This window comes from Burkholderia torrens (assembly GCF_984668525.1).
Genome location: NZ_OZ480211.1, coordinates 2,210,731 through 2,323,265 on the forward strand (window position 1 = coordinate 2,210,731; position 112,535 = coordinate 2,323,265).

Consider the following 112,535-nt stretch of genomic DNA (forward strand, 5'->3'; position numbering starts at 1 on the left):
GCGAGATCGTGAAAGCGGATCGTCGTGCCGAGGTTGATCGGGATCTGCTTCGCCCCGTCCGTTTCGATCACGTCGCCGAACGGCGCGAACGCCTCCTTGGTCAGCGGTTCGATTGCCAGCGTCTTCATTTGTCGAGCGTCCCCCACAGACGCAGGCGCGACACGCCGCCGTCCGGAATGATGTTCAGTCGCACGTGCGTGACAGGGCCGAGCGACGCGATGTCGTGGTCGAAATAATGCTGCTTGTCCATCTGCAGCTTCTGTTCGCCGAGCAGCACCGGCCAGAACATCGACTGCGTGATCAGCGAGCTGTCCGTGCCGCCCGACACGTAGGCGGCCTGGATCGAGCAGCGGTCCGGGTAGTTGCCCTTGAAGAACGCGGTATCGACTTCGATCTTGCGGATCACGCCCGGCTGCGCGAGCGCGATGATCGCCCAGTCATTGCCCGGTTCGCGGCGGCGGCGGGTTTCCCAGCCGTCGCCCATGTTCACGCCGCGGCCCGGCAGCAGCAGGTTCGATGCGACGCCGAAGTGCTGGTTGTTGGCAGCCACGACGTAACCGCCGTTTTCCATCGCCGCGAGGTCGAACTGCTCGGTCGCGCTCGCGCCGGCCCAGTCGAGCTGCGGCTGGCCGTACACGCGCAGGCGCGCAATGCCGCCGTCCGGGTAGATGTTCACGCGCAGGTGCGTGAACGCACGCACATCGCTCGCCTCGACGTAGTGATGGCTGTTGCCCTGCAGCGTCGTCGACGGCACGATCTCGACCCACTCGGTCGCATGCGTCGGTGCGCCGTCGGCCACGAATGCGGCCTCGATCGACGCGGCCGGCGGGAAGTTGCCGGTGAAGTGGCTCGTGTCGATGTCGAAGCCCTTGATCACGCCCGGACGCGCGAGCTTGACGATGCACCAGTCGTAGCCCGTCGTGCGCTTGCGGCGCGTTTCCCAGCCGTCCATCCACTTGCCGTGGTCGTCGTACTTGCCGGGGATGAAGACGGCCGGCTCGGGGTTCAGCATCCGGTCCTTCGGCGCGAAGAAATCGTCGCTGGCCTCGAGCGCCTGCGCACCGAGACGCGGGTCGGCGAGATTCACGTAGCGCCGCGTGAAATCGGGTGCGTTGGGATCGAGAAGCGGAACAGCCATGATGTTTCCTTGTTTCAGTGAGGCGATCAGGCCGCCGCGACGCAGCAGGCCATGGTACGGGGTCAGGCGTCGATCAGGTCGTCGAGGCGGAAGCGCGCGATCCGGTAGATCTGGTCGAGGCTCGCACGCAGTTCCTCGGCGCGCGAATGATTCACGCGCGACTCGAAGTTCGCGATGATGCCGTGACGGTCATAGCCGCGCACCGCGAGGATGAACGGGAAGCCGAACTTCTCGCGATATGTGCGGTTCAGCGTCAGCAGCTTGTCGAACTCTTCCTGGGTGCACTGGTCGAGGCCCGCGCCGCTCTGCTCGCGCGTCGACTCGGCCGTCAGCTCGCCGCGCACGGCGGCCTTGCCGGCCAGCTCCGGGTGAGCGTTGATCAGTGCGAGCTGGCGCGCTTCGCCGCTCGTCTCCACCGCACCCGACATCGTCTCGTGCAGCGCGTCGATGCTCGCGAACGGCCGCTGGCCCGCGGCGACCTCGGCCACCCACGGCGAATGTTCGAAGATCCCGGACAGCGCCGCGACAAATGCGCTCGGCGCCATCGTGTTCAGTTGTTCCAACGTGTAGCGCATCGCCTTCATGCTTTCCCTTCGTTTTGATGATTGGGCTGATACGGATGATGTTCACGCCAGTGACGCGCGATATCGACACGGCGCGTCACCCATACGCGATCGTGCTTCTCGATGTGATCGAGGAAACGCTGCAGCCCGCGGAACCGGCCCGGCCGGCCGAGCAGCCGGCAGTGCATGCCGATCGACAGCATCTTCGGCGCCTCGTCGCCCTCCGCGTACAGCACGTCGAAGGCGTCGCGCAGGTAGTCGAAGAAGTGATCGCCGGTGTTGAAGCCCTGCGGCGTCGCGAAGCGCATATCGTTCGTGTCGAGCGTGTACGGGACGATCAGTTGCGGCGACGTGCCGCCGCCCGACACCTTGACGTCCATCCAGAACGGCAGGTCGTCGCCGTAGTTGTCGGAGTCGTACAGGAAGCCGCCGTATTCGGCGACCAGGCGGTGTGTATTGGGGCTGTCGCGGCCGGTATACCAGCCGAGCGGACGCTCGCCCGTCACGCGCTCGATCGCTTCCATCCCGAGGCGCATGTGTTCGGCCTCGAGTTCCGGCGTCATGCCCTGGTAGTGGATCCAGCGCCAGCCGTGGCACGCGATTTCATGGCCCAGCTCGACGAAGGCGCGCGCGAGCTCCGGATGGCGTTCGATCGCCATGCCGACGCCGAATACCGTCAGCGGCATCCCGCGCTTCTCGAATTCGCGCAGGATGCGCCACACGCCGGCCCGCGACCCGTATTCGTAGATCGACTCCATGCTCATGTGGCGGTCCGGATACGCGGCCGCGCCGACGATTTCGGACAGGAACTGCTCGGAGCCCGGATCGCCGTGCAGCACGCAGTTCTCGCCGCCCTCCTCGTAGTTCAGCACGAATTGCACGGCGACGCGGGCGCGCCCCGGCCAGTTCGCCTGAACGGGATGGCGGCCGTAGCCGATCAGGTCGCGAGGATAGTTGGGATCGAGTGACATGGGTTCGAAGGACGGCGAAGCGGGCTGAAATAATGGGTTCGCATCGACTGCGCGGCACCCGGAGGCCGGCCGCACAAGCCGATGCGATGACGGCCCAGTGTAGCGAAAACGTTCATACGCGCCCATACAGCGGCGCAGATAGTGCATGTCAGACGGTGTGTATGTGCGGTTGCGGCAAATTCGCGACCGGTTCAGCCCCATCCCCGCCCGGCGGGCTGAAGCGGGCGAACGCGCCGTCGTAGCGCTTCGCCAGCGGCCGCGCGAAATCGCCGCGTTTCGCGGTCGCGAGGCGCAGTGCGACGAGCGCCTCGGCCCATTTGACGGCCGTCGTGACGCCCTCGACCACCGGCACGCCGATCTGCTGCTCGATCTCGTGCGCGAACTCGGCCATCCCCGCGCAGCCGAGCACGATCGCGTCTGCGCCGTCCTCGTCGAGCGCGCGCCGGCATTCGTCGACGATGATCCGGCGCGCGGCCGAACCCGGCCGGTCGAGTTCGAGCACCGCGACATCGGTCGCGCGCACGTTGCGGCAGAAGCGCTTCATCCCGTAGCGCTCCGCGAGGTGCCACGCCATCCCGCAGGTGCGCGCGAGCGTCGTGACGACCGAGAAGCCCGGCGCGAGCACGCTCGCTGCATGCATCGCGGCCTCGGCGATGCCGATCACCGGCCCGCGTGCGAGCTCGCGCGCCGCATACAGGCCCGGATCGCCGAAGCACGCGATCACGTACGCATCGCAGCCGTCGCGCTCGCCCTGCGCGATCTCGGCGAGCAGGCCCGGCGTCGCGAGCGCCTCGTCGTAATACCCTTCGATCGACGGCGGCCCCATCGGCGGGCTCACGGCCACGATCTCCGTGCCGGCGGCCGCGACCTCGCGCGCGCAGCGGCCCATCGCGTCGGTCATCCGCTGCGTCGTGTTCGGATTGATCAGTCGGATCTTCATCGCCCGCTCCTCACGCCTTCGTGCTCACGAGCAGCCGGTAGAACACGAAGCCGAGCCCCGCGCCGATGAACCACGAGAAATTCGCGAGGGCCTGCCAGCCCGGCACCATCACGCACACGACCGCGATCACCGCGGCCGGCAGCAGCGCGGCGAGCGCGCGGCGGTTCACGCCGCCCGTGTACCAGTAGGCGCCGCTTTCCGACATCGTGTACAGGTCGTCGCGTATGAGCCGGCCGCGCTTGACGAGGTAGAAGTCGGCGATCAGCACGCCGTACAGCGGGCCGATGAACGCGCCGAGCACGTCGAGCGTGTAGTGGATCACGGCCGGGTTGTTGAACAGGTTCCACGGCGTGATGAAGATCGACGCGACGGCCGCGAGCATCCCGCCCGCGCGCCAGCTGATCAGCCGCGGCGCGACGTTCGAGAAGTCGAACGCGGGCGACACGAAGTTCGCGACGATGTTGATGCCGATCGTCGCGATCGTGAACGTCAGCGCGCCGAGGATCACCGCGGTCGGATGGTCGATGCGGCCGACCGTCGCGACCGGGTCGGTGATGAGTTCGCCGAACACCGGCAGCGTCGCGGCCGTCGTGATCACCGTGACGAGCGAGAACGCGAGGAAGTTGACGGGCAGTCCCCAGAAATTGCCGCGCTTCACGTCGCCGAACGAGCGGCAGTAGCGCGAGAAGTCGCCGAAGTTCAGCATCGGCCCGGAGAAGTACGACACGACCAGCGACACGGCCGTGATCATCACCGGGATCACTTCCGCGCCGTGATACTTGACGCCGCCGAGGTTGATGCCGATGTTGCGCCAGCCCGCGCGCCACACCATGTAGCCGGCGAGGATGAACATCACGACGTAGACGGCCGGCCCCGCGAAGTCGATGAACTTCTTGATCGTCTCCATCCCGTTCCAGAACACGAACGCCTGCAGCACCCACAGCAGCATGAAGCCGGCCCAGCCGACCGCCGAGAGCCCGAGGAAGCCGTAGCGATGGACGTCCGCGTACGGCAGCCATTGCGGGAAGAACTTCAGCACGACGATCACGAGCGCGCTCGACGCGAGATAGGTCTGGATGCCGTACCACGCGATCGCGATCAACCCGCGGATCACGGCCGGCACGTTCGCGCCGAGCACGCCGAACGTCGCGCGGCAGGCGACCGGATACGGCACGCCGATCTGCTGGCTCGGTCGTGCGATCAGGTTGCACAGCGCGTTCACGAGGCCGATCCCGACGATGAGCGCGATCAGCACCTGCCAGCTCGTCAACCCGAGCGCGAACAGGCTGCCCGCGAACACGTAGCCGCCGACGCTGTGCACGTCCGACATCCAGAACGCGAAGATGTTGTACGAACCCCATGTCTGATTCCTAAGGGGTGCCAAATCTTCGTTGTACAGACGTTCGCTGTAACCATTCGGCAGCGTCGGGTCGCCGCCCTCGCCGCCTTCTTCCGCCGGATAGGCGCTGTCGTGCGCCACACTGAACTGAGCCATGACTTCTCCTTGACGCGGCCGGGCGGCCGCTCCACCGTCATCGATATCGCTCCGGATCGTCGCCCGGAGTCGGACCAGCGGCCCGCGGCACATGCCGCGGGCCTGCATTTCGCTCGTTCTGTGGCGCGCGGCCGGGTTCGCGTCGCCGCTCAGGCGCCGCCGAACACTTCGCGCAAATCGACCTGCCCTTGCGCGGGCCGGTCCAGCATCTTCAGTTCGACATGCTGCAGGTGGCGCGCCATCAGCGTCACCGCCTGCTTCGGATCGCCCGCCTCCAGCGCGGCGAGGATCTCGTCGTGGTCGTCGCACGAGCACGGGCTGCGCCCGTGCGATTCGTACAGCGCCGACATCAGCGTCGAGCGTGCGACGAGCCCTTCGAGGCACTCGCTGAGCGTCGCATTGCCCATCAGCGTGGCGAGCGCCGTATGGAATTCACCCGACAGCCGGATCCACGCCGCGAAGTCGTGCCGCTCGAACGCCCTGCGTTCCTTGTCGATCAGCGCGGCGACACCCTTCAGCCGCTTCGCGCCGGGCCCGGTTGCAAGCCGCTCGACCACCGCAAGCTCGATGATCCGGCGCATCTCGAACACCTCGTGCACGTCCTGCAGCGTCGGGCTCGCGACGAACGCGCCGCGGTTCGGCTCGAGGTCGACCAGCTTGTCGGTCGCGAGCTGCGCGAGCGCCTGGCGGATCGTCCCGCGCTTCACGTCGAACACGTCGCAGAGCTGCGCCTCCGTCAGCTTCGCGCCGGGCGCGAGCCGATGCTCGAGGATCGCGGTGCGGATCCGCTCGGCGATCGCTTCGGGACCGGCTGCGCCGGACGGATGGGAATCGGGCTCGTTCATGATCTGCATCGTGTGATGGTCCTCATCCTAGGTCGGACATAAATATTGTCAACAATTCTTTTCCGGGAATGCGCACAATCGCCGTGCATCGATATGACCCTGCTCGGTGCAGGATGCGCGCTTTCCATGCACGACAAGCGTTACAGGCAGGACAGAGGCCCTTCTCGTCGTATACCCGCCCGGCTTTTTTGTTGACAAAGATGGTGCACAACCTGGCAACGACCGGATTCGTGCCGACGAAAATATTCGACCGTTAGTTGCGCATTTACATAAAGAAAAAGGCGGGAAGCCCGCCTTTCGATCAATCGCGCCGGCATCAGCCGAGATGCGGATAGTCCGACAGTGTCAGCCGGAAGCCATGTGCATTCGCGACCAGTTGCGCCTGTGCGCCGAACGGCAGCGTCAGCAGGTCGGGCACATGGCCGAACTGGAGCCCCGTGACGACCGGGATCCCGATCGTCGCGCGGACCTGGTCGATCATCGCCTGCATGTCGTAGCCGTTGTCGTACTCGAACGGCCGCGCGCCGGTGAACTGGCCGAGCACGAGCGCCTGCTGGCGCGCGAGCAGCCCCGACAGGTGCAGCTGATAGATCATCCGCTCGATCCGGAACGGCTGCTCGTTGACGTCCTCGATGAACAGGATGCCGCCCTCGATGTCGGGCATGTACGGCGTGCCGATCAGCGACGTCAGGATCGCAAGGTTGCCGCCCCACAGCGTGCCCGTCACGTTCACGGCCTGCACCTGCGGCGCCTCGGTGACGATCGTCGTGCCCGGCTGCGACAGCGTCTGCCAGAAGTGCTGCATCGTGAAGTCGCTCGGCGTTTCCGCACCGAAGTCGGCAGACAGCATCGGGCCGCCGAACGTCTTGATGCGCGCCTTCGCGTACAGCGCGAGCTGGATCGCGGTGAAGTCGCTGTGGCCGACGAGCGCGACCGGCTGGTCGCGCAGCCTGCGTTCGAGCCCGCGATAGTCGAGCCCGTGCAGGATCCGCGCGGCGCCGTAGCCGCCGCGCACCGCGAGCGCGATGTCCGGCAGCGGCCGCTCGGGATCGGCGAGGCGGTTCAGGTCGCCTGCCCGCTCGCCGTCGGTGCCGCCGAAGCGCTGGAAGCGTCGCTGCGTCGCCTCGATGTTCTCGATGCGGTGCTGCGCGGTGCTGAGGCGCTCGAGCGCGCGGTTGATCGCGTCCGGGTCGTGCGGATAGCCGGACGGCGCCAGCAGGCGGATGGTGTAGGACGCGGCGGGCTGGAAGGACATGGCGAAAGGTGTCGGGTCGTCAAACCTGCTTAGAGGGTCTGAACCGTCTCCGGTTCACGGCGTGATGCCGGGCCGGTGTGCTTATGACGCGCCGGATTCGGCATCGCGGGCGAGCCGCGCTTCGCGCAGCGCGCGGCGGCGCTCGGCGAAGAACGACTTCAGCGCGGCGCCGCACTCGTCGGCGAGCACGCCGCCCGTCACTTCGGTATGGTGGTTGAGCTGCGGATTCGCGAACGCGTCAATCACGCTGCCGCACGCGCCCGTCTTCGGGTCGGCGGCGCCGAAGACGACCCGCGCGATGCGCGCGTGCATGATCGCGCCTGCGCACATCAGGCACGGCTCGAGCGTCACATACAGCTCGCAGCCGGGCATCCGGTAATTCTGCAGATGCTGTGCGGCCATCCGCAGCGCAGCCATTTCCGCATGCGCGGACGGGTCGTGCCCGCCGATCGGATGGTTGAAGCCGCGCGCGATCACTTCGTCGCCACGCACGAGCACCGCGCCGACCGGCACTTCGCCGGCCGCGCGCGCCTCTTCGGCGGCGGCCTGCGCGAGCCGCATGAAATGCAGGTCGCGCGCCGACACGGGCGCGGCTTCGGGAACAGGAGAATCAGCGGCCGGTTCGGCCGCCGGGGCGGTTGCCGACGAGGCTGCGTCGTGCAGCGCGCCGGACGTCACATCGGCCCCGCTTCGGCGGGCGCTTCGTCGAGCCCGCGCTCGCACAGGCGCTCCGCGATGCGCCGGCAGTAGTCGCGCGGCATCACCATCGGGCCGCCGCGCAGCGATTCGAGCGCCATGTCGAGCGCGAGGATCTTGGCCTGCAGGCGGCAGCGCGCGGCACGGTCGCTGACCGCCTGCACTTCGTCATGCAGGTTGCGCAGCGCGCGCAATTGCTCGACGGCCGGCGGCACGAAGCCCGCGTTCTTCAGGATACGGTTGGCCACCCGCACCTCCTCGGGCACGAGCAGGTCGTCATCCAGCGCCTGCGGCGCGCCGGTACCCGGCAAATCGTCGAACTCGCCCCGCGCGGCGGCGGCGGCAATACGTTGTTCGACCAGGGCGTCAAGCAATCTCATCAGTCAATCGGAACAATGCGGCAGGCCGAATTCTAGCAGGGTGACGCGGCTATGACAGGCCCTTCGAATATATGCTCGATATTGTGTTTTTTAGGGGCCGAATCGCAGCGCATGCACGCCGATCACCGTCGAATGCCGCTCTGCTGCGCTGCAGCGGGCTGAGCGCCGTCCGGACCGTCGCAAATGCAAGTGGTGTCCGGCCCTGTTTTTTGTTCGCGACGACGCGCGGCGAACCGCGCCGATCCCGCGCAACGGCAGCCGCACCGCTTGCGTTGCCCCGTCACGCGGCCGCCGTTTCCTCCCGTGGTTTCGCGAACGGTCGGAACATGGACGCGATCAGGAACGCACCGAGGCCGATCGCGAACGAACCGAGGTACAGCCAGCCGTAACTGCCGAACGTATCGACGATCAGGCCGCCGGCGACCGGGCCCGCGGCCATCCCGAGGCTGCCGGCCATCGCGCAGCCGCCGATCACGGTGCCCATCATCCTCAGCGGGAAGTTCTCGCGTGCCAGCACCGAATACAGCGGCATCACGCCCGCGTAGATGAAGCCGAACAGCGTCGCGACCGCGTAGAACCCGTCGAGCGAGCGCACGAAGTAATAGGCGAGCGCGCCGAGCGCCTGCGCGAGCAGCCCGGCCACCAGCATGCGCTTCGCGCCGAGGCGGTCGCCGAGAATCCCGAACGCGATCCGCCCGCCCATGCCGGCGAGTCCTTCGACACTGTAGATCGACACCGCGACGATCAGCGGGATCCCGCACGTGACCGCGTAGCTGACCGTATGGAAGATCGGGCCCGAGTGCGTCGCGCAGCAGAAGAAATTGGTCAGCAGCAGGATCATGAACTGCGGCGAGCGCAGCGCGTCCGCGACCGACATCGCCGCGGGCGCGCCGGCGGGCGAAGGCGCGGCGTGCGCCGGTGCCCGGTCGAGCGCGGGCGCCCGCCGCACCAGCAGCGACACCGGAATCATCACGACGGCCGCCAGCGCGGCAATCAGCAGCATCGACGTGCGCCAGTCGCGCACCGACACGAGCCACGCGGCGAGCGGTGCCATCGTCATCGGCGCCATCCCCATGCCGGCCGACACGAGCGACACCGCGAGGCTGCGATGCGTGTCGAACCAGCCCGTCACGCACGCCATCATCGGCGCGAATATCGCGGCCGTCGCGCCGCCGACGGCGAGGCCGAAGGTCAGCTGGAACGCGAGCAGCGACGGCGCGCGGCTCGCCAGCGCGAGACTCGCCGACAGCAGCACCGCGCCCGCGACGACGACCGGCCGCGTGCCGATCCGGTCCGACAGGCTGCCCCACGCCATGCTCGCGAAAGCCATCGCGATGAAGCCCAGCGTCATCGCAGTGGAAATGCCGGTCATCGACCAGCCCGTGTCGCGCGCGATGGCGCGCAGGAACACCGGCAGCGAAAACATCGCGCCGATCGCGACGCAGCCCATCAGACCGCCCGCGGCGACGATCACCCAGCGGTATCGGGAATCCGTCATTTGGCGTCTCCTTGTGCGTTTCGATCATCCTCGGAAACCGGGCGCAGGCCGCATGTGCGGCGCAATGCCCGGTCGACATGGATACGACGGGCGAACCGGCGGGAAATCGACATGCTCGGCCGATGGGCCGGCGATTTTTTATTGTCGATCGATTCGCGCGGCCGGCAAGGGGCAGATCAGGCGCTCGCGCTGCTTTTCCGGAATCGGAAATTCGATATCGGAAATGGTTGGTTGGGCCGCGCGACCGTGCTGACTACACTCGGATCATCTTGTCATAACAAGTTGATCGATGACCCCATCCAACGTCGTGCCGCTGTCGGCGGCCCCGCTCTACGTGCAGATCAAGGACACGCTGCGCGCGCGCATCCTCGACGGCACCTACGCGCCGCACAGCCGGATGCCGTCCGAACACGAGCTCTGCACGATGTTCGACGTCAGCCGCATCACGGTGCGTCAGGCGCTCGGCGACCTGCAGAAGGAAGGATTGCTGTTCAAGCTGCACGGCAAGGGCACGTTCGTATCGAAGCCGAAAGCGTTCCAGAACGTGACGTCGCTGCAGGGCTTCGCCGAGGCGATGTCGTCGATGGGCTACGAGATCGTCAACCAGCTGCGCAGCTTCCGCACCGTGAAGGCCGACCGTCATCTCGCGACGAAACTGAACGTGCCGGAGGGCGCGCCGCTCGTCGAGATCCACCGCGTGCGGCTGCTGAACCGCGAACCGGTGTCGCTCGAACAGACCTGGGTGCCCGAAGCGCTCGGCAAGCGCCTCGCGGGCGCCGATCTCGCGACCCGCGACATCTTCCTCGTGCTGGAAAACGACTGCGGCATCCCGCTCGGCCATGCCGACGTGTCGATCGACGCGATCCTCGCCGACGACGAGATCGTCGACGCGCTGCACGTCGAGGAAAGCAGTCCCGTGCTGCGCATCGAGCGCCTCACGCACGACGCGTCGGGTGCCCCGATCGACTACGAATACCTCTACTTCCGCGGCGACGCATTCCAGTACCGGCTGCGCATCGACCGGCAAAAAGCACGCAAATCTGCAAGGAAACAGCAATGACGATCCAGGTTCATGAATACGACATCGTCGTGGTCGGCGGCGGCACGGCCGGCCCGATGGCGGCGATCAAGGCGAAGGAGCGCGACCCGTCCCTGCGCGTGCTGTTGCTCGAGAAAGCCAACGTGAAGCGCAGCGGCGCGATCTCGATGGGGATGGACGGTCTGAACAATGCGGTGATCCCCGGTCATGCGACGCCCGAGCAGTACACGCGCGAGATCACGATCGCCAACGACGGCATCGTCGACCAGGAAGCCGTGTACGCGTATGCGACGCACAGCTTCGCGACGATCGAGCAGCTCGACCGCTGGGGCGTGAAGTTCGAGAAGGACGGCACCGGCGACTACGCGGTGAAGAAGGTCCATCACATGGGCTCGTACGTGCTGCCGATGCCGGAAGGACACGACATCAAGAAAGTGCTGTACCGGCAACTGAAGCGCGCCCGCATCGCAATCACGAACCGGATCGTCGCGACGCGGGTGCTGACCGACACGCAGGGCCGCGCGAGCGGCGTGCTCGGCTTCGACTGCCGCACCGCCGAGTTTCACGTGATCCGCGCGAAGGCCGTGATCCTCTGTTGCGGCGCCGCCGGCCGTCTCGGCTTGCCGGCGTCGGGCTACCTGATGGGCACCTACGAGAACCCGACCAACGCGGGAGACGGCTATGCGATGGCCTATCACGCGGGCGCCGCGCTCGCGAATCTCGAGTGCTTCCAGATCAACCCGCTGATCAAGGACTACAACGGCCCCGCATGCGCGTACGTGACGGGCCCGCTCGGCGGCTTCACCGCGAACGGCAAGGGCGAACGCTTCATCGAATGCGACTACTGGAGCGGCCAGATGATGTGGGAGTTCTACCAGGAACTGCAGAGCGGCAACGGCCCCGTGTTCCTGAAGCTCGACCATCTCGCGGAGGAGACGATCCAGACCATCGAGCAGATCCTGCATACGAACGAGCGGCCGAGCCGCGGCCGCTTCCATGCCGGGCGCGGCACCGACTACCGCAACCAGATGGTCGAGATGCACATCTCAGAAATCGGCTTCTGCAGCGGCCACAGCGCATCGGGCGTGTACGTGAATGCACGCGCGGAGACGACGGTGCCGGGGCTCTACGCCGCCGGCGACATGGCGGCCGTCCCGCACAACTACATGCTCGGCGCGTTCACGTATGGCTGGTTCGCCGGGCAGAACGCGGCCGATTACGCGGCCGGCCGCGAACACGCCCCGGTGGACGACGCACAGGTCGACGCCGAGCGCACCCGCGTGCTCGCGCCGTTGCTGCGCGAGCGCGGCCTGGCGCCGGCGCAGGTCGAGTACAAGCTGCGCCGCATGGTGAACGACTACCTGCAACCGCCGAAGGTGACGCGCAAGATGGAAATCGGGCTGCAACGTTTTGACGAAATTACTGAGGATATCGAAGAGATAAAGGCCAACAACCCGCACGAACTGATGCGTGCGGCCGAAGTACGCGCGATCCGCGACTGCGCCGAAATGGCCGCGCGCGCGTCGCTGTTCCGCACCGAAAGCCGATGGGGGCTGTACCACCATCGCGTCGACTTTCCGCACCGCAACGACGCCGAATGGTTCTGCCACACGTGGCTGCGCAAGGATGCCGCGGGCGCGATGCGCAGCGAAAAGCGGCCGGTCGAACCGTACGTCGTGCCGCTTGCCGACGACGAACGCGGCGCCTACGCGCAGTTGCGCATTCGCGAACCGGCCGCGCTCGCGGCCGCCCTTTGAGGAACCTTGCCATGCCCCATACCCCGCACGACATCTTCCAGCGCAGCAGCGCGCCCGTGACGATCGACGAGTCGTTGTGCATCGCCGACAAGGGCTGCACCGTGTGCGTCGACGTGTGTCCGCTCGACCTGCTCGCGATCGACGTCACCAAGGGCAAGGCCTACATGCAGTTCGACGAATGCTGGTACTGCATGCCGTGCGAACGCGACTGCCCGACCGGCGCGGTCAAGGTCGACATCCCTTACCTGCTGCGCTGACCGCGTGCGTCAGCGCCCTTCTCCCTCGCTCATGACCGACTCCTCCTTCGCTTCCCCGCTCCTCGGCGCACACGGGCACGACCAGGCCGCACTCGTCGCCCGCCTCGCCGCGCCCGATGCGTCAGTGCGCCGCGTCGCACTGTTCGAACTCGCGGATCTCGAAGATCCCGAACTCGTGCCGTCGTTCGTCGCCGTGCTGCGCACCGACCCGTCGGCCGACGTGCGCGGCGAAGCCGCCCGTGTACTCGGTGCATGGGAACAGCCCGATGTCGTCGACGCACTGTGCGGCGCGCTGCTCGATCCCGACGAAGACGTGCGCGCCGCCGCCGCACAGAGCTTGTCCGAACTGAAGGACACGGCATCGGGTACCGTGCTGGGCCGCTGGGCCGACCGGCCCGAGCCGTTCGTGCGCCGTGCCGTGCTGCGGGGAATGCGCGAGTTGCGCGACCCCGGCGCGTTCGCACCCGCGCTGCGCGCGCTCGATGCCGAGCTGCCGGCCGTGCGCGCCGAAGCCGTTGCGGTGCTCGGCTGGCTCAAGGATCCGCGCGCCCTGCCGCCGCTCGCGCGCATCGCGACGGCCGACACGGACGCGGACGTGCGACGTTCCGCGGTCGGCTCGATCGGCTTCGCGGCCGCCGGCGATGCGGCCGTCGTCGACGCGCTGCTCGCCGCGCTGCGCGACCGCGCATGGCAGGTGCGCGAGGAAGCCGCCACGACGCTCGGCAAGCTGCGCGTGCCGACGGCACGCGAGCCGCTCGTCGCCGCGCTCGACGACGAATATTGGCAGGTGCGCCTGCGTGCCGCGCGCGCGCTCGGACAGTTGCGCGATGCGGCTGCGGCGCCGGCCGTCGTCGCATTGCTCGCGCATGCGATCAGCAATCTGCGCAAGGAAGCCGCGCTTGCGCTCGGCGAATTGCGCGACCGCGCGATACTGCCGGCGCTGAACGATGCGCTCGAGGATCGCGACCCCGAAGTCCGCAAGGCCGTGCGGATCGCGATCGGGCAAATCGGCGACGCTCCGCGATGAGCGCGCCGACCGAAATCGCACTTGATCATCCGTCACGTGCGTTGACGCTGCGCTGGCCGGACGGCAACACGCAGCGCATCGGCTACGCGCAATTGCGCGGCGATTGCCCGTGCGCGGAATGCCGACGGATCCGGCGTGACGGCGGTCGCGTCGATGCACGGCCCGACCTGACGCTGGAAGGCGTGGAACCGGCCGGCTACGGCATCCGCTTCATGTTCGGCGACGGCCACGCGCGCGGCATCTATCCGTGGCCGTATCTGGCGGGTATCGCCTAGCGCCCGTCATGCGGCCCCCGCAGTCGCTCGAGCGGGATGCAGCCATGCGCAAAGGCTGCGATACTGGCGCCCACGATCTCTTCACCCACCGTGGGAGCCAGGACATGCAGACCGCAGTCGGATTCATCGGCCTCGGCGTGATGGGCACGCCGATGGCGCTCAATCTTGCGCGGGCCGGCACGCCGCTCGTCGTATGGAGCCGGTCGCACGGCAGCGACGATGCACTGCGCGACGCCGGCGCGCACGTCGTCGAGCATGCCGACGACGTGTTCGAGGCCTGCCGCACCGTGATCCTGATGCTCGCGAACGACGCGGCGATCGATGGTGTCCTCGCGCGCGGCACGCCGGGTTTTGCCGCTCGCGTCGGCGGCCGCACGATCGTGAACATGGGCACGAATGCGCCCGAATACTCGCGCGCGCTCGCCGATGAAATCGCCGCCGCGTCGGGCCGCTACGTCGAGGCGCCCGTGTCGGGCTCGCGCAAGCCGGCCGAAGCTGGCCAGCTCGTCGTGATGCTGGCCGGTGCACCGGACGACGTCGATGCCGTACGCGCGCTCGTGAAGCCGCTGTGCCGCGACAGCTTCGCGTGCGGCGACGTGCCGTCGGCGCTGACGATGAAGCTCGCCGTCAACCTGTTCCTGATCACGATGGTCACCGGCCTGACCGAAGCCACGCATTTCGCGCAACGCCACGGTATCGACCTCGCGCGCTTCGCCGACGTGCTGAACGCGGGCCCGATGGCCAGCGACGTGTCGCGCGTGAAGCTCGGCAAGCTCGTCGCGGGAGATTTCTCCGTGCAGGCCGCGATCACCGACGTGCTGAAGAACGCGCGCCTCGTCGCCGAATCGGCACGCAGCATCGGCATCGCGTCGCCGCTGCTCGACATCTGCCATGCGCTTTACGGCGAAACCGAGCAGGCTGGACATGGCGCGGCCGACATGGTCGCCGTGATCCATGCGATCGAACGGCGTACCGGGGACGCGCGATGAACCGCGTGCCCACCCACGCGCCCGATCGCACCGACAGGTAGGCCCAACCATGTCCGCTACCGGCATGTCCGTAACCGGCAACGCTGCTTCCTTGCGCGCCGTTCCCGCCGTGATCGGCATCGTGCTGCGCGAGCGCGACCTGCTGCTCGTACGCCGCGCGAATCCGCCCGATGCAGGCTGCTGGGGCTTCCCCGGCGGCAAGATCGAGCCCGGCGAGCCGCTCGCGGATGCGGTCGTGCGCGAGATCGCGGAAGAAACGACGATCGACGTAGAGGCCCTCGACGCCTTTACCGCGCTGGACGCGTTCGATTACGATGCGCACGGCGCCGTGCACCAGCATTTCGTCATGGTCGCCGTGCTGTGCAGATGGTTGCGCGGCACGCCGGCCGCCGGCGACGACGCGCTCGACGCGCGCTGGTTCGACATCGCCGAACTCGACCGCGGCGATTTGCCGATGAGCGCCGGCGTGCGCGACGTCGCGCGACGGGCGCTCGAGCGGGCGGCGATGCTGGGCAACGCGCGTCCACCATCCGCCTGACATACCACTGTCGCTTGCGCGTCACCCTGCGCGCGACGCGTTCGATTCATCACGGCGCCGGCTACCCGCCGAGCGCCGGACCATCACCCATCAAACCATGATCAGAATTCGCCAATCCACCGAGGCCGACGGCACACGCGTGCTGGACATCTGGCGCACCGCCGTCGATGCCACGCATCACTTCCTGAGCGACGACGATCGTCGTTCAATCGAGTCCGAAGTCGTCGCGTTTCTGCCGGGCGCACCGCTCGATCTGGCCGTCGACGCGACCGATCGTCCGATCGGCTTCATGCTGCTAGACGGCAGCCACATGGAAGCGCTGTTCGTCGATCCTGCCCACCATGGCGCGGGGGTCGGGCGGTTGCTCGTCGAAGAGGCGCTCAAGCGCCACCCCGGCCTGTCGACCGACGTCAACGAACAGAACGAGGCGGCGGCGCGATTCTATGAGCGGCTCGGATTCGAGCGCTGCGGACGATCGGAACGGGATGGACAAGGGCGACCTTATCCGCTGATTCACCTTCGATATCGCGGTGACGATCGGGACTGAGCCGGCGTCCGGGCGACGACGAGACACTGCACCGGCCCGGTCCGGATGCGCTGAAAACGACGCCGCACTTGCGACATGCGCACTGCCGTGGCCGGAGCCGGCATCACGGCGAAAAAGAAGCGATGCGCAGGAACAGGCGGCGGCGCATCGAATCCGGGTAGCGTCAGTTGAGTCACGGCAGCACGTCCGATTGGCCGGGAGCGGGATTTTCCCCGCGCGCCCGAAGATGCTACGCTCTCGGCCAAACTCGACACCCTCTGATGAAGCACCCGAATTCAACCATGCAAACCGTCGCCGTACTGGACTTCGAAACAACCGGGCTGTCGCCGAACATGGGCGACCGTGCGACCGAAATTGCCGTCATCCTGCTGCGCGACGGGCAGGTCGTCGACCGTTTCCAGAGCTTGATGAATGCAGGCAGACGCATCCCGTCCGATGTCGTTGCGCTCACCGGCATCACGAACGACATGATCGCGGCGGCGCCACCCGCGTCCGAAGTCATGCAGGAAGCGGCGGCGTTCGTCGGCAAGCATGCGGTCGTCGCGCACAACGCTGGTTTCGACAAGCGCTTCTGGCAGTCGGAACTCGGGCTGCTCGGCATGTCGGCCGACCATGCGTTTGCATGCACGATGCTGGTGGCGCGACGGATCTACCCGGACGCGCGGAGTCACCGCCTGTCGAGCCTCGCCGAGATGCTGCGGCTGCCGCAAACGGGCCGTGCGCACCGCGCGATGGTCGATGCCGAGATGGCTGGCCATCTGTGGTGCCGGTTGCAACAGGATATTTCGCGGACTTATGGGCTGGATCGGATCGATCACGCGCTGATGTCGCGTGTTCAGGCAACGACCAAGGCGAAGGTGCCGATGTACCTGCGATCGCTCGGGCGAACGCATGCGTGACGAATCCGGCCCAGGAACGGCAACGCGGCGTTGCCCGACCGACTTCGCGCGTTAGCGCAAGACAACCAGGTCGCTTCTTGCCTCCGCCCGAGACCGGGGCAGCCGGCCAACCGAATCGGCAATCCGCTTACGGACCATCGCGACGCATCGACCACGGATGCCCCTGAATCCATGAAGTTGCTTCTGCGAATGGACATTCGCAGAAGACGCCACGCTCTCCCGAGGATGACCAGTGCCCGTTTCATCCGACCGAGAACATCGAACCGGATCACCCGCCGGGAGCAGCCAATCGTTGGGCACTCACCTCCGCTAGCGCCTCGAATATGGCGGGCGTACGCTCCAGGCGTGCGATCGTCCGCGCGCCTTCGAGGGCCGCGACCAGTGCGGCCGCGGTAGACGACGCGCGCGCGGGAGCGAAACCGCATCCCGTGAAATGCTGCGCAATGATCTCGGTGGACGCAACGAATCCGCGCGCTACCCGTTGGGTCAGGTCGGCGTCGAGCGCGGGCAACTCATTCGCCAGATTCTGCATCAGACATCCATACTGGAAATCAGAGGCAACCATTTCAGCCGCGAATGTGCTGAACAGCCGCTGGACAAAATTCAGCGCATCGCCTGTCGTCTCCGACGAGATGTTGCGCAGTACCGCCATTCGCGCCGCAATGTAATTGTCGATTGCTTCTTCCGCGAGTTGCGCCTTGCCGCGTGGAAAGTGGAAATAGAACGATCCTTTGGGCGCACCGCTCTCATTCAGGATCTGGGTCAATCCCGTCGCGGTGTAGCCCTGGATGCGAAACAGCCGTTCGGCCGTGGCAATCGCGCGGTCGCGCGAGTCAGTCTTGCGTGTCATTCCGAAAACGTACCACGTCTCGCTTGACGTCGCTATGGTGATCGCCATACTATGGTGATCACCATATTTCGAGCATCCGACGATGCCCCATGACCCCGACAAGCCATCGGCGTCCCGTCGAGCCTTCCTGGCGATGGGCGCAGCCAGCCTGGTTGCGGCTTCAATTCGACCTGCTGCCGGCGCAAACCCGATAGGAGGAACTGCTTTGACCACGTCAATGTATGGCGAGGGCCCCCTTCCGACGGGGGTGCGCTCGCGGATGGTCCATGGGGTCAACGGCCTCGACGTCCATATTCTCGAGGCCGGCTACGAAAGGCCCGGTCGGCCGCTCGCCCTGCTTCTGCATGGTTTCCCCGATCTGGCTTACGGCTGGCGGCACGTGATCCCGTTGCTGGCGGACGCCGGCTACCACGTCGTGGCGCCTGATCAGCGCAGTTGTGGCCGCACCACCGGTTCGGTGAACGACTATGACGCCCCGCTTGCGCCCTTCAGCCTGCTGAATATGGCGCGCGACGCCCTCGGCTTGGTTTTCGCGTTGGGTTATCGGCGTACGGCGATGCTCGTCGGGCACGATCTCGGCTCGCCCGTGACGGCCTATTGTGCGCTGGCCCGACCTGACGTCTTTCCGTCGGTGGTGCTGATGAGCGCGCCATTCCCCGGTCCACCGACGTTTCCGTTCGACGTCGCGGAAAGCGAAGTCTCGTCGGTCCAGCCGAACACGGGCATGCAAAAGTTAGCGGCTGCGCTGGCGGCACTCGATCCGCCGAGGCAGTATTACCAGCAATACCTGAGCTCACGAGCGGCGAACCCTGACATGTGGCACCCGCCTCAAGGCTTGCACGCGTTGCTTCGTGCATTTTTTCACGTCAAGAGCGCCGACTGGCCGGGAAACAAGCCGCATCCGTTGCAGGCGCCAACCGCCGCGGAATTTGCACGGATGCCCACCTATTACGTCATGGATCTCGGCAAGACGATGCCCGAGACCGTCGCGCCATTCCACCCTTCCGCCGCCGAGGTCATGGCCTGCACCTGGCTCACCGAGCCGGAACTCGCGGTGTACACGGCGGAGTACGGCCGCACGGGGTTTCAAGGCGCGCTGCAGGCTTATCGCGTCTTTTCCGATCCTGCCCTGAACGCCGAGTTGCGCCTGTTCTCGGGCAAGACGATCGATGTCCCTTCGCTTTTCATTGGCGGGAAAAGCGATTGGGGCACGTATTCGGCGCCTGGCTCGCTCGATCTCATGAGGACAAAGGCGACGACGAAAATGGCGGGCATCGAGTTGATCGACGGCGCCGGTCACTGGATCCAGCAGGAGCAGCCGGTTCGGCTCGCCGAACGCCTGCTTGCCTTCATCAAGGACGTGGGCGCGGTGGATCACACAGTCGGTTAGGTCGGGGCGGGCTTATCGTCCGGTCTTGAAAAGATTGCCTGCCCCGCTCACCCTTTCGATGAAGAAACAAACGGATGCGTTTCGGAACCGGTAAAGGAGCTTTGGCATGCTGTATGAACTGACGACCCTTTCGTGCTCGCTTCTGGAACAGGCGACCGTATCCGACGACGCCCGCCGCTGGGTATCGGACACTGACGCGGCTGGCACGCTCCTGGGTTCATGGCGAACGGAAATCGGCGAGCTCGGGCAAATCATCGTGTTGCGCAAGTTCGAGACCCTGCACGAACTCCAGCGCGAACGTGAACGCGCTTATTTGGCCGGACAGCCGTTTCATGTAACGAACCCGCACATCCGGCTGGACATGGAAAGCTATGCGCTGTTTCCTTTTTTGCCCGAGGTTCAACTCGCAACATTCGGCAAGTTTTACGAACTTCGCCGCTACTGGTTGAAACCCGGTGGAATCGCGCCGACCATCGCCGCCTGGGAGCAGGCCGTCGCACCGGCCAAGGCTTACACGTCGCATCTGGTCGCAAACATGTACGCGCTCGATGGCCCGCCTCGCATCGCCCACATCTGGGGATTCTCGAGCCTGGAAGAACGCATGAACCTGCGGGCGCAGCATTATTCCGCTGGGCTCTGGCCGCCCAAAGGCGGCCCCCAGCAGATCGAAAAGGCGACCTCGACCATCTGCCTGCCTGAAGCGTGGTCGCCGATGTGCTGAAGTCAACGACAGCGATATGGGCTTGCGCGCGGCGCCGCGCCGCGCCGCGCCGGGCAGAAGGCTTGTCAATCTGGGACTGCGGCGTAACACCCGCCTTCCCGAGAAGACTTTTACCGTCACGGACGGTAAAAGTCCGAATGGTGATTGAGAGCGTCTCAATCCGCCCTCGATTCTTGCCGCCAGTTTTATCGCCGACCGGCTTTGCCGGCCGGCGATAACCTCCGATACGTGCCGCGATGTATTTTCAAATCAATACGTCACGACGATTTTTCGGCGGCTGGCGATAGCCCCCAAGACGCTGAATCACTCCCACTCGATCGTCGCCGGCGGCTTGCCCGAGATGTCGTACACGACCCGGTTGATGCCGCGCACTTCGTTGATGATCCGGTTCGACGCGCGGCCGAGCAGCGCGTACGGCAGGTGCGCCCAGTGTGCGGTCATGAAGTCGGTCGTCTGCACCGCGCGCAGCGACGTCACGTAGTCGTAGGTCCGGCCATCGCCCATCACGCCGACCGACTTGACCGGCAGGAACACCGCGAATGCCTGGCTCGTCAGGTCGTACCAGCTCTTGCCGACATCGGCTTCGCCGCACAGGCCCGCTGCCGCATCCTGCGCGGTCGCGATCGTGCCGCGCAGCTCCTCGATGAAGATCGCGTCCGCGCGGCGCAGCAGGTCCGCGTACTCGCGCTTCACCTCGCCGAGAATCCGCACGCCGAGGCCCGGGCCCGGGAACGGATGGCGATACACCATCTCCGGCGGCAGGCCGAGCGCGACGCCCAGCTCGCGCACTTCGTCCTTGAACAGGTCGCGCAGCGGCTCGAGCAGCTTCAGGCCAAGCGTCTCCGGCAGGCCGCCGACGTTGTGGTGACTCTTGATCGTCGTCGCCTTCTTCGTCTTCGTGCCGCCCGATTCGACCACGTCCGGGTAGATCGTGCCCTGCGCGAGCCACTTCGCCTTCGACAGCTTCTTCGCCTCGGCCTGGAACACCTCGACGAACTCGCGGCCGATGATCTTGCGCTTTGCTTCCGGATCGGTCACGCCGGCCAGGTGGCCGAGGAACTGATCGGCGGCATCGACGTGCACGACCTTCGCATGCAGGCGGCCCTCGAACATGTCGAGCACCATCTTGCCCTCGTTCAGGCGCAGCAGGCCGTGGTCGACGAACACGCAGGTCAGCTGGTCGCCGATCGCGCGATGGATCAGCGCGGCTGCGACGCTCGAATCGACGCCGCCCGACAGGCCGAGAATCACTTCCTCGTCACCGACCTGCTCGCGGATCTTCGCGACGGCTTCCTCGATGTGGTTCTTCATGATCCAGTCGGGCTTCGCACCGGCGATCTGCAGCACGAAGCGTTCGATGATCTGGCGGCCCTTCACCGTGTGCGTGACTTCCGGGTGGAACTGCACCGCGTAGTAGCCGCGCGCCTCGTCGGCCATGCCGGCGATCGGGCAGCTCGGCGTCGACGCCATCAGCGCGAAGCCCGGCGGCAGCTCGGCAACCTTGTCGCCGTGGCTCATCCACACCTTCAGCATGCCGTGGCCTTCGGCCGTCGTGAAATCCTCGATGCCGTCGAGCAGGCGCGTATGGCCGTGCGCGCGCATTTCCGCGTAGCCGAATTCGCGATGGTCGCTCCACTCGACCTTGCCGCCGAGCTGCACGGCCATCGTCTGCATGCCGTAGCAGATGCCGAGCACCGGCACGCCGAGATCCCACACGGCCTGCGGCGCGCGCAGCTGATGGTCCTCGTACGTGCTCGCGTGGCTGCCCGACAGGATCACCGCCTTCGGCGCGAACTCGCGGACGAAGTCGTCGGATACATCGTTCGGATGGATTTCGCAGTAGACGTGCGCTTCACGCACACGACGCGCAATCAGTTGGGTGACTTGCGAACCGAAGTCGAGAATCAGGATTTTGTCGTGCATGGCTGCGGACGGGATGAAGAGAATAAGAAAAGCAGCGCATCAAGCGCTGCGTCAAAAGCATGGACAGCGGCGTCGGGCGGCAGGCGGCTCGCGCGACGCATCGCCGGTCAATCCTGCATCGGCGGGCGTTCGTCGAGTGCGACGCCGCCTGACGACTGACGGGAACCGGATGAAGCCGGCGACGATGCAGCAGGCGCCGCGGGACGGCCGACGACGGGCTCGACGCGCTGCGGTGCGGGTGACGCCGCCGGCGCCATCGCCGGCTCGGCCGGACGCTGCGCCGGCGAACGCGCCTCGAGCGCCTGCGCCTTCTCGCGCCGGCGCACGGCCGATGCGATCCGCACACCGCCGAGGCCCAGCAGGATCAGCGCGACACCGGCCACGACCGACAGCACCCGGCCGGCGGCCGCCAGCGCGGGACCGCTGCCGGCGCCGAGCGACCAGACGATCGTCAGCACGCCGGTCAGCCAGTACACGTGGCCGACCGACCGCGCCACCGGCGCCGTGAGGTCACCGTTGAACGCCGCATGAAACGCGAGCCACGCGAGACCGAGCAACGCGATGCCGAACGCCTGGCCGAGCATCGCCGGCTGGATGTTCTGCAGCTGCAGCGCGTTGAACAGCGACTGCCAGGGCGTCAGCACGAACAGCACGCCGAACGCCAGCAGCAGCACGGCATCGAGGATCAGCACGGCTCGCAGCAGCGGTTTCATCGGCGATCAGTCCACGTGATAGTTCGGCGCTTCCTTCGTGATCTGCACGTCGTGCACGTGCGACTCGCGCATGCCCGCCGCGGTGATCTGGACGAATTCGGCCTTGTCGTGCAGCTCGTCGATCGTCTTGCAGCCGCAGTAGCCCATGCTCGCGCGCACGCCGCCGACCAGCTGGAACAGGATCGCGTTGACCGAACCCTTGTACGCGACACGGCCTTCGATGCCTTCCGGCACGAGCTTGTCGATGTTCGCCGAGTTGTCCTGGAAGTAGCGGTCTGCCGCGCCGTCCTTCATCGCGCCGACCGAACCCATGCCGCGGTACGACTTGTACTGGCGGCCCTGATACAGGAACACGTCGCCCGGCGCCTCTTCGGTGCCCGCGAACATGCTGCCCATCATCACCGCGTTCGCGCCGGCCGCGAGGGCCTTCGACACGTCGCCCGAGAAGCGCACGCCGCCGTCGGCGATGCACGGCACGCCGGTGCCCTTCAGCGCTTCCGCGACGTTCGCGATCGCGCTGATCTGCGGCACGCCGACACCTGCGACGATCCGCGTCGTGCAGATCGAGCCCGGGCCGATACCGACCTTGACCGCGTCCGCACCGTATTCAACCAGCGCCTTCGCGGCAGCAGCCGTCGCGATGTTGCCGCCGATCACCTCGACGTGCGGGAAGTTCTGCTTGACCCAGCGCACGCGCTCGAGCACGCCCTTGCTGTGACCGTGCGCGGTATCGACGACGATCACGTCGACGCCGGCCTGCACCAGCAGCTCGACGCGCTCTTCGTTGTCCGGGCCGACGCCGACCGCCGCGCCTGCGCGCAGCTTGCCGTGCTCGTCCTTGCACGCGTCCGGGTGCTCGGTCTGCTTCGTGATGTCCTTGACGGTCATCAGGCCGCGCAGTTCGAACGCGTCGTTGACGACCAGCACGCGCTCGAGGCGGTGGCTGTGCATCAGCGCCTTCGCTTCGGCGAGCGGCGTGCCTTCCTTGACCGTGACGAGGCGCTCGCGCGGCGTCATGATCGACTTGACCGGCTCGTCGAGGCGCGTTTCGAAACGCAGGTCGCGGTTCGTGACGATACCGACGAGCTGCGGGCCTTCAACGACCGGAAAACCCGAGATGCCATGCTGGCGCGACAGCGCGATCACGTCGCGCACCTTCATTTGCGGCGGCACCGTGATCGGGTCGCGGACGACGCCCGACTCGAAACGCTTGACCTTGGCGACCTCGCGGGCCTGCTCGGCCGGCGTGAGGTTCTTGTGGACGATACCGACGCCACCCTGCTGGGCCATCGCGATCGCGAGGCGACCTTCGGTGACCGTGTCCATTGCGGCGGACACGAGCGGCATGTTCAGGGAGATGTTGCGGGTCAGCTTGGTCTTGAGGCTGGTGTCGCGCGGGAGAACGTCGGAGAAGGCGGGAACGAGGAGCACGTCATCGAAAGTGAGTGCTTTTTGGATCAGACGCATGGCAAATCCTATGGGCGCAAAAGCGAATTATACGCGAAGCGCCGTGAATTTTCACAACACGAACAACGGCTTAGCCGGTTCCGGCCGTTCGGGGGCCGAATCGTTCGGATCGCCGTTCGGTTCGTTTTCGATCGCTTTTCGTTTCACTGCCGCATCGAGCCATTCGCGCAACCGGCGGCAAAACGGCTCATTCGCCTGTTGCGCACGGGCCGCGCGACGGCAGCGGCCATGGTGAAACCGGTCCGGTTACGTGCCGAATCGGCCTGCCTACCCTGTGTTATAGCAGCCCTGCCGCGCGCACGATGATCGCGACGCCGCCGCCGACCGCCACGCAACCGGCGGCGATCCGCGCAACACGTCCACCAGACGGTGCGAGGCGCTCGGCGGCAATCGCGACCATCACGGCGGCCATCACGCGCAGGTCCATCATGCCGGCCGCCAGCGCAATCGCCATCAGGTTCCCGCAACAGGCGCTGCAATGCACTGCGGCCCGCACGCCGTGCCGCCACGCCGCGCCGGCGGCCGCCCGTGCCCCGTGTGCGTCGCCTGCCGCGTGCCTGCAGCACGCCAGCCGCCGCGCCTTCCACGCGGAGAATTGCAGCATGCCCGCGGCCGACACGACCGCGCCGGCCGCGAACGGCAACGCGCGGGCAAGCGCCGGCAGCCGGGCGGCAGCGGCCGTCAGCGCGGCGCCGGCCGGAAACACGAGCGCCCCGAGCGCCATCCACATCGCGCAATACCCGGCGCCCGCGACGACGACGAGCCAGGCGGAACGCGCCGTGGCCATCGGGCCAATCCGCTGCCGGTACCGCCAGAGCGTCGGCGCCAGCACCGGCAGCATCATCGCCGGCGTCATTGCGCCCCACATTCCAGCGAACGCCGCGAATGCGCGTCCGATGCCCCGGCCGCACGGCCGCAGCCACGCGGCCGACGCGATCCAGCCGCCGGCCATCGGCTCGCCGCCCATCGCGGCCATCGACGCATGCTGCGCCAGCGTCGCCGTCACGGCGACGGCGAACACGGCCGCGAGCACGGCCCCGAACGCTCGTGGATCAGGGCCTGCCCTGCCGGTTGCCAGTGGTGTCATCGTGCGCTCCCGCCCGTCGCCGGCTTGCGCTCAGCCGCGCGCGTACTCGTCGTGGCGGCGCCACCACGGGCCGGCCTCGTTGCGCCCGCGCGGCGCGCGATCGAGCCACTGGTACATCCCCCACAGCCCGTCGAGCCCGCGCGCGTAGGTCGAGTACGTGTGATAGACGGCGCCGTCCTCGCGCACGAACGCGCTCATCCCCGGCCGGTCGAGCGAATACGTGACCGCGTCGGTGCCGCAGGTCGCCGCGAACTGCACGACGGGCGCCGGCGGCGGGTCCATGTCCATCGCGTGGCCGGCCCGCGCGTAGTTGTATTCGACGTCGCCCGCGCGCTGCTGCGTTTCGGTGAACGACACATTGAAGTCGAAGTTGAAATCGCTGCCGACCGACGACGCCCACGGGAAAGTCCACCCCATCCGCTCGCGATACGCGAGCAGCTTCGCGAGCGGTGCACGCGACACGGCCGAGAGCGTCACGTCGTGGTGCGCCAGGTGCACCGCGAAGCCGTCGAACCCGTCGGCGAGCGCCGAGCACGACGGGCAGCCGGCCTTGTAGTCGGGACCGAACATGAAGTGATAGACGAGCAGTTGCGAGCGGCCGAGAAACAGGTCGTCGAGCGTCGCCTCCCCGTTTTCGGTGTCGAACCGGTAGGTCTTGTCGACGCGCACCCATGGCAGCGCCTGACGCTGCCGCGCGAGTTCGTCGCTTTGCCGCGTCAGCGCCTTTTCGGCATCGAGCAGTGCGCGGCGCCCGGCCAGCCATTCGTCGCGCGTTCCGGTGAGATGGGTCGTCATTGCGGGTTCCTCCTTCGGTGGGTATCCGGCACGGCGGACGGTGCCGTGTGCGTGGTGCTAGATTAGTGGCGGGCATCGGACCGGAGGGAGTGACAAGTGTGTCGGGATTCGGATGGATTCGCTGATCACCGCGGCCGCGCGCGCGCTCGCGGCCGGTGACGCGCTCGGCGCGCTGAACCGCGTCGCGCTGCGCGACGATGCGCCGGCGCTCGCGCTGCGCGGCATCGCGATGGCGCAACTCGGCGATTTCGAGCGCGCGCGTGCCCTCGTGCGCGGCGCTGCCCGCGCATTCGGCGCGAAGGAAGCCGTTGCACGGGCGCGCTGCGTCGTCGCGGAAGCCGAGATCGCGCTCGCGTCGCGCGACCTGCGCTGGCCGACACGCGCGCTCGATGCGGCCTGCGCAACGCTCGACGCGCACGGCGACCGCGCGAATGCCGCGCATGCACGCTATCTCGGCGTACGCCGGCTGCTGCTGATCGGCCATCTCGACGATGCCGAACGACTGCTCGCGCATCTCGATCCCGCGCCGCTGCCGGCCGCGTCGCGCGCCGCCCATGAGTTGATCGCGGCCGGCATCGCGATGCGCCGCATCCGCACGCACGCGGCCCGCGCGGCGCTCGCCCGTGCACGCGCGGCCGCCCGCGACGCCGGCATCGCCGCACTGACGGCCGAGGTCGACACCGCGGCGCGCGTGCTCGACGCACCGGCCGCGCGCCTCATCGCGCGCGGCACGTCGCGGCTCGTGCAGCTCGACGAAGTCGAGACGCTGTTCGCGTCGAACGCGCTCGTCGTCGATGCGTGCCGCCACGCGGTGCGCGATGCGCGCACGACCGTGTCGCTCGCGCGGCGTCCCGTGCTGTTCGTGCTGGCCCGTGCACTCGGCGAGGCCTGGCCGGCCGACGTGTCGCGCAACGCACTCGTGGCCGCCGCGTTCCGCGCGAAACACGCGGACGAATCGCATCGCGCGCGGCTGCGCGTCGAGATCGGCCGGCTGCGCGCGGTGCTGCGCCCGCTCGCGAACGTCGTCGCGACGCCGCGCGGCTTCGCGCTCGAACCGCTCGGCGTGCGCGAGACCGTCGTTCTCGCACGCCCGGTCGACGATCGCCATGCGGCCGTGCTTGCCCTCCTCGCCGACGGCGAAGCGTGGTCGAGCTCCGCGCTGGCGCTCGCGCTCGGCGCGAGCCAGCGCACCGTGCAGCGCGCGCTCGATGCGCTCGCCGAGGCCGACAAGGTCCAGGCGCTCGGTCGCGGCCGCGCGCGCCGCTGGATGACGCCGCCGCTGCCCGGATTCGCGACGACCTTGTTACTCCCTGCTCCGCTGCCGGGAGATTAGGATGGCCTCACCGAACGACGAGGTGACGAACATGAAACGCTCCAATGCAGAGATCATTCGCGAATACGGCCCGTTTCCTGGCGTCGACGGCGTGCACGGCGTCACGTTCGACGGGCAGCACGTGTGGTACGCGTCCGGCGACAAGCTGAATGCGCTCGATCCCGAGCGCGGCACGACCGTCCGCTCGCTCGACGTCGCCGCGCATGCAGGCACCGCGTTTGACGGCCGCCACCTGTTCCAGATCGTCGAGGACCGCATCGAGAAGCTCGATCCCGAATCGGGCCGCGTGCTCGCGACGATCCCGGCCCCCGGCGGCGGCGCCGACTCGGGGCTCGCATGGGCCGAGGGCACGCTGTGGGTCGGCCAGTACCGCGAACGCAAGATTCATCAGATCGATCCGGAATCGGGCGCCGTGCTGCGCACGATCGAATCGAACCGCTTCGTCACCGGCGTGACGTGGGTCGACGGCGAGCTGTGGCACGGCACCTGGGAAGCCGACCAGAGCGACCTGCGGCGCATCGACCCGCGCACGGGCCAGGTGCTCGAGCAGGTCGACATGCCGGTTGGCGTCGGCGTATCGGGGCTCGAATCGGACGGCCACGACCGCTTCTACTGCGGCGGTGGCAACAGCGGCAAGCTGCGCGCCGTGCGGCGCCCGACGCACTCGCGCGCAGCGGCCGACGGCGCGGACGCGACGTCCGATCCGGCAGACGATTGATCCGTCGCCAGTCCACAGCTCCACCACGCAACGCGGCGAAGCGCTGCGATACGCCGAGTGCAGGAATGAACAAGACGCCGCCGCGACGGCGTCGCTAAGATGCGCGCACATCAGTCATTGGTTCGGAGCGGTCGATGCAGCGCGGCGTGATCTATGGAGTCCTGGCAGGCGCCCTGTGGGGCATGGTGTTCCTCGTTCCGCGGCTGCTGTCCGACTTCTCGCCGCTGCTGCTGAGCGCCGGCCGCTACGCGATGTACGGCCTCGTGTCGCTCGCGGCCGCGCTGCCGGCAGCCCGCTCGCTGCTCGCGCGGTTGACTCGCGAAGACCTCGTCGCGCTGGTTCGGCTCGCCGTCGTCGGCAACGTTGTGTACTACATGCTGCTGTCCGGCGCCGTCCACCTGATCGGCATCGCACCCAGCTCGCTGATCGTCGGCGTGCTGCCCGTGACCGTCACGCTCGCGGGCCTCGGCGATCACGGCGCCGTGCCGCTGCGGCGGCTCGCCGCGCCGCTCGCGCTGGTGATCGCAGGCATCACCTGCATCAACGTCGACCTGTTCACGTCCGAGGCCGCCCATGCGACGACGCTCGGCCAGAAACTCGCGGGCATCGCCTGCGCGGCCGGCGCGCTCGCGAGCTGGACCTGGTACGCGGTCGCGAACGCGCGCTACCTGCAGCGTCATCATCGTTTCGGCGGCAACGAGTGGTCGGTGCTGTGGGGTGTCGTGACGGGACTGATCGGCGGGCTCTGCTGGATCGCGATCCTCGCGCTGCCGGCGGGCACGGTGCAGGCGGCCGTCCCGGCGTCGCGCTGGCAGTTGTTCTGGCTGCTGAACCTGGTGCTCGCGATCGGCGCATCGTGGCTCGGCAACGGGCTGTGGAATGCCGCGTCGAAGCGCCTGCCGCTCACGCTGTCGGGGCAACTGATCGTGTTCGAAACCGTGTTCGCGATGCTGTACGCGTTCGTGTACGACCAGCGGATGCCGCACACGCTCGAGATCGCCGCGCTCGTGCTGCTGCTCGCCGGCGTGTACGGCTCGGTGCGGCAGCACGGCGACACGCCGGGCAGCGCGTCGCCAAACGCAAACGCCGCGGCACACTGAGCGCGCGCGGCGTTCGATCAGACGAATCGGGACGAAAAATGCGTCAGCGCGCGTCCTTGTGCATCCACTTGCGGCCCTCGATCGAGCCGGCACGGCGGGACTTGTCGACGCGTCGCTGGCGCGCCAGCTTCGGATCGACGATCAACGGGCGGTAGATCTCGACACGGTCGTGGTCGGCGAGCGGCGCGTCGAGCGGCGCGAGCTTGCCGTACACGCCCGTCTTCGCATGCGCGAGATCGATCTCCGGATGCAGCGCGAGCACGCCGCTCGCGTCGATCGCCGAGCGAACGGTCGCGCCTTCGGGCAGCGACAGCGGGATCAGCGTCTGGCGGTCCGGCAGCGCGTAGCAGACTTCGATCGACAGCATCGCGTCACCCCTTCCCGTAGCGCTGGTCCGCGCGCTTCACGAACGAATCGACGAACGTGTTCGCGATGTGGCTGAACACGGGCCCGATGATCTTCTCGAGCAGGATGCTCGAAAACTCGTAGTGCAGCGCGAATTCGATCTTGCACGCATCGGCACGCAGCGCAGTGAAACGCCACGCGCCCGTGAACTTCTTGAACGGGCCGTCCGTGAACTCCATGTCGATCCGCGTCGGGCGCTCCTGCGTATTGCGCGTCGCGAAATGCTGCTTGATGCCCTTGAAGTTGATATCGATGCGCGCTTCCATCCCGCTCTCGTCCTGACGGCGAATCTCGACACCGCCGCACCAGGGCAGGAAATTGGGGTAGTCGGCCACGTCGGTGACGAGGTCGAACATCTGTTCCGCCGAATGGCGGATCAATACGGTTTTCTGGACATCTGCCATAAATCGCGCGGCATCGCTGAAGGTGGAAACGCCAAGCCGGGCGATTCTCGCCCCGCTTTGCTAAAATCGTGATTTTAAACGAGTTGGCCCGATCCTTTCATGAGCATCATCGACAACAGGAAAGCGCACTTCGATTATCACATCGAGGAACGCTACGAGGCGGGGCTCGTGCTCGAGGGCTGGGAAGTCAAGGCGCTGCGCGCCGGGCGCGGCCAGATCAAGGAAGGCTACGTCGTGGTGAAGAACGCCGAGATCTTCCTGATCGGTACCCATATCAGCCCGCTGCCCGAAGCCTCGACGCACATCACGCCCGACCCGGTTCGCACGCGCAAGCTGCTGCTGCACCGTGAGGAAATCAAGAAACTGATCGGCAAGGTCGAGCAGCGTGGCTACACGCTCGTGCCGCTGAACTTCCACTACAAGGGCGGTCGCGTGAAATGCGACATCGCGCTCGCGAAGGGCAAGAAGCTGCACGACAAGCGCGAAACCGAGAAAAAGCGCGACTGGGAACGCGAAAAGGCCCGCATCATGCGCGCCGGCACCTGACGCGCAGCATGCCCATCGCAAACGACACGGCCCGCTCGAAGCGGGCCGTGTTGCTTTGGACTAAGTGATTTGTATTTGCCGGTTGCCCGGTTGCGCGACGATTCGCCGCATGCCGATCGCGCGCGGTGGCGATCGACGCACCGGATCCGCGCGGCTCAGCCCTTCGCGGGCGTCGATGCGTTCTTGACGATCGTCAGCGCCGACGAGATCGCGGTGCCGAGATCCGACAGGTTCGACGGCACGATCAGCGTGTTGCCCTGCTTCGCGAGATTCGAGAACGCCCCTACGTACTGCTCGGCGACCTTCAGGTTCACCGCATCCATCCCGCCCTGCGACTGGATCGCCTGAGCGATCTTCTGGATCGCCTGCGCGTTCGCCTCGGCCACCGCCAGGATCGCCGCGGCCTCGCCCTGCGCCTGGTTGATTGCAGCCTGCCGCTCGCCCTCGGACTTCTGGATCGCCGCTTCGCGCGCGCCCGACGCGAGGTTGATCTGCTCCTGCTTGCGGCCTTCCGATGCGGCGATCAGCGCGCGCTTCTCGCGCTCCGCGGTGATCTGCGCCTGCATCGCGTGCAGGATTTCCTTCGGCGGCGTCAGGTCCTTGATCTCGTAGCGCAGCACCTTCACGCCCCAGTTCGCCGCGGCCTGGTCGAGCGCCGACACGATGTTGTGGTTGATGAAATCGCGTTCCTCGAACGTCTTGTCGAGTTCGAGCTTGCCGACCACCGAGCGCAGCGTGGTTTGCGCGAGTTGCGTGATCGCGAGCACGAAGTTGCTCGACCCGTACGACGCCTTCATCGGATCGGTCACCTGGAAGTACAGCACGCCGTCGACCTGCAGCTGCGTGTTGTCGCGCGTGATACAGACCTGGCTCGGCACGTCGAGCGGGATTTCCTTCAGGATGTGCCGGTACGCGATGCGATCGACGAACGGCAGCACGATATTCAGGCCGGGCGACAGCGTCGCGTGATAGCGCCCGAAACGCTCGAGCACCCATGCATGCTGCTGCGGCACGATCTTCACCGTCTTCGACACGATCACGATCGCGATGACGAGCAGGACAACCCAGATGATCAGCGAATCCATGAAGTATTCCCTCCTTGTTGTATCAGCGGACGATCAGCCCGCGGGTTTCGCCACGACCACGAGACAATTGCCGCGCACGGCGCTCACCTGGTACACGTGCGCATCGTCGCGCTCGCCGTGCGCGAGCTCGACATCCCAGTCGGCGCCGCGATATTGCACACGCGCGCGGCCGTCGTGCCACGCGTCGACCGTGACGGTCGAGCCGATATCGAGATTGACGTCGGGATTCATCGACGTGTCGCGCTTCTGCTTGCGGCCGAGCCCCGACCGGCGCAGCACGATCATCGCGACGATCGCGACCGCGGCCGCCGCGCCGAACTGCACGTGCGGCGCGAAACCGGCCAGTTGCAGCAACCCGCCCGCGAGAAAGCCGAGCGCGATCATCAACAGATAGAACGTGCCCGTCAGCAACTCGGCGACGACCAGCACGCCCACCGCGACCCACCAGAACAGATGCCCCGACATCATTGTGGTCTCCAGAAAAACGTCCCCGATGCTCACTATATTCGTTGCGCTCGCCACTGTGCGAAGCGGTCGACGCGCCCAGGACGGCCCGGCGAGTACCGGCGAAAAAAAACACCCCGGTGCTTACCGGGGTGTTTATAGCACGAACCTTGCATTTTGCCTTCATTGAAGAAGCGGCGGCGCCGCTCCTTCGCCGAAAATACATGACCGACCGTTACTTCCGGTTGGCGGCAAGCGCCTGCCACGTATCGATGATCGTGTCCGGGTTCAGCGAAATCGACACGATGCCTTCGTCGGTCAGCCATTGCGCGAAGTCCGGGTGATCGGACGGGCCCTGGCCGCAGATACCGACGTACTTGCCCATCTTGCGGCAGGTATCGATCGCGCGCTTCAGCAGGAACTTGACGGCCGGATCGCGTTCGTCGAAGTCGACGGCCAGCAGCTCCATGCCCGAGTCGCGGTCGAGGCCGAGCGTGAGCTGCGTGAGGTCGTTCGAGCCGATCGAGAAGCCGTCGAAGTGTTCCAGGAACTCTTCGGCGAGGATCGCGTTGGTCGGGACTTCGCACATCATCACGAGGCGCAGGCCGTTTTCGCCGCGCTTCAGGCCGAACTTCTCGAGCAGACCGACGACACGCTCCGCCTGCTTCACGGTCCGCACGAACGGCACCATGATCTCGACGTTGGTCAGGCCCATCTCGTCACGCACGCGCTTCAGGGCACGGCATTCCATCTCGAACGCCTGCGCGAAGTCTTCAGCGATGTAGCGCGACGCGCCGCGGAAGCCCAGCATCGGGTTTTCCTCGTCCGGCTCGTAACGCGAACCGCCGATCAGCTTCTTGTACTCGTTCGACTTGAAGTCGGACAGACGCACGATCACGGGCTTCGGGTAGAACGCGGCGGCGATCGTCGCGACGCCTTCCGTCAGCTTGTCGACGTAGAACTGGCGCGGCGACGCGTGGCCGCGCGCAACGCTCTCGACCGCCTTCTTCAGGTCCTGGTCGATGTTCGGGTACTCGAGAATCGCCTTCGGGTGAACGCCGATGTTGTTGTTGATGATGAACTCGAGACGCGCGAGACCCACACCGCCGTTCGGCAGTTGCGAGAAGTCGAACGCGAGCTGCGGGTTACCGACGTTCATCATGATCTTGACGGGGATTTCCGGCAGTTCGCCGCGCTGCACTTCCGTGACTTCCGTCTCGAGCAGGCCGTCGTAGATCTTGCCTTCGTCGCCTTCCGCGCACGATACCGTGACGAGCGCGCCGTCCTTCAGGATGTCGGTCGCATCGCCGCAGCCGACGACTGCCGGCACGCCGAGCTCACGCGCGATGATCGCCGCGTGGCAGGTCCGGCCGCCACGGTTCGTGACGATCGCGGCCGCACGCTTCATCACCGGCTCCCAGTTCGGATCGGTCATGTCGGCCACCAGCACGTCGCCCGGCTGCACGCGTTCCATTTCCGACGGATCCTGGATCACGCGCACGGGGCCCGCGCCGATCTTCTGGCCGATCGCACGGCCCGTCGCCAGCACCTGCGATTGGCCCTTCAGCTTGAAGCGCTGCTCGGCCTTGCCGGTTGCCTGGCTCTTCACCGTTTCCGGACGCGCCTGCAGGATGAAGATCTTGCCGTCGCGGCCGTCCTTGCCCCACTCGATGTCCATCGGACGCTGGTAGTGCTTCTCGATGATGACCGCGTACTTCGCCAGCTCGATCACGTCTTCATCCGTGATCGAGTAGCGGTTGCGCTGCTCATGCGGCACGTCGACCGTCTTCACGCGGCCCGGCTCGCCCGGCTGCGTGAATTCCATCTTGATCAGCTTCGAGCCGATCGAGCGGCGGATGATCGGGTACTTGTCCTGTGCGAGCGTCGTCTTGAACACGTAGAACTCGTCCGGGTTCACGGCGCCCTGCACGACGGTTTCGCCCAGGCCGTAGCTCGACGTGATGAACACGGCGTCCTTGAAGCCCGATTCGGTGTCGATCGTGAACATCACGCCGGCGGCGCCGACGTCCGAGCGGACCATGCGCTGCACGCCGGCCGACAGCGCGACTTCGGCGTGCGTGAAGCCCTTGTGCACGCGGTACGAGATCGCGCGGTCGTTGTACAGCGACGCGAACACGTGCTTCATGCGGTCGAGCACGTCATCGATGCCGACGACGTTGAGGTACGACTCCTGCTGGCCGGCGAACGAAGCGTCGGGCAGGTCTTCCGCGGTCGCGGACGAACGCACGGCGAACGACAGTTCGGCCGGCGAGCCGTTCTTCAGCACTTCGAACTGCTCGCGGATTTCCTGCTCGAGACGTGCCTGCAGCGGCGCGTCGACGATCCACTTGCGGATTTCGGCACCGGCTTCGGCGAGCGCCTTCACGTCGTCGATGTCGAGGGACTCGAGACGCTTGGCGATACGATCGGTCAGGTCGTTGTGCTTGAGGAAATCGCGGAACGCGAGCGCGGTCGTGGCGAAACCGGTGGGTACGCGAACGCCTGCTTCGGAAAGCTGGCTGATCATCTCGCCGAGCGACGCATTCTTGCCGCCCACGATCTCCACATCGGTCATCCGCAACTGCTCGAACGGAATTACATACGCCTGGTCCTTTGCGACGTTTGCTGCGTTAGTCATACAAGCCCCTAAGTGTGAAAAAAATGCTCGATTGCGCAAGTGGGCTCGGACGCGGGCGCTTGCAAAAAGGCGCGGCGCGTCTTGCGCAACCTGTTAGATAAACACTCGCAGCGGCGAAAAATATTCCGATCCGATTTGCAAAAATCCCGGCAGAAGGGCGATATTTGCAGACGAATCGCCAAACTTGCCGGGAATTCTGGAATCGCGCGGCAAGCCACGGGGCGCCGTTCGCGCCCTGCCCCCGCAATTGCTTATCCAACAGGTTGCCGCTATTCTACCGTGCCGGCTGCCGGATGTGGCGCGACCTTGTCACTGCGGCTGGAGGCGAACCTCCAGCCGCCCGCGCAACCGCCCTTCACGCTCGACGCCCAGATTCATGCTGCCTACCGTATTCATCGTCTCCGACGGCACCGGGATCACTGCCGAAACCTTCGCGCATTCGATCCTCTCCCAGTTCGACCAGAAATTCCGTCTCGTGCGCGTGCCGTTCGTCGACTCGCTCGACAAGGCCTATGCGACCGTCGAGAAGATCAACGAGGCCGCCGTGCACGACGGCCGCCGCGCGATCGTGTTCACGACGCTCGTCGACAGCGAATCGAACGACATCGTCAAGCGCTCGAATGCGCTCGTGCTCGACATGTTCCAGCGCTTCGTCGAACCGCTCGAGCAGGAGCTGGAGCTGAAGTCGAGCCATGCGATGGGCCGCGGCCACCAGAACGCCGACACCGAGGAATACAAGACGCGGATCGAGGCGATCAACTTCTCGCTCGCGCACGACGACGGCCAGTCGAACCGCAACCTGTCGGAAGCCGACGTGATCCTCGTCGGCGTGTCGCGCAGCGGCAAGACGCCGACGAGCCTGTACCTCGCGATGCAGTACGGCGTGAAGGCGGCGAACTATCCGCTGATTCCGGAAGACTTCGAGCGCGGCAAGCTGCCGTCGGCACTGTCCGCGCACCGCGAGAAGCTGTTCGGGCTGTCGATCGACCCGCAGCGCCTGTCGGAGATCCGCAACGAGCGCAGGCCGGGCAGCAAGTACGCAGCGCCCGAGAACTGCCGCTACGAGATCAACGAGGCCGAGGCGATGATGCGCCGCGAAGGGATCAAGTGGCTGTCGTCGACGCACAAGTCGATCGAGGAAATCGCGACGACGATCCTGCAGGAAGTCCGTCTCGACCGGCAGTCGTACTAGGCACCGCCGCACGGGCGGCCGCCTGGCCGCCGCCGGAAACGAAAAGGCCGCGTCGATGGACGCGGCCTTTTTTCATCGCACGGGGTATGCGCGCGTGACACGTCACGCAGGCCGCTGCTGGCGCACCTGCTCGAACAGGCAGACCGCGGCAGCGGCCGCGACGTTCAGCGACTCCATCCCGCCCGGCTGCGGAATCGTCACGCGATGCGTGGCCGCGTCGCGCCAGAACGCCGACACGCCGGCGCCCTCGTTGCCGAATACCCAGGCCACCGGCCCCGACAGGTCGCAGTCGTAGACCGCCTGCGCGCCGTGCGAGTCGGTCAGCGCGACCGGTACGTCGAGCCGCTCCGCGAGCGCGGCGGCGTCGACATCTTCGTGGATCGACAGCAGGAAATGCGCACCCATGCCCGAGCGCAGCACCTTCGACGACCACGCGTACGCCGTTCCCGGCGCACAGAACACATGCCGCACGCCGGCCGCCGCCGCGCTGCGCAGGATCGAGCCGACGTTGCCGGCATCCTGCACGCCGTCGAGCACGACCGACGTGTGCGTCACGCGAGTCGGCAGCGGTTGCTCAGGCCGGTCGACGAGCAGCAGGAAGCCGACGCCGTTGACGACATTCGACAACTGCCCGAACAGCGCGTCTGGCAGCGTGACGATCCGCTGCGCATCGACGCGCGCGACGATCGCCTGCGCTTCGGCGTGGCCGAGCGCGCCTTCGGTTGCGACGCACAGCTCGGGCGTCGCGCCCGTATCGAGATACGCGCTCGCGAGATGGAATCCTTCGAGCAGCGCCTGGCCGCTGCGGCGCTGCTGGGGCGTCGAGCCCGCGAGCGCCTTCAGGCGCTTGTACAGCGGGTTGTCGCGGGAAGTAATGCTTTTCATCGAATCAGGTCGAGTGCCGCACGCACCGGTGCGAACGAGCGCCGATGCGCTTCACAGGGGCCGTGCTCACGCAGTGCGGCAAGGTGTTTCGCGGTGCCGTAGCCCGCATGCACGTTGAAGCCATACACCGGAAAGCGTGCGTGCAGGTCGACGAGCATGCGGTCGCGCGTGACCTTCGCGAGGATCGACGCGGCCGAGATGCTCGGCACCAGCGCGTCGCCGCTGACGATCGCCTCGGCACGCACGGTCAGCGTCGGGCAGCGGTTGCCGTCGATCTGCGCGAGCGTCGGCAGGACCGACAGGCCCTCGACGGCCCGCTTCATCGCGAGCATCGTCGCGTGGAGGATGTTCAGCGTGTCGATCTCGTCGACGCTTGCCGACGCAACGCAATACGCAACCGACCGCGCGACGATCAGGTCGTACAGCGCGTCGCGCTTCTTCGCGGACAGCGCCTTCGAATCGTCGAGCCCGTCGATCGGCTGCGCCGGATCGAGAATCACCGCGGCGGCCACCACCGGCCCCGCGAGCGGGCCGCGTCCGGCTTCGTCGACGCCGCAGACGATCTCGTCGGGACGGCTGAAGTCGAAACCGCCCTGCTCGTCGCCCGACGCGCGGCGGCGTGATGCACGTACCGCGGTCATGCGCGCCCCTTGCGATGTTCGAGCACGCGCACGACGGCTTCGGCCGCCTTCGCGGCCGTATTCTGCCGCAACGAAAGATGCATTTCGGTAAACACTTCGGTCAGCGTGCGGCGGTTCGCGTCGTCGCGCAGCTGCGTGAGCGTCGCATCGGCGAGCGCCTCGGGCGTCGCGAAATGCTGCAGCAGCTCGGGCACGACGAAGCGCCCCGCCAGGATGTTCGGCAAGCCGACGTACGGCAGGTAGCCCTGCCGGCGCATGATCTGCCCGGTCAGCCAGGGCACCTTGTACGAGATCACCATCGGCTTCTTCAGCAGCGCGGCTTCCAGCGTGACGGTGCCGCTCTTCACGAGGATCGCGTCGGCAGCCGTCATCGCGACCTGCGACCGGCCGTCGGTGATCGTCAGCGCGAGCTGCGGATGCGCATCGACGAGCGGCTGCAGCAGTTCGCGCAGTGCGGGCGTCGCCGCCGGCATCACGAACCGCACGCCGGGCTCGCGCTGCTGCATCAGCGCCATCGCCGCGAAGAACGTCGGGCCGATCAGCGCGATCTCCGAGCGCCGGCTGCCCGGCAGCACCGCGATCACGGGGCCGTCGGCGGGCAGGCCCAGCGCGATGCGCGCGCCGTGCGTGTCGGGTTCGAGCGGAATCTCGTCGGCCAGCGGATGGCCGACATACGTCGACGCAACGCCTGCCTTGTCGAGAATCGCCGGTTCGAACGGGAACAGGCACAGCATGTGATCGACGGACTTCGCGATCTTCTTGATCCGGCCGCCGCGCCACGCCCAGATCGACGGGCACACGAAGTGGATCGACGGGATGCCCGCGTCGCGCGCAGCCTGTTCCACGTTGAAGTTGAAGTCGGGCGCGTCGACGCCGATGAACGCATCCGGCCGCTCGGCGAGCAGCTGGCGCTTCAGTTCGCCGCGAATCCGCAGGATCTCGGGAATCTGGCCGAGCGCCTCGACGTAGCCGCGCACGGTCAGCTTGTCCATCTGCCAGTGCGAGTCGAAGCCCTGCGCGATCATCCGCTGCCCGCCGATCCCGTAATACTGGGCCGATTCGGGCAGCCGCTCGCGCAGGCCGCCGAGCAGCGACGCCCCGAGCAGGTCGCCCGACGGCTCGCCGGCCACCATCGCGAGCCGGAGCTGATTGGTCGGAAGCGGCATCGCTTAGCGGATGATGCCGCGTTGCGACGCGTCGATGAAATCGACGAGCGCCTTCACCGGCGCATCGCCGTCGCCGCCCGCCTCCGCCAGCTCGCGCAGCTGCACCTTCGCTTCCTCGAACGACAGGCCGTTCTTGTAGAGCACGCGGTACGCGCTGCGCAGCGCCGAGATCGCATCGGCCGAGAAGCCGCGCCGGCGCAGCCCTTCGACGTTGATCCCGTGCGGTTCGGCCTTGTTGCCGGCCGCGATCACGAACGGCGGGATGTCCTGCACGAGCGCCGACGCGCCGCCCAGCATCGAGTGCGCGCCGATGCGCACGAACTGGTGGACGCCCGACATGCCGCCGACGATCGCCCAGTCGCCGATTTCGACGTGGCCGGCCATCTGCGCGTTGCTCGACAGGATCACGTGGTTGCCGACGCGGCAGTCATGGCCGATGTGCACGTAGGCCATGATCCAGTTGTCGTCGCCGAGCGTCGTCACGCCGATGTCCTGCACGGTGCCCGTGTGGATCGTCGTGAATTCGCGGATCGTGTTGCGGTTGCCGATCACGAGCTTCGTCGGCTCGTCCTTGTACTTCATGTCCTGCGGACGGCCGCCGACCGACGCGTAATGGCCGATGCGGTTGTCTTCGCCGAGCGTCGTATGGCCTTCGATCACGCTGTGCGAGCCGATCGTCGTGCGCGCGCCGATCGTGACGTGCGGGCCGACGATCGCGTACGGGCCGATCTCGACCGATTCGTCGATCTGCGCGCCCGGCTCGACAATCGCGGTGGGATGAATCCTGGTCATGCGCCGTTGCCTCTCGATGTGATGTGTCGCGTTGCGTTGCCCATGCGTGCCGCGTCGCTCAGGGCGCCGCGTCGGCCGTCTTGACCGTGCACATCAGTTCGGCTTCCGCCGCCACCTTGCCGTCCACTTCCGCCACCGCCTTGAACTTCCAGATGCCGCGGATATAGCGTTCGAACGTCACGTTCAGAATCAGTTGATCGCCCGGCTCGACCACGCGCTTGAAGCGCGCCCCGTCGATGCCGACGAAGTAGTACAGCGTGTTCTCCGGATCCTTCGGCTGCTCTTCCGCGAAGGTCAGCAGTGCGGCAGCCTGCGCGAGCGCCTCGAGGATCAGCACGCCCGGCATCACCGGCCGCTTCGGGAAATGCCCCTGGAAGAACGGCTCGTTGATCGACACGTTCTTCAGCGCTTTGATGCCTTTGTGCGGTTCGAGTTCGAGCACGCGGTCGACGAGCAGAATCGGGTAGCGATGCGGCAGCAGCGTGAGGATCTTGTGGATGTCGAGATTGATTTTTTCAGTGCTCATGATGGTTCGTCTCACGCAGATGCTGCGCGGTGGTGATGCAAAGGCTGAAGCGGGCCGCCGCGCGGCCCTGTCTGGCAAACCGGGCCGGTTGCGCTGGCCGTGCCCGGTTCGTGGTCTCGCATGATGCGCTCAGGCGTCCGTGCCGCCCTGGGCGGCGAGCGCGGCTTCGAGCGCCTTGATGCGCTCGCGCAGCTTGTCGAGGTTGCGCACGAGCGCAGCGCTCTTGTTCCATTCGCCGTGGTCGACGGCCGGGAACGCGCTGGTATAGATGCCGGCCTTCGGCAGCGACTTCGATACGCCCGACTTCGCGGTGATGATGACATAGTCGCCGAGCGTCACGTGGCCGGCGATCCCGGCCGCGCCGCCGATCATGCAGTGGCGGCCGATCGTCGTGCTGCCCGCGATGCCCGCGCTGCCGGCGATCACCGTATAGGCACCGATCCGGCAGTTGTGGCCGATCTGGACCTGGTTGTCGATCTTCACGCATTCCTCGATGACGGTATCCGCCATCGCGCCGCGATCGATCGTCGTGTTCGCGCCAATCTCGACGTCCGGGCCGATCGTCACGCCGCCGACCTGCGGGATCTTGACCCAGCTGCCGGTACGCGCATCGCCGTCGCCGACGAAATCCGGCGCAAAGCCGAAGCCGTCGGAGCCGATCACGGCGCCCGCATGGACGATCGCGCGCGGGCCGATCTTGCAGCCGTGGTACACCGATGCGTTCGGATAGAAGTGCGAGCCGGCGCCGATCGTCGTGCCGCGGCCGACGAACACGTTCGCGTCGAGCTGCACGCCGTCCTCGATCACCGCGCCGGCCTCGACCGTCACGTGCGGGCCGATCACCGCGCTCGCGGCGACCTTCGCGGCCGGATCGATCGTCGCGCTCGGATGCACGCCGGCGGCGCGCTGCGGCGTGGCCAGGTCGATGAACATCTGCGCGACGCGCGCGAAGTACGCGTACGGATTCGGCGTCACAATGAAATTGCGGCCAGTAGCGGCCGCGCCCAGCTTTTCGAGATCCTTCGGCGCGATCAGCACCGCGCCGGCGCGGGTCGTCTCGACCTGCGACAGGTACTTCGGATTCGCGAGGAACGCGAGTTGCTGAGGGCCTGCCTGGTCGAGCGGTGCGAGCCCGCCCACCTTGCACTGTGCGTCGCCGGCGATCTCGCCGCCGAACCGCTTTACGAGTTCCTCAAGCGTCAATGCCATTCGTCGTCTGCTCCGTTCAGTTCGTCGAGCCGGACGCGAGCGCCTTGAGCACCTTGTCGGTGATGTCGATGCGCGGGCTGACGTACACGGCTTCCTGCACGATCAGGTCGTAATTCTGCTGCTCGGCGATCTGCTTGATGACCTTGTTCGCCCGCTCCAGCACGGCCGCCAGTTCCTCGTTGCGACGCTGGTTCAGGTCTTCGCGGAACTCGCGCTGCTTGCGCTGGAAGTCGGTATCGAGCTGGGCGAGATCGCGCTGCTTCTGCGCACGATCGGCCGCCGACAACGACGTGCCGTTCTTGTCCAGCGAATCGGACATCGACTTCAGGCGCGCGGCCAGGTCCTGCAGATCCTTGTCACGCTTCGCGAACTCGGCTTCGAGCTTCGTCTGCGCCGCCTTCGCGGGCGCCGACTCACGCAGGATCCGATCCGAATTGACCGCCGCGATGCGGGCGACGTCCTGTGCGTGTGCCGTCGCCGCGCCCAGGGCCAGCGCAACGGTCAGCGCGCACATCACTCGTTTCGAAAACTTACCGGTTAGCAAAATTACCCTCTCGTTGCTGTTGTCATGCGTTCGGTCAGAACGCCGTCCCGATCTGGAACTGGAATTTCTGGTACTGGTCGCCTTCGTGCTTCTGCAGCGGGAAGCCGAGGCTCAGCTTCAGCGGGCCGATCGGCGAGATCCACGCGAGACCCACACCGTAGCCGTAACGCAGGCCGTTCGCGCCCGTACTCGTGCCGCCCGGCGCGTTGCCCCACACGTTACCGCCGTCAAGGAACGTGAACACGCGCAGCGTGCGGTCGTAGCCCGTGCCCGGCAGCGGGAACGTCAGTTCGATGTTGCCGACGACCATCTTCGAACCGCCGATCGGGTCGTTCGTCTTCGTGTCGCGCGGGCCCAGCGAGCTCGGCTCGTAGCCACGCACGGAGCCGATACCGCCCGCGTAGTAGTTCTTGAAGATCGGGTACGGGTTGCCGATGCCGTTACCGTAGCCGCCTTGCAGGTTCAGGCCCAGGATGAAGCCGCGCGAGAACGAATAGTAGTACTGCGCCTGCAGATCGGCCTTGTAGTACTGGATCTTGCCGACCGGCACGCCGTACTCCATGTTCGCCTGCGTGAAGTAGCCGCGGCTCGGAATCAGCGCGCTGTCACGCGCGTCGCGCGACCAGGCCACCGTCAGCGGCACCGTGTTCGACACGCGGCCGAACTGGTTCACGTAATCCTGGTAGCTCTGCGGCGTGTTCGAATCGACGTCGAGGCGGTTCTGCTCGAAGCCCGCGCCGAAGTAGACGGTGTCGACTTCCGAGAACGGAATGCCGAACTTCAGGTTGCCGCCCGCGCTGATGATCCGGAAGCTCGAGCTCGTCGAATAGTAGAGCGGCTGGTACGTGCGGTAGAAGACGTCCGTGATCCGCTTGATGCCGTCGACCGTGAAGTACGGGTCGACCTGCGTGACGGTCAGCGTACGGTAGCTCTTCGCGGTGTTGACGTTCACCGACAGGCTGGTACCCGAACCGAACACGTTGTCCTGCGACACGCCGGCCGACAGCACGACCTTGTCCGTCGACGAGAAGCCCGCGCCCAGCGTGATCGCGCCGGTCGGCTTTTCGTCGACCTTCACGTTCACGTCGACCTGGTCGTTCGTGCCTTCCACCGGTATCGTCGTCACGTCGACGTTGGTGAAGTAGCCGAGACGGTTCACGCGATCCTTCGACAGCGCGAGGCGGTTCGAGTCGAACCACGAGCTTTCGAGCTGGCGCATCTCGCGGCGCACCACTTCGTCGCGCGTGCGCGTGTTGCCGACGACGTTGATGCGGCGCACATACACACGGCGGCTCGGATCGACGACGAGGTTCAGGTTCACCTTGTGGTTCGCCTGGTCGATGTCCGGCTGCGCGTTGACGGTCGCGAACGCGTAACCGTATTCACCGAGCTTGTCGACGATCGACTTGGTGGTCTGCTGCAGCTTTTCGGCCGAGAAACGATCGCCCGGCTTGATCTTGATCAGCTTGTTGAGTTCGGCTTCGCGATCGAGCAGGTTGCCCGACAGCTTGATGCCCGACACCGTGTACGGCTCGCCTTCGTGCAGCGTGACCGTCAGGTACATGTCCTTCTTGTCGGGCGAGATCGACACCTGGGTCGACTCGATGTTGAACTCGAGGTAGCCGCGGTTCAGGTAGTACGAGCGCACGGCCTCGAGGTCGCCCGTGAGCTTTTCCTTCGAGTACAGGTCGTTCTTCGTGTACCAGGAGAACCAGTTCGGCGTCGACAGCTGCATCTCGTCGCGCAGCGTGCTGGTGCTGAACGCCTTGTTGCCGATGAAGTTGATCTGGCGGATCTTCGCGCTCGGGCCTTCGGCCACCGCGAACAGGATCGACACGCGGTTCGCGTCGACCGGCGTGATCGTCGTCTTGACTTCGGCCGCATAGAAGCCGCGCGTCAGGTACTGGCGCTTGAGCTCCTGCTCCGCTTTGTCGACGAGCGCCTTGTCGTAATAGCGGCCGTCGGCGAGGCCGACGGCGCGCAGCGCCTTCGTCAGGTTGTCCTTGTCGAATTCCTTCGTGCCGGTGAAGTCGATCGACGCGATGGCCGGACGCTCCTGCACCTGCACGATGACGACGTTGCCTTGCGTGGCAACGCGCACGTCGTTGAAGAAGCCCGTCGCGTACAGCGCGCGGATTGCTTCGGATGCCTTGTCGTCCGTGAAGGTATCGCCCTGCTTGATCGGCAGATAGGCGAATACCGAACCCGCTTCGACGCGCTGCAGCCCCTCGATCTTGATGTCTTGCACCACGAACGGTGCCGCTGCATGCGCCGCGAGGCCGTGCGCGGCGAGCGCGGCCGCTGCAACTGTCTTAGGTACAAAGCGATGAGGTTTGAACAACATGCATCCCCAATATTTAGCTGCATCAAATCGGGCGACTGCCGAGCGGCGGCCGCCTGACGCTTCAGAAATGGATTAACCGAGCCAGATCGTTGAACAGCGCGATCGCCGACAATGCGACGATGCAGATCAACCCGGCTCTTTGCAGAATCAGCTGCCAGCGCTCCGAGACGGCTTTCCCGGTCGCGGCTTCAACCGCATAATATAACAGATGCCCCCCGTCCAAAACGGGAATCGGCAACAAGTTCAGGACGCCAAGGCTAATGCTGACAAGGGCGAGGAACGACAGGAACGCCGACGGACCGAGCCGCGCGCTCTTGCCCGCGTAGTCGGCGATCGTCACCGGGCCGGACAGGTTCTTCAGCGACGCGTTGCCCGTGATCATCCGCCCGAACATCTTCAGCGAATACACGGAGATGTCCCACGTGCGGTGCGCGCCGAGCCGCAGGCTCTCGATCGGCCCGTAGCGCACGTCCACGGACGGCGCGTGCATCGACAGCGCCGCGCCGATCCGGCCGACCTGCTGCCCCGATTCGTCGTCGCGCTGCATCTGCGGCACGATCGATACCGTCTGCGCGGCACCGTTGCGCTCGATCTGCAGGTCGAGCGCCTGCCCGGCATGGTGCTTCACCGAATCGATGAAACGCGTCGCGCCGCCGATCGGCTTGCCGTCGAGCGCCAGCAGCTTGTCGCCGGCCTTCAGGCCCGCCTGCTCGGCCGCGCTGCTCGGCTGCACGGATGCGACCGACAGCGTGCCGCCGCCTGTCTCGAAGCCCAGATGGGCCATGAAATCGTCGTCGAGCTGACTTTCGGGAACATTGCGGAGATCGACGCGGAAGTCGAACGTCGCGTTGCCGTCGCGGGCGCCGAGCACGATCTCGCGGTGATCGAACGCGGCCGACAGCAGCTTCCAGCGCAGGTCCGACCACGACCGCACGGGCTCGGACTCGCCGCCCTGCGCGTTGCGGATCGACACGATCGTCTCGTTGCCGTCGAAGCCCGCGCGGGCCGCGACCGTCCCGGCGGCCGGCGGCGCGACGATCGCGGTCGGCTCGGTCACGCCGGTGGCAAACACGATCGAGAACAGTGCGATTGCCAACAGGAAGTTCGCAATCGGCCCGGCCGCGACAATCGCGATCCGTTTGTAGACGGACTGCCGGTTGAACGCCTGCCCGAGCTCCTCGGGCCGGATGCCGGGGCCCGGATCGCGCTCGTCGAGCATCTTCACGTAGCCGCCGAGCGGCAGCGCGGAGAGCGTCCACTCGGTGCCCGTCCGGCGGCTGACCCAGCGCGCGACGGGCTGACCGAAGCCGATCGAGAAACGCAACACCTTCACGCCGCACCAGCGCGCGACGCGATAGTGCCCGTACTCATGCACGACGACCAGTACCCCGATCGCCACCGCAAACGCGACCAGTTCGACCAGCACGTTCATGAGCACCCCATTCAGACAGTACGCTCCACGCGTGGCGCAGGCGCTTTCGCAATGATCTCGGCGGCAAGGCGGCGTGCCTCGGCATCCGCCGCCAGGACGTCGTCGAGCCCGTCGGGCGCGCGGTTCGGCAGCGCGTTGAGCACCGCGTCGACCGTCGCCGCGATCGCCATGAAGCCGATCCGGCGCTCGAGAAAGGCTTCGACCGCCACTTCGTTCGCCGCGTTCAATGCGGCGCTCGCGATACCGCCTTCCTCGAGCGCCTTCAGCGCGAGCGCGAGGCACGGGAAGCGCGCGTAATCGGGCTTCTCGAACGACAGCTGCGCGATCTGCGCGAGGTCGAGCTGATCGACGCCGGCGTCGACACGCTCGGGAAACGCGAGCGCATGCGCGATCGGCGTGCGCATATCGGGATTGCCGAGCTGCGCGAGCACCGAGCCGTCACGGTACGACACGAGCGAATGGATCACGCTCTGCGGATGGATCAGCACGTCGATGCGGTCGCCCGGCAGCCCGAAGATCCAGTGCGCCTCGATCACCTCGAGGCCCTTGTTCATCATCGTCGCGGAATCGACCGAGATCTTGCGGCCCATCACCCAGTTCGGGTGCTTGCACGCCTCGTCCGGCGTCACGTCGGCGAGCGTGGCCGGTTCGCGCGTGCGGAACGGGCCGCCCGACGCGGTGAGGATGATCTTCGAGATCCCGCCGTGCTCGGCCGCGTCGCGCGGCATGCACTGGAAGATCGCGTTGTGTTCGCTGTCGACCGGCAGCAGGATCGCGCCGTGGTCGCGCACGGCGTCCATGAAGATCGCACCCGACATCACGAGCGCTTCCTTGTTCGCGAGCAGGATCCGCTTGCCGGCGCGCGCAGCCGCGAGGCTCGGCGCAAGGCCGGCCGCACCGACGATCGCCGCGACCACCGTATCGCAGCCGTCGCTCTTCGACACGTCGACGAGCGCCTGCGGGCCGTACAGCACGGTCGTCTTGCTGCCCGCCGCGCGCAGCTTCGCCTCGACGTGCGCGGCCGTCGCGGCATCGCCGACCACCGCCACTTCGGGCGCGAAGCGCAGACACTGCTCGACGAGCTTGTCGCCGTTGCGGTGCGCGGTCAGCGCGTAGACCGAGAAGCGCTCGGGATGGCGCGCGACCACGTCGAGCGTGCTGTCTCCGATCGAGCCCGTGGAACCGAGCAATGTCAGACGTTTTTGCATAGCAGAATTAATGGTTTAACCAAGCAGCAGCATCGCGAGCGGCAGCACCGGCAGCAGCGCGTCGACACGGTCGAGCACGCCGCCATGGCCCGGCAGCAGTCCGCTCGAATCCTTCACGCCCGCCTGCCGCTTCAGCAGCGACTCGAACAGGTCGCCGATCACGCTGTACGCGACCAGCAGCGTCAGCGCGGCCCACGCGCCGGGCATCCCGTAGCGGGCGGCGAATGCGGAAAACAGGGTCGGCTCGAACGCATGCGCGGCCATCGCGGCACCGGCGACGACCATCACGGCCAGCCAGCCGCCGATCGCGCCTTCCCAGCTCTTGCCGGGGCTGATCGTAACGGCCAGTTTACGCTTTCCGAAGGCCTTGCCCGCGAAGTATGCGCCGATATCGGCCAGCCAGACGACCAGCAGCAGCGACAGCACGAACGGCACACCCTGTGCGCGCGCCGCGACGAGCGCATGCCAACAGGCCGCAAACACGATCAGGCCGGCGGCGAGCAGGAACGGCCGCCACACGCCGCCCGCGAGTTCGGGCTTGCGCCGCAGCGCAAACGGGCCGACCAGCAGCCAGAATACGCCGGCCGCCATGAAAAGGGGACGGGATCCGGCCGCGTCGATGCCGAGCGGCGTGGTGGCCGCCAGCGCCAACGCCGCGACGATCGCATAGACGACCGGGCCGGCGCCGCCGAGCTTCAGCAGGCGCGCCCACTCCCAGGCGGCGAACACGAGCACGGCGCCGATCAGCGCGCCGAACGCGGTGAGCGGCGCGAACAGCGTCACCGGCAGCAGGACTGCCAGCATCACGATCGCCGTGATCACACGGGTTTTCAGCATGAAAGGGAGTCGGCGTTCTGCGATTGCGGTTCGAGCTGCGCACTCGTGCGCCCGAAACGGCGCTCGCGCTCGGTATACGACGCCATCGCGTCGGCCAGCGCCGCGCCGTCGAAATCCGGCCAGTATTTGTCGGTGAAATAGAATTCGGCGTACGCGAGCTGCCACAGCAGGAAGTTGCTGACGCGCTGCTCGCCGCCCGTACGGATGAAGAGATCGGGCTCCGGCGCATAGGCCATCGCCAGGTGCGGCGCGAATGCGTCCTCGGTCACTTCGACCTCGCGACCCTCGCGCACGGCCTGCTCGACGAGCTTCTTCGTCGCCTGCAGGATGTCCCACCGGCCGCCGTAGTTGGCCGCGATGGTGAGCGTCAGGCGCGTATTGCGCGCCGTCTTGGTTTCGGCGCGGCGAATCAGTTCGCGGATGCGCGGCTCGAAACGGTCGAGATCGCCGACGACACGCAGGCGGATCCCGTTTGCATGCAGCTTGCCGACCTCGCGCTCGAGCGCGGTGATGAACAGCCGCATCAGGAACGACACTTCGTCGTTCGGCCGGCGCCAGTTTTCGGAACTGAACGCGAACAGCGTCAGGTATTCGACGCCGGCGCGCGCGCAACCTTCGACCACCGCCCGTACGGCATCGACGCCGCGGGTGTGCCCCGCGACGCGCGGCAAGCGGCGTTCGGTCGCCCAACGGCCGTTGCCGTCCATGATGATCGCGATGTGACGCGGCACGACGCCGACGTCAGGCACGCGAACGGTAGAGCTGGTATAGGTCATGGCCGTTGAGACAGTAATGCGGGAAGAAGGTGGCGCGCGAGGACGGTCGTCAGACCGTCATGATCTCGGCTTCCTTGCTCTGCACGAGCTTGTCGATCTCGGCGACGTGCTTGTCGGTCAGCTTCTGCACGTCGTCGCTCGCACGGCGCTCGTCGTCTTCCGAGATTTCCTTGTCCTTCACGAGCTTCTTGAGCGCTTCGTTCGCGTCGCGGCGCAGGTTGCGGATCGCGACCTTGGCCGTCTCGCCTTCGCTCTTCACGACCTTGGTCAGCTCGCGGCGGCGCTCTTCCGTCAGCGCGGGCATCGGCACGCGGATCAGGTCGCCGGCCGTTGCCGGATTCAGGCCCAGATCGGCTTCGCGGATGGCCTTCTCGACCTTCGCGACCATGTTCTTTTCCCACGGCTGCACGCCGATCGTGCGCGCGTCGACGAGCGTCAGGTTCGCGACCTGCGAGATCGGCACCATCGAGCCATAGTAGTCGACCTGAACGTGATCAAGCAGACCGGTGTGTGCACGGCCCGTACGGATCTTTGCCAGATCGTTCTTGAACGCTTCGATCGAGCGCTGCATCTTTTGCTCGACGCCCTTCTTGGTATCAGCGACACTCATTTCAACCTCCGAACCTTCAAACCTTCAAAGAACGCGGGCCCCGCCCGGCGCAGGATAGACGCCGCGGCCGACGACCCGCATCCGCGGGAGTTTACACGTGGACGAGCGTACCTTCGTCCTCGCCCAGCACGATGCGCTTGAGCGCGCCCGGCTTGTTGATCGAAAACACGCGAATCGGCAGCTTCTGGTCGCGGCACAGCGCGAAGGCCGTCGCGTCCATCACCTGCAGGTTGCGGCTGATCGCCTCGTCGAACGTGATCGTCGTGTAGCGCGTGGCCGACGGATCCTTCTTCGGATCGGCAGAATATACGCCATCGACCTTGGTCGCCTTCAGCACGACCTCGGCGCCCACTTCCGAACCGCGCAGCGCGGCGGCCGTATCCGTCGTGAAGAACGGGTTGCCCGTACCGGCCGCGAAAATCACGACGCGGCCTTCCTCGAGCTGGCGGATCGCACGGGGCCGGATGTACGGCTCGACGACCTGGTCCATGCGCAGCGCGGACTGCACGCGCGCCTCGATGCCGGCGTGGCGCATCGCGTCCTGCAGCGCCAGCGCGTTCATCATCGTCGCGAGCATCCCCATGTAGTCGGCCGTCGCGCGGTCCATGCCGGCCGCACCACCCGCGACACCGCGGAAAATATTACCGCCACCGATCACGACCGCGAGCTGCGTACCAAGACGCACGACTTCGGCGATATCGGCCACCATCCGTTCGATCGTCGCGCGATTGATGCCGAAGGCATCGTCGCCCATCAGCGCTTCGCCGGAGAGTTTGAGAAGGACGCGTTTATAGGCATTGGACATAGGGGCTTCCGAGCGACGAGAGGATGACAACCACGAACTGTAGGGGCGAAATACTGATTCGGGCAAGCGCCGACGACCGGACCGGGGTTCCCGGCCGGCCGGCGGCGCCGCCGGCCGCGGCGGAGCGGACGCCCGCCGCGGATACTGCCTGACTGCTTACTGCTGCTTTGCTGCTGCGACTTGCGCGGCCACTTCTGCGGCGAAGTCGTCCTGGCGCTTCTCGATGCCTTCGCCGACGACGAACAGCGCGAACTTCTGCACTGCGGCATTCGCTGCCTTCAGCATCTGCTCGATCGTCTGCTTGTCGTTCTTCACGAACGTCTGGTTCAGCAGCGACACTTCCTTCAGGTACTTCTGGACGCTGCCGTCGACCATCTTCGCGACGATTTCAGCCGGCTTGCCCGATTCCGCAGCCTTCTGCTCGGCCACGCGGCGTTCCGTTTCGATCAGTTCCGCCGGCACGTCGGCCGACGACAGCGCGACCGGCTTCATGGCCGCGATGTGCATCGCGACGTCCTTGCCGACCTGCTCTTCCGCGCCCGTGTACTCGACGATCACGCCGATACGCGCGCCGTGCAGGTACGTTGCGATCTTGTTCGCGGTTTCGAAACGGACGAAACGGCGGATCGACACGTTCTCGCCGATCTTGCCGATCAGTGCCAGGCGCACTGCGTCGACCGTCGAGCCTTCGAGCGGCAGCGCCGACAGCGCAGCCACGTCGGCCGGGTTTTGCGTCGCGACGAGTTCCGCAACCGTCTTCGAGAATGCGAGGAAGTCGTCGTTCTTCGCGACGAAGTCGGTTTCGCAGTTCAGTTCCACCAGCGCGCCTGCGTTGCCGCCGACGAACGATGCGACGACGCCTTCAGCCGTCACGCGCGATGCGGCCTTGCTCGCCTTGTTGCCGAGCTTGACGCGCAGCAGCTCTTCAGCCTTGGCCAGATCGCCGTCGGCTTCCGTCAGCGCCTTCTTGCACTCCATCATCGGTGCGTCGGTCTTTGCGCGCAGTTCTGCCACCATGCTTGCGGTAATTGCCGCCATCATTCGCTCCTTGAGTCTGTATTCACAACGCCGCCCGCTTGGACGCGAACGGCCGAGATTCGTTTCCGGACCCGCGCCGATTCGGCGCGATCAGGTCCGGCGCACAAGCTTAAAAAAAGGGGGCCTGTTGAGAGCCCCCTTTTTGCGCCGGCTCGGGGCCAGTTACGCGTTTTCCTCGACGTACTCGTCGTCGCCGCGTGCAGCCTGGACCACTTCGTTGACCGCGTTCGCACGGCCTTCGAGGATCGCGTCGGCCACGCCTTCGGCGTACAGCGCGACTGCCTTGCTCGAGTCGTCGTTACCCGGGATCACGTAATCCACACCTTCCGGCGAGTGGTTCGTATCGACCACGGCGATGACCGGCACGCCCAGCTTGTTCGCTTCCGTGACGGCAATCTTGTGGTAGCCGACGTCGACGACGAAGATTGCGTCCGGAATGCCGCCCATGTCCTTCACGCCGCCGATCGACTTCTGCAGCTTGGCGATTTCGCGTTCGAACAGCAGCGCTTCCTTCTTGCTCATCTTCTCGAGCTCGCCTGCCTCGACTGCCGCCTCCATGTCCTTCAGGCGCTTGATCGATACCTTCAGCGTCTTGAAGTTGGTCATCATGCCGCCGAGCCAGCGTGCGTTGACGAACGGCATGCCTGCGCGCTGCGCTTCCTGGGCGATCGTGTCACGCGATTGACGCTTCGTGCCGACGAACAGGATCGTGCCGCGGTTCGCTGCCAGCTGGCGCACGTACTTCTGTGCGTCCGTGAACATCGGCAGCGTCTTTTCGAGGTTGATGATGTGAATCTTGTTGCGGTGACCGAAAATGAACGGAGCCATCTTCGGGTTCCAGAAGCGCGTCTGGTGACCGAAGTGGACACCCGCTTCCAGCATTTGGCGCATCGTAACTGCCATGTAAATTCTCCACGAGGGTTGGGTCTTAAGCCGGCCGCCGTACCGCCGCGCGAACCTGCCCCGAAGGGCACGAATTCCACGCGATCGGCACCCTGGTTGCGCCGGCTTGCGATTCGACACGTGCAAAACGCCCGTGCCGCAAGCCTTTCACCGCCATGCCGCCCCAAAACGGGGAAAGTTCGGCATTTGGATATCGACTTAGCCAAAGAGTATAGCACGCCGATTTGTCCGCTCTCAAGTCGCCCGGCACTTTCGCTGCCGCGCGCCAGCTGGCCGGACAATCCGCGAAAACCCGCATCCGCGCGGCCGGCAGGGGCTGCGAGGCCCGCCATAAGGTGCGATAATCCATCAATTCACCGCATTCCAGGCATACCTCGATGGCTATTACGCTCAAAAACGAACACGATATCGCGGAGATGCGCGTCGCCTGCCGTCTCGCCAGCGAAGTGCTCGACTTCATCACGCCGCACGTCGTCGCGGGCGTCACGACCGCCGAACTCGATCGCCTCTGCCACGAGTTCATGCTCAACGTACAGGGCACGATCCCCGCGCCGCTGAACTACCAGCCGCCCGGCTATCCGCCGTACCCGAAGGCCACCTGCATTTCGGTCAACGACGTGATCTGCCACGGCATTCCCGGCGAGAAGGTGATCAAGAACGGCGATGCGCTGAACATCGACATCACCGTGATCAAGAACGGCTACTTCGGCGACACCAGCCGGATGTTCATCGTCGGCGAAGGTTCGATCCTCGCGAAGCGCCTCGTGCAGACCACCTACGAATGCATGTGGCTCGGCATCGACCAGGTCAAGCCCGGCGCGCACCTCGGCGACATCGGCTACGCGATCCAGAAGCACGCGGAAGCGCAGGGCTACAGCGTCGTGCGCGAATACTGCGGCCACGGCATCGGCACGGTGTTCCACGAAGATCCGCAGGTCGTCCACTACGGCCGTCCGGGCACCGGGATCGAACTGAAGGCCGGGATGATCTTCACGATCGAGCCGATGATCAACGCCGGCAAGCGCGACATCCGCACGATGCCCGACCAGTGGACGGTCAAGACGCGCGACCGCAGCCTGTCCGCGCAGTGGGAGCACACGGTGCTCGTCACCGAAACCGGCTACGACGTGCTGACCGTGTCGGCCGGCACGCCCGCGCGCCCCGTGTTCGCACAACCGGCCGCCGCCGTCTGAGCGCCGTCGCGCCAGCCTGCCCCACCCGCACCTGAACGGCTGCCCATGAGCGCTCACGCTGCCCCCTCGCCCGACGCGCTGTCGCGGCGCGCCGAATTCAAGGCCGCCAAGACGGAGATGCTCGAGCGCTTTCGCCGCGCGACGAACGTCGCGGCGCTGATGCACGCGCTGTCGAAACTCACCGACGACGCGCTCAGGCGCGTGTGGGACGACTGCGGGCTGCCCGCGACGCTCGCGCTCGTCGCCGTCGGCGGCTACGGGCGCGGCGAGCTCGCGCCCTATTCCGACGTCGACATCCTCGTGCTGCTGCCCGATGCGCACGACCCGGCGCTCGACGCGCGCATCGAGCGCTTCATCGGGATGGCCTGGGATCTCGGCCTCGAGATCGGTAGCAGCGTGCGCACGGTCGGGCAGTGCATCGAGGAGGCGTCGCAGGACGTCACGGTCCAGACCTCGCTGCTGGAGGCGCGCCGCATCGTCGGCAGCACCGCGCTGTTCGAGCGCTTCACGGTGCGCTACCACGAGGCGCTCGACGCCCGCGCGTTCTTCACCGCGAAGGTGCTCGAGATGCGCCAGCGCCACGCGAAGTTCCAGGACACGCCGTACAGCCTCGAACCGAACGTGAAGGAAAGCCCCGGCGGGCTGCGCGACCTGCAGACGATCCTGTGGATCGCACGCGCGGCGGGCTTCGGCAGCAGCTGGCGCGAACTCGACACGCGCGGGCTCATCACCGATCGCGAAGCGCGCGAGTTGCGCCGCAACGAAGGATTCCTGAAGACGCTGCGCGCGCGGCTGCACGTGATCGCCGGCCGCCGCCAGGACATGCTCGTGTTCGACCTGCAGACGCAGGCCGCCGAGAGCTTCGGCTACCAGCCGACGCAGACCAAGCGCGCGAGCGAGCAGCTGATGCGCCGCTACTACTGGTCCGCGAAAGCCGTCACGCAGCTCGCGACGATCCTGATCCAGAACATCGAGGCGCAGCTCTTCCCCGCGACGAGCGGCATCACGCGCGTGCTGTCGCCCGACCGCTTCGTCGAGAAGCAGGGGATGCTGGAGATCGTCGACGACGGCGTGTTCGAACGCCACCCCGATGCGATCCTCGAAGCGTTCCTGCTGTACGAGACGACCCGCGGCGTGAAGGGCCTGTCCGCCCGCACGCTGCGCGCGCTGTACAACTCGCGCGACATCATGAACAACGCGTGGCGCCGCGATCCGCAGAACCGCGCCATGTTCATGCGGATCCTGCAGCAGCCCGAAGGCATCACGCACGCGTTCCGGCTGATGAACCAGACGAGCGTGCTCGGCCGCTATCTGCTGAACTTCCGCCGCATCGTCGGCCAGATGCAGCACGACCTGTACCACGTGTACACGGTCGACCAGCACATCCTGATGGTGCTGCGCAACATCCGCCGCTTCGCGGTGGCCGAGCATGCGCACGAATATCCGTTCTGCAGCCAGCTGATCGGCAACTTCGAGCGTCCGTGGGTGCTGTATGTCGCGGCGCTGTTCCACGACATCGCGAAGGGCCGCGGCGGCGACCACTCGACGCTCGGGATGGCCGATGCGCGGCGCTTCTGCCGCGAGCACGGCATCGTCGGCGACGACGCGTCGCTGATCGTATGGCTCGTCCAGCATCACCTGACGATGAGCCAGGTCGCGCAGAAGCAGGACACGAGCGACCCCGAAGTCATCAAGCGCTTCGCCGAAGTCGTCGGCAACGAGCGCTACCTCACCGCGCTGTACCTGCTGACCGTCGCCGATATCCGCGGCACGAGCCCGAAGGTGTGGAACACGTGGAAGGGCAAGCTGCTCGAGGACCTGTACCGCATCACGCTCGCGGTGCTCGGCGGCGCGAACCCCGACGCGCATTCGGAGCTGAAGTCGCGGCAGGAGCAGGCGCTCGCGCTGCTGCGCCTCGAGACCGTGCCCGACGACGCCCATCGCGCACTGTGGGATCAGCTCGACGTTGGCTTCTTCCTGCGTCACGACGCGGCCGACATCGCGTGGCAGACGCGCGTGCTGTACCGGCACGTGAACGCCGAAACGGCGATCGTCCGCGCGCGGCCGTCGCCGATCGGCGACGCGCTGCAGGTGCTCGTGTACGTGAAGGACCGCCCCGACCTGTTCGCGGGCATCTGCGCGTATTTCGACCGCAACGGGCTGTCGGTGCTCGACGCGCGCGTCAGCACGACACGGCACGGCTATGCGCTCGACAACTTCATCGTCACGCAGACCGAGCGCGACGTGCGGTATCGCGACATCGCGAATCTCGTCGAGCAGCAGCTCGCGACGCGGCTCGCCGAAACCGCCCCGCTGCCGGAGCCGTCCAAGGGCCGCCTGTCGAGGCTGTCCCGGACGTTTCCGATCACGCCGCGCGTCGACCTGCGGGCCGACGAGCGCGGCCAGTACTACATCCTGTCCGTGTCGGCCAACGACCGGCCGGGCCTTCTCTATTCGATCGCGCGCGTACTCGCCGAGCATCGGATCGGCGTCCATGCGGCGCGGATCAACACGCTCGGCGAACGCGTCGAGGACATCTTCCTGCTCGCGGGTGCCGGCCTGTCCGACAACCGCCTGCAGATCCAGCTCGAAACCGAATTGCTGCGTGCGATCGCAGTCTGAATGAATCCCAGCGTTTATGCGCACCAAACTAACCGTCAAGAATCCGAAGCCGGCGTCGCCGACCCGCGCCCCTGTCCGCTCCGGCAGCCTCGTCGCCCGCAAGGCGGTACGTCCTGCGGCGCCGCCCGCAGGGGACAAGCCGCCCCGCCCGAACAAGGCTGCCCCGGCAGCGGCCGGCGAGCGCTCGTTCAAGCCGCGCGGGGCCGCAGGCGCCGAGCGCCCGGGCGCGGATCGCGCACCGGCCAAGCGTGCGCCGCGTGACGGCGGTGCCGAACGCGGCACGCGTGCTCCTTATCGCGACAACGCAGGCGGCGAAGGCGCGAAGCGCAGTTTCGGCGACCGTCGCACGTCGTCGGATCGTCCGCCGCGCCGTGACGACGATGCGCGTCCGCGTCGCGCGGGGGGCGAAGGCGGTGCACGCGCGCCCTATCGAGACAACGCAGCCGGCGAAGGCGCGAAGCGCAGCTTCGGCGAGCGTCGCACGTCGTCCGATCGTCCGCCGCGCCGTGATGACGATGCGCGTCCGCGCCGCGCAGGCGCCGACGACAAGCGTCCGTCCTATCGCGACAACGCATCTGGCGAAGGCGCTAAGCGCAGCTTCGGCGACCGCCGTACGTCGTCGGATCGTCCGCCGCGCCGTGATGACGACGCACGTCCGCGCCGCGCGGGTGCCGACGACAAGCGCCCGTCCTATCGCGACAACGCAGCCGGCGAAGGCGCAAAACGCAGCTTCGGCGACCGCCGTACGTCGTCGGATCGTCCGCCGCGCCGTGATGACGACGCACGTCCGCGCCGCGCAGGTGCCGACGACAAGCGTCCGTCCTATCGCGACAACGCATCCGGCGAAGGCGCTAAGCGCAGCTTCGGCGAGCGCCGTACGTCGTCGGATCGCCCGCCGCGCCGCGACGACGACGCCCGTCCGCGCCGCGCAGGCACCGACGACAAGCGCCCATCCTATCGCGACAACGCAGCCGGTGAAGGCGCAAAACGCAGCTTCGGCGACCGCCGTACGTCGTCAGATCGTCCGCCGCGCCGTGATGACGATTCACGTCCGCGCGGCGCAGGCGCCGATGAAGGCAAGCGCCCGTCCTATCGCGACAAGCCAGCCGGCGAAGGCGCGAAGCGCAGCTTCGGCGACCGCCCGGCCCGCCCCGCACGCGACGGCGAGCGCCGCTCGTTCGGCGCGGTCAAGACCGCGCAGCCGGTCAAGCGCGCCGCCGCGGCCGACGTCGACTACGGCGACGAAACGGGCCTGATGCGCCTGTCGAAGCGGATGTCCGAGCTCGGCATGTGCTCGCGCCGCGAAGCCGACGAATGGATCGAAAAGGGCTGGGTGCTCGTCGATGGCGAACGCATCGACACGCTCGGCACCAAGGTCCGCGCCGACCAGAAGATCGAGATCGACGAGCGCGCGAGCGCCGCGCAAGCCGCGCAGGTGACGATCCTGCTGCACAAGCCGGTCGGCTACGTGTCGGGCCAGGCGGAAGACGGCTACGAGCCGGCAGCCGTGCTGATCACGCGCGCCAATCGCTGGAGCGGCGACCATTCGCCGGTGCGCTTCTCGCCGCAGCACCTCCATGCACTCGCCCCGGCCGGCCGGCTCGACATCGACTCCACCGGCCTGCTCGTGCTGACGCAGAACGGCGTGATCGCGAAGCAGCTGATCGGCGAGCAGTCGGACATCGACAAGGAGTACCTGGTGCGCGTGCGCTTCGGCGAACGACTCATCGACATCGACCAGCACTTCCCGGCGGAATCGCTCGCGAAGCTGCGCCACGGCCTCGAACTCGACGGCGTCGCGCTGAAGCCCGCGATGGTGAGCTGGCAGAACGGCGAGCAGTTGCGCTTCGTGCTGCGCGAAGGCAAGAAGCGCCAGATTCGCCGCATGTGCGAACTGGTCGGCCTCGACGTGATCGGCCTGAAGCGCGTGCGCATGGGTCGCGTGATGCTCGGCGCGCTGCCGCAGGGCCAATGGCGCTATCTGTCGGCCGACGAGACGTTCTGATCGAAGGCACGCCATGTGCGCCATGCAATGAAAAAGCCCGCGAACGCGGGCTTTTTTCTTGTTTGCCGAGGCCGGGCGATCAGTCGTCGCCGGTCGGATCGAGCCCCGGGAACAGCACCTCGGTGAAGCCGAAGCGCGTGAAGTCGGTGATCCGCATCGGATACAGCTTGCCGATCAGGTGATCGTATTCGTGCTGGACCACGCGTGCGTGGAACCCGTCGGCGACGCGGTCGATCTTCTCGCCGAACTGGTCGAAGCCGCTGTAGCGCACCTTCGCGTAGCGGCTGACGACGCCGCGCATGCCCGGCACCGACAGGCAGCCTTCCCAGCCCTCCTCCATGTCCGGCGGCATATACTCGATCTTCGGGTTGATCAGCACGGTCTCGGGCACCGGCGGCGCATCCGGGTAGCGGTTGTTGTTGCCGAAGCCGAAGATGATGATCTGCAGCCCGATGCCGATCTGCGGCGCGGCCAGCCCGGCGCCATTCGCGTGGTGCATCGTCTCGAACATGTCCGCGACGATCTCGTGCAGTTCGGGGGTATCGAACCGCTCGACCGGCTTGGCGATTTCGAGCAGGCGCGGATCGCCCATCTTCAGGATCTCGCGAATCATGGCGTATTGCCCTCCAGGAGTTGGTGCAGACCGTCTTCGTCCAGCACAGGGATACCGAGTTCCTCGGCCTTCGCGAGCTTGCTGCCGGCTTCGGCGCCCGCGACCACGTAATCCGTCTTCTTCGATACCGAGCCCGCCACTTTCGCGCCCGCCGCTTCGAGCATCTCCTTCGCGGCATCGCGCGTGAGCGTGGGCAGCGTGCCCGTCAGCACGACCGTCTTGCCGGCCAGCACGCCCTGCGGCGCCTTCGGCGCGGGCGGCCCTTCCGGCCACGTGACCTTGCCCGGCGCGCGCAGCTGCTCGATCACGGTCCGGTTGTGCTCTTCCGCGAAGAACTGGTGAAGCGACTCGGCGACGATCGGCCCGACGTCGTTGACTTCGAGCAGCTCCTCGACCGACGCGTCCATGATCGGCGTCAGCGAGCCGAAATGCTTCGCGAGATCCTTCGCGGTCGATTCGCCGACATGGCGGATGCCGAGCCCGTAGATAAAGCGCGCGAGCGTCGTGTGCTTCGCCTTCTCGAGCGAATCGAGCAGATTCTGCGCGGATTTCTCGGCAAACCGGTCGAGCTCGGCCAGCGTCGCGAAGCCGAGATTGAACAGGTCCGCCGGCGTGCGCACGAGATTCAGCTCGACGAGCTGGTCGATGATCTTCTCGCCGAGCCCGTCGATGTCGAGCGCGCGGCGCTGCGCGAAATGCCACAGCGCCTGCTTGCGCTGCGCCGGGCAGAACAGGCCGCCCGTGCAGCGCGCGATCGCCTCGTCCGGCAGGCGCTCGATCTTCGAGCCGCACACCGGGCATTCAGTCGGCATCACGAATTCGGCCGCATCGGCCGGACGCCGGTCGAGCAGCGCGCCGACCACCTCCGGGATCACGTCGCCCGCGCGGCGCACGATCACGGTGTCGCCGATCCGGATGTCCTTGCGGCGCACCTCGTCCTCGTTGTGCAACGTCGCGTTGGTGACGGTCGCGCCGCCGACGAATACGGGCTCGAGGCGTGCGACCGGCGTGATCGCGCCGGTGCGGCCGACCTGCACGTCGATCGCGACGAGCTTCGTCAGCGCTTCCTGCGCAGGAAACTTGTGCGCGAGCGCGAAGCGCGGCGCACGCGACACGAAGCCGAGCCGCTCCTGCTCGTCACGCCGGTTGACCTTGTAGACGACGCCGTCGATATCGTACGGCAGCGAGTCGCGCTTCTCGCCGACCTTGCGGAAGAAGTCGAGCAGGCCTTCGGCGCCCTGCACGACCGCGCGTTCGCGGTTCACGGGCAGGCCGAGCGACTCGTACCAGTCGAGCAGCGCGCTGTGCGTGTCGGGCATCGGCATCCCGTCGAGCACGCCGATCCCGTACGCGAAGAACGACAGCGGGCGCTGTGCGGTGATCTTCGAGTCGAGCTGGCGCAGGCTGCCGGCCGCCGCGTTGCGCGGGTTCGCGAATTCGCGCTGCTCGGCCGCGCGCTGGCGTTCGTTCAGGCGTGCAAAATCGCGCTTGAACATCAGCACCTCACCGCGCACGTCGAGCACGGCCGGCACGTTCTTGCCCTTCAGCTTCAGCGGGATCGAGCGGATCGTGCGCACGTTCTCGGTCACGTCCTCGCCCGTCGTCCCGTCGCCGCGCGTCGACGCCTGCACGAACACGCCCCGCTCGTAGCGCAGCGAGATCGCGAGACCGTCGAACTTCAGTTCGCACGCATATTCGACGGGCTCCGTCACCGAGCCGGCGAGATCGGTCGCCTTGTCGAGCGCATCGGCGACACGCTTGTCGAACGCGACGATGTCCTCGTCGGCGAAACCGTTGTTCAGCGACAGCATCGGCGCATCGTGGACGACCGGCGTGAAGCCGCCGGCCGCTTCGCCGCCCACGCGTTGCGTCGGCGAATCGGGCGTCACGAGTTCGGGATGATCGGTTTCGAGCTGCTGCAGCTCGCGGAACAGCCGGTCGTATTCGGCGTCGGGCAGATCCGGCTGGTCGAGCACGTAATAGGCGTGGTTCGCCCGCTCGAGTTGGTCGCGCAACCACGCGGCGCGCGCGTCGGGCTGGCTGGCTGGCGGTTCGGCTTGGGTTCGGGCCATGCTGGCGGCAGATTCGTTCTGAAAAATCGGATGCCCGATTATCTCAGTTTGACGCCGCGGCGGGGCGTGCAATGCGGCCCCGATGAGCGTGTTGCAGTGCACACCAGGCGATGCGCGCTGCAGTGACGGACAGCGGCGCCGAAGCCCGCCGTCCGCACCCTCGCGTTACTGGCTGAAGAGGCGGCGCGTGACCGACGAACCGGCCGGGATGCCCGCTTCCTCGAGCTTCGCGTACAGCTTCATCAACTGCTGCTCGATCGCGAGCAGCTGCGATTCCGGCAGCGGCCGGCGCGAATCGTCGACGACGCGTGCGCCGATGCGTTCGGACAGCGACTTCGCGTAATCGCACATCAGCCGGAACGGCAGGATGTCCTCTTCGGCGACCGGCACGTCGAGCACCAGCGTGATCATGTTGCCGCCCTTGTACGTGAGGTCGTCACGCAGGAAGTTCGTATCGCCGAACTGCAGCATGAACACCGGGTTCTGCTTCGCGTCGAGCTTCACGAAACGCGTGCCGTCACGCGACAGCAGCAGCCCGTCCTGCGACGCGACCGCCTGCACGTAGTTCGCCGACCACGGCGCGCCGTCCGACATCACGTTGATCGACAACTGCGCGTCGCACTGCGCGGCGAACGCATCGAGCTCGCGCGCCATCGCGACCGTTTCCATCATGTCCGGGAATTCCGGTGCGCCGTCGATCGTGTCGGCGAACTGCTGGACGCCCGTCACGAATTCGGAGAATTCGAGTTCGTTCAGTGCGCCGCTGCGGTTCGCGAGCTGCGCGGCCGCGCGCAGTTCTTCGTAGCGCACGCCGTTCTGCAGCAGCTCCCACTGGCCGCCTTCCGGCTTGCCTTCGATGTGCACGGGCTTGCTGCCCGCGCGGCGCAGCCGCTGCGCGGCCGGCAGGATCTTGTCGCCCGGCAGCGGCCCGGCGAGACGGATCGGCACGATGCAGTCGATCCGGCGATCGACGATCGCCGGCGGTACCGACGAGATCGTCGTCGCGGCCGGCAGCACGGGTTCGGACGGCTCGGCCGCCTCGGTCGACGCTTCGTGCGCGGCCGCGGGCACGGCTTCCTCGCCGGCAGCCGGCTCGGTCACGTCGGCCGGCGTGTCGACGCCGGTCGCCTCGGCCTGCAGATCGGCCGGCGTGTCGGCCGGCGCCGCCCCGCCGAACGTCGGCTCGACGCGCGCGACTTCAGCCTGCGCAGCGGCCGCCGTCGCGGCCGGGGCCGCAGGCTCGCGGCGCACCGGCTGACGTACCGGCTCGATGAACGGCAACTCTTCGTCGCGCTCGGGGCGGTTCATCGCCTCGGCCGCTTCCTCCGGCATCGGGCGCGGCATCCTGCGCCGCACTTTCGCGCCCTGCCACGCGTTGTAGACCACGACGCCGCCCACCACGACAGCACCCGCGCCGATCAAACCGAGTGTCAACTCGTCCATGCACGCTCCATCAGCAATTCTTTTTCGTCGGGACCGCGAACGGGCGCGTCATGCGCCGCGCGAACGCGATCCGGTTTCGTCAAACGTCAATTCTGGGCAAAACCCGCGGCCGTTTCCATGTCCACCGCAACGATCCGCGACACGCCCTGCTCCTGCATCGTCACGCCGATCAGCTGCTGCGCCATTTCCATCGCGATCTTGTTGTGCGAGATGAACAGGAACTGCGTCTTGTCGGACATCGCGCGCACGAGATTCGCGAAACGCTCGGTGTTCGCGTCGTCGAGCGGCGCGTCGACCTCGTCGAGCAGACAGAACGGCGCCGGGTTCAGCTGGAACATCGCGAACACCAGCGCGGTCGCGGTCAGCGCCTTCTCGCCGCCCGACAGCAGGTGGATCGTCGCGTTCTTCTTGCCCGGCGGCTGCGCCATCACCTGCACGCCGGCATCGAGAATCTCGTCGCCCGTCATAATCAGCTTCGCCTGGCCGCCGCCGAACAGGCGCGGGAACAGGTCGCTGAAGTGGCGGTTGACCTCGTCGAAGGTGCCCTGCAGCAGCGTGCGGGTTTCCTGGTCGATCTTGTGGATCGCGTCCTCGAGCGTCGTGATCGCGTCGATCAGGTCGGCCGACTGCGCGTCGAGGAACACCTTGCGCTCGCTCGCGGCCTTCAGCTCGTCGAGCGCGGCCATGTTCACCGGGCCGAGCGCGTTGATCGCGTTGTTCAGGCGCGTGACTTCGCCCTGCAGGTACGACGGCTTCAGGTCCGGCGTCAGCTTCGCGGACAGCGCGGCCTCGTCGACCTCGGCCGTCACGAGCTGCTCGGCGAACTGCTCGACGGACAGGCGCGCGGCCTGCTCCTTCAGCTGCAATTCGGTGATGCGGTCGCGCAGCGGCTGCAGCGAGCGCTCGGCCACGAGGCGCTGCTCGTCCGATGCGCGCAGCTTCGCGGTCAGGTCGTCGAGCTCGATCCGCGCAGCCTGCAGCGCCTCTTCCTTCACCGCGCGAATCTCGAGTGCGTCCTGCAGGCCCGTGTGCGCGGTCTGCTCGTTGATCGTCTCGAGTTCGGCACGCGCGTCTTCCAGCGACCCGGCGACGCGCTCGCTCTGCTCGTGCGCGACCTGGATGCTGCGCTTGAGCTCGTCGATCCGCGTCACCGCGTTGCGCGCGGCGAAGCGTGCATCGTTCGCGCCGCGCTCGAGGTCGCGCGCTTCCTGGCGCGCCTGCGTCAGCGATTCGTCGAGCGATTCGAACGCGAGCTGGTTGTCTTCGAAGCGTGCCTGCAGTTCGGCGAGTTCGCCGTCGAAACGCTCGAAATTCGCTTCCGACTCCGCGCGCAGCGCGCGCTGCTCTTCGATCTGCGCGCCGATTTCCTCGAGTTCCTCGCGGATCTGCGTGCTGCGCTGCGTGTAGCGTTCGTGCGCCTGCGCAAGCTTCAGCACGTCCATCTGCAGCGCATGCACGCGCTGCGTCGCACGTTCGGCCTGCGCGCGCACGTCGCCGAGCGCCTGCGTGGCCTGCGTGTGCGCAGCTTCCGCACGCACGGCGGCCGTGCGCGCCTCGTCGGCGAGCAGCGCCTGCGCGCGCACCTGGCGCGTCAGGTTTTCGATTTCCTGCTGGCGGGCCAGCATCCCGGCCTGCTCCGAATCGGCTGCGTACAGCTGCACGCCGACGCGCGTGACGACATGACCGGCCTTGACGACGAACGCGCCGCCTGCCGGCAGCTGCGCACGCGCGGCAAGCGCCTGGGCGACGTCATCGGCGACGTACACGTTGCCGAGCCAATCGTTCAGCACCGCGCGGATGCCCGCGTCGTCGATGCGCACGAGCGACAGCACCGGGCGCAGCCCGGCTACCGCGGCGGGCGCTTCGCCGGCCGCGGGCGGCGCATAGAACGCGAGCTTCGCGGGCGGCGCGTCGGTCGCGAACGCCTTCACCCAGTCGAGATTCGACACTTCGAGCGCCGCAAGACGCTCGCGCAGCACCGCCTCGAGCGCCGCTTCCCAGCCGGCCTCGACGTGCAGCTTCTTCCACAGACGCGGCAGCGCGCCGAGCTCGTGCTTGTCGAGCCACGGCTGGATCTTGCCTTCGGTCTGCACGTTTTCCTGCAACTGCTTCAGCGCGGCGAGGCGCGCTTCGAGCTGGTGGATCTGCGCGGCTTCGGCCTGCACGCGCTCCTGCGCGGCACGGCGTTCGCCGTCGAGACGCGGCACCGTTTCCTGCGCGTCGGCGAGGCGCGCCTGCGCTTCGGCGAGGATCTCTTCCTGCTCGGCGAGCTGCATGCGCAGCTCCTCGAGTTGCGCCTCGTCCGGCGCGTCGAGCCCGCCTGCCTCGCTCTTCAGGCGCTCGTGGCGCTGCTGAAGCTGCTGCAGCTGCTGGTCGGCGTTGCGCTGGTGCGCGGCTTCGAGCTTCAGCGACTGTTCGGTCTGCGCGATCCGCGCACGCTCGTCGTTGAGCTGCGCCTGCGCATCGCGCCACTTCGCTTCGAGCGCCGGCAGCGCGTCATGCTTCGCGGCTGCGTTGTCTTCGGCGAGCGCGGCCTTCTCGTCGGCCATCGCGCGCGCCTCTTCGGCTTCCTCGAGCTCGTCCTGCGACTTCTCGGCCTGCGCGCGCCATTGCTCGCGCTGCGCGTTCAGCGCGGCGATCTGCGCCTGCACGCGATTGCGCGATTCGACGATGAACTTGATCTCGGCCTCGAGGCGGCTCACCTCGGCATTCGCCTCGTACAGCGAACCCTGCGCGCCCTGCATCGCGTCGCTCGCCGCGTAGTGCGCGACGCGCAGCGTCTCGAGCTGCGCCTCGACCTCGCGCAGCTTCGCAGTCTGCGCCTCGAGGTCGATCTGCGCCTGCTCGATCGCGCGCTGCTGCTTCTGCTGCTCGCCGGCGGCCTCGTTCTTGCGCAGCAGCCACAAGAGGCGCTGCTTCTCCTCGCCGTCGGCGACGAGTTCCTTGTACTTGGTCGCGACGACGGCCTGCGCCTCGAGCTTCTCGAGGTTCGCGCCGAGTTCGCGGACGATGTCCTCGACGCGCGTCAGGTTCTCGCGCGTGTCGTGCAGGCGGTTCTCGGTTTCGCGGCGGCGTTCCTTGTACTTGGACACGCCGGCGGCTTCCTCGAGGAATACGCGCAGCTCTTCCGGCTTCGCCTCGATGATCCGCGCGATCATGCCCTGCCCGATGATCGCGTACGCACGCGGCCCGAGGCCCGTGCCGAGGAAGATGTCCTGGATGTCGCGGCGGCGCGCCGGCAGGTTGTTGATGTAGTAGCTCGACGTGCCGTCGCGCGTCAGCACGCGCTTCACGGCGATCTCGCCGTACTGGCCCCACTGCCCGGCCGCACGGCCGTCGGAGTTGTCGAAGATCAGCTCGACGCTGGCCCGGCTGCCGGGCTTGCGTGCGGTCGAGCCGTTGAAGATCACGTCCTGCATCGACTCGCCGCGCAGCTCGGAGGCGCGCGACTCGCCGAGCACCCAGCGCACGGCATCGATGATGTTGGACTTGCCGCACCCGTTCGGGCCTACCACGCCGACAAGCTGGCCCGGAACCTGGAAATGCGTGGGATCGACGAAGGATTTGAAGCCAGCGAGTTTGATCGAGCTCAGACGCACGGCGGTATCGGATGTGAAGAAGGTGTGAAACGGACGGGGCCGCGCTGCGCGGGGCCTGACGGCCCATGCGCGCGACGCGCCCCGGAATTCAAAAACGGGGCCGCGCGCATACAGCGTTGGGCCCCGCAAACGGCTTCCATCATACCATCGCGCGTGCGCCGTCCCGACTGTCGCCGGGTTTGCCCGGTGCGGGCGCAGCCCGATGGACCCGGCTAGACAGCAGCGTCGCCAGCACGATGCACACGCCGCCGGCCCATTCGCGCGCGGTCGGCAGCTCGCTGGCGAACACCCACGCCGACAGCGCGGTGATCACGATCTCGAACAGCATGATGATCGACGCCCGGTTCGCCGGCACCCGCGCGAGGCCGTATTGCACGAGCAGGTTGTTCGACGCCATTGTCACGCCGATCGCCGCGACGATCAGCGCGGCCACCCCGAGCTGGCCGCCCGCCGGCGCGGCCGGCAGCCCCTCGAACAGCGACGCGATCGCACCGAACACGGCCGCGCCGCCGAACAGCGTCGCGGTGCGCATTTCCGCTCGCATCTCAGGCAGCTCGCGGCTCGCCTTGATCACCAGCACGTTGCTCATCGCGAAACTCAGCCCGGCCGCGAGACCGGCCCATTCGGCCGGATTGGCCGGCAGCGGCAAGCCGAGCAACGGCGACCACAGCATCAGCATCGCGCCGCCGATCGACAGCGCCGCGAGGCCCGTGCCGGCCCAGGTCAGCCGCTCGCGCAGCAGAAAGTGCGCGTAGATCGCGGTCCAGGCCGGCGTCAGGTAGAACAGCAGCATCACGCGCAGCACCTCGCCGTGGATCGTGCCCCATACGAACCCGAGGTTCGTCACGCCGGCCGTCACCGCGATGCCCGGCAGCACCCAGTGCCAGCGCAGCGTCGCGATCGTGCGGTGCCGCGCGACGACCACGAACAGGAACGCCACGAGGCTCGTCAGTGCGCTCGCGAGCGTGCCCGTCACGCCGAGCGAAGCGAGGATCCGCAACGGATACCAGATCAGGCCCCATACCGAAGCGCCGATCAGGATGGCCAGCGTCGGCAGGCTGCCGCGTACCGCGTTATTCATCAGAATTTGCTCCGAGAAACCCCGCCATTTCCCCCAAGGGGACTTCCTTCGGGGCGGATGGCGGGAAGGAAAGGCGTGCTGTTGACAGGCAGCTTCTTCCGCGGGTTAGGATCACCGGCATGATCCTTGTCTATCGCTACCGGGTGAAATCGCTCAACGGACTGCTGAACAAGCAGAGCCGTGCGGTGAACTACGTCTGGAACTTCTGCAATGACACGCAAAGGCACGCGCTCAAGTGGAACAAGAAGTGGCCGACCGGTTTCGACTTGAATGTGCTCACGACCGGCAGCAGCAAGGCGCTCGGCATCCACTCCGGCACGATCAACGCGACGTGCGAGCAATACGCGAAGTCGCGCAGTCAGCACCATCGGCTCTACCTGCGCTATCGCGGCAGGAAATCGCTTGGCTGGGTGCCACTGAAGGGGCGTGACCTGAAGCGCGAGGGCGACGCGTTCCGTTTCGCCGGCAACACATTCCGCGTGTTTAACGGCCGGCTGCTTCCCGAAGGCAAGATCAAGGACGGGACCAACTTTGCGCAGGATGCACGCGGCAACTGGTTTCTCAACATCGTGATTGAGATGCCCGATGCTCAGGCCCGCCCGATCCGTTCCGGTGTGGGCATCGATCTCGGCCTGAAAGACTTCGCCACACTTTCGACGGGCGAGAAGCTGCCGAACGACCGGTTCGGCCAGCGAGCGGCCGATAAGCTGGCAAAGGCCCAGCGAGCGCGAAAGCACAAGCGACATATCGTGAAGCTGCACGCAAAGATCGCCAATGCCCGAGCCGACTTCCAGCACAAGCTCGCGCTCGATCTGGAGCGGCGTTTCGATTACATCGCGGTTGGCAACGTGTCGGCCGCAAGACTCGCCAGAACCAGGATGGCGAAGAGCGTCTACGACGCGTCCTGGTCGTCCTTCCGAAACAAGCTCCGCTACAAAGCGATCGCGCACGGGGCCACGTTCGAGGAAGTCGACGAAAGCGGTTCGACCCAGTCCTGTTCGGCGTGCGGGTCGCAAGACAGCACGACGCGGCCGAAAGGTATCGCGGGACTGCGAGTAAGAGAATGGGCCTGCAGTGGATGTGGTGTCGTGCATGATCGTGATATCAACGCTGCGCTGAACATTCTCCGATGCGGACGTGCATCGCCAGGTGTGGGAATCCTCCGCCTTTAGGCGGACGAGGACGTCAATTGGTTCGATACCCTTTATTCGACCGGCCCGGCTGCCGTTCCGGCAGGCCGTGACCGCTTTCCGTCACGCTATAATCGTCCGCTGCGACCCGCGCGCCACCGGCGCCCGTTCGCAGCCGCGCGGCACGCCCGCCGCTTCTTTCGCACCCACCGGCCGCGATGGCCGCTTCGCCCGTGAACCCTCGACTCGACCCGCTCCAGCCCTATCCCTTCGAAAAGCTGCGCGCCCTGTTCAAGGACGTGACGCCTTCCGGCGACCTCAAACCGATCAGCTTCGGCATCGGCGAGCCCAAACACGCGACGCCGGCGCTGATCCGCGACGCCGTGGTGGCCGCGCTCGACGGTCTCGCGTCGTACCCGGCGACGGCCGGCTCGGATGCGCTGCGCACGTCGATCGCACACTGGCTCGAGCGCCGCTACGGGCTGCCGGCAATCGATCCGGCCACGCAGGTGCTGCCCGTGTCGGGGTCGCGCGAGGCGCTGTTCTCGCTCGCGCAGACCGTGATCGACGCACGCCCGGCCGCGCACGGCGAGAAGGCGATCGTACTCTGTCCGAATCCTTTCTATCAAATTTACGAAGGCGCGGCGCTGCTGGCCGGTGCCGAACCCTATTTCGCGAACAGCGACCCGGCCCGCAACTTCGCGTGCGACTACGCGGCCGTGCCCGATGAAGTCTGGGCGCGCACGCAGCTGCTGTACGTGTGCTCGCCGGGCAACCCGACGGGCGCCGTGCTGACGCTCGACGACTGGCGCGAACTGTTCGCGCTGTCCGACCGCCACGGTTTCGTGATCGCGTCCGACGAGTGCTATTCGGAAATCTATTTCGACGAAGCGGCGCCGCCGCTCGGCGGCCTCGAGGCCGCGCACCGCCTCGGCCGCGGCTTCGAGCGGCTCGTGATGCTGTCGAGCCTGTCGAAGCGCTCGAACGTGCCGGGCATGCGCTCGGGCTTCGTCGCCGGCGACGCCGCGCTGCTGAAGCAATTCCTGCTGTACCGCACGTACCACGGCGCGGCGCTGTCGCCGGTCTGGCAGCACGCGAGCATCGCCGCGTGGAACGACGAGGCGCACGTGCGCGAGAACCGCGCGCTGTACCTGCAGAAGTTCAATACGGTCACGCCGATGCTCGCCGACGTGATCGACGTGAAACTGCCCGACGCCGCGTTCTACCTGTGGGCCAACGTGTCGCGCACCGGGCTGTCGGACACCGAGTTCGCCCGCCGCCTGTACGCCGACTATAATGTGACGGTTCTGCCCGGCTCGTACCTGGCGCGCGATGCGCACGGGTCGAATCCGGGCCGCGATTTCATCCGGATCGCGCTCGTCGCGGGCACCCCCGAATGCGTCGAGGGCGCGCAACGCATCGTCGATTTCTGCCGGGCTCTCGCGCGGTAATCGTCCATCCCGATCAATTCCATCCATCTCCTGCGAAAACGAACATGTCGCAACAACTTCAGCAAATCATCGATACCGCCTGGGAAAACCGCGCCGAGCTGTCGCCGAAGGCCGCGCCCGCCGACGTCCGCGAGGCCGTCGCTCACGCGATCGAGCAACTCGACAAAGGTGCGCTGCGCGTCGCCGAGAAGATCGACGGCAACTGGACCGTGCACCAGTGGCTGAAGAAGGCCGTGCTGCTGTCGTTCCGCCTGGAAGACAACGCACCGATGCCGGCCGGCGGCTACTCGCAGTTCTACGACAAGGTGCCGTCGAAGTTCGCGAACTACACGGCTGAAGATTTCGCCGCGGGCGGCTTCCGCGTCGTGCCGCCGGCCATCGCGCGCCGCGGCTCGTTCATCGCGAAGAACGTCGTGCTGATGCCGTCGTACACCAACATCGGCGCGTACGTCGACGAAGGCACGATGGTCGACACGTGGGCGACGGTCGGCTCGTGCGCGCAGATCGGCAAGAACGTGCACCTGTCGGGCGGCGTCGGCATCGGCGGCGTGCTCGAGCCGCTGCAGGCGAACCCGGTCATCATCGAAGACAACTGCTTCATCGGCGCGCGCTCGGAAGTCGTCGAAGGCGTGATCGTCGAGGAAAACTCGGTGATCTCGATGGGCGTGTACCTCGGCCAGAGCACGAAGATCTACGACCGCGAGACGGGCGAAGTCAGCTACGGCCGCATCCCGGCCGGCTCGGTCGTCGTCGCCGGCAACCTGCCGTCGAAGGACGGTTCGCACAGCCTGTACTGCGCGGTGATCGTCAAGAAGGTCGACGCGAAGACGCGTGCGAAGGTCGGCCTGAACGAGCTGCTGCGAGGCGACTGATGGCCAAGCCGCACACCGTGGTCGTCTACGGCATTCCGAACTGCGACACCGTGAAGAAGGCCCGCGTGTGGCTCGACGATCACGGCGTCGAGTTCGAGTTTCACGACTTCAAGAAGCTCGGCGTCAGCGCGCCGCTGGTCGAAGACTGGCTGAAGGACGTGTCGCTCGACGCGCTCGTCAACAAGCGCGGCACGACGTGGCGCGGCCTGGACGACGCGATGAAGGCCGCGGCCGAAACGAAGACCGGCGCGGTCGCGCTGATGATCCACAAGCCGTCGGTCATCAAGCGCCCCGTGCTCGTCGTCAACGGCCGCGTGAAATCGCTCGGCTTCGTGGCCGATCAATACGCGGCGCTGTTTGCCGCATAGGGTCGCCCGCGCTGCGCCTGCCGGCGCAGCCCGACGTCCTGTCGCTGCCGGCCACCGCGCCGGCATTTTTTATCGAAAGTGGTCCGAACCATGTCCGCCACCCTAGCCCTTACCGAACAGCTGATTGCCCGCGCGTCCGTGACGCCCGACGACCAGCACTGCCAGCAGATCATGACCGAGCGCCTCGCCGCGCTCGGCTTCGAATGCGAGACCATCGCGTCGCACGGCGTGACCAACCTGTGGGCCGTCAAGCGCGGCACCGACGGCCGCGACGGCAAGCTGCTCGCGTTCGCGGGCCACACCGACGTCGTGCCGACCGGCCCGCTCGAGCAGTGGACCTCGCCGCCGTTCATTCCCGCCCATCGCGACGGCAAGCTGTACGGCCGCGGCGCAGCCGACATGAAGACGTCGCTCGCGGCGTTCGTCGTCGCCTCCGAGGAATTCGTCGCGGCCCACCCCGGCCACCGCGGCGCGATCGCGTTCCTGATCACGAGCGACGAGGAAGGCCCGGCCACCGACGGCACCGTGAAGGTCGTCGAACTGCTGCAGGCACGCGGCGAGCGCCTCGACTACTGCATCGTCGGCGAGCCGACGTCGACCGCCGAGCTCGGCGACGTCGTCAAGAACGGCCGCCGCGGGTCGATGTCGGGCGAACTGGTCGTCAAGGGCGTGCAGGGCCACATCGCGTATCCGCACCTCGCGAAGAACCCGATCCACCTGCTCGCGCCGGCGCTCGCCGAGCTCGCCGCCGAGCAGTGGGACGAGGGCAACGAATACTTCCCGCCGACCACCTGGCAGGTGTCGAACCTGCACGCCGGCACCGGCGCGACCAACGTGATCCCCGGCCACGCCGACCTGCTGTTCAACTTCCGCTTCTCGACCGCCAGCACGGTCGAAGGCCTGCAGGCACGCGTGCACGCGATCCTCGACAAGCACGGCCTCGAATACACGCTGAAGTGGTCGGTCAGCGGCCTGCCGTTCCTCACGCCGCGCGGCGAGCTGTCGGGCGCGCTGGAAAACGCGATCCGCACCGAGACCGGCATCACGACCGAGCTGTCGACGACGGGCGGCACGTCGGACGGCCGTTTCATCGCGCGCATCTGCCCGCAGGTGATCGAGTTCGGACCGCCGAACGGCAGCATCCACAAGATCGACGAGCACATCGAAGTGCGCTTCGTCGATCCGCTGAAGAACGTGTACCGCCGCGTGCTCGAACAACTGATCGCCTGATGGAGCCCCGCATGACGACACCTTTTGCCACTGTCCGCGACCTGCTGCGCTACGCGGTCACGCGCTTCTCGAAGGCGAAGCTCGCGTTCGGCCATGGCTCCGACAACGCGTACGACGAAGCGGCCTACCTCGTGCTGCGCACGCTCGACCTGCCGCTCGACACGCTCGAGCCGTTCCTCGACGCGCGCCTCTTGCCCGACGAGATCGCGGCCGTGCTCGCGGTGATCGAGCGGCGCGCGACCGATCGCGTGCCGGCCGCGTACCTCACGCATGAAGCGTGGATGCACGGCCACCGCTTCTATGTCGACGAACGCGTGATCGTGCCGCGCTCGTTCATCGGCGAACTGCTCGACGACGGGCTGCAGCCGTATGTCGCCGATCCCGAGCAGGTCGGCGCGGTGCTCGAACTGTGCACCGGTTCCGGCTGCCTCGCGATCCTGGCGGCAAGCGCGTTCCCGAACGCCGAGATCGACGCGGTCGACCTGTCGGACAAGGCGCTCGAAGTCGCCGAGATCAACGTGCGCGACTACGGCCTCGAAGACCGCATCGGGCTGCACCGCGGCGACCTCTACGCCCCGCTGCCCGCCTTCCGCACCGACCCGGGCTCGCGCTACGACGTGATCCTGACGAACCCGCCGTACGTGAACGCATCGTCGATGGCCGCGCTGCCGCCCGAATACCGGCACGAGCCGGAGATGGCGCTCGCGGGCGGCGACGACGGCATGGACATCGTGCGACGCATCGTCGCCGAAGCGCACCGCTGGCTGCACGACGACGGCGTGCTCGTCGTCGAGATCGGCAACGAGCGCGAGAGCGTCGAAGCCGCGTTCGGCGGCCTCGAACTCACGTGGCTGCCCACCAGCGCGGGCGACGACGCCGTGTTCCTGATCCAGGCGTCGGACCTGCCGCGCAAGGCCTGAGTGCTTCCGGCCCGCCCGCCGTGCGGCGCACCATTGCGCCGCACGGTTGGGTAAGATGCGCGTAGGCGGCCGCCCGGCCGCCCGACTTCAGGAGTCCGTCACGCGCCCATGACCCTCGACTGGCTACATCTCGGCACCCTGATCCTGACCATCCACGTGCTCGGGATCGTCGCGGCATGCCACGCGATCATGAACACGCGCACGTCGCAAGGCGCGATCGCGTGGGCCGTCTCGCTCGCGGCCATGCCGTACCTGACGCTCGTGCCGTACCTGTTCCTCGGCCGCAGCAAGTTCTCCGGCTACGTCGACGCGCGGCGCCACGAGCTGGAAATGTTGCGCACGCACACGCCACGCTCGCCGTGGCGCGCCACCGACGCGACCGACGGGCCGGCCGCCGACGCGCTCGGCCAGGCCGCCGTGCTCGCGCTCACGCGGCTCGGCGGCATGCCGTTCCTCGGCGGCAACTCGGTGCGCACGCTCGTGAACGGCGACGCGACGTTCTCCGCCATCCTGTCGTCGATCGACGCGGCGCGCGACTACGTGCTCGTCCAGTTCTTCATCGTGCGCGACGACGCGCTCGGCCGGATGCTGCGCGACTCGCTGCTCGCACGCGCGGCGGCCGGCGTGCGCTGCTGCCTGCTGTACGACAGCATCGGCAGCTTCGACCTGCCGCACAGCTATGTCGACACGTTGCGCCGGGGCGGCGTCGAAGTCCATCCGTTCGCGACCAACCGGAAGTTCGTCAACCGCTTCCAGCTGAACTTCCGCAACCATCGCAAGATCGTCGTCGTCGACGGCAATCGCGCGTTCGTCGGCGGTCACAACGTCGGCGTCGAGTATCTCGGCGCGAAGCCGCGCCTGTCACCCTGGCGCGACACGCACATCGAGATCCGCGGCCCGGTGGTCGCGAGCATCCAGTACGTATTCGCCGAAGACTGGCACTGGGCCACGCAGAAGCTGCCGCCGATCGCGTTGCCGCCACCCGCGCAGCCCGGCGACGGCATGCATTGCCTCGCGGTGCCGATGGGGCCGGCCGACAAGCAGGAAACCGGCTCGCTGTTCTTCGTCGAATCGATCAATGCCGCGCGCGAGCGGGTCTGGATCACCACGCCGTATCTCGTCCCCGACGAAGCCGTGATCTCCGCGCTGAAGCTTGCGGTGATGCGCGGCGTCGACGTGCGCATCCTGATCCCGAGCCGGCGCGATCACTACGTGGTGTTCGAGGCGTCGAAGCTGTACGCGCGCGACCTCGTCGATGCAGGCGTGAAGGTGTTCCGCTACCGGCCGGGCTTCCTGCACCAGAAGGTCGTGCTGATCGACGGCATCGCCGCGGCGATCGGCAGCGCGAACCTCGACAACCGTTCGTTCCGGCTCAATTTCGAGGTGATGGTGCTGACCGTCGACCGCGCGTTCGCCGGCGAAGTCGAGACGATGCTCGATGCCGACTTCGCGCAGGCATACGAAGTCGATGCGAACGAATATCGCCAGTCGCCCGCGTGGCGGCGCATCGCGATGCACGTCGCGCGGCTGTTCGCGCCGATCCTGTAACGGCCGGGGCGGCGTCGGCGCCGCCCGCCACCCTCACAGCAGCTTGTCGATATCCGCGGCGATTTCGTCGGGCTTCGTCGACGGCGCGTAGCGCTTGACGATGCGCCCGTCGCGATCGACCAGGAATTTCGTGAAATTCCACTTGATCGCCTTGAGACCAAGAATGCCGGGCGCCTCGTCGGTCAGGTAGCGGTACAGCGGATGCGCATGATCGCCCTTCACGTCGATCTTCGCGAACATCGGGAACGTGACGCCGTAGTTGCGCTCGCAGAACGCGCCGATCTGCGCGGCGTCGCCCGGCTCCTGCTTGCCGAACTGGTTGCACGGGAAACCGAGCACGAAGAAGCCGCGCGCCGCGTACTGGTCGTACAGCTTCTGCAGGCCCGCGTACTGCGGCGTGAAACCGCACTCGCTCGCGGTATTGACGATCAGCAGCACCTTGCCGCGATACGCGTCGAGCGATACCGGCGCACCGGCGAGCGTCTCTGCGCTGAACGAATACAGGGTGGACATCGGGCACTCCTTTTATGAAACCGGATCGACGTGGAGTCTAGGCGAAATTGCGCCGTTGCGGCATCCGCCGAGCGGCCGATGCCCGGCGCGACCGGCGCGCAGTCTAGAATAGCGGTTTTGGCCAGTCATTTCCGCCGTGATCCGTTTCAATCAGTTCAGCCTTGCACGCGGCACCAAGCCGCTGTTCGAGTCGACCTCGTTCGTGCTCAATCCCGGCGAGAAAGCCGGCCTGATCGGCGCGAACGGCGCCGGCAAGTCGACGCTGTTTTCCGTCCTGCGCGGCGAGCTGCATTCCGACGGAGGCGATTTCTCGATGCCGCCGTCGTGGCGGATCGCCCATGTGTCGCAGGAAACGCCCGCCGTCGAGCGCTCGGCGCTCGACTACACGCTCGACGGCGACGCCGCGCTGCGCGAGATCGAGGCGCGCATCGCAGCCGCTTCGGCCGCGCATGACGGCGCCGCCGAGGCCGACGCGCACGCGGCGTTCGCCGACGCCGACGGCTACACCGCGCCGGCCCGCGCCGAGGCGCTGCTGCTCGGCCTCGGCTTCACGCTCGCGCAGACGCGCGAATCCGTCGCCAGCTTCTCCGGCGGCTGGCGCATGCGCCTGAATCTCGCGCAGGCGCTGATGTGCCGCTCCGACCTGCTGCTGCTCGACGAACCGACGAACCACCTCGACCTCGACGCGATCGTCTGGCTCGAAGATTGGCTGCACCGCTACCCCGGCACGCTCGTCGTGATTTCGCACGACCGCGAATTCCTCGACTCGATCTGCAACGTCACGCTGCACCTGGAAAACCGCCAGGTGAAGCGCTACGGCGGCAACTACTCGCAGTTCGAAGTGCTGCGCGCGCAGCAACTCGCGCTGCAGCAAAGCGCCTACGAAAAGCAGCAGAAGACGATCGAGCACCTGCAGAGCTTCGTCGACCGCTTCAAGGCCAAGGCGACCAAGGCCAAGCAGGCGCAGAGCCGGATGAAGGCGCTCGAGAAGATGGAGCTGATCGCGCCCGCGCACGTCGCGTCGCCGTTCACGTTCGAATTCCGCACGCCCGACGCCGCGCCGAACCCGATGATGGTGATGGAAGACGTCCGCTGCGGCTACCATGCCGACGACGGCGCGGAAATCCCGATCGTCGAGCGCGTCGCGCTGTCGATCCAGAACGGCCAGCGCATCGGCCTGCTCGGCGCGAACGGCCAGGGCAAGTCGACGCTGATCAAGACGCTGGCCGGCACGCTCGCGCCGCTGTCGGGCCACGTGCGCGACGGCAAGGGTTTGACGATCGGCTATTTCGCGCAGCACCAGCTCGAAACGCTGCGCGAGGACGATTCGCCGCTCGCGCACCTGGCGCGGCTCGCACCCGACACGCGCGAGCAGGAACTGCGCGACTTCCTCGGCGGCTTCAATTTCTCGGGCGACATGGCGACGAGCGCGGTCGGCCCGTTCTCGGGCGGCGAAAAGGCGCGCCTCGCGCTGGCGCTGATCATCTGGCAGAAGCCGAACCTGCTGCTGCTCGACGAACCGACGAACCACCTCGATCTCGAAACGCGCCACGCGCTGACGATGGCGCTCGCGCAGTTCGAAGGCACGCTGATCCTCGTGTCGCACGACCGCCACCTGCTGCGCGCAACGACCGACCAGTTCATGCTGGTCGCGAAGCACCGGCTGCAACCGTTCGACGGCGACCTCGACGACTACCGCGACTGGCTGCTGCAGCACGCGGCCGAGCAACGCGCGGCCGCGAAGGCCGACAGCGCGGCGTCGCCGGGTGCAGGCGCCGCGGCCAACCGCAAGGACCAGAAGCGGCAGGCCGCCGAGGAACGGCAACGCCTGTCGGTCTTGAAGAAGCCGCTGCAGAACCGGATCACGAAGCTCGAAAAGGAAATGGAGACGCTGCACGCGGAGAAGGCGCGCCTCGACGCGTTCGTCGCCGATCCGGCGAGCTACGAGGCCGAGCGCAAGACCGAGCTGACCGACGCGATCCGCAAGCTCGGCGACGTCAACACGCGCCTCGAGACGGTCGAGGCCGACTGGCTCGCCGCGCAGGAAGAACTCGAGCAGATCGGCTGAGGCTGGATGCCGCGGCGGCGGAGCCGGCCGAAACGCACGCACGGCGTGCCGGCTGCCGCCGTGATTCGACACCCCGCCGGGCCTTGTCCGGGCCCAGATACGACAAGGCCGGGCGCACGGGCCCGGCCTGCTGACTGGACTGCCGCTGCCCGGCAGTTCGCCGCGCCGCCGGCTCAGCGCCGCGGCAGCGTATCGCGCGGCATCTGCTCGTCGTCGCTCATCAGGTGCCGGCGCCCTTCGGTCGGCCGCCGGATCGCGGCAGCGACTTCCGCTTCGGTCACGTCCTCGGACACGACCTTGCGCGCGAGGCGCCCTTCGTCGTCGATCCATTCGACGATCCGGCATCCGCCGCCCCACGGCTGGCGAATCGGCTCCGACACGCGGCAGCCGCGCAGGTTGTAAAGGCGTCCGCCCGGCGCTTCCCCATACGATTTCAACATAGGTTCCCTTCGCATTGCGCGGTTCGACAATCCGGCAAAGGATAGGGAAAAGCGATGTCCGGCGGGTTACAGCAGCCTACATATTCTTTACAACGAATTACGCGCCAGAACGCCTGCAGGCATGCCAGGCGTGCCGGCGCGGCCGGTCACTCGAGATCGCGCACGCGGTCGATCGCCTGCTCGAGCCGATCGACGGCCATCACGTTCAGCCCTTCGATCGGCTGCTTCGGCGCATTCGCCTTCGGAATCAGCGCGGACGTGAAGCCGAGCTTCGCCGCCTCGCGCAGCCGCTCCTGCCCGCGCGGCGACGGCCGGATCTCGCCCGCCAGCCCCACTTCGCCGAACACGATCAGCCCCTTCGGCAGCGCCTTGTTGCGCATCGACGAATGGATCGCGAGCAGCACCGCGAGGTCGGCCGCCGGCTCGGTGATCTTCACGCCGCCCACCGCGTTGAGGAACACGTCCTGGTCGAAGCACGCGATGCCCGCATGCCGGTGCAGCACCGCGAGCAGCATCGCGAGCCGGTTCTGTTCGAGGCCGACCGCGAGCCGGCGCGGATTCGGCACGTGCGCCGTGTCGACGAGCGCCTGGACCTCGACGAGCAGCGGCCGCGTGCCTTCCTGCGTGACCAGCACGCACGAGCCCGGCACGACCTGTTCGTGCTGCGACAGGAACAGCGCGGACGGATTCGCGACGCCGCGCAACCCGCGCTCGGTCATCGCGAACACGCCGAGTTCGTTGACCGCACCGAAACGGTTCTTGAACGCGCGCACGAGCCGGAACGACGAATGCGTGTCGCCTTCGAAGTACAGCACCGTGTCGACGATGTGCTCGAGCACGCGCGGGCCGGCCAGGTTGCCTTCCTTCGTCACGTGACCGACCATGATGATCGCGGTGCCCGACTGTTTCGCGATGCGCGTGAGCTGCGCCGCGCATTCGCGCACCTGCGCGACCGAGCCCGGCGCCGACGTGAGCGCTTCCGAATAGACAGTCTGGATCGAGTCGATCACGGCCACGTCCGGCCGCTCCGCGTCGATCGCAGCCTGGATCTTCTCGAGCTGGATCTCGGCGAGCAGCTTCAGTTCGTCCGCCGGCGCACCGCCGTCGAGCAGCGCAAGCCGTTGTGCGCGCAACGCGATCTGCGCGGCCGATTCCTCGCCGCTGATATAGAGCGCGCGCCGCTCGCTCGCGATGTCCGCGAGCGACTGCAGCAGCAGCGTCGACTTGCCGATGCCGGGATCGCCGCCGATCAGCACGACGCCACCCGGCACCAGCCCGCCGCCGAGCACGCGGTCGAATTCGCCGATGCCGGTCGAGAAGCGCGGCACGTCGGCCGCCTCGATGTCGACGAGGCGCTGCACGGGCGCCCGCTTCGCGAGCGACTGGAAACGATGGGCAGCGGGCGCTTCGGCGACCGATTCGACCAGCGTATTCCACGCCTGGCACGACGGGCACTGGCCCTGCCACTTCGGGGTCTGTCCGCCGCACTCGCTGCAGACATAAACGGTTTTCTGTTTGGCCACGCGCGACGCCCTTATTCCGCTCGCACGGGCACGCGGCCGGCGACCGCGCACATCAGCTCGTAACCGATCGTCCCGCACTGGCGGGCGACGTCGTCGATCGGCAGCGCGTTGCCCCACAGCTCGACGCGCGCACCGACACCGGCCTGCGGGCACGGGGTCAGGTCGACGGTAATCATGTCCATCGACACGCGGCCGACGATCCGCGTACGGATGCCATCGACGATCACCGGCGTGCCTTCGGGCGCGACGCGCGGATAGCCGTCTGCATAGCCGCACGCGACGACGCCGATCCGCATCGGCGCCTGCGCAGAGAACGTCGAGCCATAGCCGATCGCCTGGCCCTTCCCGATCGTCTGCACCGCGATCAGCTCGGACGCGAGCGTCATCGCGGGCTTGAGCCCTGTGTCGGCGATATCGGCCGACAGCCCGGACGGCGACGCGCCATACAGCACGATGCCCGGCCGCACCCAGTCGAAGTGCGTGTCCGGATGCCACAGCACGGCCGCCGAATTCGCGAGGCTGCGCGCGCCGGCGATGCTTTCAGCGCCGCGCTCGAAGGTCGCGAGCTGCTCGGCGACGCCGCGCTCGTTGTCGGCGTCCGAAAAATGGGTCATCAACGTGATCTGGCCGATACCGGGGCACGCGCGGGCGCGCTCCCACGCCGCACGGTACTTTTCCGGCACGTAGCCGAGCCGGTTCATCCCGCTGTTCATCTTGAGCTGCACGTTGACCGGCTTCGACAGCCGCGCCGTTTCCAGCATCCGCATCTGCTCGTCGTTGTGGACCGTGGTGGTCAGGCTGTAGCGGTCGATCACGTCGATGTCGGTCGAGCGGAAGAAGCCTTCGAGCAGCAGGATCGGGCCGGCCCAGCCGAGCTCACGCAGCTTCACGGCCTCGTCGAGGTCGAGCAGGCCGAAGCCGTCGGTACCGCGCAGGCCCGGAAACGCGCGGGCGAGACCGTGGCCGTACGCGTTGGCCTTGACGACCGCCCAGACCTTGGACGGGCCGGCAAAGCGGCGGACGACGGAGAGATTGTTCGCGAGAGCGGCGGTGTGGATGGTGGCGGAGATCGGGCGCGGCATGGGAAATTTACGTAAAGACGCTTGCGAATCATCAGCTTACCGCGCCTTTTGAGCACCGAAGCCGACAATTTGCGGAACGATCGGGGAATCTTGCTAGTCCGAATTGGCGTATTTTCATGTTATAAAGCCGTGCGCACAACCCATTTCGAACGGAATAAGCCGATCGCATACCAGGCGGCCTACGCGGCCCTGCCCCGGCGACGAAAGCATCGCATCAGATGAAAAAAGGTTTTTACACCATCATGGCCGCGCAGTTTTTCTCGTCGCTGGCCGACAATGCGCTCCTCATCGCCGCCATCGCCCTGCTGAAAGACCTCCACGCCCCCAACTGGATGACACCGCTGCTGAAGCTGTTCTTCGTGTTGTCGTACGTGGTGCTGGCGGCATATGTCGGTGCGTTCGCGGATTCGCGCCCGAAGGGCCGCGTGATGTTCATCACCAACTCGATCAAGGTGGTCGGCTGCATGATCATGCTGTTCGGCGCCCATCCGCTGATCGCGTACGGGATCGTCGGCTTCGGCGCCGCAGCCTACTCGCCCGCCAAATACGGGATCCTCACCGAGCTGCTGCCGGCCGACCGGCTGGTCGCCGCGAACGGCTGGATCGAAGGCACGACCGTCAGCTCGATCATCCTCGGCACCGTGCTCGGCGGCGCGCTGATCAGCCCGCACATCGCATCGCACGTGATCGCGCACACCCCCGACTGGATCGGCACGCCCGCCGAAGCCGCGATGGCGATCATCATGGCGATCTACGTGATCGCCGCACTGTTCAACCTGCGCATTCCCGACACGGGCGCCCGCTACCCGAAGCAGGAGCGCGGCCCGGTCAAGCTGCTCACGGATTTCGCCGACTGCTTCATGGTGCTGTGGCGCGACAAGCTCGGCCAGATCTCGCTGGCCGTCACGACGCTGTTCTGGGGTGCCGGCGCGACGCTGCAGTTCATCGTGCTGAAGTGGGCCGAAGTGTCGCTCGGCATGTCGCTGTCGGAAGGCGCGATCCTGCAGGCCGTCGTCGCGGTCGGTGTCGCGGCCGGCGCGATCGCCGCCGCCGCGCGCATCCCGCTGAAGAAGTCGCTGACCGTGCTGCCCGTCGGCATCATCATGGGCATCGCGGTGATGCTGATGGCGTTCTACACGCGCGACCTGTTCCCGTCGCACTGGGCCGTGCACTTCGGCCATCTGCGCATGCCCGTCTATCTGATCATCGCGTACATCTTCCTGATGTGCGTCGGCGCGCTGTCGGGCTACTTCGTCGTGCCGATGAACGCGCTGCTGCAGCATCGCGGCCACGTGCTGCTGTCGGCCGGCCACTCGATCGCGGTGCAGAACTTCAACGAGAACCTGTCGGTGCTCGTGATGCTGTGCCTGTATGCAGTGCTCGTTTGGCTCGACGTGCCGGTCGGCGTCGTGATCGTGCTGTTCGGCACGTTCGTCTGCCTGACGATGTGGCTCGTGATGCGCCGCCACCAGGCGAACCAGCGCCAGTTCGACTCGGTCGCACTGATCGGCGAATCGCGGCACTAAGGCTACACTTTCCGTTTCCGTCCGCCGGCGCCGGTCTTCGAACCGGCGCGTTGCCCTCATGACGCATCCGATCCCCAACATCCTGACGATCGCCGGCTCCGATTCGGGCGGCGGCGCAGGCATCCAGGCCGACCTGAAGACGTTTTCCGCGCTCGGCGCATACGGCGCGAGCGTGATCACCGCGCTGACCGCGCAGAACACGCGCGGCGTGACGGGCGTGCATGCGCCGGACGCCGCGTTCGTGACCGCGCAGCTCGACGCGGTGTTCGACGACATCCGCATCGATGCGGTCAAGATCGGCATGCTCGCGAACGCGGCGATCGTCCATGCGGTGGCCGACGCGCTGCGGCGCTACGCGCCGCGTTTCGTCGTGCTCGACACGGTGATGATCTCGAAGAGCGCGCACGCGCTGCTCGCGCCCGACGCGGTCGATGCGCTGCGCAACGCGCTGCTGCCGCTCGCGACGGTCGTCACGCCGAACCTGCCCGAAGCGGCCGCCCTGCTGGACGACGTGCCCGCCGCCACCGAGGACGACATGGTCCGGCAAGGCCAGGCGCTGCTACAAACAGGCGCGCGCGCCGTGCTGATGAAAGGCGGCCACCTGCCCGATGCGTCCGCGAGCCCCGACTGGCTCGTCGAAGCGGCGCGTACCGTGCGGCTCGACGGTGCGCGCGTGCCGGTCAGCAACACGCATGGCACCGGCTGCACGCTGTCGTCGGCGATCGCCGCGCTGCTGCCGCAACAGCCCGACCTCGAAAGCGCGGTGCGCGAAGCCAAGACCTACCTGACCGGCGCGATCGCCGCGAGCGGCCGCCTCGACGTCGGCCACGGCGTCGGCCCCGTCCATCACTTCCATCGCTGGTGGTAAGCGCCGGCTGACGCGGCGTCAGTGATCCTGCGCGGCGAACGCCTGCGCGCGTGCCGGCCAGTCGTCCGGCACGACGAAGCCGCGCGCCGTTTCGCGCCACGTGCCGTCACTGCCCTTTTCATGGACGCCGATCAGCACCGGCGCCTCACGTGCCGTCAACACGGGCGGCAGTTCCAACGCGGCCGCCAGCGGTTCGGGCGTGAAACCGGCGCCGGTGGCGGCCAGTCGCGGCGCGAGCCACGCCAGCCTCGGCAACACGCTCCACGCGGCGCCGGCAGGCTGCGCGGCCGCCCACGCCGGCCACTGCGCGTGCGTCAGCCAGAATCCATGCGGATGATCCGTCGCGATTTCCGCCGACACCGGCGGCAACGGCACGCCGTGCGGATAGAACAGCCAGCCCTTGATGAACATCTGCGCGTCGGACGGCGCGCCGTAGCCGAGCCGCGCAAAGCCATCGTGCTCGCCGAGCCGCAACTGGTGATCGAGCAGCCGGCTGCGCTTGCGGTCGAACCGGTCGACGAGATTGGGGCCGACGAAATCGGCAAGCGTCGCGCCCTCGTGCACCGGTGCGCACAGATAGCACTTCACCGCGAGCTCCCAGTGCAGGCGCTGCCCGTCCGGCGCATCGACGAGGAAATCGACTTCGCCGAGCGTCTTGCCGTTGCTGCGCAGCGGGAGATTGGCCGCGACGAGCCGCAGCGACGGGCCGTGCGTGAGGAAATATTCGAGCAGGCATTCCGCGTAACGGCCGAGCCGGGTCGGCCGGAAGCCGTCGAGCGCGCGATGCAGCGGCTCGGGCTGCCCATCGAGTGCGGCAAGCCACGCTTGAACGGCCGAGCGCCCGGCCGCATCCGGCCACGGCCGCGCAAGCGGCGCGCCCGGCACCGCGGTCAGCAGGCTCGGACTGGCCAGCAGCCAGCCCAGATCGCGCACCGCGGCGTCGCGCAGCGTATCGACGAATGCGTACGCCGCGCCGATCGTCATTGCCCGGCCGGCCCGCTCGTGTCGGCGCCCTCTGCACGCTGGAACGTGTCGCGCGCCAGGCACAGGTCGGCCCACGCCTTCGACTTGTCCTGCAGGCTGCGCAGCAGGTATGCCGGATGATAGGTGACGATCACCGGCACGCCTTCGTACGCATGCACGCGACCGCGCAGCGACGCGATGCTCGCGTCCGTCTTCAGCAGCGTCTGCGCGGCGAATCGGCCGAGCGCGACGATCAGCTTCGGCTTCACGAGCGCGACCTGGCGCTGCAGATAGGGCTCGCAGTTCGCGACCTCGTCCGGTTCCGGGTTGCGGTTGCCGGGCGGACGGCACTTGATCACGTTCGCGATGTATACGTTGTCGCCGCGCTTGAGCGACAGCGACTGCAGCATGTTGTCGAGCAGCTTGCCGGCCTGGCCGACGAACGGCTCGCCCTGCTTGTCCTCGTTTTCGCCCGGCGCTTCGCCGATCAGCATCCAGTCGGCTTCGCGGTCGCCGACGCCGAACACGGTGTTGGTCCGCTTCTCGCACAGACGGCACAGCGTGCAGTCGGCCACGCGCGCGGCCAGCGCGTCCCAGTCGAGCGCGGCAACCGGCGTGCCGGCGGGGCGCGATTCGGCGGCCGGCACGGGCACGGGATCGCCCGGCGGCGCCGCGTCGAACCACGCGAAATCGTCGGCGCCGGCAGGCGGCGCGTCGTCCATCGGCGGCATCGTGCCGGCCGCGGCAACCGGCGCGGGCACGCGATCGCGCTCGACCACTCGCGCCGGTGCGGCATCGGCGGCACGCACATCCGCCGCCGGCCTGTCGTCCTGCACCGGCTGACGTGCCGGGCGCGCCGGTCGGTCGTCCACGCCGGCCGCGGCGCTGCCCGCCGCACCGGTTTGCGGCACGGCGGGCGCTTCGGCTGCCGCGCCTTCATCCGCGCGCTGCCCGCGCCGCACCCAGATCTGCGCGAGGCCCAGTTCCTCGAACGCTGCTTCAGCCCACGCCATGCGCGTCCCCCTCGTCCTTGTTCAACGTCAGACGCATCACGATCGCGTCCTCCCGGCTGTGATGCTTCGCCGGATAGTAGTTCTTGCGGCGGCCGATCGTCACGAAACCGAACCGCTCGTACAGCTGGATCGCGCGCGGATTGGACGGCCGCACCTCGAGCAGCATGCCGTCGAGCCGCTCCGCGCGCGAAATTCGCACGGCCTCGCGCAGCAGCGCAAGGCCCGCGCCCGCGTGCTGCGCCGCCGGCGCGACGCACAGGTTCAGCACGTGCATTTCGTCGACCACGGGCATCAGCACGCAATAGCCGACGAGCGCCCCCGTCACGTGCCGCAGGCACACGCCCAGGTAGCCGTTGCGCAACGAATCCTCGAAGTTGCCGCGGCTCCACGGGAATTCGTACGCGACGTGCTCGATCGCGACGACCTCGTCGAGATCGGCGTCCGTCATCGGCGCCAGATAGCGGTCGCTCAGCAAGACACCCGTCATCCCTTCGCTCCGCCCGTCTGCGCGGCGCGTGCCGCGATGCGCTCGGCAGTCGTCTGCGCGACCTTGTCGCGCACGTATTCAGGCGCAGCCTGATCGGCCGGCACCGCCCGCCCGGCGCGGAACGCGCGCAGCGCGGCATGCGCGACCGCGAGCGCATGCGGCATCGCGTCGCCGTCGATCACGGCCGCACGCGACGCGGCCGGCAACTGCACGCCGAACGCGGCGGCCGCATTGCCCGCGAGCGTGAACGGCACATCGGGCACGCCGACGGCGCCCGGCGCATCGAGCGAAGCCGGATGCAGCGTGCGCCAGTCGCCGGCGCCGTCGTCCCATTCGAAATCGGCCCAGTAGGCTTCGTCCATCCGCGCGTCCAGCGCGGCCAGCACGCGGGTCGTGCCGGGCGCACGCAGCCGCGCGTGCTCCGCGCACGCGAGCAGCGTGCCGATCGGCACGACCGGCAACCCGCCGCCGAATGCGAGGCCCTGCGTAATGCCCGTCGCGGTGCGCAGGCCCGTGAACGAGCCGGGGCCCGCGCCGAACGCGATCGCGTCGCAGTCGGCGAGCGTCAGCCCGGATTCAGCGAAGAGTTCCTGGATCGCCGGCAGCACGCGCGTGCTCGACACGGCGCCCGTCGGTTCGTGGCGGACCCAGGTTTGCGGAGAGGAAACGGCGTCATCGGCATGGGCCGAGCGCAGCAGCGCGACCGAGCAGTATTCGGTCGACGTATCGATGGCGAGGAGCACTGTTTGCGTCATGGCCGACATTGTAATGCGGCGCCCCGCTCCAACGGGCGATCGGGACCGATCTGTGCGCCCGCGCTGCACCGGCGGCGGTTTGGAAGGATCGCTCGACCCCGCGCGGCGGTCCGCTTGTTAAGATCGCCCGACCTGAAACCCTTACGGAGACACCCGATGAGCGACCTCACCGCCCAATTCGACCAGGCCCAGATCGACGTCAAGCAACTGACCGAACGCCCCGGCAACCTGACCCTGCTGCGCCTTTATGCGCTCTTCAAGCAGGCGACCGACGGCGACGCGCACGGCGACAAGCCGGGCTTCACCGACATCGTCGGCAAGTACAAGTACGATGCGTGGGACGCGCTGAAGGGCACGTCGCCGGATGCGGCCAAGCAGCAGTACGTCGAACTCGTCGAATCGCTGAAAAACGGCACGGCTTCCTGACCGAATCGCCCGCCGACACAATAGGCAATCAAATCACTGGCGCAGCGCAGCAAATCTCTTTATAATGCTGGCTGCGTCACCCCCCGCGCTCGGCTTCAAGCCGTTCCGGCAAGACGCCTCGTAGCGTTAAGCTCCAATCCGGTTTAGAACCTGTCCCCTCCTGCTTCGACCCTTGCGGTCGTCAACTAGGCTGGCGGCCCCGCTCCTGAAGCGCGCCGCACCCAAAACAGCTTCTAATGCCTCATCCGCCGACGGTTCGGCGGATTGCACCCGTTTCCCGATTTGCTCGCTGAATCCGACGACTTGGGTATGCGCGATTGGCGCCGACGTTTCACCCACTGTGTTTCAAGGATTGTTATGACTTCGAGCATCAACTCCAGCCCGCTCAACGCGATCGCCGACCAGGCGCTCGGTCTCGACGACGCCGCCGCACCGGCCGCGGTCGAACCGGCGTCGGACGAGCCGAGCTTCGCGTCGCTCGGGTTGTCGCCGGAGATCGTCTCCGCGCTGCAGGCCGCCGGCTACGTGAAGCCGACGCCGGTCCAGCAGCGCGCGATTCCGGCCGGCATCGCCGGCCGCGACCTGCTGGTGTCCAGCCCGACCGGTTCGGGCAAGACCGCCGCATTCATGCTGCCCGCAATCGAACGTTTCGCGCAGCTCCAGAAGACGCAGGCGCAGCAACCGCGCGCGCCGCGTGAACCGAACCAGGGCGACCGCCGTGTGCGCCGCCCGCAACCCGTCGCGCGCCCGGGCCTGCTCGTGCTGACGCCGACCCGTGAACTCGCGATGCAGGTCACCACGGCCGCATCGACGTACGGCAAGCACCTGAAGCGCCTGCGCACGGTCAGCATCCTCGGCGGCGTCGCCTACGGCCAGCAGCTGATGCTGCTCGCGAAGAACCCGGAAATCCTGGTCGCCACGCCGGGCCGCCTGCTCGATCACCTCGAGCGCGGCCGTATCGACCTGTCGGAACTGAAGATGCTCGTGCTCGACGAAGCCGACCGCATGCTCGACATGGGCTTCATCGAAGACATCGAAACGATCGTCGCCGCCACGCCCGAGTCGCGCCAGACGATGCTGTTCTCGGCCACGCTCGACGGCAAGATCGGTTCGCTGACGAGCCGCCTGCTGAAGGATCCGGAACGCATCGAGATCCAGCAGCGCCTCGAGTCGCGCGCCAACATCGCGCAAACCGTGCACTACGTCGACGACCGCGACCACAAGGATCGCCTGCTCGATCACCTGCTGCGCGACGACGCGCTCGACCAGGCGATCATCTTCACGGCGACCAAGATCGACGCCGACCAGCTCGCCGGCCGTCTCGCCGACGCAGGCTTCGAATCGGCCGCGCTGCACGGCGACCTGCCGCAGGGCGCGCGCAACCGCACGATCCGTGCGCTGCGCGAGCGCCGTGTGCGCGTGCTGGTGGCCACCGACGTCGCAGCGCGCGGCATCGACATCCCGGGCATCACGCACGTGTTCAATTACGACCTGCCGAAGTTCGCGGAAGACTACGTGCACCGTATCGGCCGTACCGGCCGTGCAGGCCGTTCGGGCACGGCGGTGAGCCTCGTGCACCACGCCGAGCAAGGCGCGCTCAAGCGCATCGAGCGCTTCGTGCGCGCGCCGCTGCCGGTCAACGTGATCGAAGGTTTCGAGCCGCGCAAGGCGCCCCCGCGTAACGGCGGCACCGGCGGCCGCGGCCGTCCGGGCGGCGGCAACGGCGGCGGTCGACGTTTCGGCGGCAAGCCGGGCGGCGGTTATGGCGGCAACGGTAACGGCAACGGCCGCAGCTACGGCGGCGGCAATGGCGGCGGCTGGAGCGGCAAGCCGGGTGGCAGCCGTGACGGCGGCCCGCGTCGCGACGGTCAGCGCAGCGGCGGCCCGCGCCGCAGCAACTCCGCGTCGTAAGCACGCACGGGCGGCGCCTCGCCGCCGCCCCACGGATGGGCGCCTACCCATCGAGCCAACCGGCGCATCTGCGCCGGTTTTTTTTCGTCCCGCCCCACATTTCACGATGCGGAAAAATTTTTTGCGTCGTAAAAAGTCATGCTGCACGGCACAACCTGCACGATTGCGGGATGGAAAAAGCCGTTTCTTATCTCGAAATAAGAAATACAAGCGCTTGATTTAAAACACTTAAAAATTTACCCGGTTGCCGGACAAGCCCCCTGTTTCGCGCCTGCCGATTTGCCTAGACTCTTATACAAGACCTCGCGAAACGGAACGCCTCGCGCCCCGCTTCGCGAACCGCATCACGACCGTCGGATTCGGCACATCAGGCAACACACCGCATCAAGGAGCTCATCATGTCGCGTCAGCAACAGGCACAGGAACTGCAGAAGCAATGGGAAACCGATCCGCGCTGGAAGGGCATCAAGCGCGGCTACTCGGCCGAGGACGTGGTCCGCCTGCGCGGCTCGGTCCCGATCGAACACACGCTGGCCAAGCGCGGCGCGGAAAAGCTGTGGAGCCTCATCAACCACGAGCCGTTCGTCAACGCACTCGGCGCGCTGACTGGCAACCAGGCGATGCAGCAGGTGAAGGCCGGCCTGAAGGCCATCTACCTGTCCGGCTGGCAAGTGGCCGGCGACGCGAACGTCGCGGGCGAAATGTACCCGGACCAGTCGCTGTACCCGGCTAACTCGGTGCCGCTCGTCGTGAAGCGCATCAACAACACGTTGACGCGCGCCGACCAGATCCAGTGGTCGGAAGGCAAGAGCCCCGGCGACGAGGGCTATGTCGACTTCTTCGCACCGATCGTCGCCGACGCGGAAGCCGGCTTCGGCGGCGTGCTGAACGCGTTCGAACTGATGAAGGCGATGATCGAGGCCGGCGCTTCGGGCGTCCATTTCGAGGACCAGCTCGCGTCGGTGAAGAAGTGCGGCCATATGGGCGGCAAGGTGCTCGTGCCGACGCGCGAAGCCGTCGCGAAGCTGTCGGCCGCCCGTCTCGCGGCCGACGTGATGGGCACGCCGACCGTGCTGGTCGCGCGCACCGACGCGGAAGCGGCCGACCTGATCACGTCCGACGTCGACGACAACGACAAGCCGTTCCTGACGGGCGAGCGCACGGTGGAAGGCTTCTTCCGCACGAAGCCGGGCCTCGGGCAGGCGATCTCGCGCGGCCTCGCGTACGCGCCGTACGCCGACCTGATCTGGTGTGAAACGGGCAAGCCGGATCTCGAGTACGCGAAGAAATTCGCGGAAGCGATCCACAAGCAGTTCCCGGGCAAGCTGCTGTCGTACAACTGCTCGCCGTCGTTCAACTGGAAGAAGAATCTCGACGACGCGACGATCGCGAAGTTCCAGAAGGAACTCGGCGCGATGGGCTACAAGTTCCAGTTCATCACGCTGGCGGGCTTCCATGCGCTGAACTACTCGATGTTCAACCTCGCGCACGGCTATGCCCGCACGCAGATGAGCGCATTCGTCGAACTGCAGCAGGCCGAGTTCGCGGCAGCCGACAAGGGCTTCACGGCCGTCAAGCACCAGCGCGAAGTCGGCACCGGCTACTTCGACGCGGTGACGCAGACGGTCGAGCGCGAAGCGTCGACGACCGCGCTGCACGGCTCGACCGAAGACGAGCAGTTCTTCGACGGCAAGAAGGTCGCGTAACACGCGCAGGCGTCACGCCGGTGCCCGCCTCGTCACGGCGCGGCACCGGCCACCGGACAACAATCAGGGAGGAGACGGCAGGCGCGCGGTGCCGATCGCGCGACCGGCCGCGCGGCCTGCGGGCCGCCTGCAACGATGCGCGCCGGCTTCGTCCGGCGCGCCCTTTTTTGCGACGCTGCCCGCGCAGCCACGGGCGGCGACGCCCTACCGATAAACGATCACCGGAATTTTCGTATGGGTCAGCACGCGCTGCGTCTCGCTGCCGATCAGCAGGCTGCCGAGCCCGCGGCGTCCGTGGGACGCCATGAAGATCACGTCGCAGCCGCCGCGTTCGGCCGCCTCGATGATGCCGAGATACGGCGACGGGTGGACGCTCGTCCACGTGTCGCAGGCGACGCCGGCCGCCTGCGCGGCGGCCTCCACCTCGTCGAGGTGCGCACGCGCCTCGCGCTCGCTGCGCGCGCGGAAATCGGCGGGCGGCTCGATGATCACTTCGGAAAACGGCGAGTACGGATACTGCGGCAGGCACGCGTAGGCCGTCACGCGCGCGCCGACCGCGCGTGCCAGGTCGATCGCGCCGTCGATCGCCTTGCGCGACAGTTCGGAACCGTCGGTTGGAACGAGGATGTGCCGGAACATCGCGCCCTCCTTCGTCTATCGCACGCCGCACGCAACGATCCCTTCCGGACCGGCCGCGACGCGCCGGACATGCCTCCTACGAGTGTAGTGCGTGAAATCGCCCGACCGGCACCGGCAGCGGGTTCGCCCTCATATCGGAAACGCGCGGGCGCGCGCCGCCTGCTCGCCCCAATAGCCCGGCTGCTCGTACGTGTGCTTCAGGTAGTCGAGAAACAGGCGCACGCGCAGCGGCAGGTGCCGGCGCTGCGGAAACACCGCGTGGATGCCGATCGGCGGTGCCTCGAAGGCATCGAGCACGCTGACGAGCCGGCCGCCCGCGATATCCTCGCCGACCTCCCACCACGAGCGCCAGGCCAGGCCGTAGCCTTCGAGGCACCACTCGTGCAGCACCGCGCCGTCCGAGCATTCCATCGTGCCGTTCACGCGGATCGACACGACCTTGCCGTCCTCCTGGAACGCCCAGCCGCGCTGCTGGTTCGCGTTCGCCGCGAGCGCGAGGCAGTTGTGCCGCGCCAGCTCCGCGAGCGTGACCGGCGTGCCGCGCCGCGCCAGATAGGCGGGCGACGCGACGCACACGCGGCGGTTCTCGCCGAGCTTCAGCGACACGAGCGACGAATCGGGCAGCTCGCCGAGCCGCACCGCGCAATCGAACCCCTCGTTGACGAGATCGACCATCCGGTCGGACAGGTCGAGCGTGACCGACACGTCCGGGTGCCCGCCGCTGAATTCGGGCACGAGCGGCGCGACGTGCCGCCGGCCGAAGCCGGCCGGCGCGGAAATCCGCAGGTGGCCGCTCGCCTTGACGCCGCCGGCGGACACGCTCGCCTCCGCGTTCTGCATGTCGTTGATGATCCGCTGGCAATCCTCGAGGAACGCCGAACCTTCGAACGTCAGTGTGAGCTTGCGCGTCGTGCGCACCAACAGCTTCACGCCGAGCCGCTCCTCGAGCGCGTCGAGGCGGCGGCCGATGATCGCCGGCGCGACGCCTTCCGCGTGCGCGGCCGCCGACAGGCTGCCCTTCGCCGCGACCGCGGCGAACGTTTCGATCTGCTTGAACCGGTCCATGAGTCGCAAGGACGGCACGGCCGCCCTTCAAATCGCTTAAAGCGCCAAGATTAGGTATATGAAAGTAAAAGATCAAGTGATGAATAGCGTCTTTTTTAGTGAATACGATCACGAATAGAATCGATCCGACCTCTGAAACTGGAGCGCAAGGCTATGTCGGCCACAACGACACTCTCCTCTCCCGACGCAATCCTCTTCGACGCATTCGGCACGTTGTTCGACGTGCGTGCGGTGCTGGCCGCGGCGGAGCAGATGTTTCCCGGACATGGGGAACGGTTGTCGCAGCTGTGGCGACGCAAGCAGATCGAATACTCGCAACTGCGCACGCTCGCCGATCCGGCCGGCGCGCGCTATCGCCCGTTCCGGGACATCACGCTCGACGCGCTGCGGTTCGCCGCGCGCCGGCTCGGGCTCGCGCTGAACAGCGCGGCCGAGAAGCGGCTGATGGACGAATACGCGTGCCTGTCCACCTATCCCGACACCGTGCCCGCGCTGCGCAAGCTGCGCGCGCTCGAACCGCGCCCACCGCTCGGGATTCTGTCGAACGGCACGCCGCAGATGCTCGACATCGCGATCAAGAGCGCCGGCATGTCCGGGCTGTTCGATCGCGTGCTGTCGGCCGACACCGTGCGTGCCTACAAGCCGAGCCCGGCCGCCTACGCGCTCGGCACCGCCTCGTTCGGGTCGAACCCGCGCGACATCGTGTTCGTGTCGTCGAACGCGTGGGACGTCGCCGGTGCCGTCTGGTTCGGCTACACGACGTTCTGGCTCAATCGCACGGGCGCGCCCGCCGAGGAACTCGGCGCGCCGCCCGACGGCACGGGCACCGGCATGGCCGACCTGCTCGACTTCCTCGCCACCCCGGCTCCGTCCGGCAAGCCCGCAAACCGCACGCGCCCCGGCCCGGGTGCATGACGCTCGCGGCTGCCGCCTTCCCCCTTCACCGAAACCGCAACTGACCGACCAAGGAGATGAGACTCATGAGCACCCCGATCACGCTGCCGCAAGGCATGACGATCACCGGCGACATCCAGCCGGGTTACGAAGCAATCCTGACGCCCGAAGCACTGGAACTCGTCGCGGCGCTGCACCGCACGTTCGAACCGCGCCGCCAGACGCTGCTGCAGGCGCGCGCCGAGCGCACGAAGCGCCTCGACGCGGGCGAGCGCCCCGACTTCCTGGCCGAGACGAAGTCGATCCGCGAAGGCGACTGGAAGGTCGCGCCGCTGCCGGCCGACCTGCAATGCCGCCGGGTCGAGATCACCGGCCCAGTCGAGCGCAAGATGATCATCAACGCGCTGAACTCGGGCGCCGATTCGTACATGACGGACTTCGAGGATTCGAACGCACCGAGCTGGACGAACCAGATCGACGGCCAGATCAACTTGAAGGACGCGGTGCGCCGCACGATCTCGCTCGAGCAGAACGGCAAGTCGTACCGGCTGAACGACAAGGTCGCGACGCTGATCGTGCGTCCGCGCGGCTGGCACCTCGACGAGAAGCACGTGACGGTCGACGGCCAGCGCGTGTCCGGCGGCATCTTCGATTTCGCGCTGTTCCTGTTCCACAACGCGAAGGAGCTGATCGCGCGCGGCTCGGGCCCGTACTTCTACCTGCCGAAGATGGAAAGCCATCTCGAAGCACGCCTGTGGAACGACATCTTCGTCGCCGCGCAGGAAGCGATCGGCGTGCCGCGCGGCACGATCCGCGCAACGGTGCTGATCGAGACGATCCTCGCCGCGTTCGAGATGGACGAGATCCTGTATGAATTGCGCGAACACAGCTCGGGCCTGAACGCCGGCCGCTGGGACTACATCTTCTCGGCGATCAAGAAGTTCAAGAACGACCGCGACTTCTGCCTGGCCGAGCGATCGAAGATCACGATGACGGTGCCGTTCATGCGCGCGTACGCGCTGCTGCTGCTGAAGACGTGCCACAAGCGCAACGCGCCGGCGATCGGCGGGATGAGCGCGCTGATCCCGATCAAGAACGATCCGGAAGCGAACGACAAGGCCATGGGCGGCGTGCGCTCGGACAAGCAGCGCGACGCGACCGACGGCTACGACGGCGGCTGGGTCGCACACCCGGGCCTCGTGCCGATCGCGATGGAAGAGTTCGTCAAGGTGCTCGGCGACAAGCCGAACCAGATCGCGAAGCAGCGCGACGACGTGCAGGTCGAAGGCAGGAACCTGCTCGACTTCCAGCCGGAAGCGCCGATTACCGAAGCCGGCCTGCGCAACAACATCAACGTCGGCATCCACTACCTCGGTGCGTGGCTCGACGGCAACGGCTGCGTGCCGATCCACAACCTGATGGAAGACGCGGCCACGGCCGAGATTTCTCGCTCGCAGGTGTGGCAGTGGATCCGCTCGCCGAAGGGTGTGCTCGACGATGGCCGCAAGGTCACGGCCGAGCTCGTGCGCGAGTTCGCGAAGGCCGAGCTCGACAACGTGAAGCGCTCGGTCGGCGGCAACACGCAGCCGTACGAGCGCGCCGCAGCGATCTTCGAACAGATGTCGACGTCGGAAGGCTTTACCGAATTCCTGACGCTGCCGCTGTACGAGGAAATCTGACGACGCGGCACGCAGCGACCGGCGGCCGTCGACCGCGCATGCCACGCTGCCCGTCGCATGCGCTGGCCACATGAAAATAGCGCCCCTTGCGGGGCGCTATTTCTTTTGACGCGAACCCGGCTGCTGCCGGGACGTTCAGGCGGCTTCCTGCTCGCGCCGGTGCTGGACCCAGTCACCCGACGCGATGCGCGGACGCCCGGCTACCGCATGGGCGGCGATCGGGTAATACAGGCACGCGTACTGCCGGCCGCCGAGCGCGATGGTCACCTCTTCCGGCTTGAACAGCGAGTCGACGCCCGGATAGACGCGCTCGATCTCGTCGAGCACGGGAACGAGCCGCTCGTCGACTTCGTAGACATCGCCCCAGACCAGCGACTGGCCGGCCGCCGTCGCGGCGATCATCCCCGGATACGTGCCGAAATCGTACAGCTCGCCGGGCAGCGCGGCCGCGCCGAGCAGCGTCGGCGCCGCGATGCCGTGCCGCGCGGCCGCATGGCCGATGTCATTGGCCTGTCCAGCTCGCAAGGTGCCGTAGACGAATACGTGGCGCATCGTGGTTCTCCTCTTCGATTCGTGATTGCCGTGTTCGTGCGCGATTCACATGAAACTGCGCCTGCATCGATAGACCACGATACCGGCCCGATGGTTCGAACCCGCCGGCGCGCGCGGCCGCGGGCCGCCGCCCGGAAATCGCCGGCGCCCATACAACGTTCATTTGAACACGGCATGATCGCCCGGAAAACCACCGCATGCGCAAGCGATGCGCCTTCTAAAATAACGGCATCGCCGCCGCGCTGCCCGAACCGCCCATGAATCCGCCCGTCCAAGCCGACGCCTCGAACCCGTACGACGTCATCGACATCCCGCCCGAATTCGCACCGACCGCCGTGCATCCGATGCGCGTGCGCGCACGGCAGGTCGATGCCGGCCGCCGCATCCCGCTGCACACGCATGCGTGGGCTCAGCTGGCGTACGCGTCGCGCGGCGTACTGCGCGTCGCGACGACCGGCACGACGTGGATGGTGCCGCCGTCCCGTGCGATCTGGGTGCCGCCGCACGTGACGCACGAGGTCGTGATCGTCGAAGAGGCGTATTTGCGCACGCTGTATATCGACGAATCGATCGTGCCGGACGGACTCGACGCGTGCCGCGTCGTCGAAGTGACTGGGTTGCTGCGCGAACTGATCGTCGCGCTCGACGCACGCGACCTGAGCGCCGCGCGCGAGCGGCTGCTATGCGGGCTCGTGCTCGACGAACTGAGTCACGCCGAGCCGTTGCCGCTCGCGGTGCCGATGCCCGACGAGAAGCGGCTGCGCATGCTGTGCGAATCGGTGCTCGCGCACCCGGCGCATGCGGAGTCGCTCGAACACTGGGCGAGCGAGGTCGGCGCCAGCACGCGCACGATCTCGCGGCTCTTCAAGCAGGAACTGGGCGTGAGCTTTTCGCAGTGGCGGCAGCAGGCGTTGCTCGCGCGTGCGATTCCGCTGCTGAACCAGGGGCGCCCACTGTCGCATATCGCACGCGAACTCGGCTACCAAAGCCAGAGCGCGTTCTCGGCGATGTTCCGCCGCGCATTCGGTCAAAGCCCGCGTGCGTTCATGCTGCGCGGCTACGAGCATCGCGGCGCGGAAGACAGCTTCGCGGAAGACGAAACGCCCGACGACGACGCGATCGACACGGCTCGCTGACCGCGCGCCGGATCGTCAGACCTTCAGACCGGCCGCACCATGTGACGGATCGACCCGAGTTGCGCGAGCCGCGGCCCGGTGACCTGGTAGCCCATGCGCAGGTAAAGACGCGCGGCGGGATTGTCGACGAACACGCGCAACTGCAGTTCGTGCAGCCCGCGCGCACGCGCCCAGCGATGGGACATGTCGAGCAGGAAGGTGCCGGCGCCCTGCCCGCGGTGGCCGGCCGCGATCTGCACGTCGCGGATGTGCAGCGAATCGCCTTCCTCGGTCACGCGCAGCACGCCGATGCGCTCGCCGTCGGCCTCGAGGATGAAGTTTTCGGATTCGCGCCAGCTCGCGTAGAACAGGTCGCTGCGCCACACGAGCCCATGGCGTTTGTAGTAGCCGCCCATGTTGCCGTGCGTCAGCGCTTCGGCGAACGGGAAATCGCCGGGCTCCGCGGGCCGGAGCTGATACAGGAGTCGCAGGTCGGTCGGATCGAGCATCACGCAGGGGTCAAGAACGCATCCCGCCACGATAGCGCAGTCGCGTGCGGATGCAATCGCGAATTTCTCGTAGCGGTGAGGTGCTTGCGCAATCGACGACGCAAATGAGAAAGCCCGCACAAGGCGGGCTTTCTCATTTTTTGGCGGAGCGGACGGGACTCGAACCCGCGACCCCCGGCGTGACAGGCCGGTATTCTAACCGACTGAACTACCGCTCCAGTCTTGCTGCTTGCCTGGCAGGCGTCGGTTACTTCCTGCCGGCGCGTCGTTTGTTCGAACGACGCCGAAATCTGGCGTCCCCTAGGGGATTCGAACCCCTGTACTCACCGTGAAAGGGTGATGTCCTAGGCCTCTAGACGAAGGGGACAACGTACTGCTTACATCTTTAACGAGAAAGCCCGTTCAAAAAACGTTCTTTGAACGGGCTTCGTTCTGGCGGAGCGGACGGGGCTCGAACCCGCGACCCCCGGCGTGACAGGCCGGTATTCTAACCAACTGAACTACCGCTCCAGCTTTCTGCACCACCGCCTGCAGGATCTCGTCACGTTCCTGCACGCGTTGCGACACTTCTACGAAACGCCGCTGAATCTGGCGTCCCCTAGGGGATTCGAACCCCTGTACTCACCGTGAAAGGGTGATGTCCTAGGCCTCTAGACGAAGGGGACAACGTACTGCCTACATCCTTAATACAAAAGCCCGCTCAAAAACGTCTTGAACGGGCTTCGTTCTGGCGGAGCGGACGGGACTCGAACCCGCGACCCCCGGCGTGACAGGCCGGTATTCTAACCGACTGAACTACCGCTCCAGCTTTCTTACCCAACCTGCAGGACGTCGGTTACGTTCCTGCAAGCCTCGCGACACTTCTACGAAACGCCGCTGAATCTGGCGTCCCCTAGGGGATTCGAACCCCTGTACTCACCGTGAAAGGGTGATGTCCTAGGCCTCTAGACGAAGGGGACATGATCTTTTCAGACCTGTCTGACTTTCGCTATTCACTTCTGGTCAACAGCGAAGGCCGAAATTCTAACTGCTTTGAATCATTTTGTGAAGCATTTATTACTACCGCTGCTTCGCAAATCAATCCATCTTGTTCTGTTGGTGGAGGTAAGCGGGATCGAACCGCTGACCTCTTGCATGCCATGCAAGCGCTCTCCCAGCTGAGCTATACCCCCTTGCAGAACAGAAATGAGATTATATGGACCTACTTTGAACTTGTAAATACCCTTTTTGCGATTCGCACGAAATATTTTGCGAAGCTGCCGCGCGCTCACGCGCAGACAGCTTCACCGACGCACGAACCTCAGGCGAGCGCGCCCTCGATGCGCGACACCACGACGTCACGACCGAACAGCACCAGCACCGCATCGATCGACGGCGTATGCGTGGTGCCCGCCACCAGCAGGCGCACCGGCATCGCGAGTTGCGGCATCTTCAGCTTGTGCGTGGCGAGCGTCGCCTTCAGCGCAGCGGACACCGCCTCCTTCGTCCAGTCGGCCGCCTTCAGCGCGGTGGCGAGATCGGCCAGCGCCGGCCGCACGGCATCGGTCACGTGCTGCGCGAGCGCGTCGGCTTCCGGTGCCGGCACACGGTAGAACATCGTCGCGCCTTCCGCGATCTCCTTCACCGTCGTCGCGCGATCCTTCATCAGGCCGACCACCGCGTCGAGCGCCGGGCCCGTCGCGATCGCCGCGTCGTCGATGCCGAGCGCATCGAGGAACGGCTTCGCGAGTTCGGCGAGGCGTGCGTTGTCGGCCTCCTTGATGTAGTGCGCGTTCAGCCAGCTCAGCTTGCTGTGGTCGTACTGCGCGGGCGACTTGCCGAGATGCTCGAGATCGAACCATTCGACGAACTGCTCGCGCGAGAAGATCTCGGCGTCGCCGTGCGACCAGCCGAGGCGTGCGAGATAGTTGACGACCGCTTCCGGCAGGAAGCCTGCGTCGCGGTACGCCATCACGCTCATCGCGCCATGCCGCTTGCTCATCTTCTCGCCCTGCTCGTTCAGCACGGTCGGCAGGTGCGCATAGACGGGCGGCTCGCCGCCGAGCGCATTCAGGATGTTGATCTGGCGCGGCGTGTTGTTCACGTGGTCGTCGCCCCGGATCACGTGCGTGATGCCCATGTCCATGTCGTCCACCACCACGCAGAAGTTGTAGATCGGCGTGCCGTCCGGGCGCGCGATCACGAGGTCGTCGAGTTCCTCGTTCGAGATCTCGACGCGCCCCTTCACGGCGTCGTCCCAGACGACCGTGCCCGTCAGCGGATTGCGGAAGCGCAGCACGGGCTTCACGCCGGCCGGCGGCTCCGGCAGCACCTTGCCGGGCTCCGGACGCCACGTGCCGTCATAGCGCGGTTTCAGGCCGGCCTCGCGCTGGCGTTCGCGCAGTGCGTCGAGCTCCTCGGCCGACATGTAGCACGGGTACGCGAGACCCTTCTCGAGCATCTGCGCGAGCACTTCGCGATAGCGGTCCATCCGCTGCATCTGGTAGATCGGGCCTTCGTCGAAATCCAGGCCGAGCCATTGCATCCCTTCGAGGATCGCATCGACCGCTTCCTGCGACGAACGCTCGACGTCGGTATCCTCGATGCGCAGCACGAACGTGCCCTTCATCTTGCGGGCGAACGCCCACGGATAGAGTGCGGAGCGGATGTTGCCGAGGTGAATGAAGCCGGTGGGACTCGGCGCGAAGCGGGTACGAACAGGACGGGTCATAAACGGTAACTCGAACGCCTGGGGCGCATGAATGATTCGACGCGGGACGGCGGCAGCCCGGACAGCAACGGAGCCGGCGGCGCCCGGAACGGGAAAGAAGCCGGAATTATACTCGCGCCGGACATCGCGCCAAGCTCACCGCTTGCTTTATGATGTGCGCGCCGCGGCCGCCAGCCGGCGCGGCGCCGGCCGCACGGAACCCGCCGCGCGGCCGCTCGGAACCTATCGCCGCCGCGGGCCGTGTAACCCGCCGCCAAGCCGCCGGAGAACCATTCGATGTCGTCCCCTCGCCTGTCGCGCCGCCACTTCACGATCGCCTGCGCGTCCGCCAGCCTCGCCGCCTGCACGTCATTCGGCGACAAGTCCCGCCCCGGCACCGCACAGCCGCAAGAGAAGCCCGTGAAGATCGGCATCGCGCTCGGCGGCGGTGCCGCGCGCGGCTTCTCGCACATCGGCGTGCTGAAGGCACTCGAGGCGCGCGGCATCCCGGTCGAGATCGTCGCCGGCACGAGCGCGGGCTCGGTGGTCGGCGCGCTCTACGCGTCGGGCATGAGCGCGCTGCAGATCAACAAGATCGCGCTCGACATGGACCAGGCGGCCATCAGCGACTGGGCGCTGCCGTTCCGCTCGCGCGGCCTGCTGCAAGGCGTCGCGCTACAGAACTTCCTGAACAAGACGCTGAACAACCGGCCGATCGAGAAGATGGCGAAGCCGCTCGGCATCGTCGCGACGGATCTGCAAAGCGGCCAGCCGATCCTGTTCCAGCAGGGCAACACGGGCCTCGCGGTACGCGCGTCGTGCAGCGTGCCGTCGGTGTTCGAACCGGTGAAGATCGGCAACCGCGAATATGTGGACGGCGGCCTCGTGAGCCCGGTGCCCGCGTCGTATGCGCGCAAGATGGGCGCGAGCTTCGTGATCGCGGTCGACATCTCGGCCCGGCCGGACGGCGCGGCGACCAACAACCCGATCGAGATGCTGCTGCAGACCTTCACGATCATGGGCCAGACGATCAAGACCTACGAGCTCGACAAGTACGCGGACGTCGTGATCCGCCCGAACCTCGCGGCGATGGGCGGCAGCGACTTCAACCAGCGCAACGCGGCGATCCTCGCGGGCGAGGAAGCGGTCGCGCGGATCATGCCGGAACTGCAGCGCAAGCTGGCGGCCGCGCGCGGCGTGGCGGCCGCGTAATCGCGCCCGTCAGCGCGGGGGCGGGCCAGGTCGCCGCCCCGTTGCGGCCAGCCGTGCGAGATCCAGCCATCGCCCGCTCGGCCCCCAAAACAAAAAACCCTGCCGCCTTTCGGTGACAGGGTTTTTTTCGGTCTGACCGACCGCGAACGTCAGTTGTTGCCGTTCGCCGAATCGTCGCCGATCGTCGCGCGCACGCGCTGACGGAGATCTTCGGGCTTCATCGGGAATTCCGATTCGATCCGGCGCGCGCCGGTAAACCGCTTTTCCCAGTAGCCGCTGTCGAGATCGTCGACGCGAACGGTGCTGCCCGTCGACGGCGAGTGCACGAACTTGTTGTCGCCGATGTAGATGCCGACGTGCGAGAACGTGCGGCGCATCGTGTTGAAGAACACGAGATCGCCCGGCTTCAGGTTGCTCATGCTCACCTTCTCGCCGACGCGGCTCATCTCTTCCGCGCGACGCGGCAGCGACATGCCGAGCGTGTCCTGGAACACGTAGCGGACGAAGCCGCTGCAGTCGAGGCCCGAATCCGGCGAGTTGCCGCCCCAGCGGTAACGCACGCCGATCATGTTCAGCGCGCCGACGACCACGTCGCCTGCCTTGCCCGCCATGCCGGCAAGGAACGACTTCGCGCCGCCGCTCGACGGCTGCGCGCTGGTCTGCTGGAGGGAGGAACCCGACCCGATCTGAGTCGAATTGCTGACATTCTGGTTAAAACTGCTGACTTCGTCGGCGAACGCGCCGGGAGCAGCTGCGAACAGGGCGCCGATGAACAGCCCGGCGATGGTGCGCGCGCATGCCTGGGTCAGGGATCGATGCTGCATTGGTCGATGGAATGTGCTTAAAAATCAGCTGATTGGCGGAAAATTTCGGTCGATACTAGCCAGCGCGTAATCGTTTGTCAAAACAAATTAATAAATACAATCGAGATGGTCAGACCATTGGACGCCTATCACGCTTTCCAGACCGCTTTCAACAGCTTTTGTGTGTAAGGATGTGACGGCCTCGCGAAGATGTCGGACACCTCCCCCGACTCGACGACGGCGCCGTCCTGCATCACCGCGACGCGGTGCGCCATCGCGCCGATCACCTCCAGGTCGTGGCTGATGAATACATAGCCGAGGTTGTATTTCTGTTGCAAATTCGCGAGCAGTTTCAGCACCTGCTGCTGGATCGACACGTCGAGCGCCGACGTCGGCTCGTCGAGGATCAGGATCCGCGGTTCCAGCACCAGCGCACGGGCGATGGCGATCCGCTGGCGCTGCCCGCCCGAGAATTCGTGCGGATACCGGTGCAGCACCGTGCGGTCGAGGCCCACTTCGCGCAGCACCTGGAGCGACTTCGCGCGGCGCACATCGGGCGTCATGTCGGGGCGATGCAGCTCGAGCCCCTCGCCGACGATCCGCTCGATCGTATGACGCGGCGAAAGCGAACTGAACGGGTCCTGAAAGACCACCTGCATGTTCGAGCGCAGCGCGGTCTGCTCGCGGCCGCGATAGGTCGACAGCGCGCGCCCCTGGAATTCGATCTCGCCGCCGGCCGTCTTCTGCAGCCCGAGCAGCGCCATCGCGAGCGTCGACTTCCCCGATCCAGACTCGCCGACGATGCCGAGCGTCTCGCCCTGCCGCACCGACACCGACACGTCGGCTACGGCCGTCACCGGCACCGTGCCGAACCAGCCCGCGATGCCCGGCCGCTTGCGCGCGAACTGCACGCTCACGTGCCGCGCGTCGAGCACGACGGGCGCGATCGGCATCACCGGCATGACCGCGCGCTGCGGCCGGCTGTTCAGCAGCCGCTGCGTATACGGATGCTCGGGGTTCGCGAAGATCCGCTCGACCGGCCCGCTTTCGACGAGCCGGCCGTGCTCCATCACCGCGACGCGCTCGGCGAAATGTCTGACGAGATTCAGGTCGTGCGTGATCAGCAGGATCGCCATCCCGCGCTTTTCCGCTTCCTCGCGCTGCAGCTCCAACAGGAGGTCGACGATCTGGGCGCGGATCGTCACGTCGAGCGCGGTGGTCGGTTCGTCGGCGAGCAGCAGCCGCGGCCGGCACGCCAGCGCCATCGCGATCATCGCGCGCTGCCGCTGGCCGCCCGACAACTGGTGCGGATAGCTGTCGACGCGCTTGTCCGGCTCCGCGATGCCCGTGCGCGCGAGCAGCGCGATCGCGCGCTTGCGCGCCTCGGCCGCCGATACGCCGTCGTGCAGCACGATCGTCTCGCCGATCTGCACGCCGATCGTATACAGCGGGTTGAGCGCCGTCATCGGCTCCTGGAAGATCATCGCGATGTCCGAGCCGCGCAGCCCGCGCATCTCGCGCTCGCTCTTGCCCACCAGGTCCTGCCCCGCGAACCGGATCGCGCCGCCGACTTCGGCGTCGCGCAGCAACCGCAGGATCGACAGCGCGGTCACGCTCTTGCCGGAACCCGATTCGCCGACGAGCGCGACGCGCTCGCCGCGGCCGATCGCGAGCGTCACGTCGTCCACCGCGACCGTGTCGCCGAAACGCACGTGCAGATGCTCGAGCGACAGCAGCGGTTCGCTCCGTGTCGATACGGTCGACTCGCTCATCGCTGGCCTCCCGCCGCACGCACCGAATCGGCGATCCGCGTGTCGAGCGCGTTGCGCAGCGCGTCGCCCATGAAGGTGAGCAGCAGCAGCGTCGCGACCAGCACGCCGAACGTCGACAGCGAGATCCACCACGCGTCGAGGTTGCCCTTGCCCTGCGCGAGCAGCTCGCCGAGGCTCGGCGTCGGCGGCGGCACGCCGAGCCCGAGGAAATCGAGGCTCGTGAGTGCGAGGATCGAACCGCTCATCCGGAACGGCAGGAACGTGATCACCGGCGTGAGACTGTTCGGCAGCACGTGGCGCCAGATGATCTGCCCGTTCGTGAGCCCCATCGCGCGGGCCGCGCGCACGTAGTCCTGCGTGCGGTTGCGCAGGAATTCCGCGCGCACGTAGTCGGCGAGCCCGATCCAGCCGAACAGCGACAGCAGCACGATCAGCAGCAGGAAGCTCGGCTCGAAGATCGACGCGAAGATGATCAGCAGGTACAGCTCGGGCAGCGAGCTCCAGATCTCGATCAGCCGCTGCCCGACGATGTCGATGCGCCCGCCGAAGAATCCCTGTACCGCACCCGCGGCGATCCCGAGCAGCGTGCCGATCACGGTCAGGATCAGCCCGAACTCGACCGAGATGCGGAACCCGTACACGAGCCGCGCGAGCAGGTCGCGCCCCTGCGCGTCGGTGCCGAGCCAGTTCTCGCGCGACGGCGGCGCCGGGTTCGGCACGTTCGAGAAGTAGTTCAGCGTGTCGTAGTAATAGCGGTTCGGCGGATAGACGACGAAGTTGCCGGGCGCCTCGAGCCGCTTGCGCACATACGGATCGAGATAGTCGGCCGGCGTCGGGAAATCGCCGCCGAAAGTCGTTTCCGGATACGCATGGAACATCGGGAAATAGGTCTGGCCGTCGTAGCGCACGACGAGCGGCTTGTCGTTCGACCACAGCGGCGCCGCGAGGCTCGCGGCGAACGCGGCGACGAAGATCACGAAGCTCCAGTAGCCGAGGCGCTGCTGCCTGAAGCGCTGCCACACGCGCCGCGCGGGCGACGGCGACACGCGCGCGCGCGCGGCGTCAATGCGGGCTGAGGCGACGGCCCGGTTCATCGCGCGCCTCGCCCCATGGCGCCGGACAGGCGGATGGTTCGTTTCATGTCAGCGCTCCAGGTTGTCGAATTGAATGCGCGGATCGACCCACACATAGCAGAGATCGGAGATCAGCTTGGTCGCGAGCCCGATCAGCGTGAACAGGTACAGCGTGCCGAGCACGACCGGATAGTCGCGCCGCACGACCGACTCGTACGACAGCAGCCCGAGGCCGTCGAGCGAGAACAGCGTCTCGATCAGCAGGCTGCCGGTGAAGAACGCGCCGATGAACGCGGCCGGGAAGCCGACGATCAGCGGCAGCATCGCGTTGCGGAACACGTGCTTCCACAGCACGTTGCGCTCGGAAAGCCCCTTCGCGCGCGCCGTCAGCACGTATTGCCGGCGGATCTGGTCGAGGAACGCGTTCTTCGTGAGCATCGTGACGACCGCGAAGCTGCCGACGACCGACGCCGTGATCGGCAGCGCGATGTGCCACAGGTAGTCGAGCACCTTGCCGACGAGCGACAGCTGCGCGAAGTTGTCCGACGTGAGGCCGCGCAGCGGAAAGAGCTGCCAGAACGAGCCGCCGCCGAACAGCACGAGCAGCAGCACGCCGAGCACGAAACCCGGGATCGCATAGCCGACGAGCACGACGAGGCTCGTCGCGACGTCGAACGGCGACCCGTTGCGCACGGCCTTCGCGATGCCGAGCGGCACCGCGATCAGGTACGTGAGGAAGAACGTCCACAGCCCGATGCTGATCGACACCGGCAGCTTCTGCACGACCAGCGACCACACGCTCTGGTGGCGGAAGTAACTCTCGCCGAGATCGAAACGCGCGAAGCGCTTCAGCATCAGCCAGTAGCGTTCGAGCGGCGGCTTGTCGAAGCCGTACAGCGCCTTGAGCTGCGCGAGCTGCTGCGCGTCGACGCCGGTGTGTGCGCGCATCCCGAACGGCACCGCACCCTGCTCCGTCGCGCCCTTGCGCAATTCCTGCACGGCCTGCTCGACGGGCCCGCCCGGCACGAACTGGATCACCGCGAACGTGAGGGTCAGCACGCCGACGAGCGTCGGGATCATCAGCAGCAGGCGTTTGAGGATGTAGCTCCACATAGGGCGTCGACTCGTGATCTGTGGCGGGTTTGACGAAGGGCCGGCGCGGGTCAGTGATCGGGCTTTGCCCACCAGGTCGACACGACCCAGCCTTCGGCCGAATAGTACAGCGGCAGCGTCTGCGGATAGGCCAGCGTGTGCCGGTACGCGATCCGGTGCGTCGTGCTGTACCACTGCGGCACCGCGTAGTAGCCGTGCATCAGCACGCGGTCGAGCGCGTGCGTCGCGTCGAGCAATTCCTCGCGCGTCTGCGCGGCGCCGAGCGCGTGCAGCAATGCGTCGACGGCCGGCGACTTCAGCCCGATGAGGTTGTCGGAACCCGGCTCGTCGGCGAACTTGCTCGCGTAACGCGAGTACTGCTCGGAGCCCGGCACCTGCACGCCCGGCAGGCGGACCGTCGTCATGTCGTAGTCGAACGCATCGAGGCGCTTCTGCAGCAGCGCGTAATCCGCCGTGCGAAAGCGTGCGTCGATGCCGAGCTTCGCGAGATTGCGCTGGTAGGCCGTCACGATACCTTCCATCGCGGCGCCCGAATCGTCGAGGATCTCGAACGTGAACGGCTCGCCCTTCGCGTTGCGCAGCGCGCCATCGCGATAGGTCCAGCCCGCTTGCGCGAGCAGTGTGCGCGCCTTCAGCAGGTTCGCGCGCAGCGAGCCCGGCGGGTTCGTGTCCGGCTGCGTGACCATCGGGCCGAACACGGCCGGGTCGAGCTGCGCGCGCAGCGGCTCGAGCAGCTTCAGCTCGCCTTCGCCCGGCGTACCGGTGGCCTGCAGGTCGGTATCGGCGAAATAGCTGTCGAGGCGCGTGTACGCGCTGTAGAACACCTGGCGGTTCAGCCATTCGAAGTCGAACGCGAGGTCGAGCGCCTGGCGCACGCGCACGTCGCGAAACAGCGGCCGGCGCAGGTTCATGAAGAAGCCCTGCATGCCGGCGCCGTTATGCTGGCGGAATTCGCGCTTGACGAGCTCGCCGCTGTCGAACCGCTTGCCGACGTCGCGCCGCGTCCAGTTGCGCGCGATGTACTCGACGAGCACGTCGTATTCGCCGGCCTTGAACGCCTCGAGCCGTGCGACGCCGTCGCCGTACAGCTTGTAGACGATCCGCTCGAAGTTGTTCGTGCCGACCCGCACCGGCAGGTCGGCGCCCCAGTACGCGGGGTTGCGCCGGTAGGTGATCGTCCGGCCGTTGTCGTAGCGCTCGATCACATACGGGCCGCTACCGATCGGCTGCTCGAACGCGAGCTGGTCGAACGGGATGCGCGAGCCGTCCGCGCGCAAGCCCCACTTGCGCGAGAACACGGGCACGCCGCCGGCGATCAGCGGCAGCTCGCGATTCGCGCTGCGGAACTCGAAACGCACGGTGGCCGGGTCGACCACCACGGCCTTCGCGATCTCCGCGAAATACGCGCCGAACTGCGGCGCGGCCTGCTTGCTCTTCAGCGTATCGAACGAAAACTTGACGTCGTCGGCCGTGACGCGATCGCCGTTCGAGAAGCGCGCGCGCGGATTCAGGTGGAACGTGACTGACCGGCGGTCGGGCGCGATGTCGATGTCGTCGGCCAGCAACCCGTAGGCAGACGCCGGTTCATCGGAGCTGCCGGTCGCGAGGCTCTCGAACAGCATGTCGATGCCCGGCGCGGAATTGCCGCGCATCGTGAACGGATTGAACTTGTCGAACGACGTCAGCCTGTTCGGGTTCGCGAGCACCAGCGTGCCGCCCTTCGGCGCATCGGGATTGACGTAGTCGAAATGCTTGAAGCCCGGCTGATATTTCGGCTCGCCGTACTGCGCGATCGCATGGGCCGCGTGAGCGGCCGGCGCGGCCAGCGCCGCAGACAGCGCAAACGCCGCGGCCACGCGGCCGGCGGCCCGTACGGCACGCCGCGCGCCGAGGCAGGCTCGCGCGGCGGCGGCCCGGGGCGAACCCTTCGTCATAAAGGCCCTGTCAGTCGAATGAGGGTAGTAACGTGGGACGATTCTACCCATTCAATCCGTCGGGCCAAAAGAAAACCGCCACGCGGGCGGTTCTCTTGTCCTGTTTACCGGCAGACGGCGCGCACGCATCACGCGTGCGCGACGCGCCGATCAGCGCCAGCCGTTGTGGCGGCCATGATCCCAGTGACCGCGATCGTCGCCCCAGCCGCGACCATGGCGGCGATACCACTCATCGCGGCCCCAGTAGCGGCGGCCGTCCCAGTAGCGGTCGCCGTGCCAGCCGATCACGATCGTCGGCGCCGGCGCATAGGCCGGTGCATACACCGGCGCAGGCTGGTAGACGACCGGCGGCGGGGGCGGCGGCACATACACGGGCGCGGGTGCGACGTAGACCGGTGCCGGCACGCCGACGTTGATCCCGACATTGACTCCCGCCATTGCTGCGCCCGACACGAGCAAGGCCGTCATACCGGTCAAGAGCGAGGCAACACGCAAAGTCTTCATGGATTCCTCTTCTGGTTGTTTCATGTGTGATTCGACTATAACGGCAAGCCCCGTCTCCGCATATTTCAAGTTTGTAAGAACTGATGCGCGGCATCGCAACGGGAAGCCGCGCTAACGTCTTGTAACAATCGGCGCCCGGCTCCCCGCTTCGCGCCCTTTTCTAAAACATCTTTCATCCTGCCTCGCGCCCGGCGTTAAGCGGCGCCACGCACACTGCGCGAGCCGAATCGGGCTCCCGCCACGCTTCGGCGCCTTGCTGACAGGCCGGCGCCCCGCGCCGGCGGAGACCTCGCCGATGCTGAAACTCGTCCGACTCGCGCTCGCGCGCCCCTACACGTTCATCGTCCTCGCGCTGCTGATCCTGATCGCGGGGCCGCTCGCGGCGCTGCGCACGCCGACCGACATCTTTCCCGACATCCGGATCCCGGTCATCAGCGTCGTATGGAACTACGCGGGCCTGCAGCCCGCCGACATGTCGGGGCGCATCGTCACGTATTACGAGCGCACGCTCGGCACGACGGTCAACGACGTCGCGCACATCGAGTCGCAGTCGTTCCGCAGCTTCGGGATCGTCAAGATCTTCTTCCAGCCGAGCGTCGACATCCGCACCGCGACCGCGCAGGTCACGTCGATCTCGCAGACGGTGCTCAAGCAGATGCCGCCCGGCACCACGCCGCCGCAGATCCTCAACTACAACGCGTCGACGGTGCCCGTGCTGCAGCTCGCGCTGACGAGCGACACGCTGAACGAGCAGCAGCTCGGCGACTACGCGACCAACGTGATCCGGCCGCAGCTGCTGTCCGTCGCGGGCGTCGCGATTCCGTCGCCGTACGGCGGCAAGGTGCGCCAGGTGCAGATCGACCTCGATCCGCAGGCGCTGCAGGCCAAGGGGCTGTCCGCGCAGGACGTCGCGACCGCGCTCGCGCAGCAGAACCAGATCATCCCGGCCGGCACGCAGAAGATCGGCGGCTTCGAATACAACATCCGGCTCAACGACAGCCCGCTGACCATCGACCAGCTCAACGCGCTGCCGATCCGGACCGTCAACGGCGCGGTGATCTTCATGCGCGACGTCGCGCACGTGCGCGACGGCTTTCCGCCGCAGGGCAACATCGTGCGCGTCGACGGCCGCCGCGCGGTGCTGATGAGCGTGCTGAAAAGCGGCTCGGCGTCGACGCTCGACATCATCGCGGGCGTCAAGGCGCAGTTGCCGCGCATCGAGGCGACGCTGCCGCCGTCGCTCCGGCTCGTCGTGATGGGCGACCAGTCGGTGTTCGTCAAGGGCGCCGTGAGCGGCGTCGCGCGCGAAGGCCTGATCGCCGCCGCGCTCACCTCCGCGATGATCCTGCTGTTCCTCGGCAGCTGGCGCTCGACGCTGATCATCGCCGCGTCGATCCCGCTCGCGGTGCTGGCGGCGATCGCCGCGCTCGCCGCCGCGGGCGAGACGCTCAACGTGATGACGCTCGGCGGGCTCGCGCTCGCAGTCGGCATTCTGGTCGACGACGCGACCGTCACGATCGAGAACGTCAACTGGCATCTGGAACAGGGCAAGGACGTGCGTAGCGCGATCCTGGACGGCGCATCGCAGATCGTCGCGCCGGCCTTCGTGTCGCTGCTGTGCATCTGCATCGTGTTCGTGCCGATGCTGCTGCTCGACGGCGTTGCGCGCTTCCTGTTCGTGCCGATGGCCGAAGCGGTGATCTTCGCGATGATCGCGTCGTTCGTGCTGTCCCGCACGTTCGTGCCGATGATGGCCCGTTACCTGCTGAAGCCGCATGCCGCGCATCCGGCGGCCGTGCTCGCACCGCACGGCGCGCCGTTCGCGCCGCCGCGTGCGCGCAATCCGCTCGTCGCGTTCCAGCAGGGCTTCGAGCGCCGCTTCGCCGCACTGCGCGCCGGCTACCGCATCGTGCTCGGCCTCGCGCTGGCCCGCCCCGCCCGCTTCGTCGTGTCGTTCCTCGCGGCGGTCGCCGTGTCGTTCGTGCTGGTGCCGGGGCTTGGCCGCAACTTCTTCCCGTCGGTCGACTCGGGCGAGATCGCGCTCCACGTGCGCGCCCCGATCGGCACGCGCATCGAGGAAACGGCCGCGCTGTTCGACCGCGTCGAGCGCACGGTACGCGGCGTCGTGCCGCCGCGCGCGCTCGCGAGCATCGTCGACAACATGGGTTTGCCGAACAGCGGGATCAACCTCACGTACAGCAACAGCGGCACGATCGGCCCGCAGGACGGCGACATCCTCGTGTCGCTCACCGGCGACCACGCGCCGACGGCCGGCTACGTGAAGCAGCTGCGTACCGTGCTGCCGCGTGCCTTTCCGGGCGTGACGTTCTCGTTCCTGCCCGCCGACATCGTGAGCCAGATCCTCAACTTCGGCGCCCCGGCCCCGATCGACGTGCAGGTGACGGGCCCCGACCGGGCGGCCAACCGGGCGTATGCGACCGAGCTGCTGCGCCGCATCCGCGCGGTGCCGGGCGTCGCCGATGCGCGCGTGCAGCAGGCGTCGACCTATCCGCAGTTCACGGTGTCGGTCGACCGCGCGCGTGCCGCGCAGCTCGGCGTCACCGAGCGGGACGTCACCAATGCGGTGGTCGCCAGCCTGTCCGGCACGAGCCAGGTGTCGCCGACCTACTGGCTCGATCCGCACAACGGCGTGTCCTATCCGATCGTCGCGCAGACACCGCAATACCGGATGACGTCGCTGTCCGACCTGCGCGCGCTGCCCGTCACGGGCCGCACGGGCGCCCCGCAATTGCTCGGCGGCCTCGCGACGATCGTGCGCGGGCAGACCGACGCGGTCGTGTCGCACTACGACATCGCGCCGCTGTACGACATCTTCGCGACCACGCAGGATCGCGATCTCGGCGCGGTCAGCGCCGACATCGAGCGCGTACTGCACGCGAGCGCCGCCGACCTGCCGAAAGGATCGCGCGTGACGGTGCGCGGCCAGGTGCAGACGATGAACGGCGCATTCGGCGGGCTGCTCGCCGGCCTCGCCGGCGCGGTGCTGCTGATCTACCTGCTGATCGTCGTGAACTTCCATTCGTGGCGCGACGCGTTCGTGATCGTGAGCGGGCTGCCTGCCGCGCTCGCCGGCATCGTCTGGATGCTGTTCGTCACGCGCACGCCGCTGTCGGTACCCGCGTTGACGGGCGCGATCCTGTGCATGGGCGTCGCGACCGCAAACAGCATCCTCGTCGTCACCTTCGCACGCGAACGGCTCGCGCACACCGCCGACGCTGCCGTCGCCGCACTCGAGGCCGGCTTCACGCGCTTTCGTCCCGTGATGATGACCGCGCTCGCGATGATCATCGGCATGGCGCCGATGGCCCTCGGCCTCGGTGACGGCGGCGAGCAGAACGCCCCGCTCGGCCGCGCGGTCATCGGCGGCCTGCTGTGCGCGACCGTCGCGACGCTGGTGTTCGTGCCCGTCGTGTTCAGCCTCGTTCATCGGCGCGATCGCGCGCCGCGCTCCGAATCCCTTTCCGTCACTCCGGGAGAACAGCATGTCCACTGAATTCGAAGTCCGTCCCCCCGGCACGCCGCGCTACCTGAAGCCGCTCGCGATCGCGGGCGCCGCCGCCGCGCTCGCCGTCGCGGCCGCCGGCGTCTTCGCCCGCCTGCACGACGCGCACGCGGTCGCCGCGTGGACCGCGCAGCAAGCGATCCCGACCGTCGCGACGGTCGCGCCGCAGCCGGCCGCGGCCGACGCACTCGTGCTGCCGGGCCGCCTCGACGCGTATGTCGACGCCCCGATCTACGCGCGCGTGCCGGGCTACCTGCATGCGTGGTACGCCGATATCGGCGCGCACGTGAAGGCCGGCCAGCTGCTCGCGTCGATCGACACGCCCGATCTCGACCAGCAGTTGCAGCAGGCCCGCGCGGACCTGCAAAGCGCGAGCGCGAACGAGCGGCTCGCCGCCGTCACGGCCGCACGCTGGGCCGCGATGCTTGCGCAGGACTCCGTATCGCAGCAGGAGGCCGACGAGAAGCGCAGCGACCTCGACGCGAAACGCGCGGCGGTCGCGGCCAGCACCGCCAACGTGCGGAGGCTCGAAGCGCTCGAATCGTTCAAGCGGCTCACCGCGCCGTTCGACGGCGTCGTGACGGCCCGCAAGACCGACGTCGGCGCGCTGATCGACGCGGGCAGCGGCAACGGCGCCGAACTCTTCACGGTGTCGGATGCGCGGCGGCTGCGGCTGTACGTCCATGTGCCGCAGGACGACGCGGCCGCGATCCGCGCCGGCATGCAGGTCGCGCTGACCGTACCGGAACGCCCCGGCACGACGTTCGACGCGACGCTCGCCGATTCCGCGCAGTCGATCGATCCGGCTTCCGGCACGCTGCTCGCGCAGTTCTCGATCGCCAACCCGGCCGGCACGCTGTTTCCCGGCGAATACGCGCAGGTCCGGATCTCGGTGCCCGGCGCCGCGCACGCGCTGACGATTCCGGCCAGCACACTGATCTTCCGCCATGACGGATTGCAGGTTGCGGTACTCGACGCGAACGGCCATGCAAGATTGCGCAACGTATCGATCGCGACCGATCTCGGCACGCGTGTCGAGATCGCGTCGGGGCTCTCGGCCGGTGACCGCGTGATCGACAACCCGCCCGATTCGCTCGCGGATGGTGACCGCGTGCGCGTCGCCGACACCACGACCACGGAGCGCGCGCATGGCTGACCGACTGCTTGCCGCGTGGCTGGGCGGCATCGCGCTGCTCGCCGGCTGTTCGCTTGCGCCGACCTATCGCGCGCCGGATGTTCCGGTGTCGGCGGCGTTTCGCGAAACGGGCCCGTGGGTCGATGCCGCACCGGCCGATCGCCTGCCGCGCGACGGCTGGTGGCGCGTGTATGGCGACGCGACGCTCGACCGGCTCGAACCGCTCGTCGCACAGGCGAATCCCGACCTCGCAGTCGCCGTCGCGCGGCACGACGAAGCCGCCGCGCTGTTCGACGAAGCGCATGCGGCATTGCTGCCGACCGTGGGCATCGATGCCGAACCCGACCGCGACCGGCAGTCGGCGCGCCGGCCGCTGCGCGGCAGCGGCCAGCCCGACGTCTACGAATCGAACACGCTCGAAGCCGGCATCGGCTACGACGTCGATCTGTGGGGCAAGGTCCGCAACACGGTCGCGGCCGGCCGCGACGATGCGCAGGCGGCCGACGACGATCTCGCATCGGTCCGGCTCAGCCTGCAGGCCGGCGTGGCCAGCGCCTACTTCGACCTCGCGGGCCTCGACCGCGAAGCGGACACGCTCGCGCAAACGATCGACACGTACCGCCGCGCGTGGCAGCTGACGGTCAGCCGCCATCGCGGCGGCCTCGCGTCGGGGCTCGACGTGTCGCGTGCGCAGACGCAACTCTCGCTTGCCCAGGCACGCGCGTCCGACATCGCCGCACGCCGCGCACTCGACGAACATGCGATCGCGGCGCTCGTCGGTGCATCCGCGTCGACGTTCGCGTTGCCCCCCGTCGCGGCGCTGCCGGGCGTGCCGTCGATTCCGACCGGGCTCGCGTCGACGCTGCTCGAACGCCGGCCGGACGTCGCCGCTGCCGAACGCCGCGTCGCGGCCGCGAACGCACGGATCGGCGTCGCCCGCGCGGCGTATTTCCCCGACCTGTCGCTCGGCCTCGATGCCGGCTTCCAGAGCGATACGTTTTCGCCATGGCTCGCCGCGCCGAACGAGATCTGGTCGATCGGGCCGCGTCTCGCGATGACGTTGTTCGACGGCGGCCTGCGTGCCGCCGGCGTACGCAAGTCGCGCGCGCAGTTCGCCGAACAGGGTGCACGCTATCGCGCCGTCGTGCTGCAGGCGTTCCGCGAGGTCGAGGACGATCTCGCGCTGCTGCACCGTCTCGGCGACGAATCGGACCAGGACGACGCGGCGCTCGTCGCGGCACGGCAGTCGCTCGCACTCGC

The 112,535-nt window shown here is 67.2% G+C and carries 101 protein-coding genes and 7 tRNA genes (2 of these 108 only partly in view); 39 read left to right on the plus strand and 69 right to left on the minus strand.

The features are described from left to right. The 11 genes from AC5LXX_RS10155 to AC5LXX_RS10205 all read right to left on the minus strand — a co-directional run. On the minus strand, positions 1-128 hold the beginning of the coding sequence (locus AC5LXX_RS10155; protein WP_124450504.1) for an ureidoglycolate lyase. It extends 385 nt beyond the left edge of the window; the window shows 128 of its 513 coding nt (coding positions 1-128); the start codon lies at positions 126-128; its stop codon lies off the left edge, out of view. Further along, positions 125-1,138 carry an allantoicase gene (alc, locus tag AC5LXX_RS10160; protein ID WP_493409397.1) on the minus strand — a complete coding sequence of 338 codons (1,014 nt, stop codon included), beginning with the start codon at positions 1,136-1,138 and terminating at the stop codon, positions 125-127. The genes AC5LXX_RS10155 and alc overlap by 4 nt, the downstream gene beginning before the upstream one ends. A 62-nt stretch (positions 1,139-1,200) precedes the next feature. Continuing rightward, a complete protein-coding gene (gene uraD / locus AC5LXX_RS10165; RefSeq protein WP_493409398.1) occupies positions 1,201-1,722 on the minus strand; it encodes a 2-oxo-4-hydroxy-4-carboxy-5-ureidoimidazoline decarboxylase in 522 nt (173 codons plus the stop codon). Then, positions 1,719-2,672 carry an allantoinase PuuE gene (gene puuE, locus AC5LXX_RS10170; protein WP_124450508.1) on the minus strand — a complete coding sequence of 318 codons (954 nt, stop codon included), beginning with the start codon at positions 2,670-2,672 and terminating at the stop codon, positions 1,719-1,721. Before puuE ends, uraD begins: the two co-directional genes overlap by 4 nt. Positions 2,673-2,820: 148 nt before the next feature. Beyond that, positions 2,821-3,612, minus strand: a complete 792-nt coding sequence (locus AC5LXX_RS10175) for an aspartate/glutamate racemase family protein (protein WP_493409399.1) — start codon at positions 3,610-3,612, stop codon at positions 2,821-2,823. Between the two features lie 10 nt (positions 3,613-3,622). After that, positions 3,623-5,107: an NCS1 family nucleobase:cation symporter-1 gene (locus AC5LXX_RS10180; protein WP_493409400.1), complete on the minus strand. Its 1,485-nt coding sequence runs from the start codon at positions 5,105-5,107 to the stop codon at positions 3,623-3,625. A 149-nt stretch (positions 5,108-5,256) separates the two neighbouring features. Continuing rightward, positions 5,257-5,961 (minus strand): GntR family transcriptional regulator, encoded by a 705-nt coding sequence (locus AC5LXX_RS10185; protein WP_124450514.1) that lies wholly within the window; start codon positions 5,959-5,961, stop codon positions 5,257-5,259. Between the two features lie 307 nt (positions 5,962-6,268). After that, positions 6,269-7,207, minus strand: a complete 939-nt coding sequence (gene ldcA / locus AC5LXX_RS10190; protein WP_493409401.1) for a muramoyltetrapeptide carboxypeptidase — start codon at positions 7,205-7,207, stop codon at positions 6,269-6,271. 81 nt (positions 7,208-7,288) lie between these two features. Then, positions 7,289-7,885 (minus strand): tRNA adenosine(34) deaminase TadA, encoded by a 597-nt coding sequence (gene tadA, locus AC5LXX_RS10195; protein WP_493409402.1) that lies wholly within the window; start codon positions 7,883-7,885, stop codon positions 7,289-7,291. Further along, entirely contained in the window at positions 7,882-8,283 is a 402-nt protein-coding gene (locus tag AC5LXX_RS10200; RefSeq protein WP_012328731.1) for a DnaJ family domain-containing protein, read from the minus strand. The genes tadA and AC5LXX_RS10200 overlap by 4 nt, the downstream gene beginning before the upstream one ends. Positions 8,284-8,563: 280 nt before the next feature. Continuing rightward, positions 8,564-9,781 (minus strand): MFS transporter, encoded by a 1,218-nt coding sequence (locus tag AC5LXX_RS10205; RefSeq protein WP_493409403.1) that lies wholly within the window; start codon positions 9,779-9,781, stop codon positions 8,564-8,566. Positions 9,782-10,070: 289 nt separating this feature from the next. Here AC5LXX_RS10205 and AC5LXX_RS10210 point away from each other — a divergent pair, with 289 nt between their 5' ends. From AC5LXX_RS10210 to AC5LXX_RS10250, 9 genes are all read left to right on the plus strand, one after another. Then, entirely contained in the window at positions 10,071-10,841 is a 771-nt protein-coding gene (locus AC5LXX_RS10210; RefSeq protein ID WP_493409404.1) for a GntR family transcriptional regulator, read from the plus strand. Further along, entirely contained in the window at positions 10,838-12,577 is a 1,740-nt protein-coding gene (locus tag AC5LXX_RS10215) for a fumarate reductase/succinate dehydrogenase flavoprotein subunit (protein WP_493409405.1), read from the plus strand. The genes AC5LXX_RS10210 and AC5LXX_RS10215 overlap by 4 nt, the downstream gene beginning before the upstream one ends. An 11-nt stretch (positions 12,578-12,588) precedes the next feature. Continuing rightward, on the plus strand, positions 12,589-12,834 hold the full coding sequence (locus tag AC5LXX_RS10220) for a 4Fe-4S dicluster domain-containing protein (RefSeq protein WP_006490846.1): 246 nt from the start codon (positions 12,589-12,591) through the stop codon (positions 12,832-12,834). A gap of 31 nt (positions 12,835-12,865) precedes the next feature. Then, positions 12,866-13,861 (plus strand): HEAT repeat domain-containing protein, encoded by a 996-nt coding sequence (locus tag AC5LXX_RS10225; RefSeq protein ID WP_493409406.1) that lies wholly within the window; start codon positions 12,866-12,868, stop codon positions 13,859-13,861. Further along, complete coding sequence (locus AC5LXX_RS10230) at positions 13,858-14,136, plus strand: gamma-butyrobetaine hydroxylase-like domain-containing protein (RefSeq protein WP_124450530.1); 279 nt, start codon at positions 13,858-13,860, stop codon at positions 14,134-14,136. The genes AC5LXX_RS10225 and AC5LXX_RS10230 overlap by 4 nt, the downstream gene beginning before the upstream one ends. A 104-nt stretch (positions 14,137-14,240) precedes the next feature. Next, positions 14,241-15,125: an NAD(P)-dependent oxidoreductase gene (locus AC5LXX_RS10235; RefSeq protein WP_493409407.1), complete on the plus strand. Its 885-nt coding sequence runs from the start codon at positions 14,241-14,243 to the stop codon at positions 15,123-15,125. 49 nt (positions 15,126-15,174) lie between these two features. Further along, a complete protein-coding gene (locus AC5LXX_RS10240) occupies positions 15,175-15,663 on the plus strand; it encodes an NUDIX hydrolase (RefSeq protein WP_493409408.1) in 489 nt (162 codons plus the stop codon). Positions 15,664-15,760: 97 nt separating this feature from the next. Then, positions 15,761-16,210, plus strand: a complete 450-nt coding sequence (locus AC5LXX_RS10245) for an acetyltransferase (protein WP_493409409.1) — start codon at positions 15,761-15,763, stop codon at positions 16,208-16,210. 281 nt (positions 16,211-16,491) lie between these two features. Then, positions 16,492-17,109 (plus strand): 3'-5' exonuclease, encoded by a 618-nt coding sequence (locus AC5LXX_RS10250; protein WP_493411116.1) that lies wholly within the window; start codon positions 16,492-16,494, stop codon positions 17,107-17,109. 268 nt (positions 17,110-17,377) lie between these two features. On the opposite strand, the gene AC5LXX_RS10255 is transcribed toward AC5LXX_RS10250, so the two are convergent. After that, entirely contained in the window at positions 17,378-17,959 is a 582-nt protein-coding gene (locus tag AC5LXX_RS10255) for a TetR/AcrR family transcriptional regulator (RefSeq protein ID WP_493409410.1), read from the minus strand. 259 nt (positions 17,960-18,218) lie between these two features. Here AC5LXX_RS10255 and AC5LXX_RS10260 point away from each other — a divergent pair, with 259 nt between their 5' ends. After that, entirely contained in the window at positions 18,219-19,349 is a 1,131-nt protein-coding gene (locus tag AC5LXX_RS10260) for an alpha/beta fold hydrolase (protein ID WP_493411117.1), read from the plus strand. A 106-nt stretch (positions 19,350-19,455) separates the two neighbouring features. Further along, entirely contained in the window at positions 19,456-20,070 is a 615-nt protein-coding gene (locus AC5LXX_RS10265; protein WP_493409411.1) for an NIPSNAP family protein, read from the plus strand. Positions 20,071-20,373: 303 nt separating this feature from the next. On the opposite strand, the gene guaA is transcribed toward AC5LXX_RS10265, so the two are convergent. The 5 genes from guaA to AC5LXX_RS10290 all read right to left on the minus strand — a co-directional run bounded on the left by guaA (position 20,374) and on the right by AC5LXX_RS10290 (position 26,055). Continuing rightward, positions 20,374-21,993: a glutamine-hydrolyzing GMP synthase gene (gene guaA / locus AC5LXX_RS10270; protein ID WP_124450543.1), complete on the minus strand. Its 1,620-nt coding sequence runs from the start codon at positions 21,991-21,993 to the stop codon at positions 20,374-20,376. A gap of 107 nt (positions 21,994-22,100) precedes the next feature. Beyond that, positions 22,101-22,706: a hypothetical protein gene (locus AC5LXX_RS10275; RefSeq protein WP_493409412.1), complete on the minus strand. Its 606-nt coding sequence runs from the start codon at positions 22,704-22,706 to the stop codon at positions 22,101-22,103. 6 nt (positions 22,707-22,712) lie between these two features. Next, positions 22,713-24,173, minus strand: a complete 1,461-nt coding sequence (gene guaB / locus AC5LXX_RS10280) for an IMP dehydrogenase (protein WP_011352433.1) — start codon at positions 24,171-24,173, stop codon at positions 22,713-22,715. Between the two features lie 277 nt (positions 24,174-24,450). After that, the gene (locus AC5LXX_RS10285) at positions 24,451-25,260 is read right to left on the minus strand and encodes a copper chaperone (RefSeq protein WP_493409413.1); all 810 of its coding nucleotides are present in this window, start codon (positions 25,258-25,260) and stop codon (positions 24,451-24,453) included. A gap of 30 nt (positions 25,261-25,290) precedes the next feature. Beyond that, entirely contained in the window at positions 25,291-26,055 is a 765-nt protein-coding gene (locus AC5LXX_RS10290; RefSeq protein ID WP_493409414.1) for a DUF899 domain-containing protein, read from the minus strand. A 112-nt stretch (positions 26,056-26,167) separates the two neighbouring features. Between AC5LXX_RS10290 and AC5LXX_RS10295 the strand changes: the two genes are divergently transcribed. The 3 genes from AC5LXX_RS10295 to AC5LXX_RS10305 all read left to right on the plus strand — a co-directional run bounded on the left by AC5LXX_RS10295 (position 26,168) and on the right by AC5LXX_RS10305 (position 29,206). Then, complete coding sequence (locus tag AC5LXX_RS10295; protein WP_322082791.1) at positions 26,168-27,388, plus strand: helix-turn-helix domain-containing protein; 1,221 nt, start codon at positions 26,168-26,170, stop codon at positions 27,386-27,388. Positions 27,389-27,419: 31 nt separating this feature from the next. Next, complete coding sequence (locus tag AC5LXX_RS10300) at positions 27,420-28,106, plus strand: Vgb family protein (RefSeq protein WP_493409415.1); 687 nt, start codon at positions 27,420-27,422, stop codon at positions 28,104-28,106. 134 nt (positions 28,107-28,240) lie between these two features. Beyond that, positions 28,241-29,206 carry a DMT family transporter gene (locus AC5LXX_RS10305; RefSeq protein WP_493409416.1) on the plus strand — a complete coding sequence of 322 codons (966 nt, stop codon included), beginning with the start codon at positions 28,241-28,243 and terminating at the stop codon, positions 29,204-29,206. Between the two features lie 43 nt (positions 29,207-29,249). On the opposite strand, the gene AC5LXX_RS10310 is transcribed toward AC5LXX_RS10305, so the two are convergent. Beyond that, entirely contained in the window at positions 29,250-29,573 is a 324-nt protein-coding gene (locus AC5LXX_RS10310) for an RnfH family protein (protein WP_282505395.1), read from the minus strand. A gap of 4 nt (positions 29,574-29,577) precedes the next feature. Beyond that, a complete protein-coding gene (locus AC5LXX_RS10315) occupies positions 29,578-30,015 on the minus strand; it encodes a type II toxin-antitoxin system RatA family toxin (RefSeq protein WP_493409417.1) in 438 nt (145 codons plus the stop codon). A 99-nt stretch (positions 30,016-30,114) separates the two neighbouring features. Here AC5LXX_RS10315 and smpB point away from each other — a divergent pair, with 99 nt between their 5' ends. Beyond that, positions 30,115-30,561, plus strand: coding sequence for an SsrA-binding protein SmpB (smpB, locus tag AC5LXX_RS10320; RefSeq protein WP_006758548.1), 447 nt, complete (start codon positions 30,115-30,117; stop codon positions 30,559-30,561). A gap of 155 nt (positions 30,562-30,716) precedes the next feature. Here the strand turns inward: smpB and AC5LXX_RS10325 are convergent, their stop codons facing one another. The 3 genes from AC5LXX_RS10325 to ppsA form a co-directional block, all read right to left on the minus strand. Then, the gene (locus tag AC5LXX_RS10325) at positions 30,717-31,646 is read right to left on the minus strand and encodes an SPFH domain-containing protein (protein WP_493409418.1); all 930 of its coding nucleotides are present in this window, start codon (positions 31,644-31,646) and stop codon (positions 30,717-30,719) included. A 33-nt stretch (positions 31,647-31,679) separates the two neighbouring features. Continuing rightward, complete coding sequence (locus AC5LXX_RS10330; RefSeq protein ID WP_493409419.1) at positions 31,680-32,114, minus strand: NfeD family protein; 435 nt, start codon at positions 32,112-32,114, stop codon at positions 31,680-31,682. Between the two features lie 211 nt (positions 32,115-32,325). After that, complete coding sequence (gene ppsA, locus AC5LXX_RS10335; protein WP_124450558.1) at positions 32,326-34,728, minus strand: phosphoenolpyruvate synthase; 2,403 nt, start codon at positions 34,726-34,728, stop codon at positions 32,326-32,328. A 376-nt stretch (positions 34,729-35,104) separates the two neighbouring features. Here ppsA and ppsR point away from each other — a divergent pair, with 376 nt between their 5' ends. Beyond that, positions 35,105-35,920 carry a posphoenolpyruvate synthetase regulatory kinase/phosphorylase PpsR gene (gene ppsR / locus AC5LXX_RS10340; protein WP_124450560.1) on the plus strand — a complete coding sequence of 272 codons (816 nt, stop codon included), beginning with the start codon at positions 35,105-35,107 and terminating at the stop codon, positions 35,918-35,920. A gap of 102 nt (positions 35,921-36,022) precedes the next feature. Here the strand turns inward: ppsR and AC5LXX_RS10345 are convergent, their stop codons facing one another. The 16 genes from AC5LXX_RS10345 to rpsB form a co-directional block, all read right to left on the minus strand. Beyond that, positions 36,023-36,805 (minus strand): TrmH family RNA methyltransferase, encoded by a 783-nt coding sequence (locus tag AC5LXX_RS10345; RefSeq protein WP_493409420.1) that lies wholly within the window; start codon positions 36,803-36,805, stop codon positions 36,023-36,025. After that, entirely contained in the window at positions 36,802-37,446 is a 645-nt protein-coding gene (gene rnhB, locus AC5LXX_RS10350; RefSeq protein WP_124450564.1) for a ribonuclease HII, read from the minus strand. The genes AC5LXX_RS10345 and rnhB overlap by 4 nt, the downstream gene beginning before the upstream one ends. Continuing rightward, positions 37,443-38,612: a lipid-A-disaccharide synthase gene (gene lpxB, locus AC5LXX_RS10355; RefSeq protein ID WP_124450566.1), complete on the minus strand. Its 1,170-nt coding sequence runs from the start codon at positions 38,610-38,612 to the stop codon at positions 37,443-37,445. Before lpxB ends, rnhB begins: the two co-directional genes overlap by 4 nt. 3 nt (positions 38,613-38,615) lie before the next feature. Then, complete coding sequence (gene lpxA, locus AC5LXX_RS10360) at positions 38,616-39,404, minus strand: acyl-ACP--UDP-N-acetylglucosamine O-acyltransferase (protein ID WP_124450568.1); 789 nt, start codon at positions 39,402-39,404, stop codon at positions 38,616-38,618. Between the two features lie 58 nt (positions 39,405-39,462). Continuing rightward, the gene (fabZ, locus tag AC5LXX_RS10365; protein ID WP_006495559.1) at positions 39,463-39,930 is read right to left on the minus strand and encodes a 3-hydroxyacyl-ACP dehydratase FabZ; all 468 of its coding nucleotides are present in this window, start codon (positions 39,928-39,930) and stop codon (positions 39,463-39,465) included. 129 nt (positions 39,931-40,059) lie between these two features. Then, positions 40,060-41,139: a UDP-3-O-(3-hydroxymyristoyl)glucosamine N-acyltransferase gene (gene lpxD / locus AC5LXX_RS10370; protein WP_493409421.1), complete on the minus strand. Its 1,080-nt coding sequence runs from the start codon at positions 41,137-41,139 to the stop codon at positions 40,060-40,062. A 16-nt stretch (positions 41,140-41,155) separates the two neighbouring features. Further along, a complete protein-coding gene (locus AC5LXX_RS10375; protein WP_185658144.1) occupies positions 41,156-41,653 on the minus strand; it encodes an OmpH/Skp family outer membrane protein in 498 nt (165 codons plus the stop codon). A 64-nt stretch (positions 41,654-41,717) separates the two neighbouring features. After that, a complete protein-coding gene (bamA, locus tag AC5LXX_RS10380; protein ID WP_493409422.1) occupies positions 41,718-44,027 on the minus strand; it encodes an outer membrane protein assembly factor BamA in 2,310 nt (769 codons plus the stop codon). 61 nt (positions 44,028-44,088) lie between these two features. Next, the gene (gene rseP / locus AC5LXX_RS10385) at positions 44,089-45,459 is read right to left on the minus strand and encodes an RIP metalloprotease RseP (protein ID WP_493409423.1); all 1,371 of its coding nucleotides are present in this window, start codon (positions 45,457-45,459) and stop codon (positions 44,089-44,091) included. 11 nt (positions 45,460-45,470) lie between these two features. Then, on the minus strand, positions 45,471-46,667 hold the full coding sequence (locus AC5LXX_RS10390) for a 1-deoxy-D-xylulose-5-phosphate reductoisomerase (protein WP_493409424.1): 1,197 nt from the start codon (positions 46,665-46,667) through the stop codon (positions 45,471-45,473). A gap of 15 nt (positions 46,668-46,682) precedes the next feature. Then, the gene (locus AC5LXX_RS10395) at positions 46,683-47,504 is read right to left on the minus strand and encodes a phosphatidate cytidylyltransferase (protein WP_493409425.1); all 822 of its coding nucleotides are present in this window, start codon (positions 47,502-47,504) and stop codon (positions 46,683-46,685) included. After that, on the minus strand, positions 47,498-48,280 hold the full coding sequence (gene uppS / locus AC5LXX_RS10400; protein ID WP_006478494.1) for a polyprenyl diphosphate synthase: 783 nt from the start codon (positions 48,278-48,280) through the stop codon (positions 47,498-47,500). The genes AC5LXX_RS10395 and uppS overlap by 7 nt, the downstream gene beginning before the upstream one ends. Before the next feature lie 49 nt (positions 48,281-48,329). Beyond that, the gene (gene frr, locus AC5LXX_RS10405; RefSeq protein ID WP_039342717.1) at positions 48,330-48,890 is read right to left on the minus strand and encodes a ribosome recycling factor; all 561 of its coding nucleotides are present in this window, start codon (positions 48,888-48,890) and stop codon (positions 48,330-48,332) included. Between the two features lie 91 nt (positions 48,891-48,981). Further along, complete coding sequence (gene pyrH / locus AC5LXX_RS10410; protein ID WP_011352459.1) at positions 48,982-49,695, minus strand: UMP kinase; 714 nt, start codon at positions 49,693-49,695, stop codon at positions 48,982-48,984. A gap of 156 nt (positions 49,696-49,851) precedes the next feature. After that, positions 49,852-50,733 (minus strand): translation elongation factor Ts, encoded by an 882-nt coding sequence (tsf, locus tag AC5LXX_RS10415; RefSeq protein WP_021159104.1) that lies wholly within the window; start codon positions 50,731-50,733, stop codon positions 49,852-49,854. 162 nt (positions 50,734-50,895) lie between these two features. Further along, positions 50,896-51,636 (minus strand): 30S ribosomal protein S2, encoded by a 741-nt coding sequence (gene rpsB, locus AC5LXX_RS10420; protein WP_006752149.1) that lies wholly within the window; start codon positions 51,634-51,636, stop codon positions 50,896-50,898. A 377-nt stretch (positions 51,637-52,013) separates the two neighbouring features. On the opposite strand from rpsB, the gene map reads away from it, so the two are divergent. The 3 genes from map to AC5LXX_RS10435 are packed head-to-tail and all read left to right on the plus strand — an operon-like array spanning position 52,014 to position 57,456. Beyond that, positions 52,014-52,829: a type I methionyl aminopeptidase gene (gene map / locus AC5LXX_RS10425; RefSeq protein ID WP_493400986.1), complete on the plus strand. Its 816-nt coding sequence runs from the start codon at positions 52,014-52,016 to the stop codon at positions 52,827-52,829. Between the two features lie 45 nt (positions 52,830-52,874). After that, a complete protein-coding gene (locus tag AC5LXX_RS10430; protein ID WP_493409426.1) occupies positions 52,875-55,451 on the plus strand; it encodes a [protein-PII] uridylyltransferase in 2,577 nt (858 codons plus the stop codon). Between the two features lie 16 nt (positions 55,452-55,467). Continuing rightward, a complete protein-coding gene (locus AC5LXX_RS10435) occupies positions 55,468-57,456 on the plus strand; it encodes a pseudouridine synthase (protein ID WP_493409427.1) in 1,989 nt (662 codons plus the stop codon). 79 nt (positions 57,457-57,535) lie between these two features. Here the strand turns inward: AC5LXX_RS10435 and def are convergent, their stop codons facing one another. The 5 genes from def to AC5LXX_RS10460 all read right to left on the minus strand — a co-directional run bounded on the left by def (position 57,536) and on the right by AC5LXX_RS10460 (position 66,264). Beyond that, on the minus strand, positions 57,536-58,069 hold the full coding sequence (gene def / locus AC5LXX_RS10440; RefSeq protein ID WP_493409428.1) for a peptide deformylase: 534 nt from the start codon (positions 58,067-58,069) through the stop codon (positions 57,536-57,538). Next, positions 58,066-60,141 (minus strand): NAD-dependent DNA ligase LigA, encoded by a 2,076-nt coding sequence (ligA, locus tag AC5LXX_RS10445; RefSeq protein ID WP_493409429.1) that lies wholly within the window; start codon positions 60,139-60,141, stop codon positions 58,066-58,068. Before ligA ends, def begins: the two co-directional genes overlap by 4 nt. A 165-nt stretch (positions 60,142-60,306) precedes the next feature. Continuing rightward, positions 60,307-61,584 (minus strand): cell division protein ZipA C-terminal FtsZ-binding domain-containing protein, encoded by a 1,278-nt coding sequence (locus AC5LXX_RS10450; RefSeq protein WP_493409430.1) that lies wholly within the window; start codon positions 61,582-61,584, stop codon positions 60,307-60,309. A gap of 86 nt (positions 61,585-61,670) precedes the next feature. Further along, on the minus strand, positions 61,671-65,183 hold the full coding sequence (smc, locus tag AC5LXX_RS10455) for a chromosome segregation protein SMC (protein ID WP_493409431.1): 3,513 nt from the start codon (positions 65,181-65,183) through the stop codon (positions 61,671-61,673). A 139-nt stretch (positions 65,184-65,322) separates the two neighbouring features. Continuing rightward, positions 65,323-66,264, minus strand: coding sequence for a DMT family transporter (locus AC5LXX_RS10460; protein ID WP_493409432.1), 942 nt, complete (start codon positions 66,262-66,264; stop codon positions 65,323-65,325). A 119-nt stretch (positions 66,265-66,383) separates the two neighbouring features. Between AC5LXX_RS10460 and AC5LXX_RS10465 the strand changes: the two genes are divergently transcribed. The 7 genes from AC5LXX_RS10465 to cls all read left to right on the plus strand — a co-directional run bounded on the left by AC5LXX_RS10465 (position 66,384) and on the right by cls (position 73,783). Continuing rightward, positions 66,384-67,436 (plus strand): RNA-guided endonuclease InsQ/TnpB family protein, encoded by a 1,053-nt coding sequence (locus AC5LXX_RS10465; protein WP_493409433.1) that lies wholly within the window; start codon positions 66,384-66,386, stop codon positions 67,434-67,436. 176 nt (positions 67,437-67,612) lie between these two features. Next, positions 67,613-68,845, plus strand: a complete 1,233-nt coding sequence (dapC, locus tag AC5LXX_RS10470; protein ID WP_493409434.1) for a succinyldiaminopimelate transaminase — start codon at positions 67,613-67,615, stop codon at positions 68,843-68,845. Between the two features lie 44 nt (positions 68,846-68,889). Then, complete coding sequence (dapD, locus tag AC5LXX_RS10475) at positions 68,890-69,717, plus strand: 2,3,4,5-tetrahydropyridine-2,6-dicarboxylate N-succinyltransferase (RefSeq protein ID WP_006478479.1); 828 nt, start codon at positions 68,890-68,892, stop codon at positions 69,715-69,717. Then, positions 69,717-70,085: an ArsC family reductase gene (locus AC5LXX_RS10480; RefSeq protein ID WP_014896722.1), complete on the plus strand. Its 369-nt coding sequence runs from the start codon at positions 69,717-69,719 to the stop codon at positions 70,083-70,085. Before dapD ends, AC5LXX_RS10480 begins: the two co-directional genes overlap by 1 nt. Before the next feature lie 90 nt (positions 70,086-70,175). Continuing rightward, positions 70,176-71,315, plus strand: a complete 1,140-nt coding sequence (gene dapE, locus AC5LXX_RS10485; RefSeq protein WP_124450606.1) for a succinyl-diaminopimelate desuccinylase — start codon at positions 70,176-70,178, stop codon at positions 71,313-71,315. Positions 71,316-71,326: 11 nt separating this feature from the next. Further along, complete coding sequence (gene prmB / locus AC5LXX_RS10490) at positions 71,327-72,235, plus strand: 50S ribosomal protein L3 N(5)-glutamine methyltransferase (RefSeq protein ID WP_493409435.1); 909 nt, start codon at positions 71,327-71,329, stop codon at positions 72,233-72,235. 108 nt (positions 72,236-72,343) lie between these two features. Further along, on the plus strand, positions 72,344-73,783 hold the full coding sequence (cls, locus tag AC5LXX_RS10495; RefSeq protein WP_493400997.1) for a cardiolipin synthase: 1,440 nt from the start codon (positions 72,344-72,346) through the stop codon (positions 73,781-73,783). A 33-nt stretch (positions 73,784-73,816) separates the two neighbouring features. On the opposite strand, the gene AC5LXX_RS10500 is transcribed toward cls, so the two are convergent. Continuing rightward, a complete protein-coding gene (locus AC5LXX_RS10500) occupies positions 73,817-74,296 on the minus strand; it encodes a glutathione peroxidase (RefSeq protein ID WP_124450612.1) in 480 nt (159 codons plus the stop codon). A 136-nt stretch (positions 74,297-74,432) separates the two neighbouring features. On the opposite strand from AC5LXX_RS10500, the gene AC5LXX_RS10505 reads away from it, so the two are divergent. Then, positions 74,433-76,364: an ATP-binding cassette domain-containing protein gene (locus AC5LXX_RS10505; RefSeq protein ID WP_493409436.1), complete on the plus strand. Its 1,932-nt coding sequence runs from the start codon at positions 74,433-74,435 to the stop codon at positions 76,362-76,364. 173 nt (positions 76,365-76,537) lie between these two features. On the opposite strand, the gene AC5LXX_RS10510 is transcribed toward AC5LXX_RS10505, so the two are convergent. The 3 genes from AC5LXX_RS10510 to alr form a co-directional block, all read right to left on the minus strand. Next, positions 76,538-76,804: a DUF2866 domain-containing protein gene (locus tag AC5LXX_RS10510; RefSeq protein WP_175904322.1), complete on the minus strand. Its 267-nt coding sequence runs from the start codon at positions 76,802-76,804 to the stop codon at positions 76,538-76,540. A 146-nt stretch (positions 76,805-76,950) separates the two neighbouring features. Beyond that, positions 76,951-78,327, minus strand: coding sequence for a DNA repair protein RadA (gene radA / locus AC5LXX_RS10515; protein ID WP_059233837.1), 1,377 nt, complete (start codon positions 78,325-78,327; stop codon positions 76,951-76,953). 11 nt (positions 78,328-78,338) lie between these two features. Further along, on the minus strand, positions 78,339-79,409 hold the full coding sequence (gene alr / locus AC5LXX_RS10520; protein WP_493401000.1) for an alanine racemase: 1,071 nt from the start codon (positions 79,407-79,409) through the stop codon (positions 78,339-78,341). A 218-nt stretch (positions 79,410-79,627) separates the two neighbouring features. Between alr and lplT the strand changes: the two genes are divergently transcribed. Both lplT and thiD read left to right on the plus strand, forming a co-directional pair. Then, positions 79,628-80,935 carry a lysophospholipid transporter LplT gene (lplT, locus tag AC5LXX_RS10525; RefSeq protein ID WP_493409437.1) on the plus strand — a complete coding sequence of 436 codons (1,308 nt, stop codon included), beginning with the start codon at positions 79,628-79,630 and terminating at the stop codon, positions 80,933-80,935. A gap of 58 nt (positions 80,936-80,993) precedes the next feature. Then, positions 80,994-81,803: a bifunctional hydroxymethylpyrimidine kinase/phosphomethylpyrimidine kinase gene (gene thiD / locus AC5LXX_RS10530; protein WP_493409438.1), complete on the plus strand. Its 810-nt coding sequence runs from the start codon at positions 80,994-80,996 to the stop codon at positions 81,801-81,803. Positions 81,804-81,821: 18 nt separating this feature from the next. On the opposite strand, the gene AC5LXX_RS10535 is transcribed toward thiD, so the two are convergent. The 4 genes from AC5LXX_RS10535 to tsaB are packed head-to-tail and all read right to left on the minus strand — an operon-like array spanning position 81,822 to position 85,030. Next, positions 81,822-82,787: a DUF1853 family protein gene (locus AC5LXX_RS10535; RefSeq protein WP_493409439.1), complete on the minus strand. Its 966-nt coding sequence runs from the start codon at positions 82,785-82,787 to the stop codon at positions 81,822-81,824. Next, positions 82,784-83,779, minus strand: coding sequence for a uracil-DNA glycosylase (locus tag AC5LXX_RS10540; protein ID WP_493409440.1), 996 nt, complete (start codon positions 83,777-83,779; stop codon positions 82,784-82,786). Before AC5LXX_RS10540 ends, AC5LXX_RS10535 begins: the two co-directional genes overlap by 4 nt. After that, complete coding sequence (gene rimI / locus AC5LXX_RS10545) at positions 83,766-84,266, minus strand: ribosomal protein S18-alanine N-acetyltransferase (RefSeq protein ID WP_493409441.1); 501 nt, start codon at positions 84,264-84,266, stop codon at positions 83,766-83,768. Before rimI ends, AC5LXX_RS10540 begins: the two co-directional genes overlap by 14 nt. Then, on the minus strand, positions 84,263-85,030 hold the full coding sequence (gene tsaB / locus AC5LXX_RS10550) for a tRNA (adenosine(37)-N6)-threonylcarbamoyltransferase complex dimerization subunit type 1 TsaB (RefSeq protein WP_493409442.1): 768 nt from the start codon (positions 85,028-85,030) through the stop codon (positions 84,263-84,265). The genes rimI and tsaB overlap by 4 nt, the downstream gene beginning before the upstream one ends. 147 nt (positions 85,031-85,177) lie before the next feature. On the opposite strand from tsaB, the gene AC5LXX_RS10555 reads away from it, so the two are divergent. From AC5LXX_RS10555 to aceA, 3 genes are all read left to right on the plus strand, one after another. Then, positions 85,178-85,447, plus strand: coding sequence for an acyl-CoA-binding protein (locus tag AC5LXX_RS10555; RefSeq protein ID WP_124450632.1), 270 nt, complete (start codon positions 85,178-85,180; stop codon positions 85,445-85,447). A 357-nt stretch (positions 85,448-85,804) separates the two neighbouring features. After that, positions 85,805-87,358 (plus strand): DEAD/DEAH box helicase, encoded by a 1,554-nt coding sequence (locus tag AC5LXX_RS10560; RefSeq protein WP_493409443.1) that lies wholly within the window; start codon positions 85,805-85,807, stop codon positions 87,356-87,358. Between the two features lie 398 nt (positions 87,359-87,756). Continuing rightward, positions 87,757-89,064: an isocitrate lyase gene (aceA, locus tag AC5LXX_RS10565; RefSeq protein ID WP_493409444.1), complete on the plus strand. Its 1,308-nt coding sequence runs from the start codon at positions 87,757-87,759 to the stop codon at positions 89,062-89,064. 204 nt (positions 89,065-89,268) lie between these two features. Here the strand turns inward: aceA and AC5LXX_RS10570 are convergent, their stop codons facing one another. Beyond that, the gene (locus AC5LXX_RS10570; protein ID WP_124450640.1) at positions 89,269-89,703 is read right to left on the minus strand and encodes a universal stress protein; all 435 of its coding nucleotides are present in this window, start codon (positions 89,701-89,703) and stop codon (positions 89,269-89,271) included. Positions 89,704-89,832: 129 nt separating this feature from the next. Next, a complete protein-coding gene (locus tag AC5LXX_RS10575; protein ID WP_493409445.1) occupies positions 89,833-90,768 on the minus strand; it encodes a LysR family transcriptional regulator in 936 nt (311 codons plus the stop codon). Between the two features lie 153 nt (positions 90,769-90,921). On the opposite strand from AC5LXX_RS10575, the gene AC5LXX_RS10580 reads away from it, so the two are divergent. Next, a complete protein-coding gene (locus AC5LXX_RS10580; RefSeq protein WP_493409446.1) occupies positions 90,922-91,683 on the plus strand; it encodes a haloacid dehalogenase type II in 762 nt (253 codons plus the stop codon). A gap of 65 nt (positions 91,684-91,748) precedes the next feature. Then, complete coding sequence (aceB, locus tag AC5LXX_RS10585) at positions 91,749-93,341, plus strand: malate synthase A (RefSeq protein ID WP_493409447.1); 1,593 nt, start codon at positions 91,749-91,751, stop codon at positions 93,339-93,341. Between the two features lie 135 nt (positions 93,342-93,476). Here aceB and AC5LXX_RS10590 read toward each other — a convergent pair whose 3' ends face one another. Beyond that, positions 93,477-93,893, minus strand: coding sequence for a gamma-glutamylcyclotransferase family protein (locus tag AC5LXX_RS10590; protein ID WP_493409448.1), 417 nt, complete (start codon positions 93,891-93,893; stop codon positions 93,477-93,479). Between the two features lie 257 nt (positions 93,894-94,150). Between AC5LXX_RS10590 and AC5LXX_RS10595 the strand changes: the two genes are divergently transcribed. After that, positions 94,151-95,029, plus strand: a complete 879-nt coding sequence (locus AC5LXX_RS10595; protein ID WP_493409449.1) for an AraC family transcriptional regulator — start codon at positions 94,151-94,153, stop codon at positions 95,027-95,029. A gap of 23 nt (positions 95,030-95,052) precedes the next feature. Here AC5LXX_RS10595 and AC5LXX_RS10600 read toward each other — a convergent pair whose 3' ends face one another. The 9 genes from AC5LXX_RS10600 to gltX form a co-directional block, all read right to left on the minus strand. Beyond that, on the minus strand, positions 95,053-95,517 hold the full coding sequence (locus tag AC5LXX_RS10600; RefSeq protein WP_493409450.1) for a GNAT family N-acetyltransferase: 465 nt from the start codon (positions 95,515-95,517) through the stop codon (positions 95,053-95,055). A gap of 141 nt (positions 95,518-95,658) precedes the next feature. Then, positions 95,659-95,735 (minus strand) — tRNA-Asp (locus tag AC5LXX_RS10605). Positions 95,736-95,808: 73 nt separating this feature from the next. Next, positions 95,809-95,884: transfer RNA gene (locus AC5LXX_RS10610), tRNA-Glu, on the minus strand. Between the two features lie 66 nt (positions 95,885-95,950). Next, a tRNA-Asp gene (locus AC5LXX_RS10615) sits at positions 95,951-96,027 on the minus strand. 79 nt (positions 96,028-96,106) lie between these two features. Further along, positions 96,107-96,182 (minus strand) — tRNA-Glu (locus AC5LXX_RS10620). Positions 96,183-96,245: 63 nt separating this feature from the next. Then, a tRNA-Asp gene (locus AC5LXX_RS10625) sits at positions 96,246-96,322 on the minus strand. Between the two features lie 78 nt (positions 96,323-96,400). Continuing rightward, positions 96,401-96,476: transfer RNA gene (locus AC5LXX_RS10630), tRNA-Glu, on the minus strand. 137 nt (positions 96,477-96,613) lie between these two features. Then, a tRNA-Ala gene (locus AC5LXX_RS10635) sits at positions 96,614-96,689 on the minus strand. A 128-nt stretch (positions 96,690-96,817) separates the two neighbouring features. Beyond that, positions 96,818-98,227 (minus strand): glutamate--tRNA ligase, encoded by a 1,410-nt coding sequence (gene gltX / locus AC5LXX_RS10640; protein ID WP_493409451.1) that lies wholly within the window; start codon positions 98,225-98,227, stop codon positions 96,818-96,820. 276 nt (positions 98,228-98,503) lie between these two features. Between gltX and AC5LXX_RS10645 the strand changes: the two genes are divergently transcribed. Next, positions 98,504-99,418 (plus strand): patatin-like phospholipase family protein, encoded by a 915-nt coding sequence (locus AC5LXX_RS10645; RefSeq protein ID WP_493409452.1) that lies wholly within the window; start codon positions 98,504-98,506, stop codon positions 99,416-99,418. Between the two features lie 149 nt (positions 99,419-99,567). Here the strand turns inward: AC5LXX_RS10645 and AC5LXX_RS10650 are convergent, their stop codons facing one another. From AC5LXX_RS10650 to AC5LXX_RS10675, 6 genes are all read right to left on the minus strand, one after another. Next, positions 99,568-100,242, minus strand: a complete 675-nt coding sequence (locus AC5LXX_RS10650; RefSeq protein ID WP_175932219.1) for a C40 family peptidase — start codon at positions 100,240-100,242, stop codon at positions 99,568-99,570. Between the two features lie 128 nt (positions 100,243-100,370). Then, on the minus strand, positions 100,371-101,993 hold the full coding sequence (locus tag AC5LXX_RS10655; RefSeq protein ID WP_493409453.1) for an ABC transporter ATP-binding protein: 1,623 nt from the start codon (positions 101,991-101,993) through the stop codon (positions 100,371-100,373). After that, entirely contained in the window at positions 101,990-103,087 is a 1,098-nt protein-coding gene (locus tag AC5LXX_RS10660; RefSeq protein WP_493409454.1) for an ABC transporter permease, read from the minus strand. Before AC5LXX_RS10660 ends, AC5LXX_RS10655 begins: the two co-directional genes overlap by 4 nt. Before the next feature lie 48 nt (positions 103,088-103,135). After that, complete coding sequence (locus AC5LXX_RS10665) at positions 103,136-104,179, minus strand: microcin C ABC transporter permease YejB (RefSeq protein ID WP_493401021.1); 1,044 nt, start codon at positions 104,177-104,179, stop codon at positions 103,136-103,138. 50 nt (positions 104,180-104,229) lie between these two features. Continuing rightward, positions 104,230-106,113 (minus strand): extracellular solute-binding protein, encoded by a 1,884-nt coding sequence (locus tag AC5LXX_RS10670; RefSeq protein WP_493409455.1) that lies wholly within the window; start codon positions 106,111-106,113, stop codon positions 104,230-104,232. Positions 106,114-106,263: 150 nt separating this feature from the next. After that, positions 106,264-106,617 carry a hypothetical protein gene (locus AC5LXX_RS10675; protein ID WP_124455406.1) on the minus strand — a complete coding sequence of 118 codons (354 nt, stop codon included), beginning with the start codon at positions 106,615-106,617 and terminating at the stop codon, positions 106,264-106,266. A 295-nt stretch (positions 106,618-106,912) separates the two neighbouring features. Between AC5LXX_RS10675 and AC5LXX_RS10680 the strand changes: the two genes are divergently transcribed. The 3 genes in view from AC5LXX_RS10680 to AC5LXX_RS10690 are tightly spaced (each overlapping or abutting the next) and all read left to right on the plus strand, a layout consistent with a single transcriptional unit that may run on beyond the window. Continuing rightward, on the plus strand, positions 106,913-110,131 hold the full coding sequence (locus AC5LXX_RS10680) for an efflux RND transporter permease subunit (protein WP_493409456.1): 3,219 nt from the start codon (positions 106,913-106,915) through the stop codon (positions 110,129-110,131). Then, entirely contained in the window at positions 110,121-111,296 is a 1,176-nt protein-coding gene (locus AC5LXX_RS10685; protein ID WP_493409457.1) for an efflux RND transporter periplasmic adaptor subunit, read from the plus strand. Before AC5LXX_RS10680 ends, AC5LXX_RS10685 begins: the two co-directional genes overlap by 11 nt. Beyond that, on the plus strand, positions 111,289-112,535 hold the 5' portion of the coding sequence (locus AC5LXX_RS10690) for an efflux transporter outer membrane subunit (RefSeq protein WP_493409458.1). It continues 169 nt past the right edge of the window; 1,247 of the gene's 1,416 nt are visible here — the first part of the coding sequence; the start codon lies at positions 111,289-111,291; its stop codon lies off the right edge, out of view. Before AC5LXX_RS10685 ends, AC5LXX_RS10690 begins: the two co-directional genes overlap by 8 nt.

Coding starts and splice junctions, on each gene's coding strand:
- alc (WP_493409397.1), bottom strand. CDS start 1,138: ATGGCTGTTCCGCTTCTCGATCCCAACGCACCCGATTTCACGCGGCGC.
- uraD (WP_493409398.1), bottom strand. CDS start 1,722: ATGAAGGCGATGCGCTACACGTTGGAACAACTGAACACGATGGCGCCG.
- puuE (WP_124450508.1), bottom strand. CDS start 2,672: ATGTCACTCGATCCCAACTATCCTCGCGACCTGATCGGCTACGGCCGC.
- AC5LXX_RS10175 (WP_493409399.1), bottom strand. CDS start 3,612: ATGAAGATCCGACTGATCAATCCGAACACGACGCAGCGGATGACCGAC.
- AC5LXX_RS10180 (WP_493409400.1), bottom strand. CDS start 5,107: ATGGCTCAGTTCAGTGTGGCGCACGACAGCGCCTATCCGGCGGAAGAA.
- AC5LXX_RS10185 (WP_124450514.1), bottom strand. CDS start 5,961: ATGCAGATCATGAACGAGCCCGATTCCCATCCGTCCGGCGCAGCCGGT.
- ldcA (WP_493409401.1), bottom strand. CDS start 7,207: ATGTCCTTCCAGCCCGCCGCGTCCTACACCATCCGCCTGCTGGCGCCG.
- AC5LXX_RS10200 (WP_012328731.1), bottom strand. CDS start 8,283: ATGAGATTGCTTGACGCCCTGGTCGAACAACGTATTGCCGCCGCCGCC.
- AC5LXX_RS10205 (WP_493409403.1), bottom strand. CDS start 9,781: ATGACGGATTCCCGATACCGCTGGGTGATCGTCGCCGCGGGCGGTCTG.
- AC5LXX_RS10210 (WP_493409404.1), top strand. CDS start 10,071: ATGACCCCATCCAACGTCGTGCCGCTGTCGGCGGCCCCGCTCTACGTG.
- AC5LXX_RS10215 (WP_493409405.1), top strand. CDS start 10,838: ATGACGATCCAGGTTCATGAATACGACATCGTCGTGGTCGGCGGCGGC.
- AC5LXX_RS10220 (WP_006490846.1), top strand. CDS start 12,589: ATGCCCCATACCCCGCACGACATCTTCCAGCGCAGCAGCGCGCCCGTG.
- AC5LXX_RS10225 (WP_493409406.1), top strand. CDS start 12,866: ATGACCGACTCCTCCTTCGCTTCCCCGCTCCTCGGCGCACACGGGCAC.
- AC5LXX_RS10230 (WP_124450530.1), top strand. CDS start 13,858: ATGAGCGCGCCGACCGAAATCGCACTTGATCATCCGTCACGTGCGTTG.
- AC5LXX_RS10235 (WP_493409407.1), top strand. CDS start 14,241: ATGCAGACCGCAGTCGGATTCATCGGCCTCGGCGTGATGGGCACGCCG.
- AC5LXX_RS10240 (WP_493409408.1), top strand. CDS start 15,175: ATGTCCGCTACCGGCATGTCCGTAACCGGCAACGCTGCTTCCTTGCGC.
- AC5LXX_RS10245 (WP_493409409.1), top strand. CDS start 15,761: ATGATCAGAATTCGCCAATCCACCGAGGCCGACGGCACACGCGTGCTG.
- AC5LXX_RS10250 (WP_493411116.1), top strand. CDS start 16,492: ATGCAAACCGTCGCCGTACTGGACTTCGAAACAACCGGGCTGTCGCCG.
- AC5LXX_RS10255 (WP_493409410.1), bottom strand. CDS start 17,959: ATGACACGCAAGACTGACTCGCGCGACCGCGCGATTGCCACGGCCGAA.
- AC5LXX_RS10260 (WP_493411117.1), top strand. CDS start 18,219: ATGGTCCATGGGGTCAACGGCCTCGACGTCCATATTCTCGAGGCCGGC.
- AC5LXX_RS10265 (WP_493409411.1), top strand. CDS start 19,456: ATGCTGTATGAACTGACGACCCTTTCGTGCTCGCTTCTGGAACAGGCG.
- guaA (WP_124450543.1), bottom strand. CDS start 21,993: ATGCACGACAAAATCCTGATTCTCGACTTCGGTTCGCAAGTCACCCAA.
- AC5LXX_RS10275 (WP_493409412.1), bottom strand. CDS start 22,706: ATGAAACCGCTGCTGCGAGCCGTGCTGATCCTCGATGCCGTGCTGCTG.
- guaB (WP_011352433.1), bottom strand. CDS start 24,173: ATGCGTCTGATCCAAAAAGCACTCACTTTCGATGACGTGCTCCTCGTT.
- AC5LXX_RS10285 (WP_493409413.1), bottom strand. CDS start 25,260: ATGACACCACTGGCAACCGGCAGGGCAGGCCCTGATCCACGAGCGTTC.
- AC5LXX_RS10290 (WP_493409414.1), bottom strand. CDS start 26,055: ATGACGACCCATCTCACCGGAACGCGCGACGAATGGCTGGCCGGGCGC.
- AC5LXX_RS10295 (WP_322082791.1), top strand. CDS start 26,168: ATGGATTCGCTGATCACCGCGGCCGCGCGCGCGCTCGCGGCCGGTGAC.
- AC5LXX_RS10300 (WP_493409415.1), top strand. CDS start 27,420: ATGAAACGCTCCAATGCAGAGATCATTCGCGAATACGGCCCGTTTCCT.
- AC5LXX_RS10305 (WP_493409416.1), top strand. CDS start 28,241: ATGCAGCGCGGCGTGATCTATGGAGTCCTGGCAGGCGCCCTGTGGGGC.
- AC5LXX_RS10310 (WP_282505395.1), bottom strand. CDS start 29,573: ATGCTGTCGATCGAAGTCTGCTACGCGCTGCCGGACCGCCAGACGCTG.
- AC5LXX_RS10315 (WP_493409417.1), bottom strand. CDS start 30,015: ATGGCAGATGTCCAGAAAACCGTATTGATCCGCCATTCGGCGGAACAG.
- smpB (WP_006758548.1), top strand. CDS start 30,115: ATGAGCATCATCGACAACAGGAAAGCGCACTTCGATTATCACATCGAG.
- AC5LXX_RS10325 (WP_493409418.1), bottom strand. CDS start 31,646: ATGGATTCGCTGATCATCTGGGTTGTCCTGCTCGTCATCGCGATCGTG.
- AC5LXX_RS10330 (WP_493409419.1), bottom strand. CDS start 32,114: ATGATGTCGGGGCATCTGTTCTGGTGGGTCGCGGTGGGCGTGCTGGTC.
- ppsA (WP_124450558.1), bottom strand. CDS start 34,728: ATGACTAACGCAGCAAACGTCGCAAAGGACCAGGCGTATGTAATTCCG.
- ppsR (WP_124450560.1), top strand. CDS start 35,105: ATGCTGCCTACCGTATTCATCGTCTCCGACGGCACCGGGATCACTGCC.
- AC5LXX_RS10345 (WP_493409420.1), bottom strand. CDS start 36,805: ATGAAAAGCATTACTTCCCGCGACAACCCGCTGTACAAGCGCCTGAAG.
- rnhB (WP_124450564.1), bottom strand. CDS start 37,446: ATGACCGCGGTACGTGCATCACGCCGCCGCGCGTCGGGCGACGAGCAG.
- lpxB (WP_124450566.1), bottom strand. CDS start 38,612: ATGCCGCTTCCGACCAATCAGCTCCGGCTCGCGATGGTGGCCGGCGAG.
- lpxA (WP_124450568.1), bottom strand. CDS start 39,404: ATGACCAGGATTCATCCCACCGCGATTGTCGAGCCGGGCGCGCAGATC.
- fabZ (WP_006495559.1), bottom strand. CDS start 39,930: ATGAGCACTGAAAAAATCAATCTCGACATCCACAAGATCCTCACGCTG.
- lpxD (WP_493409421.1), bottom strand. CDS start 41,139: ATGGCATTGACGCTTGAGGAACTCGTAAAGCGGTTCGGCGGCGAGATC.
- AC5LXX_RS10375 (WP_185658144.1), bottom strand. CDS start 41,653: ATGTGCGCGCTGACCGTTGCGCTGGCCCTGGGCGCGGCGACGGCACAC.
- bamA (WP_493409422.1), bottom strand. CDS start 44,027: ATGTTGTTCAAACCTCATCGCTTTGTACCTAAGACAGTTGCAGCGGCC.
- rseP (WP_493409423.1), bottom strand. CDS start 45,459: ATGAACGTGCTGGTCGAACTGGTCGCGTTTGCGGTGGCGATCGGGGTA.
- AC5LXX_RS10390 (WP_493409424.1), bottom strand. CDS start 46,667: ATGCAAAAACGTCTGACATTGCTCGGTTCCACGGGCTCGATCGGAGAC.
- AC5LXX_RS10395 (WP_493409425.1), bottom strand. CDS start 47,504: ATGCTGAAAACCCGTGTGATCACGGCGATCGTGATGCTGGCAGTCCTG.
- uppS (WP_006478494.1), bottom strand. CDS start 48,280: ATGACCTATACCAGCTCTACCGTTCGCGTGCCTGACGTCGGCGTCGTG.
- frr (WP_039342717.1), bottom strand. CDS start 48,890: ATGAGTGTCGCTGATACCAAGAAGGGCGTCGAGCAAAAGATGCAGCGC.
- pyrH (WP_011352459.1), bottom strand. CDS start 49,695: ATGTCCAATGCCTATAAACGCGTCCTTCTCAAACTCTCCGGCGAAGCG.
- tsf (WP_021159104.1), bottom strand. CDS start 50,733: ATGGCGGCAATTACCGCAAGCATGGTGGCAGAACTGCGCGCAAAGACC.
- rpsB (WP_006752149.1), bottom strand. CDS start 51,636: ATGGCAGTTACGATGCGCCAAATGCTGGAAGCGGGTGTCCACTTCGGT.
- map (WP_493400986.1), top strand. CDS start 52,014: ATGGCTATTACGCTCAAAAACGAACACGATATCGCGGAGATGCGCGTC.
- AC5LXX_RS10430 (WP_493409426.1), top strand. CDS start 52,875: ATGAGCGCTCACGCTGCCCCCTCGCCCGACGCGCTGTCGCGGCGCGCC.
- AC5LXX_RS10435 (WP_493409427.1), top strand. CDS start 55,468: ATGCGCACCAAACTAACCGTCAAGAATCCGAAGCCGGCGTCGCCGACC.
- def (WP_493409428.1), bottom strand. CDS start 58,069: ATGATTCGCGAGATCCTGAAGATGGGCGATCCGCGCCTGCTCGAAATC.
- ligA (WP_493409429.1), bottom strand. CDS start 60,141: ATGGCCCGAACCCAAGCCGAACCGCCAGCCAGCCAGCCCGACGCGCGC.
- AC5LXX_RS10450 (WP_493409430.1), bottom strand. CDS start 61,584: ATGGACGAGTTGACACTCGGTTTGATCGGCGCGGGTGCTGTCGTGGTG.
- AC5LXX_RS10460 (WP_493409432.1), bottom strand. CDS start 66,264: ATGAATAACGCGGTACGCGGCAGCCTGCCGACGCTGGCCATCCTGATC.
- AC5LXX_RS10465 (WP_493409433.1), top strand. CDS start 66,384: ATGATCCTTGTCTATCGCTACCGGGTGAAATCGCTCAACGGACTGCTG.
- dapC (WP_493409434.1), top strand. CDS start 67,613: ATGGCCGCTTCGCCCGTGAACCCTCGACTCGACCCGCTCCAGCCCTAT.
- dapD (WP_006478479.1), top strand. CDS start 68,890: ATGTCGCAACAACTTCAGCAAATCATCGATACCGCCTGGGAAAACCGC.
- AC5LXX_RS10480 (WP_014896722.1), top strand. CDS start 69,717: ATGGCCAAGCCGCACACCGTGGTCGTCTACGGCATTCCGAACTGCGAC.
- dapE (WP_124450606.1), top strand. CDS start 70,176: ATGTCCGCCACCCTAGCCCTTACCGAACAGCTGATTGCCCGCGCGTCC.
- prmB (WP_493409435.1), top strand. CDS start 71,327: ATGACGACACCTTTTGCCACTGTCCGCGACCTGCTGCGCTACGCGGTC.
- cls (WP_493400997.1), top strand. CDS start 72,344: ATGACCCTCGACTGGCTACATCTCGGCACCCTGATCCTGACCATCCAC.
- AC5LXX_RS10500 (WP_124450612.1), bottom strand. CDS start 74,296: ATGTCCACCCTGTATTCGTTCAGCGCAGAGACGCTCGCCGGTGCGCCG.
- AC5LXX_RS10510 (WP_175904322.1), bottom strand. CDS start 76,804: ATGTTGAAATCGTATGGGGAAGCGCCGGGCGGACGCCTTTACAACCTG.
- alr (WP_493401000.1), bottom strand. CDS start 79,409: ATGCCGCGCCCGATCTCCGCCACCATCCACACCGCCGCTCTCGCGAAC.
- lplT (WP_493409437.1), top strand. CDS start 79,628: ATGAAAAAAGGTTTTTACACCATCATGGCCGCGCAGTTTTTCTCGTCG.
- thiD (WP_493409438.1), top strand. CDS start 80,994: ATGACGCATCCGATCCCCAACATCCTGACGATCGCCGGCTCCGATTCG.
- AC5LXX_RS10535 (WP_493409439.1), bottom strand. CDS start 82,787: ATGACGATCGGCGCGGCGTACGCATTCGTCGATACGCTGCGCGACGCC.
- AC5LXX_RS10540 (WP_493409440.1), bottom strand. CDS start 83,779: ATGGCGTGGGCTGAAGCAGCGTTCGAGGAACTGGGCCTCGCGCAGATC.
- rimI (WP_493409441.1), bottom strand. CDS start 84,266: ATGACGGGTGTCTTGCTGAGCGACCGCTATCTGGCGCCGATGACGGAC.
- tsaB (WP_493409442.1), bottom strand. CDS start 85,030: ATGTCGGCCATGACGCAAACAGTGCTCCTCGCCATCGATACGTCGACC.
- AC5LXX_RS10555 (WP_124450632.1), top strand. CDS start 85,178: ATGAGCGACCTCACCGCCCAATTCGACCAGGCCCAGATCGACGTCAAG.
- AC5LXX_RS10560 (WP_493409443.1), top strand. CDS start 85,805: ATGACTTCGAGCATCAACTCCAGCCCGCTCAACGCGATCGCCGACCAG.
- aceA (WP_493409444.1), top strand. CDS start 87,757: ATGTCGCGTCAGCAACAGGCACAGGAACTGCAGAAGCAATGGGAAACC.
- AC5LXX_RS10570 (WP_124450640.1), bottom strand. CDS start 89,703: ATGTTCCGGCACATCCTCGTTCCAACCGACGGTTCCGAACTGTCGCGC.
- AC5LXX_RS10575 (WP_493409445.1), bottom strand. CDS start 90,768: ATGGACCGGTTCAAGCAGATCGAAACGTTCGCCGCGGTCGCGGCGAAG.
- AC5LXX_RS10580 (WP_493409446.1), top strand. CDS start 90,922: ATGTCGGCCACAACGACACTCTCCTCTCCCGACGCAATCCTCTTCGAC.
- aceB (WP_493409447.1), top strand. CDS start 91,749: ATGAGCACCCCGATCACGCTGCCGCAAGGCATGACGATCACCGGCGAC.
- AC5LXX_RS10590 (WP_493409448.1), bottom strand. CDS start 93,893: ATGCGCCACGTATTCGTCTACGGCACCTTGCGAGCTGGACAGGCCAAT.
- AC5LXX_RS10595 (WP_493409449.1), top strand. CDS start 94,151: ATGAATCCGCCCGTCCAAGCCGACGCCTCGAACCCGTACGACGTCATC.
- AC5LXX_RS10600 (WP_493409450.1), bottom strand. CDS start 95,517: ATGCTCGATCCGACCGACCTGCGACTCCTGTATCAGCTCCGGCCCGCG.
- gltX (WP_493409451.1), bottom strand. CDS start 98,227: ATGACCCGTCCTGTTCGTACCCGCTTCGCGCCGAGTCCCACCGGCTTC.
- AC5LXX_RS10645 (WP_493409452.1), top strand. CDS start 98,504: ATGTCGTCCCCTCGCCTGTCGCGCCGCCACTTCACGATCGCCTGCGCG.
- AC5LXX_RS10650 (WP_175932219.1), bottom strand. CDS start 100,242: ATGCAGCATCGATCCCTGACCCAGGCATGCGCGCGCACCATCGCCGGG.
- AC5LXX_RS10655 (WP_493409453.1), bottom strand. CDS start 101,993: ATGAGCGAGTCGACCGTATCGACACGGAGCGAACCGCTGCTGTCGCTC.
- AC5LXX_RS10660 (WP_493409454.1), bottom strand. CDS start 103,087: ATGAACCGGGCCGTCGCCTCAGCCCGCATTGACGCCGCGCGCGCGCGC.
- AC5LXX_RS10665 (WP_493401021.1), bottom strand. CDS start 104,179: ATGTGGAGCTACATCCTCAAACGCCTGCTGCTGATGATCCCGACGCTC.
- AC5LXX_RS10670 (WP_493409455.1), bottom strand. CDS start 106,113: ATGACGAAGGGTTCGCCCCGGGCCGCCGCCGCGCGAGCCTGCCTCGGC.
- AC5LXX_RS10675 (WP_124455406.1), bottom strand. CDS start 106,617: ATGAAGACTTTGCGTGTTGCCTCGCTCTTGACCGGTATGACGGCCTTG.
- AC5LXX_RS10680 (WP_493409456.1), top strand. CDS start 106,913: ATGCTGAAACTCGTCCGACTCGCGCTCGCGCGCCCCTACACGTTCATC.
- AC5LXX_RS10685 (WP_493409457.1), top strand. CDS start 110,121: ATGTCCACTGAATTCGAAGTCCGTCCCCCCGGCACGCCGCGCTACCTG.